Source organism: Leptothoe sp. ISB3NOV94-8A (genome assembly GCF_043421595.1).
GTDB classification, from domain to species: domain Bacteria; phylum Cyanobacteriota; class Cyanobacteriia; order Phormidesmidales; family Phormidesmidaceae; genus Leptothoe; species Leptothoe turfae.
In genome coordinates this window covers 5,132,396-5,247,738 of sequence record NZ_JAXSQW010000001.1, presented here as the reverse complement: position 1 = coordinate 5,247,738, position 115,343 = coordinate 5,132,396, and the positions used below count along the sequence as shown (strand labels likewise).

The following is a 115,343-nucleotide window of genomic DNA, read 5'->3' as shown; positions in this document are numbered from 1 at the left end:
AATCAGTACTCCGCACCGAGATACTGCCAGCCCTGGCCTACACCGCTATCCACGAAGCTAAAAGTTCAGGCCTTCAGCCTGCCGACCTGAATCGTATTGGTCAGCAAGCTCCACCTAACATTTATCAACTCTTAGATATCGCTGCCGGACTCTACGGGCAATACCAAACCCTGCTCAGTCAGCGAGGTCTAATCGACTACGACGATATGATTTTGGCTGCACTGAAGGCATTAGAAGATCCAGACATCAGCCGTCGTTGGCAAAGCCAATTCTTTGCTGTATTTGAGGATGAAGCTCAAGATTCATCACCTTTACAGACAAGGTTATTGGCGAAATTGGCGGCCAATCCTGATGTTGACCCAGAAGCAATTGGTTATCCAGATCCCCCAAATTTGGGGGACAGGGGGGTCTCCCCCAACCTCGTCCGCGTCGGCGACCCCAACCAGGCCATTAACTCTACCTTCACCCCTGCCGATCCGGTTTTCTTCAATCAATTTTGTGACGCCAACCGACCTGATCGCCTTGCCACCATTGACCAGGCTGGGCGCAGCACCCCAAAAATCATGGATGCTGCTAACTACGTATTGCAATGGGTTAACCAACAATTCCCTAGGGAAGAGCCACCATTCCGAGCACAGGCTATCCTGCCCGTGCCCCCCAATGACCCACAACCCAATGCCAACCCCGCACCCTTGGGTCAAGGTGTGGAACTGCTTATGAACCCTGCCGACATCAATGTATCTGTTCAGAAAATTGCGCAAAAGGTAAAAGAACTAATTGATAATTGGAAAGAAGAGAAAGAAAACACCTCTTCAAATGCACTACCAGCACCACCCACGCTGGCAGTGTTGGTGCGAGAAAATCGCCAAGGTCGATTTATTCGAGAAGTTCTAGAAGATGCTGAACGCTTAGGCTTTGATTTTGCTGAGACAACTGGGCTAAAAATTTATGATGTGGGCAGTCGCGATCGCAACACCCAAGTCCCTCTCGAAATGTTGCACCTACTCCTATTCATCGAACGGCCCCATTCTCCTGACTATCTCAAAGGAGCCCTGCGCGTTCTTGTAGATCGCCAACGCATTCCCACCCAAGATCTCAACCCCCTCGCCACCAATCCAGAACAGTTTCTCTACCCTGGTCCCCTTGAACCACCACTCACCCATGAGGCCGCGCTCAATGCCCGTCGCTACTGCACTAGCCTGCTACGCGCCCGCTTCGACTTACCCCCCTATCATTTGATCCCCTTTCTAGGCACCACCCTCAACTACAACCAAAGCGAGCTCGCCACCGCTGACAAACTGGCAGCCCGTATCGCTCAGCAAACTACTGAAGAGAGTAGCCTCAGTACCATGATTGGCGCACTCCAAGAAATCGTCAGTTCTGAACGGTTTGATGCCATTGAGGCCGAAGATACGGAGGCTCAATACACTCGAGCTGGGCAGCTCACGATCACTACCATGCACAAAGCTAAAGGTCTAGACTGGGATGTTGTGTTTCTCCCCTTCCTCCACGCAAAACTAATCCCCGGCGAATCCTGGATACCTCCCCAGGGTGAGTTTCTTGGCAGTGTCTCCCTACCCGACGTTGCCCGCGCCCAAATCCGTACCTACGTCCACGACAATCAAACCATTCCTGAGATGCAAACAGCTTGGCACCGTGCCAACGACCTCAAAAAAGCAGAGGAATTTCGTCTCCTCTATGTCGCCATGACCCGCGCCAAACGTCTGCTATGGATGAGTGCCGCGAAACAAGCCCCTTTCACCTGGAGTAATCCAGACAACCTACAGAACGGAGAGCCTTGTCCAGTATTACGACCGTTGGATAAGTTTATGCGGGAGCGGCAAACAGAGTCATTTTAGAATTAACGTTGTAGAGAGGTTGTATGCAACCTCTCTACAACGTTTTGCCCCTGCCAACATTTTCGCCTCCAGAACCTCACTATGCCTAAATCTGTTCTAAAATTCTCTTCCGAAGACTGCGGCATCTGTCACAAAATGTCCTTTTACGACGCCAAAGTCGCCAGCGAGCTAGGCCTAGACTTTATCGATATCAAAATGCAGGATACAGCCACATACCGCAAATACCGACGGGTGCTCCTGACCCAATACCCTGATAAATCAGATATGGGCTGGCCCACCTACATCATTTGCGAAGAGCCTGAAGGGGAATTCAAAATTTTAGGTGAGGTCAAAGGCGGGCATCCCAAAGGAGAATTTCGTAAACGTCTCCAGGCAGTTATCAATTAAAAGATGGGGAGTGGGGAGTCAGAAGTGGGGCTTAGAAAATGGGGAATACGTATTTTCACGGAAATAGGATGTATGTTTTAGCCTCCGCACTACTCCCTAGCGAAACGAACTCCCTACGCTCCACTTCCCACACAAAAAAAAGCTGGAGATTTGATTCCCCAGCTTTGATTGAGATGTTCTTAAAGTGAAATGTTATTTGAGTCTATCTGTCAGACTATCTAGCCGATAGGGCTAGACAGCCTGATGGATGATGATCTCTAACGGATGTTAAAGCACACCGATAGTGGCCAAACCGATGATGGCACCAATACCAATCACGTGCCCTAGGCTAGTACAAGCCAACATTGCACCATGGCCCATACCACCGAAAAATTCGGAGGAAGGTAGACCAAGGCCAACGTTCTTATGCTTGATACCGTAGTTACCGAGTGCGATCGCAAGTACGTTACAGATGATCATGACGAGACCCACTTTGGGGCTCCAAGCAACAGTGGCTGGAGTCACTGCCAATAAAGAAGGTAAGTAAAGCAAATTACCGTCTCCTCTCAGAAATAGTATGGTTTTGAAGTCTGGAGGCCGACTTAGCGCAAACTAAGTACAAACCTTGTCATCATCTTTCATCAATGCGAAAGATCAACGACCGCCTCGTTGCAAGACTTTACAATGGGAGCATAAATACCTATGTGCACGCCCCATGATTCACGGTTTACTCTGGCTCCCCTTGCTGATCTTCTTTTTTTGGATTACCTGGGCAGGCTGGAACGAGTACAAAAAAGTCGAAACCTATAAGCAATGGGCTACTCAGTTTGAACGTGCTAAGTACGATATCTATGCCGCTCTAGGGCAAGTAGAGCGTACACTGACGTGGGGTTTACCCACTCGTCAAGGCGTCATCGGTCTGCAAACCATCCAATTCGATCAGATTCGCACCATCGATCTGCTGATCCAGGGTGACGACGCATTTACTCAAGCAGTCAAAGGTACAGCTAAAAAAAGTGAGGCCGTCATCCAGCTCAATCTACAAGACGGTAAAACACCACAGATTCCATTTACAGATGTGGAACTGGCTAAACAGTGGCATGGTTTCTTAGCACAAACATTACAGGCAACGGAAAATGCAGCATAGAGATCGGCACTGAATTCAAACCTCAAAACTCAAAACCATCCCCTGCACCCATAGCCTCGTCCTAATAAACAGATCATCCCGGGCACTACTTTTTTTCCAAGAAGTGTCAGAATATCTGCACTATTTGCAAAGCTGAATGCTTAAATATATTCTCCAGCTATCCCAGGAGACCTCAATCAACCTAGTTACTGGACAACATCAGTCATTAGCCACCTCGCTCTAACGCTTCGTTTGGCAAGCTCCCGTCGAAACGCCGCTTCTCCTTTTCCCCACTGGCACCACCAACAGTCACTCATTACACCTCCCATGCCAGACATTCCTGAATACTCTCAAGCAACCTTGGCCAGCCGTCGGCAAGACCTCAAACAGCGGCGTCAAAGACTTTTTTGGCAACAGCTATGGCGGCAAACGGCCATGGTTGGGTTAACTTTAGGCTGTTTGAGTTTAGCTACATCCAATCGTTGGCATATTCACTCCACTGAGCAGATCAACCTCAGTGGTAATCAACTGCTGCCCGATGAAGAGGTTTATGAACTAATAGATATTGACTATCCTAAATCCCTCTTAAAGGTACGTCCCCTAGATTTAGAACATGCCTTGACCGATAAGGGACCTATCGAGGACGCCATCGTTAGGCGGCGGCTGTTACCCCCCGGCTTAAATATCCGCATTCGGGAACGAACACCGGTTGCGATCGCTCTTCCAAATGTGGACGTTGCCATTAAGTCTCTAGACGATGATCCCCAGAGTTTTTCTCAGATGGGGCTCTTAGATGCCAACGGCTATTGGATGCCCTACAACAGCTTTACTCAACTAGGGTCTCAAGAACCCAAGCTACAGGTTCAGGGCATGCGTCCGGCGTATCAAAAACACTGGTCGGACATCTACCAAATGTTACAAAAAAATCCGGTATCCGTCTCTCTTCTTGATTGGCGTGATCCAGCCAATTTAATTCTGCATACAGACCTTGGTATTGTGCACATGGGTCCCTATGGGCAGAATTTTTCTAAACAACTGACTGCCCTCGATCGAATGCGAAATTTGAACGCCAAAATGAATATCGAAGAAATCGCCTTCATTGACCTGCGTAATCCCGACAATCCCACCTTAGAAATACTCCAGGCAACAAAGACTCAAGCCCCTTAAAACAGCCTAAAAATAATGTCGCTTGAGATCGCTCAATACATTACTACGTAGTAGTCTTCGGTTATAGATACTGATATTTATCGGCCCCTTATAACGACTATCTTTTGTTTTCAATCCATATGGTTAGTTTGCGCTTTTTAGAAGCCAGTTCTTACCCATTTAAATTCTTGAAGTAATCAGTAAGTTGAGTTGGTTTTTTAAGCAAGTTCCCGTATAGTTGACTAGAATATGCCCCCATAGTGTTCGAAATTAATCTTTAAAATCTCTGTGAAGCTTTGAGAAAGCATATTTCAAGCTTTCTCTGCCTAGATTGATGAATTACCTCAATCTTCTATTGGCGGAGACCTGCCCTGCTTGGTTTGTAATTGCTATATAGTTAGTTCTTACTTTTGCGGCAGTCGCGTGTGTTCTGTGACTGATTGGGTCAATAGCTCACTGATATCTCGTATACCTTTGCCCTATGTCTAAATCATCCTCACACAACTCTCACGGAAATTCGGGTCTGGGCCTCAATATGTCTGATATGAATAATAATCATCGTAATGAACCTGCGTTGAGTAATGCAGCTATGGGGAATGATATTGTGCCTGGGAGTATGGCGAGGATTAAGGTTGTTGGTGTAGGTGGTGGCGGGTGCAATGCCGTTAACCGAATGATCGATACCGGCGTATCGGGTATTGAGTTTTGGGCATTGAACACCGACGCTCAAGCATTGACTAAAGCGAATAGCGCTAATCCATTACAGCTGGGTCAAAAGCTGACCCGTGGATTGGGCGCAGGCGGCAATCCAGCCATTGGCCAAAAAGCAGCTGAAGAATCAAGGGATGAAATTTCCACCGCAATCGAAGGTGCGGACCTGGTTTTCATCACTGCCGGTATGGGTGGGGGCACTGGCACCGGCGCAGCTCCCGTGGTCGCAGAAGCTGCTAAAGAAGCAGGCGCACTCACCATTGGTGTTGTTACTCGTCCTTTTACCTTTGAAGGTCGTCGTCGCACAACCCAGTCAGAAGAAGGGATCATGGCGCTACAGGAATGTGTAGATACCCTGATCATTATTCCTAATGACAAGCTACTGTCAGTTATTTCAGAGCAAACCCCGGTACAAGAGGCCTTTCGTTTCGCTGATGATATTTTGCGCCAAGGTGTACAGGGCATTTCTGACATCATCACCATTTCTGGTTTGGTGAACGTTGATTTTGCTGATGTACGTGCCGTTATGGCCGATGCAGGCTCTGCCTTGATGGGTATTGGTGTGGGCTCTGGTAAATCCCGTGCCCGTGAAGCAGCCATTGCGGCAATTTCATCACCGTTGCTAGAAACCTCCATTGATGGCGCGACGGGGGCTGTCCTTAATATCACGGGTGGCAACGACATGACCCTACATGAGGTGAATGCCGCAGCAGAAATTATTTACGAGGCGGTTGATCCTAACGCAAACATCATCTTTGGTGCCGTAATTGATGAGCGGATGCAGGGTGAAGTCCGCATTACAGTGATTGCCACTGGTTTCAATAGTAATAGTGAATTTGGTGGTACGGCTGCCGTTGCCACGTCTCCATCAAGGATTGCTCCGCTACAACGGCCATCTTCAATCGGTTCTAAACCAGCTGATTTACCATCAAGTATCCCAAGCAATCGCCCCAGTATTGCCCCCGATCTGGATATTCCAGATTTCCTGCAGCGGCGGCGACAGTCGCGATAGGTAGCGGTTTTTTATGGCTTATATTCCACCAGTTGCTTTAACCATCGCGGGCTCAGATAGCGGTGGTGGGGCTGGAATTCAGGCAGATCTGCGTACCTTTTCATTCCATGCTGTTCATGGAACCAGTGCGCTTACATGCATTACAGCTCAGAATACCCAAGGCGTATCGCGGGTTGATGCCCTAGCCCCAGAGGCTATCATTGCTCAGATTGAGGCAGTGTTTACTGATATGGGGGTTCAGGCTCTGAAAACGGGCATGTTGCTCAATCAACCGATCATTGAGGCGGTGACTGATTATCTCAAGGGGTTGGTCGATGTGGACTGCGTGATTGATCCGGTCATGGTATCGCGCACAGGGGCACAGCTAATAGATGATAATGCGATCGCAGCTCTAAAAAAGCTGATTCCTCTCGCCACGGTTCTCACCCCCAATCGCTACGAAGCTGAAATCCTCAGCGGTCAATCTATTAAGACCCTAGAACATATGAAAACCGCAGCCCAGGCTATTCATGGCTTGGGTGCCAAAGCCGTTATCGTTAAAGGTGGTGGTTTTGATAACGAACTGCGCGGCATTGATGTTTGGTATGACGGCACGACCCTAACCAAGCTAACCACCAGCTGCATCGACACCGCCGACACCCATGGCACTGGCTGCACCCTCTCCGCAGCCATTACTGCCAATCTCGCCCTGGGTCATACGCCATTTGAGGCTGCTAAACGCGCTAAAGAGTATGTCACACAGGCATTAAACTACTCGCTCCGGATCGGCACAGGCCAGGGACCGGTTGGACATTTTTATCCATTATTGACGTAGGGATGTATGTAGGGGTGTTGCATGCAACACCCCTACATGCGTTTTCTCAATCCCCGTCTGGTTTCGGCCACACACTCTCCCAATCGGGACATTCATCATAATCTTCTGGTCCATGGGGATGGAGCGCACAAACCAGCATCTGCCCACCATAACTCTCACCATGATAATAAGAGCAACCTGCACACTTGGGATGGTTCTGTAGCCAGGGTGTGAGGGTTTGATGGATTGGAGCCATGGTCTGCTCACACCAGCTCACCATGGAACCGACTACGGGATCCAGCTGAGTTTCTAAATCATCAAGAGCCTGGGATATAGGCGGTGAGATATTTTCCACCACCTGCTCCGCTAGCTCATCAGCCAGTTCATCTGCGGCATCCAATACTGGGCTCACAACATTTACAGCCTGCTCTGCTAGTACATCCAAGAATTGTTCAGTCTGCTCTAAAGTACTGTGAACAGCCTCTTGCAGATCTTGTTGTAGTTGTTTTAGCCAGTCGTCCATAACGATGGAAAGTCAAGAAGAGCCATAGGTAAAAGAATAAACTCTCAGAAAGGTGAGAAATAGAAGAAATCTGATTTTTGAATGTTGAATTCTTAGTTGATGACCACCCAATACATCACCCCTGAGTCATGCTTATGGGTAAACAGGGTTAACAGCTGTTAACTCAAAACTAAAAATTAAAACCCTCAATATTAAACTCAATCGTCGTCGTCTTTCAGACGTTGCAACTCAGTCTGAAGCTCTTCAATTTCTTTACGTAGAGCATCAGTTGCTGCTCGATCGTCAGGTTCATCGTCTTCAATAATTTCAATTTTACGGGGTGCGCTATCAGCAGATTGGGTAGATGCAGTTGCAGCAGCTGAGCTCTGGGCACGGTCAACCATATCGTTGACTATTTTCTGGGCTTCATCAGCCGTAATTTCACCACGAGCCACCAACTCATCGACTAGCTTTTGGGCCTGTAGTCGTAGATCACTAAACCCATCACCTGCTTTTTCAGATGCATAAGACGCTAAGCCTACACCTAAATAGAATGCTTTTTGCACCAACTGGCCAAAGTCTGCCACGACCCCATACTCCTCTAACAATATTTGGTGAATAAGTGAAAAAGCCCCATCACTCTTATATCTCCAGTTTTAACAGCGGATCTCGACAGTGTGTAGCGTGCTCAACCGTCGGATAGCCGTACCTGAATGGAGCAGATACACCATAAAAACAGAGGAGACCCGGAGACTACGCCTATCTCAAGCATCCCGTATTGCTGCTACCTTCCGGTCCTGACAAGATTTGGGCGTTGCGATCGCATAGATCCGAGTCACTTACTAGCATAGCACCGTTTTCCCACACCTATCTAAGAGGACTTTGGTACCTGGCGTAAAAACTCGATTAGATTGCGGAAAAATTTAGGACTGAGCGGCTCTCCAGATTCATCTGTAAAAATTGAGTCAGGCGTATCAGCTGCCTCTGAAAGCATCATGGGTACTTCCTCAGCCAGCCCAATAAAGATTAAACGAAATGCAATACGCTGAACTTCTTCAATGGGCAGCATCAAGCCCTGAGCAATTTGACTAAGGGATTTTTTTTCATCCATCAGCCGCCAGACACTCCACTCCGCTTGATTAATACGTACATTAGGCTGACCGCGTATCAGACTGACTAAGGCCGACTGCGGGTGGGGTAGTTTGTCTTTAAAGGCTGTCCAATCTTTCAAAATACGCAGTCCTGGCAAAACCACCTCAGTAGCAACGACACTGAGGCCAGTCATTTCCACCTTAGGCAGGGGCGCATCCGGGTCAAATGTAAAATAACCATCTGGCACTTGGAATAAATCACAAATCTGACGAATGACTTGAGCCGCGAACAAGATTTGTAATTGCTTGGGGCTTAAGACTCCTTGAGCACGTAAAAATCTTCCCAAAGGTTCATCCACAGGGCAACGACGAATCAACCGCTCTATCATCGTGGTGCTGAGGTAACGACGATGGTTAATTAAAGTAGCGAGACAGCGACAATCCAACCGATTTGTCACCGTGACAATACGACCACGATGAAGCCATATGAAATAGAACTTAGGTTGTGCTTGACCAGGAGTCGTTAGTCCCTGAATAGAAAGCAGTCCCGTCTTTTTGCCATCTTGCAAAAGCTGGAAAACCTCTGGCAGTGAAATATCTGAGAGATAACCGTTGACAGACATGCTGTACGATAGCGACGATACGGCATTAGCGTTGCGCTATTGAACAGCATATATCAACCAGAATTGTTCTGGAGAATTGCTTTAATTGCAGCCTCCTGACCATCGTACAAATCAGGGGGACTACACCAATAGCGCTTGAAGTTCACCCACAGCTCGCTTTACCTCAAGGTTCAAGATGCCTTTCTTAACCATGCGGGTAGCTAGCACCAAAAAAACAGCTTCTTCTCCACAGTTACTCAAAATGCAGTAACCGGCTTCTCCATCAATCGCAATCTGACTGACTTTGCCCCGCAATAGCTCACTACCTATCCTCTCCCCTAAGGAGACAAGGGCTGCCGACATCGCTGATACTCGCTCTTCATCCATGTGGCTTGGTAGCACAGCCACCAAGGGTAAACCATCCGGCGTGACTAAGGCTACCCCTTCAATATCATTTGTGCCACTGACAAAATTATAGAGAGCCGCTTGGAGTTTAGCCGCATTGATGGCCATAATTTACTTCGTGAATCACCCAACGTATCTACGAACAACTATGATATAGCGTCCTCAGTAACAGCACTTGAGAGCCATTTCATAAATGAATATTTTCTCGAACTTAACTAGTAGCACCTGTCGGCACATCTTCTAAATAAGTTCCGCATAAGTTCCGATGAGCTTATTACTGCATGCGATCTATCGTACGGTACTGAATCGCTTCAGCTATATGGGTAGACTCTAAACTGTCAACAGCAGCAAGATCGGCAATTGTGCGAGCAACTTTTAAGATCCGGTCAGTGGCACGGGCTGACAACCCCAGCTTACGCACTGCGGTTTCTAATAAGGTGCGTGATGAATCGTCCAGTTGACACCATTGACGCAGATGCCGACTTTCTAAATCGGCATTGCACTGTAGCTTAGGTTCACTCGAAAACCTAGATTGCGATCGCCATCGAGCCAACTCCACACGCTGACGCACTGGCTCTGACGGTTCGCCCGACTGATATCCGGTGATTTCTTCAGGCTTTAACCGACTCACCACTACTTGCAAATCAATCCGATCCATTAAGGGACCTGACAATTTAGCCCAGTACTGTTCTCGGCTACGAGGTGTACATGTACAAGGCTGTACAGTATCCCCAAAAAAACCACAGGGGCAGGGATTAGTACTCGCTACCAACGTAAACTGGGCTGGAAATTCCACAGACTGACGCGTACGCGCAATGCTTACATAGCCATCCTCCAAAGGCTGCCGCAAAAACTCCAGCACCTTGCGATTAAATTCCGTCAGCTCATCAAGAAAGAGAATACCGCGATGGGCCAAAGAAATTTCTCCTGGCTTTGGAAATGTTCCACCCCCCACCAAAGATGGCCCCGATGCAGAATGATGAGGACTACGAAACGGTCGCTCAGTTACTAATGTCCCCTTATCTTTAAGCAGGCCAGCCACTGAATGAATTTGAGTAACCTCCAGAGCTTCTTGAAAGTTCAGAGGCGGCAAAATAGTTGATAGGCGACGGGCCAACATGGTTTTACCGCTACCAGGAGGCCCTACAAATATAAGGTTATGACCACCTGCCGCTGCAATTTCTAACGCTCGTCTTGCCTGAGCCTGACCTTTGACATCCCGTAAATCTACTGCATGGGGTTGGGCTTTAGCCAGAGATTCACAGCCATCGATAGTAAGTGGCATCCGCTCGCCAGGATTATTCAGAAAATCGACAACATCAGTAATCACCTTAAAACCATAAACCGCAAGACCCGGTACCACTGCCGCCTCTTGGGCATTATCCTCTGGGACAATTAGACCCTTGATCCCCAATTGAGGCGCTGCTGCTGCCATTGCCATCACACCCGCTATCGGTCTCAAGCTGCCATCAAGCGATAGCTCACCTAAAAGCAAATACCCATCTAAACTCTCTTGACTGACTAGACCAGACGCCGCCAAAATGCCAATGGCAATAGGCAAATCATAGATAGGGCCTTCTTTTCGAACATCAGCAGGCGTCAAATTTACTACAACTTTGCGCATCGGAAACGGAAAACCCGCATTTTTTAGTGACGCCTTCACACGCTCACGTGATTCTTGCACAGCCGCATCAGGCAAACCCACTATGGCAACACTCGGTAGGCCTCCTGACAAATCCACTTCCACACCAACTTTTAAGGCATCAATACCGATTAAAGACGCACTCCAGATTCTTGCCAGCATGGTAGTCTCCTACATGTTTACGTAGAATGCCCAAGCATATAAATAGTGCGACTTGACCAGTGCAATTTGGGTAACTGGTTTGATCAGAAAACTACATACTATAAATACTTTAGTATTCTCGATGAATAGAGACTAAGCTGCACACCATCGGTTTCAATTAAAAATGTCCCCTATCATTGAGGTGTTTGAACTGGGCCGGTCAAATTGAATTGAATTGTGTAGTCACTTCCGGCTAAAGAGGCCCTGATTAGGACTAGGATCACAATTATGAACCATGAAATATGGTATCTGCATACTAGACAGTTGAATGACAAATGTGACTCTCCATCGATGTCCAGAGAAGCGATGCCTGCCACATCCCTTACACATATAAATCAGTTTTAAGAAATCATGCTGACGACTTCCAACTCCGCTGACGTCGCCATAACTATGCGCGAAAAGCAGCTCGCAGATGAGCACATGCAGGATGTGGAACTCTTATTAGAAAACATGTTTCTACGGGAAGAAGCAACGTTACAGCTTGTTTTGGACCGCCTCTATGACATCGGCTCCAATAACCTCATAAATTATCGCGTCAAACCTCGTCATCTCAACCGCCTCATGAAGTGGATCGCTCGTCTCACCAAACCAGCATTCCACTATTTGGCTGTGCGCTGGTCAAAAAAAAATTGCCCTAAATTAATCGCCGATTGGTTATATAGCCAAGTTCAGTTTCCTAAACCACCTGTAGGCAGCTAAACAGTTCTCAGAAAGTTAGGTTAAGAAAAATCGTCCATGGGATACAGCTAATACCTTTGGACAAAGAATATTCATCACACACAATTTAAGACTCCCCCATCTCTTCAAAATCTTCGCCTTCTTAAGGCATCACTAACCCTTACAATGCGAAGCGTTGTGCCCATCAACGCACCATGAGTGAAGACACAATTTTTAGCAAGATTATTCGCAAAGAAATACCTGCAGATATCGTTTATGAAGATGATCTTTGTCTAGCCTTTCGCGATATCAGTCCCCAAGCACCTACTCACATATTAGTTATTCCTAAAAAGCCCATTCCCAAACTGTCAGACGCCGTGGTTGAGGATAAGGAGTTACTGGGCCATATGTTACTAACTGTAAAGGAAATTGCTGATGCCGAAGGCTTGAGTAACGGATATCGAGTAGTTATCAATACTGGCCAAGATGGCGGACAAACGGTCTTCCATCTCCATATGCATCTATTGGGTGGACGTTCATTAGCTTGGCCACCCGGATAAATTCTCACAATGAGCAACCAATCATTTTTTACGTAGAAATGTGTCGATCCAGGAAGTTTCGTATCGTACCCCTACAATGCGCTAAGCATATTTACTAATCTTATAAACGAGTCTTCACTCACTTAATTTGCCGCAGAGATTAAATTATTTATCTTTGTTTGCCTTCACAGTGATGTTGACTCATGTTCATAACTTCTATCATCACTATGACTTCTACTTTGCAATCCCGTGAACGGGCTGGCATGTGGGAGCAGTATTGTCAGTGGGTTACTAGTACTGACAACCGCATTTATGTTGGTTGGTTCGGCACTTTGATGATCCCTACTCTGCTAGCTGCCACTGCTTGTTTTGTCATCGCATTCATCGCTGCTCCTCCTGTTGATATTGACGGTATCCGTGAGCCCGTTGCTGGTTCTTTACTACTAGGCAACAACATCATTTCCGGTGCTGTAATTCCTTCTTCCAACGCTATCGGTCTACATTTCTACCCCATCTGGGAAGCTGCTTCTCTAGATGAGTGGTTGTATAACGGTGGCCCTTACCAGCTGGTCATTTTCCACTTCCTCATTGGCTGCTTTGCCTACATGGGTCGTCAGTGGGAACTGTCCTACCGCTTGGGTATGCGTCCTTGGATCTGTGTTGCTTACTCCGCACCTTTGGCGTCTGCAACTGCAGTATTCTTGATCTACCCCATCGGTCAGGGTTCGTTCTCGGATGGTATGCCTCTGGGTATTTCCGGTACCTTCAACTTCATGCTTGTTTTCCAAGCTGAGCACAACATCCTGATGCACCCCTTCCACATGCTCGGTGTGGCGGGTGTCTTCGGCGGGTCTTTGTTCTCCGCAATGCATGGTTCTCTGGTAACGTCCTCCTTGGTTCGTGAGACCACTGAGACTGAGTCCCAGAACTATGGATACAAGTTTGGTCAGGAAGAAGAGACGTACAACATCGTTGCAGCCCACGGCTACTTCGGTCGTTTGATCTTCCAGTATGCTTCCTTCAACAACAGCCGTTCCTTGCACTTCTTCTTGGGTGCTTGGCCCGTTGTTTGTATCTGGTTCACCGCGCTGGGCATCAGCACCATGGCCTTCAATCTGAATGGCTTTAACTTTAACCAGTCTATTTTGGACTCCCAGGGTCGTGTCGTTAGCACTTGGGCTGACGTGATCAACCGTGCCAACCTAGGTATGGAAGTAATGCACGAGCGTAACGCTCACAACTTCCCTCTAGATTTGGCTGCTGGTGCTGAAGTACCTGTTGCATTGAGCGCTCCTGCAATCAATGGCTAAGTACTTTAGTCTTGGCTAAGTTGTAAGGCATAAGCTAAAAAAGAGGGGCTCCGTAAAGGAGCCCCTCTTTTTATTGATTTATAGCTTGATTGACAGCTAACTCACACCCTCCGCATGAAGAAGATGACGCACCAAACTTAAGCTAGCCTGACAGACGAATCAGTCAAGATTTGCCTAACCTGAGCGTGGGTTAAGTTCGGGTTTGCATCCAGCATCAGAGCAACTACACCAGCAACGTGCGGTGTTGCCATAGATGTTCCACTAGAGAAACCGTAGGTATTATTGGGTGTTGTGGAATAGACACGAACCCCTGGAGCAACTACATGCTGGAGATCGCTATTATTGCCAGGGCGATTGGAGAATCTAGCAATATCTTGATTAATATCAACAGCGCCTACAGAAATACCATACTGTGTCGCATATCGGGCCGGATTACCTGGGAACGGTAGCCCATTACCATTAGCATCCCCATTACCAGATGCACTCACCGTGATGACATTATTGCTAGCAGCATAGGCTAAGGCAGCTTGTATCTCCGGCGAATCAGTCCAGCCGAGGCTCATATTAATCACATCAGCACCGTTATCTACTGCGTAACGAATAGCTTGGGCCAGATTACCAGCATTAAGGAATCTGCCACCTGAAACATCTCCCATACGAATCGCCATGATGCTGGATTCATGGGCAACGCCTGTCACACCTATACCGTTATTAGCAGCGGCGATGGTGCCTGCCACATGGGTACCATGGCCCTGGCCCGGATCGTTGGTTCCAGGCAAAACGTTGTTATTGTTTTGCCCCACGCCAAAGTTCCAACCGTTGATATCGTCGATGTAGCCATTGCCATCATCATCGACACCATTATTAGGGATTTCGTCAGTATTGACCCAAATGTTATCGCGCAAATCAGCATGATTAATATCTACCCCTGAGTCAATAACAGCGACTACCACTCCATCGCCGGTATATCCTCGAGCCCAGGCTTCCGGTGCATTCACCAAATCAAGGCCCCAGTTATTACCCCCTAGATTTGCAACATCAGGCAGGGAAGTAGCCTGGCCCAAAGCACGGGCTACGGCATCCGCTGCATTAACCAGCCCATAACCGTAGACATTGCTAAATGACGATGGGGATGCTGTCAATTCAGCAGCATTCAACGTCAAACGATAGTTAGTGTTCGCAGTTGCATAGGGAAAGACACGAATATAGTAGGTACCTGCCGCTAAAGACCGATTGATTGATTCAGAACTTGAACCCGGTGCCCAAGACTGCTCAACCAACTGTCCAAGGCTATTGAATAGCTGTACATCGGCATCCGCACTTAGCCCTGTGAGTTCTAAGCTGAAGTTGCTATTTTGGCTAAGGCTAAAGCGATAGAAATCGTTGGCATCGCCATTGCCGATAAAGTCTTGAAAAGACCGGCTGCTGCCCAGCGTGCCAATATTACGAGCAGTCCTAAAGGTATTCCCTGCATTGTCTGGTACTGATAGCACGTTAGCAGCCACTGCCAAACGATAGTTTGAATCTCCTCCGGCTGAGGAGACTCGAATGTAATAATCACCAGCATCTACAGCCTGCGTCATTTCCTCTGATGCTAGACCTTCACCATAGGAAGCTTCCAGGACTTTGCCATCACGATTGAGCAATTCGATATCCGCATTTGCCGTGAGGCCAGTTAATGCCAGCCTTAAACGACTGCGCTGCGTCAGGCTAAAGCGGTAGTAGTCATTTGCATCCGCTGCGCCCACAAAATCTTGAACTGTTTGATTACTACTCAAGACACCAAGATTATGGGCTGTTGTGAGCGTATTCCCAGCTCTATCAGCCTGCTCAGTAGCTATTGCATCCTCTTGTGTTGCATAGCCGCCGTTGAGCAAAGTATCGAGGGAGCCATCTATATTGCTTGTGAGTGCTCCCACCAGTCCCGTTAGCCAATCACCATCTGCCAAGGAACCGGATGAAGAGTCAATAGTTTGCTCGGACAGGAATTCTGCCCTTCTGGCCAACCCATTCCTCAACGTTTGATTAATGGAATCTAAAAACTCCTCATTCGTAATAGCAGTTAGAAAATCTGCGGTTTGATCCAAATTTATAATGTCAAGTGCTTCAGCCAGCTGAGTTAAGTTCTCTGGAGCAGGAGCGATAGTTTGTAAACGCTCTTGCACAAAAGGAGTAACATCAGCACTTAGCAGCTGTGTGAGATCGGCAGCAAGACTTTCAGGAGAAAACGTCTCATTCAAGAACGCCATAGTTCTTTACTTACAAGCATTTTTGATACATCAAGTGAAATCAGTAGATGAAACAGACATTCCCATGTGCCATATATTGCAGACGGGGCAATCCAGACAGCAAGGTTAACCAAAACAGCTAAAACTGGCTTTTGGAAACCCACAAATCTGTCAAAATAATATTTTGCTGAAAAGTTTATTCTTATACGCAGATTAGCACGCTCAAAAAAAGTTCGCCTTGCGGCTTTATGCAGACATAGCCGTAGAAACGAGCAAAAAAGTTCCGGATTTTACTAATCTTCGAAAAAATTTGGTCTAAAAAGTTCTGATGCAGGTCAATCCTGTTAGATCAATACAGGGAATCTAGTCTTTCTAACTGCCAAAAATCTTTGTCGGCACCATTGCCACCTACCTGTACAACAGACCAATTTCGCCAAGTCCATTGCGCTCCACGCTTAGCAATATCGCTAACGGTCTCATTCACTAGGTCGGCCAGTTCTTGCGTCGTGATTAGATATCCGTGTTCAGCCAACGTATCGGCCATTTGCAAACGGTTAAGGATGTGGCTAAGCCGCTGTAACGTATCGCCAGCTTCAGTATTCATTTGATTCTGTCGGTCTGGAGCCTCAGCTGCAATGCGATCGCAATCCGCCTCTTCACTTTTCGGCCCATTGTCGGCTGTACGGGTCGATGACAATTGCTTACTCGCTAAGACTTTAGCCGTAAGCTGCTTTAAGCGAATTGATTGCTTATGGGAGTAGGCACGGGCAATTTCATCGCAGCGTTCATTGCCCACATTACCTGCATGCCCTTTCACATAACGCCAATCAATGTCAATGCCTTGGGACGTTGCTAGATCCTGCTTTAATTTATCCAACGTCATCCATAGGTCTTGGTTCAGCACCGCTTTGCCAGCAGATGTTTTCCAACCTTTGCGTTTCCAACCTGACATCCACTGGGTGATGCCTTGGATCAAATATTTACTGTCGGTATTCAGTTCTATGGGGCTGTCATAGTCGTTGTGTTGGAGAAACTGAAGTGCCGCGATCGCAGCCTGCATTTCCATGCGATTATTCGTCGTCCCCGAGGCGTGTCCTCCCATTTCATGCACTTGCCCATCAACAAAATAAATCACCGTCCCCCAGCCCCCTGGCCCAGGATTTCCTGAACAAGCACCGTCGGTGTATACCGCCTTAATTGTAGGCAAATCGGTCATCGTGAAATCCTTCAAGTACAGGGGAAATGGGGAGTCGGGTATGAGCTATGGCTCGATCATTACACCCAGCAGATAGTTGCCTTAAAAACCCTATGCATCATAGCGGTGATTTACAGGATTGCTCATTAAATCCACAGAAAAATCCCCCATGGAGAAATATTGCCAAAGCAATCTCCAGTCCCCATTGCCCCCTTCTGACCTTTCTTTTAATCACACTGATAAGTAAAACTTTGTACGCAGAGCTCTAAAGATATGGGATAAGGATTACAGGGTATTGTCAGAAAATGCCCAGGAGCACGTATGAAGGACGAAGGACAATGAAAAAATTAATGCGCGGTCTGCGTCAGTTTCAAGATACCTACGTTCCTTCCCATAAGAAACTAATGGCGACCCTGGCCAAGGGTCAAAGCCCCAATACTTTATTTATTACGTGTTCCGACTCGCGAGTACAACCCGAGCTCATTACCCAAGCTGAACTCGGTGAACTATTTGTCATTCGTAATGCAGGCAATATCGTTCCTCCTTTTGGCGCTACCAATGGTGGTGAAGGGGCGACCATTGAATATGCTGTCAAGTCCTTAAACGTTGATCACATCATTGTTTGTGGTCATTCTAGCTGTGGTGCCATGAAAGGACTGCTACAGATCGGTCAGCTGGAAGAAAAAATGCCTTTGGTCTACAACTGGCTAATCCATACAGAAGCTACCCGTCAGCTGGTTGAAGACAATTACAACGACTTAGAAAAGTCTGACAAGCTGGATATGCTGGTGGCTGAGAATGTCCTCACGCAAATCGAAAATCTGCGCACCTATCCAGCTGTTCGCTCTATGCTCCATAGAGGCAACCTATCTCTCCATGGCTGGATTTACAACATCAATGATGGCAGCATCTTAGCCTACGATGCTGAGCGTCATGCTTTTGTTGCACCCTTTAGCAATCTAGGCAAGGCCCTCAATAATAATGGAAGTGCCCATGCTGTATCCCATATGCCAGGGGAAAATCGGTTGGCACGAACACAGGCTGAGAGAATTTTTAAGGGTTCTTACTAAGCCCCCAATCTCTAAATGGGTTCTTGACCAGGTTGGAATTGTAATACCGAGGATCTCCCGTTACCTCCTGGCCAATCCAAGTGGGCAGCTCTATTGTTTGCCCAACGTGGCTTAATTCTACTTCCGCCAGAATTAAGCCCTGATTCTCCCCTAGAAATTCATCAACTTCCCAAACGACTGCTGCCATTGGGATTCGGTATCGGTTTTTCTCGACAAAAGGCTTTTGGCATAGTTCTGCCAGCATTGCCTGGGCATCAACGGTAGGAATTTCGTATTCAAACTCCGAGCGACTCATACCCACTACGGGGCCTTTTAGGGTGAGATATCCCTGCTCGCCAATAATCCGTACCCGCACAGTTTGTTTTCCCTGGGTAGCAACATAGCCCTGGCAGTAATAATGTCCCTCCGCCAAATCACGCCAGGTGTCGCCCTGCACCAGAAACTTCCGTTCGATTTCTTTAGCCATTGAATTTCCGTTCGAGACGTAGGGACGTTGCGTGTAGGGGCATTCCATGGAATACCCCTACACGTATATATTGTCATTTTCTCAAAAATAAGAATGCATCCACCTCGCGTGGGGTGGGCTGCCCTGCGATCGCACCCGATCGAGTTGTCGTCAACGCTGCCACCGCACTGGCATAGCGAACGACGTCATGGGCACAATCAGCATCCAGTAAACAGCTGCGACCTAAGAGACATAACTTATGTAAAAAACCGGCAACAAAGGCATCACCCGCACCAGTGGTGTCTTCAACATCCACATCAAACCCAGGCACGTGACCACTGTACCCCCCCAGATAATAGCGACAGCCAGCGGCACCAGCAGTCACCATAACACCTTCCAGATAAGGGCGTTGGGCGGCGATTGCCACCGGATCTGTCGTCTCCAATAACCACTGCGCCTCAGTATCCGATAGCTTTAGAAAGGATACGTGTTTAAGTAAATCCATCACTAGACCCATTGCCTGGGCAGGGTTTTCCCAAAACATAGGTCGCCAGTTAACGTCTAGGACGACTCGACCATTTTGCTCTTGCATCCATTCCACAGCCTGCAAAATAGATTCTCGCGTTTGGGAATAGGCCAAACCTAGGGTGCCGATCACTAAATATTTGGTGCCATGGAACAAGCGGGGATCGATGCGATCGCAAATCACATGGGCATCTGCGAAACTAGCTGGATCAGGCAATGAAAACCCAGCAAACGATCGCTCTCCCATCTCATCGGTCAGCACATAAACCTCACGGGTGGGAGCTGTCGGATGAGATTGCAAACCACGCGATCCCACCTGTAGGTCCGACAGCAACTGAGCCAGGGCCTGCCCCCAAGAGTCAACGCCTACAGCACCAATAAATTCTGTCGATGTTCCTAACTTAGCCAAACCACAGGCTACATTAGCCGGTGCCCCACCAGGTAATGACAGTTTTTTCTCCCGATCGCTTGACCAGAAACTATCAACCAGAATTTCCCCTAGACATATAACTGGACGCCCTGGATTACTCATCCCTGTCTTTGGCCCCAATACTCCATCACACGATGACTGCCTTAATGTAGCCTCTCGCCGAAAGTATAAGGTACTAGCAGACCCAGAAAATCATTTTTACCCAGTATCCCTATGCTGAACGCACTTTGAGCAGCGGGCAAATGCACCTTAGACTAATTAATATAATCGGCTCAACACGTAGCTAGACAAAGCTTCCAGTGCGCGCTTAGGTTCAGACTGAGGTAAATCAGCCAGGTTATGAACAGCCTGTTTAACATGCTGAGAGGCCAGCTCCCGTGAGCGTTCAATACCACGACTAGCCTTCACCAAGGCCATCGCCTCATCAAAGTCTCCGCTTTGAGCGAACTCTCGCTCAATTAACGTAGCCAGATAAGGCGTTTCTTCCATGGCATAAAGCACTGGGGCTGTCAGGTTACCACTCAGCAAGTCAGAACCAGCAGGCTTACCCAACACTTCCTCAGAACCGGTAAAGTCCAAAATGTCATCTACCACCTGAAATGCCAGGCCTAAGTTCCGCCCATATTGATAAAATGCCTCAGCCAGAGAGTCAGAAACCTCACTCAAAACACCCGCCGACTTACAGCTATTAGCAATGAGTGATGCTGTCTTGTAATAGCTCTTCATCAAGTAAGCATCAATGGAGAGTGTGGTGTCGAACTTATTTAACCCCTGCTGGATCTCACCTTCAGCTAAATCCATAATCACGCGGGACAGCAATTTAACAACCGTTAGATTGTCTAAATTTGCTAAGTGCCATGACGATTGAGCAAATAAGAAATCCCCTGCCAAAACCGCCACTCGATTATTGAAACTACTGTGGACAGTAGGAACACCACGTCTCAATGACGACTCATCGACGACATCATCGTGTACCAGACTGGCGGTGTGAATCATTTCAGTAATCTCAGCCAGGCGAAAATGCCGAGCTGGAATATCTGCCTCCATCACCGTAGCCCGTGAAAGTAGAAGCACAATAGCAGGTCGAATCCGTTTCCCTCCGGCCCCAAAAAGGTGCTCTGCAGCAGCGTAGAGAATAGGATGCCGAGCACCGACCAGCTGCTTTAAATTATCCGCCAATAGCCTGAGATCGGCTTCGACGGGAGCAAACAGCGATGTTGTTGAAGTCATGGGAGAAAATGCTCAGACGGCTTGATTACGAAATTTTAAGTAATCCATATTCATTCTAAGCTAACGACTCATTTGGTGTCGTAAATCCATTTAGAAAATGTAGAAACACCTTTTGCTTCAGTACTTTGCAGTTCTCAAAGCACCACACCCCATAAAGAGTTCCATCTGGCCAGCATTGATTAGATATTTTTATTTCTTTTTTTTAATTAGGTCTATGTGAATAACAAATTCTTATGTTAAGCTAAGGACTAGGAATTAGAAAATTTCATAGCAAGCTCAATAGTTGGTGTTAGTAGCTTTGTTCTAGTAGTTGGCTTCTGACTGCTAGTAGTGCTTGAGTCATCCGCCGATGTGTTGCAGTTGTCTGGGGTAGTTGATACCCATGGCAGGCAATGTCTATAAGAGTATGGCAACTGTTTGACCCAACCCATGGCTGAGTCAAACTTGTAAGGTCTCGAACAGACAGCTAGAAAATTTATCGGTGCATGTATGCCCTAGATGCGTACGGAGTGACGAGCGATACTGCAATGCGTATGGTGCTGGGTGATTCTTGTATCAAGGCTTTTTGATTATTGGGAATCTTGCATAATTTTCGAACTAGCTGCCCCGCTGTCAGTTTTTGCTGGCTGCCTGTTTGGCCTGCGAATCGTCCTTGTTGCTCCTCTCTCACTGGCTACGTCCATGACTCATCCCTTAACCCCCCTGCTGATATTGCTGCTTGCCACTAGTTACTTGTTAATGGTCTACATTCTTTTCACGGCTGTTCAACGCTTTGTCAGGCGTAGAGAGCAAATGTTGAAATGACTTACAGGTTCAAGTAATGGGTTTTTGCCATTTCATCCTTGTCCCTGATCAGGGTTTAATAATCTCTAGATAAAAAACCTTTTAATTTATGTTTATTTTTAGCAGATGGTCTGACCACGTTAGTGGTCAGACCATTGTTTTATGACACCCCTCCAGTCAGCAACGGTATAATTTTCTTCCTTCTGAGATTTATTGCTTATTGCACAGCTTCCAGATAACTTCTGCCAAGTATATATTCCCGAAAACAACTTAGAGAGGTAGCATAGACAGAAGTTTTAAGCAGTAGGCACCCAACAATTTGAGTTCAGCCCCTGACGTTCCTGCCTCCAATATTTCAAACAGTGATATTAATCAGGCCAATGGGTCATTTCCAGCGAGCATTGTCCAATTAGACAGCGGCTTAACTGTTATTCACCAAGAAATAGCAGCGACTCCTGTCGTCGTTGTGGACGTTTGGATTCGGGCAGGTGCTCGTTGTGAACCAGACACTTGGACAGGCATGGCTCATTTTTTAGAGCACATGGTGTTTAAGGGGACTGAGCAGATCTTGCCGGGCATGTTCGATGCAGCTATTGAGAGCCGTGGTGGTTTAGCAAACGCAGCGACAAGTCATGATTATGCTCATTTTTATATGACAGTGGCTGCCAATGACTTAGCCCATGCCCTCCCTTATCTTGCAGATCTGTTACTGCATGCAGCGATCCCAGCCGACGAGTTTGTAAGAGAACGACATGTAGTCATCGAAGAGATTCATCAATCTTGGGATGACCCTGATTGGATAGGTTTTCAAACGCTGTCGGAAATGATTTACGGGAATCATCCCTACGGACGTTCAGTATTAGGGTCTCCCGAGATCTTGCAAGAGCGCTCACCTGAAGAAATGCGGCAGTTCCATCGTACTCACTACCAACCTGAGAATATGCAGGTGGTGATTACTGGTGGCGTCTCCTTAGAGCGAGTGCTAGAACTAGTGCAGACAACGTTTCGTGCATTTGCACAACGAGAATCATGTCCGACAGCAGGGCTAATGTCACCCCCACGCCTGCTGACCAACCCTCGGCATACCTTAGCATTGCCTCGATTGGAACATGGGCGATTGATCATGGCCTGGCTAGCCCCTGGGATTGAGGACTTAGAATCAGCCTGTGGCTTAGACATTTTGGCGACAGTCTTGGCCGAGGGTCGGGTGTCGCGCCTGGTACGAGAGCTGCGCGAAGATCGTCAATGGGTAGATGAAATCGCAAGTAGTTTTTCGGTACAGAAGGACTGTAGTTTATTCGTTTTATCAGCCTGGCTTCCCCCCAATTATATAAAGGAAGTAGAACAGGTCATTTGCGATCGCATCGCTACCCTAGCTAACATACCGATTAGTGAGGCAGAGTTATCACGAGCCAAACGGGTATTATGCAATGACTATGCCTTTTCAATGGAAACTCCAGGACAGCTTGCTGGACTCTATGGATATTACGGCACTTTGGCTAAACCCGAACTTTCCCTGACCTACCCCAAACACATACAGGCATACTCTGCTGAACAACTGATGCCCCTGGCCCAGCAATACTTATCTCCACAGAGTTGTGGCACCCTTGCTCTAATTCCTGCCTAGCGCTACACTGCATCCTTTCCTGACAGACTTCACTACAACCTCTAACCACAACACCTGTGACTGTATCAACTGCCCCAAAGCAAAACTCCATCACGACCCATCTGGGCAACGGCCTCAAAGTTATTGCTATTGAAAATCCAGCCGCTGATATCGTCTCAGCACGTGTGTTTCTACCCGTTGGACAAGGCCATGAAACACCAAAAAATGCAGGTATTTTTAGCTTGCTCACATCCCTACTCACAAGAGGAACCACTCACCGCAGTTCCTTCGATATTGCGGAAGCTGTGGAATATGTAGGAGCCAGCTTAGGAGCCGATAGCGCTTCAGATTACAGCGTCGTCAGTGTTAAAACGGTATCCGCCGATTTTGAGGAAATCTTCAGCCTCGCCACTGAAATTCTGCAAGAGCCTAGCTTTCCTGAGAATGAAATTGAACTCGAACGGAAGCTGACGATTCAAGGTCTGCGCTCCATGCAAGAGCAGCCCTTTAGCGTAGCCTATAAGTTTTTTCGTGAAGGCATGTACGGCACCCATCCCTATGGGTTTTCTAGCATGGGAACTGAAGAAACCGTCATGGCCATTCAACGCGATGATCTTTTAGAGGCCCACCAAAAGCATTTTCGTCCCGACAACATGGTGGTGGTTATTGTTGGACGCATTGATCCTGAACGGGCTGTTGCTTTAGTCGATAAACTCATGGGCGATTGGGCTGTCCCTGAGTATCCTGCCCCTGCCCCTCAACTGCCAGGGCTCGAATCCCATGCTTATCGCATCGTCACGCCCCAAGAAACGAACCAGGCATTTGTGATTATTGGGTACCTAGCGGCCCCAGTCATGCACCCAGATTTTCCAGCCCTTAAGCTTCTGAGCACTCACCTAGGGAATGGCCTATCCAGTCGTCTATTTGTCGAACTACGGGAAAAACAGGGCTTGGCCTATGACGTTTCTGCGTTTTATCCCACACGTTTGGGCCCATCACAATTTGTCGCCTATATTGGCACTGCACCAGAAAATACATCCGTTGCACTAGACGGTCTTCAGAGTGAGCTGCGACGACTCTGCAAAGTTCCCCTCACCGAGCATGAGCTCCAGGTCGCTAAGAATAAAATGCTTGGGCAATATGCATTGGGTAAGCAGACTAATGGGCAAATTGCTCAACTGCTGGGTTGGTATGAGATTCTGGGGCTGGGCACTGAGTTTGACGACAAGTTCCAGGCTAATATCGCGGCAGTGACCATTGAAGACGCCCAAGAGGCAGCAAAGCGTTGCTTTGTAGACTCCTATATCTCGATTTTGGGGCCAGCTACAGCAGTAGAAGCGCTGAGATAAAGGACAAGGTTATAAGGTAAGGGCTCAGGGCTTGGCGGCATAGTCGCTGACATCAAATGTAATAGTTAAGACTTTATCTGACACAACCTGTAAACTCACACTGAATCAGGAGTGTCACAATGAATACCCAAGACAAGATCGTTAAGAACCGCTTAGGCCTCTTAAACCTAGCCAAAACACTCGGTAACGTATCCAAGGCGTGCAAAAGGCCGTGGCCAAGGACCTCAAACCGATTTACCAAGCGGCCACCCTGGCTGAATCAGAAGCCGTCCTTGATGCCTTCAGCGAACAATGGGATGAGGCCTACCCAGCTATCAGCCAGATCTGGATTCGCCACTGGGACAATGTCATTCCTATTTTTGACTATCCCATGGAGATTCGTCGAGTGATTTACACCACCAATGCTATCGAATCCCTCAATCGCTCCTTGCGTAAGGTGATTAAGACCCAAGCGATCTTCCCAGATGAAGCTGCTGTTTGCAGACTGATGTATCTGGTGATGAATCATATCGCGAAAAAATGGAATCGACCGATTAAAAATTGGCGAGCCGCCTTGTCACATTTTGCGATCCTGTTCCCAGAACGCTTTCCTCTCTAAACAAACCGCGTTTACACAAAATTCAGATCACTCTCGATATTTTTCCTTGGTTGTTATATCAAAAATATTATGGCTAGTATTGTTTAAGGACCTGGGTTAAGGCTCTTAAGAGAATACTCCATCTCTGGAATGAAAATTTATCTCAGGGGCATGGGCTTAAGTATCTTTTGTTGACTAATGTCGACAATTATCACAATGCCCGCACTGCATGTTTTGAGCTTCTGCTTCACAGCCGAACTGTATTAAAAGTCTCTGCCAGCGACACTTCCGACTAAAGAGATATTGCTTAGTCTCCTTCACGCTATCGACTGGTTTATCAGCTTTCGATGATTGCTCCACCGTCAACTGATAGTGAAACGGGTCTTGCCAAATCAACCGTCCCTGACCATGCAACAATGCTAGTGCTGTCGCTGCTTTCCCATTACGTCGCAACACCTCATCAATATGGCCAGATGCGGCTAATGACTTCCCCAACTGTTGTGCCTCTCGCTGTAGCTTCCGCGCACTCTCTGCAAAAAACTGCCAGCGTTTTTTATCCTCTGAATCCAGCCATCCTGTAGGCTCACTGACCAGTGTTAGCGCATCCGCCGGTTTCCCATCTCGCCCCCCACGGCCAATCTCCTGCACATACTCACTGAGCGTACTTGGCGCATGATAATGGCAGACCCATCTAACTTGTGGATGGTTAATCCCCATGCCAAATGCACTGGTGCATACTACAAACTGACAGTTTCCCTTTATCCACTCTGCTTCAATGCGCCGACGTGCCTCACTGGCCAGCCCTGCATGATACGCTGCCACTGCAAACCCCTGGGGGCGTAACCACTGGGTTAACTCTTCAGCAGTCCGGCGAGTGCGAACATAGATCAATCCTGCTTGATCAGGATGAGACTTTACAAACTGAACCATTGCCTGTCGTCGTCCCCTTGGGGTCCAAACCACTTTCACAGCTAAATTCAGGTTTGACCGATAGGGGCTGAGTTTGACCTCTTGAGGTTGTTGTAGATGCAACACTTCGCAGATGGTTTTCTGAGCCGTTGGGTTAGCCGTTGCTGTGAATGCTGCAATGGGTATCTGGGTGCCTGCGGATTTATGGGTCAGCAGCGCTGGTCTGACAGCACCGAGTCGTCGGTACGTGGGTCGGAAAGTGTCACCCCATTGGACCAGGCAATGGGCTTCGTCCAAAATCAAGCCGTTGATGATTACCTGGGGGTGACAGAGAATGTCCCAGACTCGTTTGCTGAGTAGTGTTTCAGGCGATAGATACAACAACCGCAACCGGTTTTGCTGCACCTGTTGCAGTATGTTTCGTTTCTCAAAGTTGGCCAGGGCACTGTGGATGCGTTCTGCGGCTAAATGGCGTTGCTTTAGCTCCTGAACTTGGTCCTCCATTAGTGCAACTAATGGAGAGATGACCAGGGTTATGCCTGTTTGCAATAAAGCAGGCAATTGGAAGCAAATGGATTTACCTCCACCGGTCGGCATGACAATCAGAGCATCCTGTTTGGCCAATAGTGTGCGAATGACTTCATCTTGTGGAGGACGAAAACTGTCGTAGCCCCAAATTGCTTTGAAGCGCGCTTCTACTTGCTGCCAGGACGTTTTTGTAATCATTGATGCACCCTTGAACTGGTCTTAGAGTGCCCGTTGAAAGTGAGCCTTACGTGTTCATCCCATGCATTGCAGCCAAGATCTGTGCTGACACAAACGGTAAAATCTCCTCGTCTTGGCTGTGCTCAGCCCCTTCAGTAAACACGACTAATAGATAGGGATGTGCCCCATCTGCCTCAATGTAAGCGGCATCATGGCGTACTTTACTCGTTAGTCCTGCTTTTGACCAAACCTTTGTCTCAACGGGCACACCCGCCCCTAAAAAGCCCGTCACCTGATTTTCTGGATCCGCAGCTAGTACTTTAGGATCCAGGTCGCGCTTCATCAGGTCCATCATGGTGTGAGACCTCTCTGCATTGACTGCCACCCCGCCAATAATGCTATGCAGTAACCGAGCAGATGCTTCGGTCGTCAGCATATTGCGGTTTTCATAGCCCTCGCCCAGAAATGCTCGCTCTCGACCGTAGGGACCATCACACCAAGTTTTTTGGTTAGCGTTAATGGTTGCTAGCTCAGGCCATTGCAGACTGGTTAGATAACGGTTGATCAAGTTTCGCTGTTGCTTCCAGGTTTCAAACGGTCCAGGGGGTAGCTCTGGGCCGCTTGTCGTACCCGTTAGCACATCAACGACATAGCCTGTTGCGTCGTTACTAGAGTCGATAATCATGTCCCGTAATGCTCGCTCTAGTTCCAAGCTTGTTTGGACCATGCCGCGATCTAACCACTCATGAATAGCCACCAGGTAAAACAACTTGATGACGCTGGCTGGGTAAATCCGCTCTACACCGCGATAGCTTGCCCCCTTTGGCTGTTGCTTCCAGAAGTTATCAGCACTTAGCGCACCCCCTGTATTGACAGTGTAGGGAGGCTCGTAAGCTAGCCAGGTAACCGCGATTTGATTTTGTGCCAGGTTAGGAAAACGAGCCCAGGTTAAATCGAGGATTTGGTTGAGTTTTTTCTGGAGAGCGTCGTTGGGCTGGAAGAATTTGGAGGTCATCGGGGAGAGGCGTTGTAAGGGCTTAGCTGTGAGTTTTAAGTTGTTCGCTTTTTATCTTGCTATACCTTGTCGAGGTAATCGAACTCAAAATACTCGACAAGTTGAGAAGAGCAAAACTCTACAAAACTCAAAACTTCAAACTGATTTACTCAAACCCTAAATTAGTGCCCTTACCTGCATGAACTAGGGCTAACTGTTCATACTTTTTAGCATGGTCGATCAGCTCTTCGATTTGTTCGGCGGATACAGTTTTCAATACCTTGCCAGGAATGCCGACCACCAGTGACCCGGGTGCGACATCCTTATTCACGACTGCGCCCGCGCCGATGATGCTGCCTGCACCAATACGGACGCCGTTAAGAATAACGGCTCCAATACCAATGAGGCAGCCGTGCTCAACGTGGGCACTGTGCACCACAGCGCGATGGCCAATGGTGACATAGTCTTCAAGGATTGTGGGCTGCCCAGGATCGCCATGGAGAATGGCACCGTCTTGTATGTTGGTGTGGGCACCGATGCGAATCAGCTCGACATCGCCTCGGACGACGGCGGTATACCAAATGTTCGCACCTTCATCTATCTCTACATTGCCAATGACCGTTGCATTTGGGGCAATAAAGGCAGCTTGTGAGAGGTCTGGTGCAGGCCAAAAGCTTTCAGGTGTGGTTAAGACAGGAGTGAGGTTAGTCACAGAATTACCTACAGAATAGATCTAGTTCTAAAGGTTACCAATTGAACCTAGGAGGCTTGCCGGAGGGTAGGAATCAGGTGATTGATACCCCGTCTCAATGTCCATGGGTTTATCAACGTTAACCATTGAGATGGACAAAACTCTTCAGAATAATGTATGTAAGGGTTAGCGCGCGCTATTTTGCCTCCCGTTATAATAAGGCGAGTGAAAGCCTAATTGGCTTTGTTTGGAGTGTTCTATTAGTACGTTCCGGCACCTGGGGCTTTGCCTAGGCTCAACGTTGGGGTAGTTGAGACAGGCCAATACATATTTAGGTGTCAATGCTTTAATAAACCCGCATGCTAAATTCCGCTTCTCAGTATCCGTTTTATGGGCCAGAGATAAAATGCCCCCACTGTCGGCAGACAATTCCGGCATTAACCTTGACCGATAGCTATCTATGTACACGCCATGGTGCGTTTGAGGTCAGTCTTGAAACCCATGATTTGGTACATGTGCAATCGGGGCGTCACTGGCGTCAATGGGAAGGGGAGTGGTATCGTCAGCATACTCATCCTGATGGTATTCGGTTTGAGATTCATGAAGCGCTCGATCGATTGTATACCGAGGGTTATCGGGCGACACGAGTGATTATTGCAGAACGCTATCGGCCCCTAGTGAAGTCGTATCTGGAATACAGTGCACCTTGGCGTGGCCAAGTGGATACAGGAACTCCCAGGCTATATGGGTTACCTGTGGCGTTTAGTCCGTCTTCCCAAGAAGTGCCTCAGTGGGAAGTGATCAATTTTGATTTAGAAAAAGAGCCTGGGGTGCCGAATAATTATCGGTATCTAAAATTTTTTGAGTAAGCTGTTCGAGTTGTTGGTTAAAAGACGGTGATAGGAATACTATGCATCATGCGTCGATTCGAACGGCGGATATTCATAAGGCCATTGCCTTTTATGAGCTGCTGGGATTTGATGTGGTAGAACGTTTTACTGCTGGCATTACTCTGGCGTGTTGGATGGAAGGTTTACATGGACGAATCGAGCTCATGCAGGTGCCAGAACCCAAACCTGCTGCCGATGCCTTTAGTGATGAGCATTACACTGGTTACTATCATCTGTCATTTGACCTGACTCAAGCAGCTGACAGTTTACCGACCTGGCTGGAACAGTTGAAGCAAAAAGCGATTTCTCAAGATACGGTTCTAAACGTCCTGTTGGAACCTCAGCAACAGATGATTGGGTCTAGTGTGTATGAAGTAGCCTTTATTGCTGATACTGATGGGCTACCGCTTGAGTTCCTGCGTCGTTTGAAATAATTAATGGGTTCTGGGATTCCGTTTGCAAATAATTGGGCGTATCTGGAAACAGAGCTCAGCTGGTTAGAACGGCTGCTTTTAGTGGCGGTTTCTCAGCAACGCAAGCATTTAAAGTCGGTTAATCAGGTGGCCAAAAATGCGTCTGACAAGGCGACTAGTGACTGGTGGCAAGGTCTCATTGCGGTTAAAAAACGTGCCTACGATGATACAGCGCCTAAATCATCTGACAAACCCTCACTGGGGTACCAAAAAGCAATAGACAAGCGGATTTTGCTGAGTCGGGCTAGCAAAGTTTCGTTAGGGCTACCAACTATGCAAATGGTGCTGGGGCTGAGCCTGTTTGAAAAGAAGCTGGTACTGATGGCGTTGGCTCCGGAAGTTCAGGTACGTTATGGGCGGCTTTATCACTATTTGCAAACAGGGACTAACTGTGCGGTAGGGGCATTGCCGACCGTCGAACTTGCCTTACGATTATTGTGTCGCAATGATTTGGAGCGTCGGCGTGCGCGTGCCCGGCTGTCTGGTGAAAATTCGTTGATCAAGCGACAGGTTTTACAATGTGTTGAGGGTTCATCCTCGACATTGTTGGGTAGTCAGATACAGCTGGCTCCTGCATGGGTTGAGTACCTGCTTGCCGAGAATCCTGACCCGAGCTGGCCGCTACAGTTTATAGCAGCTGACTGGTATGCCCAACTATGTCGAGGGCGAGTGACTTGGCCAGATCTGATACTGGCCGATGCACTCAAGCAGCAACTACAGTCAGTGGCAGAGCAGCCACGGTTGAGGCTATTGCTGGTGGGAGAGCCAGGTGTGGGTAAAGAGCGCAGTGCGATCGCACTTGCAACCCACCTCAAACAATCTCTATATATTCTCGATCTGGCCCAAATTTCTCCCCAAGACTGGCCCAACTGTCTTACCGAACTAGGCCAGGCTAAGTATCCCATTGTCTTAATTAAATCAGCCCACCATTGGCTTGGCCGCAATTCAGCCATCGATACAGCAGCCCTTCAGCACTGGCTGACCAAATCATCAACCCACGTCTTTTTTATAGTTCATCATCGTCACCTTATCCGCCACCAATGGCGACAGCAGCTCACGACGATCGATATCCCCATGCCCAATACCGAACTACGCTTGCAGCTGTGGCAACAAATATTCCCCAACGGCGTTAAATCCATGGGAAAAGTCCGCTGGACTACTCTAGCTGAAGGCTTATCCTTATCTACTCAGCAGATTACTGAAATTGGACGTATGACACATCGTCTGGCAGGCGATGAAGAGATTACCATTAACCATTTACAGCAAGCCCTAAATCAGCAGGAACATTTTTGGAAACTGCGTTAGCCGTCAGAGCTATTTTGATTTTTGCCTTTGGATAAAGTTGTCTAACGTTTCCTGTAACCATTCTTTTTCTGCTATCGACAGCGATATACCAAACTGATGACTGTAGACACCTTCCCGCAGTGCCAACGTCTTCACAGGCTGATCGTTACTTAGCAGAATTGTTTCTAAAGTCACCCTTTCCAAAGTAGCAACATGACCTTGATGAACGCTTTTACAAATCAACATTTTTCGTTTGAGGGTAAAACGCTCTTGACTAATGTCTAACGTAACGTGTTCAAGGGCCGTCCAAAAAGCTCTCCAAGCGAGGCCTAGGCCAATCGCCCAGAAAGGTACAAAAAAAATAACAGCTGCCCCCAATGAGAAAACCGGTAAAATGGCCAAACCTACAAACCAGGCAATACTATTCCAGGCCAAAGCCACGTTGAAATGTCCTCTGAAGGCCGCTCTTCTTAACCCTGTGGGTGGGATATTTAGGAATAGGTGGTGACGACCGTAAGTCAGTTGAATATCGCTACCGGCAGGATATTGGAGTCCTTTTGTTGCAGTCAGTCTAGGTCTGGTCAATGCCAACCTAGCAGTTCTAGCAGACTCAAATCGCTCTTCGGCTAAAGGCTCAATCAACCCCTCTAACCAGTTGGCAAATGCCTCAGAAACGTTGACTACTCCACGGAAGTCCATCTTCAGACGTGTTTGTGGCAAATCCGCTGGATTTTGATGGGTGAGCAGATTGATCAACGTTGCCCCAAGGCCATAGAGATCCGTGGTGGGATAAGCATGGCCACGAAATTGTTCAGGAGCCATATAGCCAAAGGTGCCAACCACCGTGCTGCCAAAAGCAATGGTATTGCGATACACACTCTGCACCGCTCCAAAATCCACCAGAAAAATCCGATCATCATGACCACGAATAATGTTCTGGGGCTTAATGTCCCGATGGATGATGGGTGGACTTAGGTTATGGAGGTACTCCAGGATCTGCAAAATTTCAATGGCAATGTGTCGAGTGTCTGCTTCTGAGAAGCGTGCACCAGCCATAACTAAGTCTGAAATGGACCGCCCTTTAGCTAATTCTTGAACAATGTAGAAGTAGCGATCGCAATCTGTATCAACCTGAAAATAGTCAACATATTTGGGAATGCCCGGATGGTTGAGACCCTCTAGAACCTGAGCCTCCCGCTCAAATAGCTCTAGCTTTTTCCAATCGCTTAATCCCTTGAGCGATAGCTCCTTCAGGGCCACATGGTGCCCTGTAACTCGATCTTCTGCCTCATACGTGATGCTACTGCCCCCTTGACCCAGGACATCAAGAATTCTGTACCGATTCTTGATAACGGAGTTGTTTGGCTGGGCGTTGTGCATTTGGGATTATGTCCACTGGGTAGGGGCCATTTCTTGGGGCACCAGGTTTGGGAATGGTTCTGGTTCTACCTCTACTTCTTTGGGCGCGGTCTCTTCAAGTAAGTCCCAGATCACTTGCAGCAATTCGTCTAGACCCTGGCGGCTGACAGCGGAGATCCCAAAGATGCGATCGCATCCACTGCTAGCCATCAGCTCTTCAGTGACAACCTCAAGCTCATCCTCAGGGACTGCATCCACCTTATTGAGTGCCAGTAGCTGCGGACGATCTGCCAGCCCGTGACCGTAGGCGATGAGCTCTTGCTGAATTGTGTGGTAATGCTCAATGGGATCCAATGTCGTAATGTCGATGACATGTAGAAGCACACGAGTTCGTTCGATATGGCGCAGAAAATCGTGCCCCAAGCCAGCCCCGGCATGGGCTCCTGCAATGAGTCCTGGAATATCAGCAAATACAGTACCATCGCCTGTGGGTTTTCGCACCACGCCAAGGTTAGGCACTAGGGTGGTAAATGGATAGTCCGCCACCTTTGGCTTGGCTGCCGATAACGCGGAAATCAGCGTTGACTTACCAGCATTAGGCAGACCAATGATCCCGACCTCTGCCAGCAGCTTTAGTTCTAGACGAATCCGTCCCTCTTCTCCGGGGAGGCCGGGTAAGCAGGTCTCCGGTGCCCGGTTACGATTGCTCAAAAAAGCCGCATTGCCGAGGCCGCCTTTACCCCCCTCGGCCACACATAGGGTTTGACCCTTGGTGACCAAATCCCCCAGTAGTTCGCCTGTTTCAGCATCGTAGATCATGGTGCCGCAGGGCACTTCTACAACCAGATCCTTCCCCGTTGCCCCCGTCATGTTTTTAGGGCCACCCCGTTCGCCATGTTCTGCTTGAAAGCGGTGGGCGTAGCGAAAGTCCAGCAGTGTTTGTAAATCGGAGACCGCTTGGAGAATGACTGAGCCGCCATTGCCCCCCCTGCCGCCAGATGGCCCCCCTGCTGGCACATATTTCTCTCGGCGAAAGGCCACTAGACCATCTCCACCATCGCCCCCATGGACATCAACTTCAGCTTGATCAATGAATTGCATGGGAGATACGGAAGATGGTGAACAGTATCGGCAAGGAGGGTGAGTGGTGAGTGGTCAATCGTAAATCGTGGAACAGTTAAGGCTGAAGGCCTTCGTTCTAAGGGGTTAGAGAATCTGTATCAGCTGCGATACAGTCTAATCTATCCCCCTTCACTCTTCACCCTTCACTAATTTACCTCTAGCGCTGTCTTGCTATCTCCAATTGTATCTGTTCCTTCAGGGCTTCATTCTCGCGATGTTCACCAGTGATTGCATTAAACTGATCATCGGTGAGACCTGCTTCTTCTACAAGTTGCTTGGCATCATTACAGAAATTAATCAACGAACGCCGAACTTGAGATCTAACTGTACGTGGCACTTCCGTTAAATCGTTGGTGCTTACACAGCGTAGGTCATGTTGAGTAACATCTGCATTGGCGATGGTCATGAAGTCGCTGATGTCGGCATAGGCTTGGGGCCGAATATCTTCGATGGCCAGTACAGCGGCAGCATAGTTACTAATTAATTCATTAGTAAAGGGTTGGGCGTATCCCCTTTGCCAGAAGGTGAATAATGGTACGCCGATCACAACCAGACTAACGCTGGTTCCAATTATCCAGCGGAGGTTCCGGGGGCTGTCATTACTAGAGCAACGAGTAATCATCATGGCAATACCTAGCAAGATTTGACCAATTCTAGTGAATAAAACATGGGTACTGCATGGTAAGCCTTTAGACCGGCTTGAAGCAATGTGCTAGTTCGATGACTTTGGTATGTAATGTTATAGTCTCTGGCGCTCCCTGTTTAAGGGAATATTCAAGGGATAGTAGAAGTCTCAGGGCATTTTGCAATTGTGAGGATGAGATGCCATGTATTTCTTTTTGTAAAAAATAAATACGTTTAGGGTTGCCGATATCTGCCGCTTGGGCAATGGCTCGGGTATCCCGTTCACCGGATTCGGTCATAAGTTTGACCCATAGCCAGGTGCGAAACTGCCCTACCAGGGTGGCGACGATACGCAAAGCGGGTTCATTGCGCGTTAGTAGTTCGGTAATTAGGGTCAGGGCTCGGTCTGTTTGGCCCTGGCGCAGGGCTGCCGCTAACTGCAGACTGCTTTGGGTGCTAGTGGCCACGAGGGCATGAACTGCTTCGGGTGGCAGTGCCTGTTTCGGTTGGGGCCAATAGGTTTTGAGTTTTTCTAGTTCGTTATAAAGACGGCGAGTGTCGGCACCAATCGCTTCTCCCAGTAGGGCAGCTGCCTGGGGGGTGAGTTGCAGTCCCACATCTTTAGCAACCTGATATACCTGATGTTCAATCTGGTCCGTCTTCCACGGCGGGATGGTGTCAAACTCGCGGATATCAGCGTATTTTTTGATGAGTTTGGTGGACTTTAAGCGTCCATCAGGTTTATTGCTACTGGTCAGCAGCAGGATGGCGCTATCAGGAATTTTGGGCAGTGTCCGCTCTAGTTCAGCCACAAGGTCGGCAGAACATCGCTGACAAACGGGGGTATCAACTAGCCACACCACCCGTTTACCCATGCCAAAGGGGGGCGTCATGGCCTGATTTAACCCCTGGATAATGGCGTCGGACTGCTCCGGTGGGATTTTTTCGTAGTTAAAGCTAGCCCAGTCAGGGTTGAGGTTGCGATCGCACAATGCGCGTACCGCCTTTTTCATCCGAAACTCATCGGCACCCCAAAAGAAATAAACCGGCATTTATGGTGAAATGAACAATTCCCGTAGGTTGGGTTGAGCCTTGCGAAACCCAGCACCCAATGGTATCTCAACCCAACCTACCCGCTTAATAATGCTTCGACAAACTCATAGCTAGAGAACGGTCTTAAATCCTCAATCCCTTCGCCGGCACCAATAAACCGAATCGGTAGGCCTAGTTGCTGCACCACCGCCAGGGCCACTCCACCCTTGGCAGTACCATCCAATTTTGTCAGCACTACGCCGCTAAGATTGGCCGCTTCTGAAAAGACCTTAGCCTGTCTGACACCGTTCTGCCCCAGGGTGGCATCTAGCACTAGCAGTGCTTCTACATTGGCGTCCGATGCTTTCTTATCGACAATGCGTCGGATTTTGTTGAGCTCATCCATCAAATTCTTTTTATTTTGTAGACGGCCTGCTGTGTCCACCAGGAGTAGCTCTGTATTGCGTGATTGGGCAGCGGCAATGGCGTCAAACACGACGGCAGCTGGGTCAGTGTTTTGCCCTGGATTAGCAATGACGTCGACCCCGCTGCGGGCTCCCCAAACTTTGACCTGCTCCACGGCAGCTGCGCGGAAGGTATCCGCTGCTGCAATCAGGCAGTTATAGCCAGATTTTTTCGCAATGTGGGTGAGCTTACCGATGGTCGTGGTTTTACCGGCTCCATTGACACCCACTATCAACCAAATGTTGAGCTGTTCACCTTCGGGCACAAACAGTAAGTTGTGATTTCCCTCAAGCGGACTATCCAGCATCTGTCGCAGCAGCTTTTTAAGATAGCGAATGGCGGCTTCAGGCGGTAAGGTCGCCTCACGCATTTTGGATTGGAGAGCTTCGATAATCTGATCGGTGGCTTCTACGCCGACATCAGCTTGCAGCAACAAGGCCTCAATTTCGTAGATGGCATCTTCATTAAGCGGTCCCTGCCCCACAACTGCTTTCAGCTGATTGACCAGGCCCCGTCGAGTTTTGCCTAGCCCTTGACGTAACTGGTTAAGCCAGGTGATTTCTTCAAGGGATATGTCATCCGGACGTCGCCCTTGGGATGCTAAAACCTCGGCTGACCAAAGAAATGCCTCGTCTAAATCGACATCGGGCATCACCATTGGCGGTTCTGGTTCTGGCTCAGATTCCGGTTCTGGCTCAGGCTCAACGATGGCAGTTTCCTTTAGTTTGGCCAAGCGTGCTTCTCGTTCCGCCTCGGCTGCTTTGGCCCAGAAGGGAGCAGCAACGGAGGGGGTAACTTCTGTTAATGCTTCCTCTGCTTCCTCTTGCTCAGTGATTGCAGGAGTTTCTTCCGGCGTAGAAATCTCTGTGGACACGTCTGTAGAGACCGGAGTTTCTGCCGCTGGTGCAGCGGCTTTACTCCCTACTGGAGCCTCAACTGCTGGCTCCGGTTCAGATTCTGGTTCCGGTTCCACGGGCTCAGGCTCGGGTTCCGGTTCTGCTTCAGGTTCCTCAACGGTTGCCTGTTGCTGCTGAATATTTTGGTAAGCGGCCTTGGCCCAAGCTAAATAGTCTTCAGCACTGGCAGGTGCATCACTGTCGTCTGCGGCAGCCTCCGCAGATGTTGAATCATTTGTTGTTTCATCTGTTTTGGCATCCTCTGTTTCAGAGGACTCGTCATAGCCACGGCGAAACCAATTAAATGAAGACATAGGTCAATGAATGGGCAATGTTCAACGTGTAGAGTGGGCATCACCCACTGATGTAACAATCAGGCCTGTTATAAATTTGAAATTTGGTTGCAAACTTAAGGTTCATCATCAGAAGGCGTAGGGTCAGGGCTGCTCTCTGATGCCACTTTCGATAATTTCAGAGGTGTTGATCTGGCATCCAGTTTTTGGCTTGCTAGCTGATCTGTCACTCGACGCATAACACCATTGATAAACCTGTAGCCTTCCTCATCACTGTATCGTTTGGCGATTTCGATGGCTTCATCGATCGCAATTCGTTTATCCACTGCCAGATACAAAATCTCGGTGAGAGCAATCCTGAGAATATCGCGATCCACCCGAGCCAAACGTTTTAAGTTCCACCCCACCATGGCACTGTCTAGCTGCTGGTCAATGTCATCACGATGTTGGGTGAGTTGGGTGATAATCCTTTGGGAGTAATCCTGAATATCTTTACGACCTGCCAGTTGCACAAATTCTGGTAGTTCTGTGGCAGCCCCAAGCCGGTTAATAGCAGTTTGCACCTGTTCAATGGCACCCTTGACCGTTTCTTGGGCACTGCGAAGATCGCCAGAGCGAGTTTCGCTATCGAGCAATTGGCGGTTACCCCGCACCAGTTCTGCCGATGCTGCTTCTAGGGTTTCTTTCACCTCGGCTGTGAGGGTGCGAATGGCTTCGGTCAACAATGTGTCAACAGATGGGCCAGAAGTTTGCTTACTACGTTTTGGATCGTCCGTAAGCTGACTCATGCCAAGGAGGGCAAGCTCACGGGCAATACGACGGGATTGCATGGCGTTTGGGAATGGGTGGTCTAGCTCAGATATCTTATCAGCCAGTGTGTGGGCGGCGCGGATATACGAGGCTATCCTTGTTGATCAATATTAACGAGTTCAACTCTGGTTTCAGGGGATTCAGCTGTTTCGGACTCAGCCTGTTGGGATGTGGACGAGTCGAATGGTAAGGCCTCTCCGTCTCCAGCAGGTAGTTGGGGTCTGTCTGAATCTTTTGCTACCAAGGCCTCAGCTAGATTTGGCCCAACAATACCGCCTGATAGCAAAACTTTGAACGCTTCTTCAATAGAGATACTGAGGTTAACCACATCAGCCTCGGGAACAACTGCATACCAGCCACTGGTGGGATTAGGCGTAGTGGGCACAAACACACTCAGCATCTTGGAATCAGGATTCATGGATGTGACGGAGCTGGTGACAAAGGCAATGGCCCAGATGCCTCGACGGGGATATTCCACCAACACCACACGGCTAAACTGACTTTTGGTGTCTTTTAAGACAGTCTCAAGTAGCTGTTTCAGAGTTTTATAAACTGAGCCAGCCAAGGGAATAGATTGGAGGATGCGCTCGCCAAGATCTAATAGCCAACGACCAGCAATATTGCGAGCCATCAGACCAATGAGCAAGATGGCTAGTAAAGGTACCGCAAATCCAACGCCTAAATTAAAGAGGGCTACTAGAGCTGGGTGTAAATCAACAAAAGGGTTTAACTGCTTGGGAAATTTGGTCAGCGCACGAATTACCCAGCTGGCTACGGTAATGGTTAGCCAAATCGTTGTGGCTAGGGGAATAATCACCAGAAGACCTGCAATCAGGTCATTCTTCAAACCTTGCTGGAAATTTTTTAGCACGGGCTGACGTCTCGGTTGTAGTCGTAGCGGTCTATTTCAGTCAAATAAGCTGATTAGGTAGGGCCTGTTTCAGAAAACTGGAATGTTTCGCAGTGTCACTTATCACCATATATATCCTAAATTATTGTGGCAAATGCTGTGATCGGTCCGGGGATCGGTTATACGTGGTAGCCAATTGAGGGAATAGGCAGTGGTTCACTGAGCGCCAAGATTCAAGCGTTTTAGCTTTTTGCTACAGATGTTGGCATCCTATGCCCTATTGTTCACCAACCACTACAGCTGGAGCACTTGTCTTGCCAGCGTTAAGTAGATAAAGACTCCAAATACATCTACGACGGTGGTAATAAATGGGGCTGACATCAGCGCAGGGTCAAAGCCTAAGCTTTGGAACAGAATGGGTAGAGCTGCTCCGGCGCTGGATGCCAGGACGGAAATCGCGATCAGGCTCAGGCCTACGGTGAGGGCTACGCCTACATTGATAACAGGCAGGATGTATAGCACTCCGGTGACGACTAGGGCCAGCATGAGACCCAGGAAAGCACCTGCGATCGCTTCTCTACGAATCACCTGGAACGCCTCTCGTAGCTTAAGCTCATCGGTGTTCAAACCACGGATCACCACGGTGGATGACTGAGCGCCTACGTTACCCCCGGTACCGATCAGTAGCGGGATAAATGAGGCTAAGATTGCCACCTGTTGAATCAAACTTTCCTGGCTTCTGATCACGGCAGCGGTAAAGGTATTGGCCACCAGCAGTACTGAGAGCCATACAACGCGCTTGCGAGCGACCGTTAGCAGGTTGGTCTGAAAGTAGTTATCACCGCCAGATTGAACACCGCCCAAGGCATAAATGTCCTTGGTGGCTTCTTCTTCGAGGATATCGATCACGTCATCAACGGTGATGATGCCCACCAGCCGTTCCTCAGTATCGACAACGGGCACTGCCAAAAAGTCGTAGCGTTGAATCAACCTGGCGACTTCTTCTTGGTCCACACCTGTTTGCACTGAAACCACTTCGCGGGTCATCAGCTCTCCAATGGTTTGATCGGGTTGACCGGTCACTAAAATTCGCAGTGACAAGATACCTGTGAGACGACGGGCTCTGTCGGTGACATACAGGTAGTACACCGTTTCACTAGCACTGGCCAGTTTGCGAATGTGATTGAGTGCCCGTTCCACCGTCCAGTTTTCTTTTAGGGCGATGTATTCGGGGGTCATGGCCCGCCCAGCTGTGCCTGCCTCATAACCCAATAACAGGGCTGTGGCTTCGCGTTCCTGTGCACTCAGCTGTTGCAGCAATTGTCGTACCACCTTGGCGGGGAGTTCATCAAAGAGGCGCGCCCGGTCGTCAGGCGACATCTTGTCCACAATGTCGATGACGTCCTGGCGCTTAAAGTCTTCAACCAGGGTTTGCTGAATGCTGGAGTCTAGATTTTCATAGACTTCAATGGCTTCAGCCTTAGACAGTAGGCGGAAGGCAAGGGCCTGCATCGTATCAGGCAATCCTTCGATAGCTTCAGCGATATCCGCAGGCTGTACAGGGACCAGTAATGCTTTTGCCCCTTGGTAATTGTTCTGTTCTAGGAGAGCCTGAAGTTGCGATCGCACCAGTTCGCGCAGTTCCCTGCGCGAAAATGATGCAGTGCTTGTAGCCTGTTCAGTGTCCGTCAAGGAAGGTATGCCCAATCCAGTTGCCTATAGTCTAGTGGTGGAATGGGTCTAGAACGAAGAAAATCCTGCAAATTTCTCAGGTACATAATTTAGGAGGATGGACATTTCCCAACCTCCTGATGGTTTATGCTGCCTTCAATCCCCGGTGTCTCAACAGCGCGTCCGTGCTAGGCTCACGTCCGCGAAATGCCTGGAATACCTCCATGGGATGACGGCTGCCGCCCAAAGCCAGCACCGTATCGCGGAAACGCTTACCAGTTTCCTGCACAGCACTTTCGTTATCAATGCCCACCTCCTCAAACGCTGCAAAGGCATCGGCGCTGAGTACCTCGGCCCAGAAGTAACTGTAATAGCCTGCCGCATAACCACCGGCAAAGATATGGCCAAAGCTGCATAAAAACGCATCCTCAGCTAAGGGTGGCAGCACCGTAGTTTTTTTGGCCAGTCGATCCCGCACATCCCAGATGGTCTCAGATCCATCAGGCTGATAACGAGAATGCAGTTCAATGTCGAGCCAACCAAAATTCACCTGGCGCAGAATGGCATTGCCGGTCATAAAGTTGCGGGCAGCTAGTAGCTTCTGGTAATCGGCTTCAGGCAAAGGCTCGCCAGTCTCAAAGTGCCGTGCCATTTTGAATAGGGTATTACGGTCGTAGCACCAGTTTTCCATAAACTGACTGGGCAGTTCGACCGCGTCCCACTCCACATTGTTAATGCCCGCAGCCCCTGGATAGTCGACCTGGGTCAGCATATGCTGTAGCCCGTGTCCAAACTCATGAAACAGGGTTTCTACTTCTCGGAAGGTCATCAGGCTGGGTTTGCCATCAATGGGGGGTGACTGGTTGCAGACAAGATAGGCCACCGGTAGACGCACGGGTAGTTTAGGCTCTGTATGGGCACGCACAATGCATTCATCCATCCAGGCACCGCCGCGTTTTTCAGCGGGTCGACTGTAGGGGTCAAGATAGAAATAGGCAATGGGTGCACCGTTGCCATCGGCAATGGCAAAGTAGCGCACATCTTGATGCCAAACGGGAGCCTCCCCATCGACGGCCTGAATTGTCACACCAAAGAGGCGATGGGCTAACTCAAACAAACCGTTGAGTACCTGAGGTAATGGGAAATAGGGTCTGAGCGCTTCGTCGTTAAGATCAAACTCTTGTTCCCGCATGCGTTCTGCCCAGAAGGGGATATCCCACTGTTTCAAGTCGTTAGTTGTCGATGCGTTGTGCGCTAGCGCAAAGACTTTGAGATCTTGTAACTCTTTAACAGCAGCGTCATAGCTGGCACTGCGCAGTTCTTCCATCAGCTCCTCCACTGCATTGACTGAGGAGGCCATTTTTCTGGCAATGCTGAGATTGGCGTAGGAATCAAAGCCAAGGAGATTAGCCTGTTGTTTTCTGAGGACCAGGGTTTTATCAATCAGGGGTGAGTTATTGAGATCACCAGAGGACGCACGGCTGATGTAGGCGCGGTAAACTTTTTCCCTCAGGTCACGACGCTGGCTGTGCTTCATAAAGGGACCATAGCTGGGAATATCCAGGGTAATTCGCCAGGGGCCTGCTTCTGCAGTAGCCGATTCCTCTCCAGCATCGCGGGCTGCCTGAGCCGCTAGACTTAACAAACTAGAGGGCAAGCCAGCAATGTCTTCCTGGGTTGTTAAGGTTAAGCTAAAGGCTTTGGTGGCATCCAGCACATGGTTCGAAAACTGGGTTGATAGCTCCGCCAGCTGTTGTTGAATTTGGTTGAAGGTTTCCTTAGCGTCACCTTCTAGACCCACACCTGAAAGTTCAGCATCGCGGATGGCTGCTTCCACAATGCGTTTTTGTGCAGGGCTGAGGTTGGTGTCTTGGGCCAGTTGTTTGAAACCGGTGTAGAAGGCTTTGCTCTGGCTTAAGCGGGTGGCAAACTGTACTAAAGCAGGCTGCACAGCTTCATAGGCGGCTCGGAGTTTGGGGCTGTTTTTAACGCCCATTAAGTGTCCTAAAACACCCCAAGTCCAACCCAGCCGCTCACTGATTTTAGTTAGCGGTTTGGCTAATCCTTCCCAGGTGGGGCTCATGGTTTTTTCCAATGACTCCAAGGCTGTGGTGAGTTCGCCAATCAACTGCTGGATCGCGGGTTCTACTTGATCGGGCTGAAACTGATCAAATGGAGGGAGACCATGGCCAGTCAGAAAAGGGTTGGTTGCTACAGCGGGAGCACTGGTAGTTGCCTTAGAAGTCATAGGTTGCTTTGGAAAAAAATTAAGTGTGACAGAATTCTCAGAAAAACTAACTTCCCGGAATTATTCCGACTTATCTATATAATGTTAGTTCGATTTTTGGTGAGTGTGGGGGTAGAAATTACAAGGGCTTGTTCTAAAGGATTCTAATCGGTGTTATGGGCATTTGGGACAACCCTGATGGAGTTTTTCCTGCAAGGCAATGCCATGAAGCCCTCTGTTTAACGGGCTTCGATGGTTTCTGGATCCAGAGCCTGCAAAATACGGGCAGCTTGGGTGATGATGCTTTCACCGCCACTAACGACGACTAAATATTCTCCAGCATCAATGCGATCGCGATAAGGTGTTTCGTTATTGTTAAACAGCAACGCAGGACCACCACAAATAAAGAAGCTGCCCATTAGTCCAGACCCAGCGCCTAGCAGACCTCCTAAAAGCTGATTGCCTAAGGTGCCTGTCCACTCAAAGGTATTCAGACCTGTAATAGCATCAAAGACAAAGCCTCCGCCAAACCCAAAGGGGACTAGCCAGGTGGCCATGCGTCGTACCTGAGTCCAGGCGGCTTCTTTAGGATTTTGCAGGCCAAACTCGTCAGTGGTCGGACACCCCTCACCCAGAATAGAGACATCGTCCATGGAAAAGTTGCTGGACTCTAGCCTGGCATAGGCTTCTTCGGCATTGGTGCGATCGCAAAAAGCAGCGACAAGGTATCTCATGGGGATAGAACAAGTAATGGCTCCAAGTCAGGGCAAACCCCGATATGTTCTATTATTCCTCGTTGACTACATTTTGGGGGTTGTTGTTTTGCAGAGAGCAGCTGTCCACCTATGGGGGGATTGCCAACAAACACCCACCTCACTAAACCATGGGTATTATGGGGCTACCCATTGGCCTGAGAGTGTTTGAGCACGCCAGCTAGAATAAATGCGATCGCAGACTCTGCGTAAGCTTCTATCGCCTGGGGTGCTAGCCATTCACTTGCTGGCACTAAGTTTCTCAGATTGTTCTCCGCATTAAAGTAAAAAGTCACGGTTCCCATGATGTGAATCATCGTCAACCAGGGGTCCAGGGGGCGAAAATAGCCTTCATCCATCCCTTTTTGTAAAAAACTCACCCCCAGGTTAATGGGGATTTCCCAACCCGTGAGCTTAAAATACCTACCTTCATTACCCATGGCCTCATGGAGCAGTACCTTACCCTGATAAGGGTTGTTAACTTCATGGGCTACAGCCGCCCGCAGGAATGTCCTCAAAACATCCGGTGGCGATAGATTCTCTAAATTTAAGGTCTCAACAGCCACCAAAAAAGTAGCCGCATAGCGCTCTAACACTGCCTGATACAGTTCTTCCTTCGTACCAAAATAATAGTGAATCATCGCCTTGGTGAAACCGATGTTCGCAGCGATTGGTTCCGTTCGTGCCCCCGCTAGTCCATGGCGTGCAAATTCCTCTTCAGCCGCATCTAAAATTTTTGCTTTGGTGGCTTCCGGGTCACGACTTTGCCGCTTGGCCGATGAGCGCTTTGATTTGGCTGACGACTTCACTACAGGATTTGCAGATAGAGGATTCTTACCAGAATACAACGCCTCTCCAAGGCCTATCAACAGGTTTTCATTATCTAATTAACTAACCAGTTAAAAAGTTATTGACATGTGCGACCAATGCCTTTAAGTTAACTAACAGGTTAGTTTAACTATTTGGTTGGTTATTGCAGCTTAACCCTGTCGTCTTTTCGTCAGACTTATGACAACAACTTTACAGAGACGAGACCAAGCCGGTCCGTGGCAGCAGTTTTGTAACTGGATAACCAGTACAGAAAATCGTCTTTACGTGGGATGGTTTGGTGTTTTAATGATTCCCACTCTCTTGACGGCCACAGCCTGCTTCGTGCTTGCATTCATTGCAGCCCCTCCCGTTGATATTGACGGTATTCGTGAGCCTGTAGCAGGTTCATTATTGTTGGGTAACAACATTATCTCTGGTGCTGTGGTGCCCTCTTCCAATGCGATTGGTCTACACTTCTATCCCGTTTGGGAAGCCGCTTCCCTTGATGAGTGGTTATATAATGGAGGCCCTTATCAACTGGTCATCTTTCATTTTCTTATTGGCATTTTTGCTTATATGGGTCGTGAGTGGGAGCTGTCCTATCGTCTGGGTATGCGCCCTTGGATTTGTGTCGCCTACTCTGCTCCGGTGGCTGCAGCTACCGCAGTGTTTTTGATTTATCCCATCGGTCAGGGGAGTTTTTCCGATGGCATGCCCCTAGGTATTTCCGGTACCTTCAACTTCATGCTGGTGTTCCAGGCAGAACACAATATCCTGATGCATCCATTTCATATGATGGGTGTAGCAGGTGTATTTGGCGGAGCCCTGATCAGTTCCATGCACGGTTCTCTGGTAACCTCTTCCTTGGTGAGAGAAACCACTGAAATCGAGTCTCAGAACTATGGCTATAAGTTTGGGCAAGAAGAAGAGACTTACAATATTGTGGCCGCCCATGGTTACTTTGGTCGCTTAGTCGGACGCACGAATGAGATTCTCTTGGGTGTAGATGCTAATAGTCGTTCTCTGCACTTTTTTATGGCGGCTTGGCCCGTCATAGGCATTTGGTTTACGGCTCTGGGTATCAGTACCATGGCCTTCAATCTCAATGGATTTAACTTTAATCAGAGCATCCTTGATTCCCAGGGACGTGTCATCAGCACTTGGGCTGATGTTATCAATCGTGCCAATCTGGGTATGGAAGTGATGCATGAGCGTAACGCCCATAATTTTCCCCTTGATCTGGCCTCAGGCGAGGCAACTCCTGTGGCGATAGCGGTTCCTTCCCTGACTAGCTGAACATTACTCGATGAGTAATGTTCTCATTCGCCATAAGAAATTGAACTGCCTGATTTGAAAGATCTTAACTTAAACGAGATTACTAGACCTGGTTAGTAACTCTTGTTATTGAAGTGATGATAGAGTGCTCCTATCTTATGGCATTCAGTAGATTGCTATAAGATAGGAGCTTTTTTCTGAGTTTTGGAAGTTGATTGATTTTCTTGCTTTAGTACGATTGAACCGTATTTTGGGGTGTTGCTACTTAAACTTCGACTCCCAAGGAATTCTCGTATCTAAAGGAGATTGTTGTCTTAGGAAAAGATGAGTCGTTAGCTTGTTTTTGGGGGAGAGATTTGTAAGATAGGTAGTGCTTGTTCCTAACAAAAGGAAAAACGATAGCTAGAATGACATCAGGTTAACCACTGATGAATTATGAAGTGTGCTCTAAAACCGTTGACTTGTTTCTGTTTATTGTTGACTTTATTTCTCAGTCTTTGGCTACAGCCAGTGGAGGCATCGCTTTCCCTTTCAGATCCTCGGATTAATCGGCTGGAGTCACAGTTGCGATCGCTCCAATCCCAGGTCAACCGCCTTCAGTCTCAACTCCCTCGCGCTGGCAACAGTAGGCCCGCTCCCATTGACCGTCCGCCCAGCCCTGAAACACCATCCTTTGATCAGCAGTTTGATACCCTGGCAGTTTTGGTTATCGAATTGCAACAGCGAGTATCGGTGTTGGAGACCAAACTAGAAGAAATGGAGGAGCCTACCCAGTAGCTTTGGGTTTTCAAGCTTTTTCATCGCGCACCACGCACCATGCACCACCAGTATTAAACTTCTTCATTGTAGGATTCATAGGTAATTGGGATTTGAGCCCAACTGTCTAGTTCATCACAGAGCCAACGAATTTCTTGATAGCTACCATTAATGCGAATGGTGTGAAATGGCCCTTCGCTTCTCAATTTAATTTTATACTGAGGAATTTTGTCAGGACCTGCCGTCATGTGAGTTAAGGATTGCTTAAACAACACACTCTCTCTGTTTCCATGAATCTCTGTTAACGAGATCAGGGTGCCTTGAATCGACTTCTCAAATGTTATGGAGTAAATTGCGTGGCGTTTGCTCCGTTTATTCATATGGAAATAAATAAGCAGTAGAATGATGAGGGCTGGCCAGATCAAGCCAGTAACAACTAAGAGAATTAAAAGAACGCCTGCTAAAATATTACCAAAAGCACCAAAGGTTTGCGTTAGCCGACTGCTGATGACAGCTGGCAAGAGAAATTCGAGTTTGAATTTTTTAGAGGGTACCTGGATATTAAAATGCTCTTGGGTCTGGCTCAGCTGAATGGCGCTATTTTGGGGTGGTGGTACTCGGAGCGGATGAAGACCGTCGGTCGGGTGTGTGGGTGATTGATTGAAACGTTCCCGGGCAATGGCGGCTGTTTGAGGCCGTTTAGCAATGTCAGGTTCCGTTAGCCATTCTAGCCAATGGACAAATTCGGGGCTTAATCTGACCTGATCGGCAAACTGTAACCGCATATCTTTTTGCGGCAAATTAGCGGGGTGTAGCCCTGTAGCGAGGTAGATTAGTGTGGCTCCTAAACTGTACAGATCTGAAGCTGGAACCGCTCGCCCGCCAAATTGTTCCAACGGCATATAGCCATAGGTGCCCACAATCGTGATTGTGCTACCTTGTTGCGGTGCTTGAATGCCACCAAAATCTACTAGATAAAGCTGTCCAGGATTGTTGCCAGTGCGCTCTGTGAGCAACAGATTGCTCGGCTTAATATCGCGGTGAATAACGACTGGTTTACGATCATGCAAGTAATCAAGAATGTTGAGTGCTTCTTGGGCAATGTAGTGCAGGTCTTCTTCACTAAAGGTGCGACCAGTCATAATCCAGTCTTGTAGAGACTTAGCCTCTATATAGGTCTGTACGAGTAAAAAACCTTTGCCCAAGTCTGTTTCAATATCCACAAAATCCAAGTATTGGGGAATTGCCGGATGATCTAACGACTGTAACGCTGCACTTTCCCGTTCAAAGAGTCTGAGGGTTTCCCATGTAAAGTCAACGTCAAATAGCAGCAGCTTGACGATAACGGTAGTGTCTGTCTGTAAGTCGGTGGCAACGAAGGTGCGACGTCCTGGTTTTTGGCTGAGGCGAGCGCGAATTTTATAGCGTTGGCACAGCACCTGATTGAGGAAGGGATCCATGGTATGAGGCGCTAGTCAATAGTGTAGGCAATGTGGCGTAGTCCCATTGGAACTAGATACAAGTTTATGGTGCTAAATTCCAGATCGTTCGATTAACAGTCCGATAGCTGAGCAATGTTAACCACAATTTCATCGATGATTGCTCGCATGGCTGTGGCTGAGAGATCGGCATTGTTTAAGAAAATGCTAAATACCATGGGTGGATGGTCTACAGGTTGAAGATAGCCAGCCAAGGATTCATTGTTGCTTACATATCCCGTTTTGCCTTGTAGATTTCCTTGAACGGGGGTGTTCTGAAACCGGTGGATTAAGTTTCCCCGTTCTCCAGCAACGGCGAGAGACCTGCGATAGACTTCGCTATGGGAGTGGAAGGCCATCGCTTGCAGTGTATCAACCAACGTGCGAGGGGTGACTAAATTGTGTCTCGATAACCCTGATCCATCCACCATTTGATAGCTATCTGAGTCAACGCCCAAGCCATCTAAAATCTCTTTGACAGCCTCTGTGCCAGCTTGCGTGGTGTCGTCGTATTCTGCTGCGATTGTTCCTAAGGACTTGAGTAAGGCCTCTGCATAGAGGTTGTTGCTATCTTGGTTAATCGTTGACAGCCATTGAGAGAGTGGCGGTGATATGACTGTTGCCATCTCTGGCATTGGTCGATCGGGCCAGCTGGATGTCAGCGCGGTTAAATCTACTGGAGTGCCGGTCTGGCGCAGGCTATTCGCTAGTTGTTCCATAAAGTGCTCCCCTGGCTGGGTGATGGCAATGGCAAATGGATCTGGCCCAGCATCAACGCTGAGGTTACCAAAGACATGCAAAATGGGTTGGCTCCAATCACGACCAACGTCTGCGGTTAAAGGCTCGCCTGCTGCCACGGTGCTGGAAGTGTTGTGTATTTCCCAACGAGTAGTCTGCTCTGGGGTAGCCCACTCCACCCGTAGTGGTTGGCCCACCTCTGTTGGGTATAGGGTCACCCCTAAAGCATTTTCATTTAAAATCAGACCGTTGGCTGAGGCTCCATAACCTGCCAATACATCTTCCCATTCCCAGTTGGGATGCACAGTGCGGCCAGCAAAGTAGCTGTCATATCCTAATAGCTGATCGATTTTTTTGATTCCCTGCTGGGTAATTTGCTGCGTTAGGCTCTGGAGTTGGTCGTCGCCAAACGTAGGGTCGCCTCTTCCTATGACATACAAATGGGTCTGTTCGCCCTGTTGCTGGAGGTGGGCTGAGGTCTCGATTTGAAAGTCTGGGCCTAGTTGCTGGAGCGCGGCGGCAGTGGTCAGGAGTTTTAAGGTGGATGCAGGAACAAACCATTTGTCGATATTCCGTTCCAGAATAATCTGGCGTTCTGAAGGCTGAGCTGCTTGGGTTTCTATAAGTAGTCCCAGATGGGCTCGGGTGAGGTTGGGGCGGGTTGCGATCGCATCAATCTTGTCCACCAAGTCTGCCCGACAATAGCGTTGGGCAACAGCTGCTTCCCCTGATAGCCAGAGACTCAGTCCCCAGATCAAGCCGAATACCCCCTTTACGGACACATAAAAGAATGTCTGTAGCCTCTGGGATGACCCAATATCAGTCTGTTCAGGTTTCTGGACGCATTGAAGAGTCATGGCAGTTCTAAGTAAATAATGCAACCTGCTTTAAAGAGGTTAGCTAGAAAATTTACTAACACCCTGATGACAATGGATATTGTTTGAAGTCTTAGTGAAGTCGCCGTTCAACTCCGGATATAACCCGATATATCGAGCATGTTGGAGTGGTAGATGCACCCTGATTCCGAGCCCTGGAGATGCATCTTTGGGGCTCTTTCTTCTCCTTTTGGAGGGTGTAACACTCAAAACGTGTAGACTGTTCAATGCACACCGTACACTGACTTGTCGCCCTTGGGAAAACTCAAGATACAAAAGTAAAGCTTGTTATCTGACATTAGAGAAGACATAACAACAATATTGCCCTTCGTACTTCTTAACGTCTCCGAGACTTTTTCCCATTATTCAGATGGCGGGCTGTTTACCCTTTAGCCTGTTCTTTAATTGCGTCAATAATTTGACCGTTCGCCTTAGGAAACGGGTAACTATCAATTTCATCCAGGGTAACCCACTTGATTTCATCACATTCAATGGGTTTGGGCTCACCGCTGATGTGGTTACAGTTAAAGACATTCAGCGTCACCTTAAAGTGGCTATAGGCATGGTCAACCGTAATTAGCCGGTCGTTGACCTCAATATCGATATCTAATTCTTCTTTAATCTCCCGCTTGACGCATTCCTCAAAACTTTCGTTAGGCTCGATTTTACCCCCAGGAAATTCCCATAGGCCCCCCAGTAGGCCTTCTTGCTTACGACGGTCAATGAGAATGCGGCCATCATTGTCGTGGATAACAGCGACACCAATTTGCTTATGGGGCAGAGGAGCACGAGATTCGGTCATGGGTAGTTCAGACTGTAGATTTTGACGGTAAGCGGTGCAGTAGCTTTGCCATGGGCATAGCAGGCACGATGGCCGATGACGGGTGCATAGGGTGGCGCCCAGATCCATAATTGCCTGGTTAAAGTCGCGGGGATGCTGTGGGTCCAAGAGTTGCTCGGATAGCTGCCACATTTCTTTCATGGCTTTTGCTGGAGGCTTTGGGAGGGCCACCAGTCGAGCCAACACCCGTTTCACATTACCATCAAGGATGGCGACAGGTTGGTTGTAGGCGGCACTGAGGATGCCTCCGGCGGTGGTGCGGCCAATACCGGGGAGTGCGATCGCATCCTCAAACACCTCTGGAAACACGCCATCATGCTGCTTCACAATCAACTGTGCCGTCTTGTGTAAGTTGCGAGCTCGGGCGTAATATCCCAGCCCTTCCCAGGCTTTAAGCACAGTTTGCTGGTCAGCTTTAGCCAGGTCTGCCACTGTCGGAAATAGCTCTAACCAGCGCTGATAGTAAGGCATGACCGTTTTGACCTGGGTCTGCTGCAACATGATTTCCGAGATCCAGATGGCATAGGGATCTCGACTGCGTCGCCAGGGTAAATCACGGCCTTGTTCGCCATACCAAGTCAGTAAAGCTTGCCGTAGTGCGGGGGCAGCATGCCCTAGATTGGCAGTCCCCCCAAAACTTAAAGCAGATGCCTGGGATAAGGACATCTGCTTTTGGCTATATTTACCGTCAGCACTGTCGTGCACGCTGTATTGTGTTCTCTTTGCCTCACCCACCGTGGATCAATCTTGACTGTTGTTTCTGATCCTGCCATGGGTGAGCGCATTTGCGCGATCTAGACCGCGTTATTCCTGTAGGTCAGTTTCCAGGCTACCCATCAGTGTGGTTTCCATGGCCAGACGTTGCTCAGCGCCTTTAAGGAAATAGCCACCCATCATGGCCGAAGCTAGCAAGCGACCTAGATTCTCACGGCTAGTCGTGACAGAGACATCAAATCCTTCAGAGGGTAGACCACCCAGCATCGCAATGATGTTATGTTCCATTGCCTGCATAACATCACTTGATACCGGACGCGATAGCTGTGCCACTGTCTCTGTTTCCATAGACTGCACATATTGCATCAGAGAATTGCCCTGTACAGCAGCCCCACCCATAAATTCGGAATTTGTGTTGTTAAAAGACTCGTTAGTCATGATTGCCTCACTCAAAACGTGGCTGGTAGCGGCTGTTAGGTCTTTTGCCGCTGTAATGCCAATTTAACAAAGCCATTTGAATCCTCGTAGTGGGTAGAACCGAACTGCGAGGTGGGGATTTTCTCTGGAGAGACGTTGCATGCAATGTCTGTATATCAGAATGGAACCTATAGGTTACGAATGGGGAAATTGATTATTTCTCGATAGAAGAGTGAACAATTTCCTGAGCTTAGAAACTTTGCAATGGAGAATTGGCCAGATCATAAGGGCTATTTTCATGGCCCACTGCCCATTCCCTATTCCCCATTTCCTGACAATCCATATAGCTTTGACCGACATCGCTGCTATCTAAGCTACAATTGTTAAGGTTTTTTACGAAACATCACACCGCTAGTTCTGGAAGTTCCAACCCAATGAGCCTTCCCATCCGTAACGTTGCAATCATCGCGCACGTAGACCACGGCAAAACAACCCTGGTCGATTCTCTCCTTCAGCAGTCTGGTATTTTTCGGGAAGGTGAAGACGTTCCCACCTGTGTCATGGACTCCAATGACTTGGAGCGTGAACGCGGTATTACGATTCTTTCTAAGAACACAGCCGTTCACTATCAAGACACGCTGATCAACATTATTGATACCCCTGGTCACGCTGACTTTGGCGGTGAGGTAGAGCGCGTACTCGGTATGGTAGATGGCTGCATCCTGATCGTGGATGCGAATGAAGGGCCGATGCCTCAAACCCGCTTTGTGCTTAAAAAAGCATTGGAGAAAGGTCTACGTCCCATCGTGGTCGTGAATAAGATTGACCGCCCACGGGCAGAGCCCATGGGTGCCGTGGATAAGGTTCTGGATCTGTTTATCGAGCTGGGTGCTGATGACGATCAGTGTGATTTCCCCTATCTGTTTGCTTCTGGTTTGGCTGGCTATGCCAAAAATGAGCTAGAAGACGAAGATAAGGATATGCAGCCTCTATTTGAGGGAATTTTGCATCATGTTCCACCACCAGTCGGTGATTCTGACAAGCCTTTACAGTTGCAGGTCACTACCCTGGCTTATTCCGAATATTTAGGGCGGATTGTGATCGGTAAGGTTCACAATGGGACTATCCGTGCTGGTGAGCAGATTGCGCTAGTCAAAGAAGACGGCAAGATTGTTAAGTCTAAAATTTCGAAGCTGATGGGTTTTGAAGGCCTACAGCGCACTGACATTGAAGAAGCCACCGCTGGCAACATCGTTGCAGTCGCCGGTTTTGCCGATGCCAACATTGGTGAAACCCTCACATCTGCTGACAACCCCCAAGCCTTGCCGTTGATTAAGGTGGATGAACCCACGCTGCAGATGACGTTTGCCGTGAATGACTCCCCATTTGCAGGTAAAGAAGGTAAGTTTGTTACCTCTCGTCAGATTCGCGATCGCTTAATGCGCGAGTTGGAAACCAACGTAGCGTTGCGTGTGGAAGAAACCGATTCTCCCGACCGCTTTGGCGTATCTGGTCGTGGTGAGCTTCACCTAGGTATTTTGATTGAAACCATGCGTCGTGAGGGCTACGAGTTCCAAGTGTCTCAGCCGCAGGTGATTTTCCGTGAAGTCAATGGCCAGCCCTGTGAGCCCTATGAGCAGCTGGTGATGGATGTGCCTGAAGATGCTGTGGGCGGCTGTATGGAGCGCCTGGGTCAACGTCGCGGTGAAATGCAGGACATGATGGTGGACGGCAATGGCCGTGCCCAGCTTGAGTTTGTGGTACCTGCCCGTGGTCTGATTGGCTTCCGGGGTGAGTTTATGCGCCAAACCCGTGGTGAGGGCATCATGAACCATAGTTTCTTGGATTATCGCCCCATGTCTGGTGATGTGGGTGCTCGCCGCAACGGTGTGCTGATTGCCTTTGAGGAAGGTGTGGCCACGTTCTACGCACTGAAGAATGCTGAGGATCGCGGCATCTTCTTTATTGAGCCTGGTACTAAGGTGTACAAGGGCATGATCGTTGGGGAGAATAATCGGCCTCAGGATCTGGAGCTGAATATCTGTAAGGCTAAGCAGCTAACCAACCATCGGGCAGCGAGTGGTGATGAGCTAGTGCAGTTGCAGACACCCCAGGAAATGGGTCTAGAACGGGCGCTGGAGTATATTGCGTCGGATGAGATGGTTGAGGTAACGCCTGAGTCGATTCGTCTGCGCAAGATGCCGAAGAAGAAGCTAGCGAAGAAGCGTTAAGGGTTGGTCTGTAAGCGTCCCCTGAGCGGAGTCGAAGGGGATGTTGGCTTCGACTCCGCTCAGGCAACGGTGCTGCTCAGGCAACGGCTTCTCTGGGATGGTTACGGTTGGTAGATAAATTTGTGAAAATGCCCCGATGGTTGAGTGCCATTGGGGCTTTGTTGTGTCGCACAACTTACGATTTTTGTGCTCTCATATTTTTAGAATGAAATAGCTCTACTAGCATTAAAGAATCATGCGGTTTGGTTGATGTGTGCATTGAAAAAATTAGAGAAAAGCATTTCAAACCATATATTTGGTCATACTATGCCGCTGCATGAGTTCAAAAAAATTGTCCAAGGCACTACCCATAAACATCGTCACAATCTTGGAAAACTAACCGCCTCTGGTTTTGGTAGTGATGTTGATACTCTGTGTAATCACATTCGCTATCTCAGGGCAGGTAGTATTGGGCAATTGTTTTGGGATGAATCGTGGAAACAAGTTGTAACTGATGTAGCTGATCACATTGGTATTGAATGGTTAGCCACCCTCAAAGGACGACGCTGGAAACAATTAGAAACTCATGAAATTGAAACAGCTGTGGTCGCTAAGGTTTTTCAAGATATGTTCGACCGCCTGACTCTAGAGCAACAAGAGCAAGTAATTATGGAGACGCAGCGCAGTAGTAATGACCCCAGAGTAGAAGCTTTTTTACTTACAGGTAGTGTTATGACTGTTGCTAAGGTCAGTGGGTTTGGTGTGTATCTGATGGCCAGCACCGTACTTGGAGGGCTGACTAGCACTCTGGGTATTACTTTGCCTTTTGCTGTTTATATGGGAATGAGTCAAGCAATTGCCCTCGTGATTGGTCCAGTGGGTTGGTTAGCCCTTTTGGGCGGTCTCTCATTTACGCTTAACCAGCCCAACTGGAGTCGTCTTACTTTGGCCGTAGTTTATGTTTCAATGATTCGCAATTCTCCTGCGACAAAATAGCTCTGGTAGTAAAGTGAGCCAGTTATTTAAGGCTCTTGGTTGGTTCCTGAAACTCTTTTGTGGAAGTGGTGCGAGATTGTCACTGACCTCGATAATCTCCAAACCAAAATCAACACCCTCCGCACCCTCCAACCCCAAACCGCCATCGAACTCGATGCCCTGCTCCCCGCCATCCTCGACAAAGCCTTCAAAGGCCATGTCTAAAGACCTATCCACCCATCACCCAAATCCCATCACCCCACCGCTGAGTAAATTGCGCCTGTACTAGGCTTAAACCCAGGCTCCATAACGAGTTGAGGGTTCCTTATGTTTCAGGGGCGGGTAGCAAGCCCGATGAATTTTGAGGCTTTCCTGGATTGGTATCCAGACGATGGTTATCGGTATGAATTGATTGAGGGCGTTGTGGTTGAGATGTTGCCAACCGGTCCCCATGAAGATATCGGCGGCTTTTTGAGCGCAGAGTTCAATTTTGAAATTTGGCGAAATAAGCTACCTTATTCGATTCCTCGTACTTGTCTAGTGAACCCCCATGCAGAAAAGTACCAAATTCGACGATTTGTAGCGGGAGAAAAGTTGGTTTCTGGGGTATTTCCTGAGTTGGATTTGACTACAGATGCCGTATTTGCGTCAGGGACCTAAATCTCATCTGGATCGATGCCGAGCGATCGCAACTTCTCTGCTAAAGCGTCAGCTCAGGTGAGATAACGGCCTTGGGGTTTCCTTCTTCGTAATAGACAAATAAATTGCCAGACACATAAACGCTGCCACGGCTTTTAAAGTAAAGTCTGGGGGCTTCAACGCCATAAAACCAATAATCGCGGGTAGCGTCACTTTCCGCTATTGGCTGGCCGTCGGACTCAGGATATGTAACGTTGTATAGCGTAGAGCGGATATCTGGCATGGTTAAATCGCTCAGAAGCCATCTATGGTGTCATTAGTTTAACCTAATTACTTAGGGCATCCTGAAGCGCAGAAAGGCAGCCAATCGTTCTTTTCGGGCATAGTTGATGTTTTTATTAAAACGTTTATCTCATTGGATGGAAGCCAACTGGGTGACCCCTGCCTATAGTGGTTGGGTGTTGCTGGGGATTACGCTATGTTTTTTCGGCGCGGCAACTAACACCATGGCAGGTTGGCTGTATGTGATTAGTGGCATCATGATTGCCTTATTGTCGGTGTCGTCGATTTTGCCGCAGCGAGCGTTGCATGGGCTATCTGTGGCTCGACAAATGCCTCGACCTGTCTCGGCAGGAGAGGCTCTAGCGATGGTGGTGACGCTGAAAAATACCACTGCTTCCCCCAAGAATTTGCTCCAGATGCAAGACCTTGTACCTGCTAAGTTAGGGCCTAAGCCGACCCATGCCATTGCCAGTTTGCAGGCGCGATCGCAACACACCTGGCGTTACGAAATTCCAACTGAAAAGCGAGGTATTTATACCTGGCCTGATGTCCGTCTACGAACGGCGGCCCCTTTAGGATTGTTCTGGTGCAGTCGTTTGCATGCCGCGCACGCAAAGGCTGTCGTCTATCCTCAAATACTGCCCTTAGAGCGTTGTCCAGTCATCGACTCCTTGGGCGATGAAACAGGACGGCGGCAGCTGCAAAAAACGGCCATCAATGCCAGTGGCACGGAAGGTATCACTCGTGCTCTGCGCCCCTATCGCTGGGGTGACCCCACTCGATTAATCCACTGGCGCACCAGTGCCCGCTACGGAGAACTGCGGGTGCGCGAGCTAGAGGTGTTAACCAGTCACCAGAGTTTAATTATTGCCTTAGATACCTCTGAGTCATGGGATATTGATAGTTTTGAACGAGCCGTAATCGCAGCAGCATCACTTTATTACTATGGTCAGCGCCAGGGTCTGGCGACTCAGTTTTGGAGTTCCAGGACGGGGCTAGTGCACGATTCAACAGCGGTTTTGACGGTGTTGGCAGGCATTCAACTAAATGATGTCGGTAATCAAAAATTGCCAGCCCCACCCATCATATGGCTGACAGCGCAAGCGGGTAAACAATTGCCCCGCAACAGCGCTGAAGTTTTGTTTTTATCAAAAACTGCCGCCCACTCCAGTGAGTATCTTCCCAATGAAAGCGAGACTTCTGGCTTGGTGATTAATCCTGTCGATGATCTACAACAGCAATTACAAAATAATCTGAATGCCAGTCCAACGGTTTAACAATTGCTTTCATTACTCATATGCCCAGGCGAATGGGCGATGGATTGTAGTTTGATATGTCAGATCTGGCGGCTCTTTTCTGGAGATTCTTTGCAACTAAGAGTCTCTTTCGTAGGTTCTTTTCTTTGATAATTTCTTGTATGTATTAAACAGTTTCTAATGCATTGACTAAACTGGAACTATAACAAATGGTGATGTTATGGCTCAGCTTAAAGCTCGTCGTCCAGAGAATGTAGAAGGTGACTTTTTTGTTGATACTACGTGTATCGATTGCGATACCTGTCGCTGGATGGCTCCTGAGGTGTTTGGTCGAGATGGAGAGATGTCGGCGGTGCATGCTCAACCGACAACTACAGAGCAGCGAATTCAAGCGTTAAAAGCATTGTTGTCGTGTCCTACCGCATCGATTGGGACGGCGGCTACACCCAAGGATATTAAACAGGCCCAGGAGCAACTGCCGGCGCTAATTGAGGACAATGTTTATCATTGTGGCTATCATTCTGAGAAATCCTATGCGGCGGCCAGCTATTTTATTCAACGGCCTGAGGGAAATGTTCTGATTGATTCTCCTCGATTTACCCCACCTTTAGTAAAACAATTGGAGGCTATGGGTGGGGTGCAATACCTCTATCTCACCCATCGGGACGATGTGGCGGATCATGCCAAGTTTCAGGAGCATTTTGGCTGCGATCGCATTCTCCACCAGGACGATATCACCAGCGATACCCAATCCGTCGAAATTCAGCTTCAGGGACAGGCCCCTTACCAACTAGCACCAGATATCACCATCATTCCCGTCCCTGGCCACAGTAAAGGCCATATCGTACTGCTGTATCAGAACAAATTTCTGTTCACAGGCGATCACCTGGCCTGGTCGGCTTACCTGGAGCACCTCTACGGTTTCCGGCGTTATTGTTGGTACTCCTGGGACGAGCAAATCAAATCCATGAAGCGCCTGACCGATTACTCGTTTGAATGGGTTCTGCCGGGGCACGGTCGTCGCTTCCACAGCAGTAACATGGCAAACGAGTTGCAGACATGTATTGAGTGGATGGAAACAGCCTAAGACGCTTGCAACTAAAACCCATCCACCCATCTACCCATTCACCCATCCACATCAGACTTTGATGTCTATGCACCCCCTAACTCGATTGCTGAGTCGGCCTTAGCAAGATGTCATGGACCTGTACATGGTCGGGTTGGCTGAGGACATAGCCAATGGCATTAGCAATGTCATTGGGCTGGAGTACCGGAAATTGATTGTAGACCTGTTGAGCTTGTTCTCGACTGCCGGAGTATTTTTCGGCAAACTCGGTTTCCACAAAGCCAGGGCTGATGGATGAGATGCGAATGGCGCTGCCGTCTGCTCGGAGCTCCTGACGTAGTCCTTCTGTGAGGGCACGTACGGCAAACTTAGAGGCGGAGTACATGCCGCTGCTGGGAACTCGATGGCCCGACATGGAGCTGATGTGGACAACATGACCCTGGTCTTTACCAAGGTTGTGCATTAGCTTAATGGCTTCGCGGGTGCAGATGGAAAGGGCAATAACGTTAACATCAAGAGTTTCGCGCCATTTTTCGGTACTGCCGCTGGTGAGGGATTCTTGATAGCCGAGACCAGCGTTGTTGATCAGCACATCGAGGTGGTTAAAGCGGGTTGCGATCGCGCTAAACCAGGCCAAAATTTGGGATTCATCGCGCAGATCAACGCTTTGAGTTAACACTGCGGCCCCATGTTGCTGCGATAACGTATCGGCTAGTTCTGTCAGACGCTGCTGACGACGGGCACACAAGGCTAAGTCATATCCATCCGCCGCTAGGCGAGTGGCAATAGCACTACCAATACCGCTAGAGGCTCCGGTAATAGCGGCGACAGGCCGGTTAGTCATAGTAATTATAGAAATGATTTATGAACCTTTTTGATGTTGTGAACGGAAGCGTCCGCTGTCAAACCTGAGATGCTTGAGGTGTTTGGTTTTGCGACCCGCTCTAAATAAAATTATCTACATAAAAAGCCATGTACACCCATGGGGCTAACCCTATTTCCCGCTCCTTTCACCACTCATTAACCTTCGGCGAAGATCTTATCCCCACTTCAAACTGCGCCTAGTTTATGAGAATATTATATATAAGTATTTACATAAAACGTTTTTCTCCGCAGGAGGTTCGGTAATGGACATTGATTTCCGGGTTGTAGCTGTACTTGCTCCCATTGCCCTAGCTGCGGGCTGGGCTGGTTTTAACATTTTCCAAGCTGCACTGGGCCAGATTCAATCCATGTTTGGCGAAGAATAAAGAAAGCCCTTTTCGTTACGAAAAGTTATCGAATTACTCATATAAGCTGCCTTCTTAGTAGAAGGCAGCTTTTTATTGCTGCTGACACAGGGTTAATCAGAGGCCTGTATTGAAATGACAGCTTTTTCAGGTAGGGTCAACGCTTCAGCTACTTGTTGAGTGGTTAGGCCCATGGATAGTAACTTAAGAACGGCTGCATTTCGAGTTTGCTCAGCCTGTTCTGCTCGTTGGCGCTCTTGGGCAGATAGCTCGCTGCCCCAAAGCAGTAACTGTCCCTGGGTATCCCACCACCGTAGCCAATAACCTGAACGATTTTCACGAATACCTTCCCACACTCCCAGGGAAAGACCCATATTTTCTATCAAGTAGCCATTCTGGTTATCAGGCATCTGTAGTTGATACCCATTGGCGTCATCCAGACGATAGACTTCGAGGCTACCATTGGTCGGCTCAAAGATGATGTAATAGGGCACTTTGAGAATGCTCTCATAGTAGAACCATTTACCCGGTGGATAGGTGGCTTTAATGGAGTATTCACCTCCCTCTGTAGCTGACAGAAACTCCATCACCACTGTGGGCGGATCACCTTCTAGATATGGGGTATAACTTCGTTCGATATCTGCTCTAGGTACGGTGATGTGGGGAATAAACGCCCAATCAGGAGCTTTGACTACGGTTTTGTCATTGACTGTGGCACAGAGACCATAGTTGGTTGTTATCAGGGCTGTTTCCGAAATCCGACCAGCAATAGAAAGACTTTCACTCAACGCAGCGGCAATAAAGGGTTGGCTGATATTGTCCACAGGGTCATCCGGTAGAACATAATGCTTGGGTAGCTTTTCCCAACGAATGCTCAGTTTGGTGGACGTGGCAACCATAGGTTTCGGGAATTCAAACGCTAGCCTCAGTATATTGTAGGTTCATTTGTACTTATTTTTGATGACCCTAACTTCAACTTGTTTGCTTAGGGCATTGGCAATTGCCTCAGTTGCTCCATAATTTGAGCAAAGGCAATACCCCGATGGCTGTGGGTTTCTTTTTGTGGGTCGCTCATTTCTGCAAAGGTTTTACCCTGGCTCGGGACGTAAAAAATAGGGTCGTAGCCAAAACCGTTGCTACCCTTGGGCTCAGTCAGAATTTCCCCAGGACAGATGCCTTCTGTTTCGAGGGCGATGGTGCCATCGGGGCGGGCGAGGGCCAGGGCACAGACAAACTGAGCACTACGGTCCTCACTGCCGCTTAACTCCCGCAAAACTCGATTAATGCGATCCTGGTCATCCTTGCCATAGCGGGCTGAATAGAGACCTGGTGCACCGTTTAAGGCATTAATTTGCAGCCCTGAGTCATCGGCAATGGCCCATTGGTTGGTTGCGATCGCAACTTCCCTTGCCTTGAGCCGCGCATTCTCAATAAATGTTATCCCTGTCTCATCCACATCAATTTCTTGGGGCTTTAGCTGCAAATCCCAGCCCAGGGGTGTCAGATACACCTGCATTTCTTTGAGTTTGCCAGGGTTACCCGTAGCGACGATGACGGTAGGCATAATGATGTGCGAGTCTCCAATGTGCGTTCATTTTAACCACGGTATTTAACCACGGTAGGGGCGGTGTCTTGTACCCGCCCGGAACCTGGTAGCGTAATCCATGACACGCCTATTGGTTCAAAACGCCTTGGATAATCGCCCCAACTATTGGCAGCTGCTGCCCTACATTCGTCGTCAGCAGGCAATCTTAATTCCTGCCTTTATCTGCACCCTGATTTTCACCATTTACTGGCCAATTCTTGCCAAGCTAGGTGGTCTGGCTATTTCCACCCTGGTGCAGGGACAAGTTGCGGCCTTTGGTAAAGTTGCTGCGCTTACCCTGATCGGTTTGCTCATCCAAAAAGCGGCTCAGTATGGCCAAGACTCCCTCATGGCGAAGGCTGCATTTCGTGTTGCCCATCAGCTGCGTACCCGTGTCTATGGCCATCTGCAAACCCTCAGTCTGACCTACTTCGAACAAACTAAAACGGGCGATCTGGCCTATCGCTTGACCGAAGATGTGGATCGCATTGGCGAGGTTGTCTACAAGCTATTCCACGATTTTGTGCCCTCTGCGCTACAGCTGGTGGTGGTGTTTGGCTACATGATCTATCTCAACTGGCAGCTAACGGCGACGGCCTTGATCCTGATTCCGTTGCTGGCAGTCTTATCTGGCTGGTTTGGCGAAAAGATGCTGACCGCTGCCCGTCGCAGTCAGGACAAAGTTGCCGATCTCTCTTCTCAGGTGGCGGAAGTTTTTAGCGGTATTCGCTTAGTTCAAGCCTTTGCAGCTGAAGACTATGAAATTGATCGCTTTGCTAAGGCCTCCGCCAACAATCGTGATGCCCGCTATTCTGTGGCTTGGTTGCAGGCAGTACAGTTTCCGGTTGTTGGGTTTCTCTATGCCGGCATGATTGTGATTTTGTTGCTCGTCGGTACCTGGCAGATTAGCCTTGGCAATTTGGCCCGTGAAGGGTTTGGCACCTATGTGATCAATGCGTTACTGCTGATTGATCCGGTCAATCATGTGATTCAAAATTTCAATGAGTTTAAGCAAGGAGAAGCGTCCATAGACCGTGTGCTAGAGCTGTTGCGGTTCAAGCCCTCAGTGCAGGATGAGCCCCATGCAAAATCGCTGCCGACGGTTTCAGGGAAAGTGGACTATCGCGATGTTAGCTTTGCCTATGAAGCCAACCAGCCGGTGTTAGATGCGGTGAACCTTTCTGCAGAACCTGGCCAAACTATTGCTTTGGTGGGCCTATCAGGGGCCGGCAAAACTACTTTAGTCAATCTGTTGCCGCGTTTTTATGATGTGGCCACGGGAGAGATTTTGCTTGATGGTATCAACGTGCGTCAGGTGACACTACAAAGTCTGCGTCGTCAGATTGGGATTGTGCCCCAGGAAAATGTTTTGTTCTCTGGGACGATTGCCGAAAATATTGCCTTTGGTCAACAAGACTTTAATCTGGCAGAGGTGGAAGCTGCGGCACGGGTTGCCAATGCCCATGGATTTATTAGCCAGTTCTCCCAGGGCTACCATACCTGGGTCGGCGAACGAGGGGTTAACTTGTCAGGGGGGCAGCGGCAGCGAATTGCGATCGCACGAGCCGTTTTATTTGATCCAAAGATTCTAATTCTAGATGAGGCAACTTCTGCCCTTGATGCAGAGTCAGAGTCGCTAGTGCAGGAAGCATTGGAGAGGTTAATGCATGGACGGACCGTGTTTGTAATTGCCCATCGACTGGCGACCGTAAGACGGTGCGATCGCATCCTAGTCATGGAAAAAGGTCGTATTATCGAATCCGGAAACCACGCTGAACTGTTACAGCAATCGGGACGTTATGCCAGCTTCTATGCCAAGCAGTTCCAGATATAAACCGAGTATGTGATGATAACAATGCATTTGTAAAACTTCACAAATGCATTGGGTTTTGGTTTTTTTACCTTACTAGTTCAGTGTTGCCGAAAAAACGAGCGAATTATCTGGTATTGGATCACTGAGAAGGGTGTCCTTATTTAAGGAGTTATGTCAGGCAGTCGTCGTTACCAGGTCATCAAACAAATAGGCGGGGCTAGCATGGCTGCCCTGACCCAGGATAGTCGTATTTGCCATAATCCTTTTTGGAGCAGTCGCAGTCTTCAGTATCAATGCTCACGGCGTAAAGCATTGAAGTTTTTAGGTGTGTCAACCGCAACGGCTGTGGTGACCGTAGGCTGTAAAAATGCAGCGGCGACCATCACGCCTACAGGGCAGCCTCTAAAAAGCCGAGGGTTGAAGACGGTTCAAGTCGATTCGAATGGCCAGATCACTGCGGAACCGTCTATCAGGGTTGATTACTTTGATGAGCCTCTTCTACGTCGGCAGTTGCGTAAAGTACTCCCTCTCCGTATGGTCCAAATACCGGCTGGCGAGTTTCTAATGGGGTCTCCACCATCCGAGCCTAAACGTGAAGAACAAGAAGGGCCTCAGCGTTCGATTCAGGTGCCTAGTTTTTACCTGGGAGCTTTTGTGGTTACCCAGCGGCAGTATGAGGCTGTCATGGGCAACAATCCGTCGTACTTTACAGATGATCAAGGCGAAGATGGGGCCGATTTGCCAGTAGAGCAGATTACCTGGGACGATGCGGATATATTTTGCCAGCAACTGAGTGAGCTGACGGGGCGTAACTATCGATTACCCAGTGAAGCTGAGTGGGAATACGCCTGTCGTGCTGGAACAACAACCCCATTCTCTTTTGGTGAAGCCTTAACCACAGAAATTGCTAACTTTTTTGCAGACTTCTCCTTTACTGAAAACTATGAAGAGAACTATCGCAACAACCCAGTAAAAGCTGACAGCTTCTGGCCCAATGCTTTTGGCCTATACAACATGCATGGCAATGTTCATGAATGGTGTTCCGATGATTATCACGAGAGTTATGAAGGTGCTCCAAGCGATGCTAATAAATGGCTGTCGGGTAATGCGACTGCTTCTAAGGTAATGCGCGGTGGCTCATGGTTTAACGATACGCACTTCTGTCGATCAGCTGCCCGTGATAAAAACACTCAAGTGGGGCGTAGCAATTCCTGTGGCTTTCGAGTGGTGTGTGAGCCTAAACGCTAGGTTAAGCTGAAAAAAGAGTCAAAACACCTGCGTCGTTATTGTCAAATTTATTATCCTGTATGTTTCTGATCTATGGGGAGATCTTGGCGTAAGGTTCTCAACCCTTATGTCTAAAAAGCGAGAAAGGTTTCCAAGAAAATCTTAGAAACCTTTTTGGGCCCTTTAGATGCAGACCATAACAGTGTTGGTTATGCAGCTATAGCAGGGTCATCTCCAAGAATGTCTTCGGGAGATCTCAAATCTTCCACTAGTTCTTGAATGTGAAGTGGTGGTGGCGGTGTCAAGCGGGAAACAACAAGTGTCACTATCAGATTAAGAATCATACCCAAGGTGCCAATACCCTCAGCGGAGATATTAAAGAACCAGGTGGGCATGCCGAAGAATTTCACACCGATAATGTAGAACGAGGTGAAAATCAGACCGACAAGCATACCTGAGATCGCACCTTCACGGTTAGTGCGCTTGTCAAAAATACCCAAGATAATCGCGGGGAAGAAGCTGGCTGCGGCTAAGCCAAAGGCAAAGGCTACCACCTGACCGACAAAGCCAGGCGGATTAATGCCAAAATATCCGGCAATTACCAGGGCAAACCCTACCATCACACGGCCTACAAACACCCGTTTCTTTTCTGAAGCTTCTGGATTAATTAATCGATAGTAGACATCATGGGCGATGGAGCTAGAAATCACTAGCAATAAACCTGAGGCCGTTGATAGCGCAGCGGCAAGACCACCAGCGGCAACCAAGGCAATTACCCAAGGCGCTAATTTAGCCACCTCTGGTGTGGAGAGCACAATGATGTCGCGATCAATGGTGATTTCATTGCTGGTTTCCTCAGAAGTGAGCTGAAACCGACCGTCCTGATTTTTGTCGTTAAAGGCTAACAGGCCCGTGTTTTCCCACTTTTGTGCCCAGTCCAGCTGTTGTACCTCTTCAACAGTGGCATTGTGCAATGTGTTGACCAGGTTATAACGGGCAAACATCGACAACGCAGGCGCTGTTGTGTAAAGCAAGGCAATAAACAACAAGGCCCAGCCTGCAGAGAATCTTGCTGAACGCACGTTCTTAACTGTGTAGAAGCGCACGATTACATGGGGAAGACCAGCAGTGCCTACCATTAAGGCAATGGTGATGGCCAGCACATCCAACATAGATTTGTTGGCAAAGGCCTGGGTGTATTCGGCAAAGCCCAAATCCACCTGGATTTGGTTTAGTTTGGTGCTGATGTCGCCAAAGGTCATGGCGAACTGGGGAACAGGATTACCGGTGAGGAGGAGTGCGATCGCAATCGCCGGAATCATGTAGGCAATAATCAGCACATAGTATTGGGCAACTTGCGTCCACGTAATACCCTTCATGCCACCCAGAACAGCAAAAAAGCCGACAATCAACATGCCGATAAACACGCCTGTGTTTACATCCACCTGTAGGAAGCGGCTAAAGACGATACCGACCCCCCTCATTTGGCCCGCGATATAGGTGAGTGACACAAAGATCGCGGCTACCACAGCTACCAGACGAGCCCATTTGGAATAGTAGCGATCGCCCACAAAATCAGGCACTGTGTACTTGCCAAACTTCCGCAGATAGGGCGCTAGCAACAACGCCAGAAGAACATAGCCACCGGTCCAACCCATCAAATAAATCGAACCGTCATAACCCATAAACGAGATGAGACCCGCCATGGAGATAAACGATGCTGCCGACATCCAGTCAGCGGCAGTAGCAGCCCCATTGGCAAGAGCGGGAATACCTTGCCCAGCCACATAAAAGCCTTTACTATCACGAACGCGAGAACGCCATCCGATGTAGATATACATCAGGAATGATGCAGCGACAAACAAGCCCGTCCAAACCTCAGTTGGCATGTTCCCTCCTTACATCATGCTCAGCAATACTTGCATGACGTTTACTAAGTTGTTGAGCTCGATAATGCTTGTCGAGTTTATCCATCTGATAGGCATAGACAAAAATCAGCACCACAAAGGTGAGAATTGAACCTTGCTGCGCAATCCAGAATCCAAGCGGTAGACCAAAAAACTGAATCTGATTGAGGATGTCTACCAACAAAATGCTGCAGATTAGGGATACAAATCCCCAAACCGCCAGTAGCGCTAGAATAAGGGTAATGTTGGCACGCCAATACGCATGCCTTTGAGCAGGATCTCTCATACGTTGAAAACTTTAGATTAGTTAAGAAAAGAACGGTTAATTGCCCCAATCTTTTCTAGTGTTCTTGATTTAAGCAGGTTCCTGTCCCAAATTTACTTTTGGTTATTTAATCTTCAACATTTCTAATAAACGACACAACAAGATGGTTTTATGATACCTGTTATGCGCTCGAAGGCGAACTATACAGACAGGTTGACTTATCTCTTGAGATTTCTATTGCAGCCGCTTATCGTAACCCCTTGCTGTATCGCCAATGCCAGGGTTCATCTTCTCCTGCCGGATTACCCTGGGGATATGACAGCTCAAAACCATAGTTTTTTGCATATCGCTTCAGCCAGCGATATGCATCGGTCTGATTAAAACTAATGTCCCAGTCAGTACTCTCATCAGCGTTTTTGTCGCCAATGGCCACGGCATACCCAGTATGATAATCACTTTTTTTAAGCCACTGGTTAACATCTATATCTGTTCTCTCTTGAAGCCGTCGGCGTTGTTCAGATAACGAGAGATATCCTGCTAAAGGAAGTAGTTCAACACCTTCGTTTTTGGCTGCAGCCACCATGCTCCAAAAAGCGTCTACCATATCAGGCCTGGCTTGAATGCTGCCGTCGTCTAACAGGGCTACCAACTCTCCTCGTTTGGCTTCATCATAGCCTCTCGGGGCGGCGGTCACAGTATCCCATTTTCGACTGATGTTATAGGCGGCCCATTGATAACCTTTGACGCCAAACCCGAGCACGATCAAAACTGCTGTGACAAAACCTATGACTTTTAAAATAATCTTAGGTGGGATTAATTTCACAGGTTTTGTTGTCGGTTTAGCATCTACCGGTGGTAAGACGCCCGCCGCAACATGGGTTGGCAGGCGGCTATCTTGCCCAACGCGAATGCCTGTAATTGTTCTTTCAAGCGCTTTGAGAGCTTCGACCGCAGTCTTATAGCGGTTTTTGGGATTAGGCTCTATGAGTCGTTTAATAAAGGTTTCAAGGGCTGGACTAATAGTCTCATTAGCCCATTGCACCTGATGCGTGATGGGATGAATATTTAATTGTTGTGGATGAATGTTGGTGAGTGCCGCAATCACTACCATGCCAACGGAATAGAGATCACTGGCGTAGCAGGGTTTACCCCGTGCTTGTTCGGGAGAAGTATAGCCCGCTGTACCAACTTTGACCGTGGTTGTTATCTTGCCGTTGTGATCGATCTGACTGTTGCTTAGGGTTTTGACCACCCCAAAATTGATCAGGCAGATGTCGCCGTTATTGGTTTGGCGAATCAAATTGGCTGGCTTAATATCGCGATGAATGGTTCGATGCTGATGAACAAATGCCAGCACAGTCAAAATATCCTTCAACAATTTTGTGACGTAGCTTTCGTCTAGTCGGTTGCTTGTCTTGATTTCTTGTCGCAGGTCATGGCCATGGATCATTTCTTGAGCAATGTAGAACTTATTGCCCTCATCGAAGTAAGCCAGGAGCTTCGGAATACGAGAATGTACACCTATTTTTTCTAAGGTGTTGGCCTCTTGGCGCAACATTCCTAAAACTTTGGGGCTAGTGTGGATCAGCTGCTTAATTACGCATTGGGGGTGACTGGGCTGGTGATGGTCAATTGCCCGATAGGTAATGCCATAGCCACCTTGATCCAGAACTTCTAGTATTTCAAAACGATGGGCAAGCTTCATGGTGAGTAGGCTTTTCTGTCTAGGTCTGCAAGGTGGCTATATTTAGGATGGGCATGGCTGATCCTCGGTATGGTTACGTCTATCCAATTTGAGCTAGTGGCAAGTTTTATAGATCGATTTATCCTTTGAATCAGCAATGGCGCGGATGCATTCACTAACATTGTCCGTTGAACATTACCAGGTGGCCTTTAACCCATAGAATTCTTTTAGTCTCCAATTAGTCTGTTATGCCTTAACTCAAGGTACGGTTCTGGTTGGAAAATTGGTTTGAGCCGTTGTCTATAGAGAGCTATTTTCCATGGTTGGTCGCTGTAAGCATGTATTCCCGTTAGCATTGTTCGCTTCCATTGCAACTGTTATAGGTAAAGATGCCATTAACCAACCACTACAAGCACAGCCTGGCCCCATCATTGTTTGCAGTTATGACCCTAGTACAGGTGCGCCTAATCCATTGGGAATGCGGACGTTTATCACCCTAAGGGAAGCTGAGGGGACAACCGAAGTATCTTATGAGCAATTGGGGACATTTGTTCCTGGTCCCGTAGAAGCTGTTCTTACCTCAGAGCGAACATTGGTGTTCCCAAATCAGTCTATTGATCGGGTGCGACAGCTGTTGCTAACCAATGATACGTACTATCAAGAATTGGTTGGATTTGATGATCCAGAAGGGTTTGCGCCCGTTAATAGTACGTTGATTTGTCGTGCTGAGACGGTTGCTCGTCCAGTGGCTCGTCCTGAGCCCCGCCCGCCCGCTGCGGCAGAACTACCTGATCTCAGTGGTGCTCGATCTCGTTCAGAGCTGCCTGATCTGGATAGTCCAGCCCCCAGTGGTGCTACTGGTAGCCCTGCTGCTACACCCCCGACGTTTTATGACACGATTGCTGGCCTTGCTGATGGTAATTATCGGTATGTTTCAGGGGCCGCTGAGGATCGGGCCTATTCTGAGCAGGAGTTACTGAGTCGAGGTGGCGTTCTGTTTGTTTTTCGCAAGACAGGCGATGAGATTATTGGGTCCTATAGTTACATTGATGGCAAAGCTATCTGTGTAACTGGCCGAGTTAGTGGTAACACGGTGAGCGGGCAAGCCTATCCGTTTGATGGTGTTACCCGTGACCTGGGCGAAGACTTTACTTTTTGGGGACCGGCTACATTTCTGCGGGTGCGTCGTACCCGTGGTGATGAAGGTAAGCGCTATTACGCTAGCGCTACCCTGGAACTCAATGATTTTTCTCGTATAAATGCCGGGCCTGCCTTACCACCCAGCAACTGCCAATAGATATTTGTTTTGGAGGGTAGTTGCTGTCGGCCCTCCTTACGTTTCAATTAATTGGTCAAGATTTTGTTGCATTTGGTCGACAACTTGCCCATAGCATTCTTGAACATATGCCTTGTCCTGGGCAGCGGCACGACCTGTGCGTTCAAACATAATGGGAGGACACACACGGGTTTGGATTTGGTTGGGCCATGGAATATGGGGCAAGGGGCCAAGGGCCAAGCCCCAGGGGAGCCCTAGATAAATTGGAAAAACTTCTGGGTCGATGTCTTGAAACCAGGGTAGAAGACCTTGCTGGTTAAGCCATTTGGCTTGTTCGTAGCAGTTTTCCAGAACTATAAAAGTGTCGTGGGCACCTGTGGAAATCACCGGTACGATGGGGACGCGCTCCCTGAGGGCAAGTTTGATAAAACCGGTACGTCCCATCAGTTGGATTTGGTGTCGCTCGCGGTGGGGACGAAAGACGTCTTGGGCTCCACCTGGAAAAACCAGGACGCTGGCACCGCGTTGGAGAGCTGCGATCGCAAACTTAGGTTGAGCCGGTACAGCACCACATTGACTAGCCAGCTTTGCCAAATCAGGATTCACCTGCCAGATTTTGGCATGCATTAGGCCATACATCGGTCGCTCGTAACCAAAGCGGCGAAACCAGTCCACCATCATCATTAATAGATCAGGGGCCGCCAGTCCGCCATTGTGAGAGCCAACAAATAGAGCCTGTTTGGGTACATGGTGCCAGCCATCGGTACGGGTACGAAAGTAATGGTTGTAAAACCATTCCCACTTGGGCATTAACGATGCGATTACTTGAGGATCACGTTCTGACAGCGCTGATTCAATGTCATAGCTGCTACCGGGCATAGACTCATGTTAATTAGGGCAGCCCTCAGCCTACCGAAGATTTACCGACATACTTATCAAGATTTGATAGATGAGGAAAAAAGTCCTGAGTTGTGTCAATTAATCAGGATATTGAAGTACTTCAGCCTACACAATGCTAGTTGGCATGCTCCCATTTGGGGTGCATACAAAAAGGGCCCCCACCGAAGTGGGAGCCGCAGTAAGCGTTATTCCTTAATGACTTAATTGTGCCAGGGAAATTTAGTCTGAGTTGTGACGATGATCATGCCCTGGTCGTGTTTAAGTTCATATCCCAGTACTGATCTATTCGGTATCATTATTGTCAAGGGTTTGCAAAGAGTTTCGACCACCTAAAAAAGATTTACCATATAGATACTAGCGCTGTGAATACGACGTTAGTGCAGATCTATTGTCTAGGGACGCACACCATGGAATTGCTCAACCGTTTGCTAGGTCGCAATCCTGATACTGTAAAGGCAAATGTGGAAATCTATACATGGCAGATCTGTCCCTACTGTATCCGCGCCAAGCTACTGCTGTGGTGGAAAGGGGTGAATTTTACGGAATATAAAATTGATGGTGATGAGGCAGCCCGTGTCAAGATGGCGGAACGGTCTAATCAGCGCCGCAGTGTGCCTCAGATTTTTATCAATGATCATCACGTTGGTGGCTGTGATGACCTGTACGCTCTTGATAGCAAAGGCCAGCTCGATCCCCTCTTAACCCAAGTGGCATAGGGTGGGAATAGCTCACCAGAATTGGGATTCAACGCTTTTAGGAACAGAACAATTGGCAGATTTTCGCATCGGCTGTGCCGTATGGGCTTATAGGGAATGGCTCGGAGATTTTTATCCGAAGGGCAGTCGTGCTAGCGATTTTTTGCGTCTCTATGGCGATCGCATGACCTGCGTTGAAGGCAATACCACTTTCTATTCAATTCCGACATCAGGGACGGTGCAGCGCTGGGCTGAAAATACGCCTGATGCATTTCGGTTTTGTCCAAAACTGCCTCGTACAGTAACCCACAGTGGTGAGTTAATGCCGCAACGGTCTGCTGCTGTGGATTTCCTCACCTTGATGCAGGGGCTGGGGCCAAAGCTGGGGCCAATATTTGCACAGCTGCCGCCGAGATATAGCCCCAGATTGTTTGCAGACTTGTCTAAGTTTGTGGCGAACTGGCCTCATCAGCAATGTCCTTTATCGTTAGAAGTCCGTCATTTGGATTGGTTTAAATCTCCTCACTTAGAGCGGCTAGACGAACTATTAACTCGATGGAGTGTAGGTCGAGTCTTGTTGGACACTCGTCCGATTTATACCTGGAGTAATCCAGCAGAGGACCCGCAACTACGCTCTGAACGCAAAAAGCCTCGGGTTCCTTTGCTGCCAGCAGCGACTGCCCCATTTGTGCTGGTGCGCTACATCAGTCACCCTGATCTGGATCGCAATCGTGATTTTTTAAAAGGCTGGGTGCAACAGGTAGGAGATTGGTTAGCTCAAGGTATCTCGGTTTATTTTTTTGTTCATTGTCCCTACGAAGCAAAGTCACCAGCCATTGCTCGCTATTTTCAGGAGCAGCTAGAAAAAGCAGGTGTGGATGTGCCGCCGTTGCCTTGGTCGTTGATTCAATCGCCACCTCAGCAGTTAGGATTGTTTTGAAGAGGCAGAGCCCAAGAGACTCTCACGAAATCAATGATTTAGAACTTTGCGAGTCTCTCAGTATTTTCAAAGATCTTATCGATATTTGGGACGATAAACGTGAAAGTCGATGAGTATACAGACGACGTGTGAAAACTTACTATATCTTTCTCCTAAAGCTCAGCAAGATTAATCTCCTTCTCTTGTAGTGAGTTTTTAAGCTTGGCTAATACTACATCAGGTGTGTCAGCTCATTTAGAAGAATTATCTCAACCCCAATAACAGTTATTGCTGAAGGCTATAAATAATAACAGCTATGTGCGCAGCAAACTGCTGTTGACGTAGCCTCTCCTGTGGAGATATGCATTCAGCAGTTTGGCATACATGCCCAACCTGTTCAAAGTCTAGGTTGACGTGTCATGTTACAGCTTGAAAGGACAGTCAGCGTAATTTAAGGTTGTATACATCTTTTCCAATACAGTTCTAGAACCTACTTCGGTCTGGCAATTTCTTAGTGGTTTCTAAAATGACTAAGAAAAAGGGGACTAGATAGTCCCCTAAGGTTCCTTGAAACAAAACTTGTATGTCACTCGCTATTGTACAGATCAAATCCCACTTTGAACCACTGAATTTGCTTGATTTTTGGGTTTTTTATTTACATGTAAAATTGCCTAAAAAAATACGTGTCCCTATATAGAACGTCCCAAAAAGCTCCAGGGAAATGACGGATTTCTCTCGTTACCCTATGTGCTTTTTTTAACACCAAAAGCCATTGATTAATTGTGGCCATTGACTTGGCGTTGTACTGCTAATTCAATGGCAAGGTCGATAGCCGCTACCATGCTATCGGGTCGAGCTATACCTTGACCAGCGATGTCAAAGGCGGTGCCATGATCGGGGGAAGTGCGAATAAAAGGCAGACCAATGGTGGTATTTACGGCTTGGTCAAACGCCAACATTTTGACTGGAATCAATCCCTGGTCATGATACAAAGCCAAGTAGCCATGGTGGGCCTGTTGTTCCAAATGATGCCAGGCTTTTGCTGGGCTTACCCACAGTGTATCTGGTGGTACTGGACCTTCTAAAGTTACATGGGGAAATCGCTGTCGTTGACTGTTGAGCCAAGGAATTAGCCAGTCTATTTCTTCTCGACCGATTTGCCCTTGTTCACCGCTGTGGGGGTTGAGACCTGCGATCGCAACCTTTGGGTTCTCTACCCCAAAATCCCGTTCTAAACATTTTAATAGTAGTTCCAGTTTCAAGGTCAGCACCTCAGGTGTCAGCACCTCAGGCACCTGACGCAGAGGGATATGGGTGGTTGCCAACAGGGTGCGCATGGTCCAATCAGTCATGGGTGACCGTGCCACAAATAACATGCCAAACCGCGTGACCTCCGCCATTTCTGCCAGTAGTTCTGTTTGACCTGGGTAATGGTGACCTGCTGCCAACCAAGCTGATTTGGCAATGGGAGCTGTGATCACACCACTATAGCCATCTTTTAAGCAATAACCAATGGCTGTTTGCAAGCTGCGAAAACTAAGATCGCCGCTGACAGCATCACCCTGACCGATACGGATCGTTTGATCGGCTGCCAAGGGGACATCGATAATTGGATGGTCTGCCAATGGTAGCCCTAGCCGTTTGCTACAGGCCATCAACTGTTGCTCATTTCCTACCAATGTGAGCTGTGCTGTCTGTTGCACCACAGGTAATGCTTTAAGCACGACCTCTGGCCCAATCCCGGCCATGTCGCCTAAGGTTACCAATAACTTGATTTGTCTAGCATTACCCATAGCTCACACCTCCTGATGACTCCCCTCAATTTCCCCAACAATAAACCAAAGTGTTAGCGTTAGTGAGTTGCTACTGTCAGTCCTTTCCCATGGCATTCAAAAACGTCTTGATGCGCACAGTTGCGATCGCTACTTTGCTCGCTCCGATTGGCTGTACCTCTGCGACTGATTCAGCACAGCCCTCTGCGGCGGAACAGCCCGCAACCCAGCAACAGGCGGAAGCCCCCCCAACTGAAGCTGAGCTTGAGTCCGCCGAAGCGGAATGGCGCAAACGTCAGGATGAGGTCAATCAGGTTCTATCATCCATGGATCGGGCTACCTTTATTGGCGACTCCCCCACTAAAGGTAATCCTGATGCTGAAGTGGTGGTGGTCAAGTTCTCCGATTTTGAATGTCTGTTTTGTGCTGTTGCAGCGGGCCATATGAAAGACTTTGTGGAAGAACGCGGTGAAGAGGTGCTCTACGTGTACAAGCATCTCCCCCTCACCAGTATTCATCCAGAAGCAGTGCCATCATCTAAGGCGTCATGGGCTGCTGCTCAGCAAGATCAGTTCTGGCTTTATCACACAGGCCTCTTTGCCAATCAAGAACGATTAGGAGATGAGCTATACGTGGAGCTAGCTGAGCAAATAGGGTTGGATATGGAACAATTTGAGCGCGATCGCAACAGCGATGCTGCCCAAGCCGCCATCGATGCCGACCTGGCTCTAGCTGGACAACTGAAACTACGCGGTACCCCGAGTTTTTTAATCGGTGGTTTGCTCATTCCCCCTGGTGTTCCCCCCGAGAGCTTTGGAGAATTGCTAGACAACCTCAAAGCTGCTCAACCGGCTCAATCGGCTGAGTAATATTAAGGTGGGCACTGCCCACCACCCTGTTCGAGTTAATCTACCAGTATGCTGTTGCCCCATGCCTGATTCCCGCCGCCCCAAAATTATTGTTATCGACGACGACCCCACCGGTTCTCAAACAGTTCATAGCTGTTTACTGTTACTGAAATGGGATGTGACCACCCTAAAACAAGGCCTCTTAGACGCATCTCCCATTTTCTTTATTCTGGCCAATACCCGTTCGCTCACCCCTGCTGAAGCAGAGCGTACCACCCGTGAAGTCTGTCAGAACCTAAAACAGGCACTGGTTGAAACCAACACACAAGAGTATTTGGTGGTCAGTCGTTCAGATTCGACCCTGCGCGGCCACTATCCCCTCGAAACCGATGTGATCGCGTCAGAATTGGGTCCCTTTGACGCCCATTTTATGGTGCCAGCATTTTTTGAAGCAGGACGTATTACTCTCGATAGCACCCACTATATTGAAACCGATGGCGTACGCATCCCTGTTCATGAGACTGAGTTCGCTAAGGATTCAGTATTTGGTTATAGCTATAGCTACTTGCCTGATTATGTCGCCGAAAAGACATCTGGCAAGATTGTTGCCGATCAGGTGAAACGGTTTACCCTGGATGTGATTCGCCAGAATACAATGGAGCGCTTAATGCAGCTGAGTAACAATGTTTGCGTAGCTGTTGATGCCCAAAACCAGGCTGATCTCGATCAGTTTTCCCAAGACCTATTGGCCGCCGCCGCCCAAGGTAAAAAGTTTCTCTTTCGCAGTGCTGCTAGCTTGCTCACATCTCTCGCTGCTTTACCCGTACAACCGGCTGGCCCGAGTGAGATGTCACGCTACACCTGTAACCATAAACCGGGTGTGATTTTAGTGGGCTCTCACGTTAAAAAAACAACTCAGCAACTGGAGTATCTTCTCAAGCAGCCAGGGGTAACTGGTGTAGAAGTTGATGTCTCTCGGTTAAATGAGAATCCTGACCAAGCGCAGGATATGGTAGTTGAAATCTTGGCCCAGGTGAACACCCTCTACGCTCAGGGGACAACAGCGGTGGTTTATACCAGCCGCAAAGAACTTACCTTCGCCGATGTGGCCACTCGTTTGGCGTTTGGTGAAGCTGTTTCTCACCTACTCATGGATATTGTGCGTGGCCTGCCTACGGATCTGGGTTTTTTGATCAGTAAGGGTGGCATTACCTCTAACGATACCCTTAGCAAAGGCCTAGCTCTAACATCTGCCAGGCTTTTAGGTCAGGTTATTCCAGGGGTTTCGGTGATTACAGCGGGGCCTGAGCACCCACAGTTTCCAAATTTGCCCGTTGTCCTATTTCCCGGTAACGTTGGCGGCGACGATGCTGTTGCTGCCGCCTACCAGCGTATGGCGAAATGATTATGCTCGATTCGCATTTTCCAATCTGAGTTCAGCTAGCAACTCGGTTAAGCGATCGCACTGAGCCTCATAGGTATCTCCACAAAAATGGCAGATGGCTTCAGCAGGCTCACTTTTGTCGATCATATCCTGGAGCTCATCTTCGCCCAGTAGTTTGAGGGCGGATAGCATGCGCTGACCATTACAGGGGCAGTGGAAACGTAGGAGTTGGCTCTCCGGAAAAATGGCTAACCCCATATCTCCCACCAGGTCCTCAATGATTTGAGGTAGCGTTTTTTGTGCCCGTAGCATGGGGGTGAATCCAGGTAAGGATGCCAGTCGAGATTCTAAGGTGGAGATCAGGTGCTCATCATGGGATACCTGAGGTAAAACCTGAAGGAGCAAGCCACCTGCTGCTTCTACGCCGTGTTTGTCGACGAATACACCTAAAACTAAGGCTGATGGTGTTTGTTCTGATGTGGCCAGGTACTGGGTGAGATCTTCGCCAATCTCCCCTGATACCAATTCCACTGTGCTGGAATACGGATAACCCAGGCCCGAATCACGCACGACGTAGAGATAGCCATTGCGCCCCACTGCTGCACCCACATCAAGTTTGCCTTGGGCATTGGGGGGTAACTCTACATACGGGTTAGAGACATAACCCCGGACGCTACCGTCTAGCCGGGCATCAACAAGAATACCGCCAATGGGTCCATCCCCTTGAATCTGAATATTAATGCGCGAATCTTCTCGTTTCATATTAGAAACTAGAAGTGTGCCAGCTGTTAGTGCTCTGCCTAGGGCAGCCGTGGCAACGTAAGAAAGCTTGTGGCGAGTCCTGGCCTCTTCGACTAAACGGGTGGTGATGGCTCCAACAACTCGGATGCCGCCATCTGCTGCTACTGCTCGAATGAGCTGATCCGCCATGGTTTTACTTTGTTTCTACAGTTTTGCTCCGCTGCCGATGGGCGAAATAAATCTATTTGAACTGAACGTGACTTGTCCAAACTTCTCAGATTAAGTTCGTTTGAGGATCAGCAACGCTTTTGAATACTTAATATTGTAGTAGGTAGAGCCGTCGCGTCAGGTTGTCGGTTATTTAGAGTTTTATCACCTGCTATATCGCTAGAAAGTAGTACTCAAGATATGTTTGGGATTTATCAACAAAGCACCCTCAGGATTGAAATAGATGCGACCATGGCTCAGTTGCGGCACGGGTTGACCCAGCCCGACCAGCTTCGTCAGTGGCTCTGGCCACAGCAGTTTTCTGAAAACTTTAAGGCACCGTTAGGGGTAGGGCAAACCTTTTCTAGTTACGTTGGCCCCATTCAGATTGATCACACAGTTGATGAATGCTCGGATAATGCCATCCGATTTTTGCTCCATCGAGGTGTGGATGGTTTTCACGAGTGGTACTGGGGTGATGGCTGGGTACAGTCTCGCTTAGAAGGTGTGTCCACATTGCCCCTTAACATCGCTCAGGCAACCAGTTTGCTGAGATTACAATTATTTATGGCAATGCAAAACCGCCAATCAAAAGAGACCCCATAGGTTTTGAGCAGTAAATTTACTCTTCTACGCGCAATCTCACCGAATCCCCATGGGAAGGTAGACCTTCAGCATTGGTAAGGGCATCAATGGCCCCTGCAACATTGAGCAGGGCAGATTTTGAATACTGAATCAAACTGGAGTGTTTCATAAAGGTTTCAGTACTCAGAGGGGATGCGTAGCGAGCGGCTCCAGACGTAGGCAACGTGTGATTGGGGCCTGCCAGGTAGTCACCCACAGCTTCTGGTGTGTCATGACCCAGAAAAATTGCGCCTGCTTGGGTGATTTTTTCTAACAGTGCCCAAGGATCTTCAACTTCAAGTTCTAAATGCTCGGGGGCAAACTGGTTGGACAGTTGGGCAGCTTCTTCTAAGGATTCTACGACGATGGCGATGCCGTAATGGGCGATTGCTTTTTCGGTGAGGATTTGGCGGGGGTGGCCTGCTAACTGGCGGTCGACTTCAACCACAACTTTATCGGCTAGTTTGCTATCTGTTGTCAGTAAGATAGCCGCAGCCATAGGATCGTGCTCGGCTTGGGCTAGCAGATCTGCCGCAACGTGGACAGGATTAGCCGTGTGGTCAGCAATAATCAGTACCTCGGATGGACCCGCTAAGGAATCAATGCCAACGGTTCCATAAACCTGCTTTTTAGCCAGGGTGACATAGACATTCCCAGGGCCGCTAATGACGTCCACCTTGGGGATGGTCTCTGTGCCGTAGGCCAATGCCCCGATAGCCTGAGCGCCACCCACTCGATAGATTTCTTGCACCCCTGCTTCTTGGGCTGCGACTAACACTGCTGGGTTCGTGTGACCTTTGGGGGTGGGGGTAACCATGACTAAACGTTCCACCCCTGCTACCTGGGCAGGAATGGCGTTCATGATCACTGTGCTCGGGTAAGAGGCTCGGCCGCCTGGTACATAGATGCCGGCGTTGGCAACAGGGGTATAACGTTTACCCAGGACAACGCCGTTTTCTTCAAAGGTGACCCAATTTTTAGGCAAGCGTTGTTGATGGAAAGCCTTGACATTCTTGCAGGCAAGGCGAATGGCCTGGAGCAAGTCACCGGAAACTTGCTGGTAGGCGGTGTCAATTTCCGCGCCGCTAATGCGAAGGGTTTGGGGGGTCAGGGTTTGTTCATCAAACTTGGCAGTATAGTGCAAGAGTGCCTCATCCCCTGACTGTCGGATGGCGTTTAAGATTTCTCGAACGGTGGCTTCTTGCTCAACCACCTGATCGGTATGGATGCGATCGCAAATACGCTGGAGTTCAGCCTGCGCTTCGCTGATCTTGTACAAAGTTCGCAACATTGAGGCGGGTGGCGAGAGTGGGAGGAGTATGACTGTTATAGCTTAGCGCGGATTAGTGAGGGTCAGCCGGATAGCCCAATCAGATTATGACAGTTCAAGCCCTTGTGCATGCTCTTTGATGTTATAATTCGGAATCCTGACAAAAATACACTGGCAAATAGTGGCAAACATTAAATCTGCGATGAAGCGCATCCAAGTTGCGGAGCGCAATCGTCTACGTAATAAGTCCTACAAGTCGGCGGTTAAAACCCTAACCAAGACCTACTACGCTGCTCTAGACGCGTATGCTGCAGATCCTTCTGATGAGGAGAAGAAGCAAGCGGTTGATTCTTCCATGTCAGCTGCATTTAGTAAAATCGACAAGGCAGTCAAGCGCGGCAGCATCCATAAGAATGCAGCGGCTCGTCGCAAGTCCAAGCTTGCCCATGCTCGTAAGAAGCAAGAAGCATCAGCATAGTCATCCATGCAGCTGGTTGATTCCCACGTTCACATTCACCACAGCTTTGATAACTTAAGTTTTCAGGCAGACTTAGATGAGGTGGCAGCAGCTTGGCGACAGGCTGGTGTGGTTCATCTTGTTCATTCTTGTGTTCAGCCTTCAGAGTTTGCTGCCATGCAGGCTATTGCTGATCAATTTAGTGAAGTGTCCTTTGCGGTGGGTCTACATCCAGAAGATATGGATAAGTGGACGCCAGACTTGGCGGAGAAAATTCATCATCTGGCACTTTCCGATCGTCGGGTAGTGGCGATTGGAGAGACCGGGCTGGATTTCTACAAGGGCGATGATCAGGCAATTCAAATTGAAGCTTTTCGGGCCCAATTGTCCGTTGCCCATGGGTTAGATTTGCCCGTAATCATTCATTGTCGAGATGCAGCGGCAGCAGTGCGCGATGTGCTACAGGCGTTTATCCAGAATCATGGTCCTGTGCAGGGTGTAATGCATTGCTGGACGGGTACCCCTGAAGAAACTCAGTGGTTCCTTGATTTAGGTTTTTATATTAGCTTTAGCGGTATTGTGACCTTTAAGAGTGCTAAGCAGGTTCAGGCCTCGGCTCAAATGGTGGGATGCGATCGCATTCTCGTAGAAACTGACTGTCCGTTTCTATCTCCAGTGCCAAAGCGAAAAGAAAAACGAAATCAACCAGCTAATGTACTCCATGTGGCTGAGTGTGTCGCTAAGCTGCGAGAGGTGCCTTTAGAAGTGCTGGCAGCGCAGACCACTGCTAATGCAAGATCCCTGTTCAAACTTCCTGAGTCTTCGTTCGATCTTTAGTGACAAACCTTAATACTTTAGTGACAAACCTTAATAAATGATGTAGGTATGTAAAAAACAGGTGCTTAATTTGTGAGCGAAGTTTAGTAAAACACTGTCTCTGTGGTGATTCATCGCTAAATAAAAATACAAAGCGACAAGAATATTAAATTTCACTGCTGATTTGTGATATACTACCTCGGCTGTACGTTAGCCTTACTATAGCCGACTGGCTCAGCTTTTTACACTTATCCTATTCATAACGCTGGTGCCCAACGGTTGCTTCAAAAATGCCCATTGCACCTATTTCAGCTATCGGATGCTAGCAAAACCCCGAAAAATATTAGCCCGACTGCATTGCCCTACAAGGGAGTGTAGTCATTCTTTTGTTTGTCGCTTAGCATTACTGGTTTCGATTTAACTAAACCCTCTTATATCTCACTCTCTCACTTTTATACCCCATTTATTTAGGCCCGACCTGCTTGAGGAGACGAATGACTGACCTAACCATTTCCCAATCCTCCTTTGTATTACCTGACCTAGTTGAGATTCAGCGCTCTAGTTTTCGCTGGTTTTTGCAAGAAGGTCTAATTGAAGAACTTGAGAGTTTTTCGCCGATTACTGACTATACGGGGAAGTTGGAGCTGCATTTCCTTGGTAAGGATTATAAGCTCAAAAGCCCTAAATATATGGTTGATGAGGCTAAGCGTCGGGATAGCACTTATTCAGTACAAATGTACGTCCCAACGCGCCTCATTAATAAGGAAACTGGGGAAATTAAGGAGCAAGAGGTATTCATTGGTGACCTGCCACTGATGACCGATCGCGGCACCTTCATTATCAATGGTGCTGAGCGTGTGATCGTAAATCAGATTGTCCGTAGTCCTGGTGTTTACTACAAAGCCGAAACTGATAAGCACGGTCGCCGTACTTACAATGCGAACCTGATTCCCAACCGAGGTGCTTGGCTTAAGTTTGAAACTGATAAGAACGATCTAGTTTGGGTCCGCATTGATAAAACCCGTAAGCTCTCTGCTCAAGTCCTCTTTAAGGCTCTAGGCCTAAGTGATGGCGAGATTTTTGACTCCTTACGTCATCCTGAATACTTCCAAAAGACCATTGAGAAGGAAGGTCAATTTAGTGAAGAAGAGGCACTATTAGAGCTATATCGTAAGCTTCGTCCTGGCGAGCCTCCCACAGTATCTGGTGGTCAGCAGTTACTACATTCGCGCTTCTTTGATCCCAAGCGTTATGACTTGGGTAAAGTTGGGCGTCATAAGCTTAACCGTAAGCTGCGCCTGAATGTGCCAGATGCCGTTCGCGTATTGACACCTCAAGATGTCTTAGCGGCTATTGATTACCTCATTAACTTAGAGTTTGACATCGGCATTATTGACGATATCGACCACTTGGGTAACCGTCGTGTTCGTTCCGTGGGTGAGCTTTTACAAAACCAGGTGCGTGTCGGTCTAAACCGTTTGGAGCGCATTATCCGTGAGCGGATGACTGTCTCAGATGCTGATTCCCTAACGCCTGCGTCTCTGGTTAATCCTAAGCCTTTAGTCGCTGCCATCAAGGAATTCTTTGGTTCCAGTCAGCTGTCTCAGTTTATGGATCAAACTAATCCTTTGGCTGAGTTAACTCACAAGCGCCGCATTAGTGCCCTTGGTCCTGGTGGTTTAACCCGTGAGCGTGCTGGTTTTGCTGTTCGCGACATTCACCCCTCGCACCACGGTCGTATTTGCCCAATTGAGACGCCTGAAGGTCCTAATGCTGGATTGATTGGTTCCCTGGCAACCCATGCGCGCGTCAATGATTTTGGCTTTATCGAAACGCCATTTTTCCCGGTAGAAGATGGTCGTATTCGTAAAGATCAGCCGTCAGTTTATATGACAGCTGATGAGGAAGATGATTTCCGTGTAGCGCCAGGGGATATCCCCATCGATATCGATGGCAACATCTTGGGTGAATCTGTCCCTGTTCGTTACCGTCAAGACTTCATCAGTACGTCAGCCTCTGAAGTAGATTACGTAGCCGTCTCACCGGTTCAAATTATCTCGGTGGCTACTTCACTAATTCCTTTCCTTGAGCACGATGATGCGAACCGTGCTCTCATGGGATCAAATATGCAACGCCAGGCTGTTCCCCTGCTGCGTCCCGAACGTCCTTTAGTAGGTACAGGTCTGGAAGCTCAGGCCGCTCGTGACTCAGGGATGGTAGTCGTCAGCCCGGTTGATGGTGAAGTTACTTTCCTTGATGCCAAGAAAGTAGTGGTTACTGATGCTGATGGTAAGCAATATGCCCAAGAACTCCAGAAGTATCAGCGCTCTAACCAAGACACTTGTTTGAATCAACGCCCCTTAGTTTTCTCTGGAGACAAGGTGGTTGCAGGCCAGGTGCTAGCAGATGGTTCAGCCACTGAAGGGGGTGAAATTGCCCTGGGGCAGAATGTCTTAGTTTCCTATATGCCTTGGGAGGGCTACAACTACGAAGACGCAATTCTGCTGAGCGAGCGTTTAGTGTACGACGACCTCTACACCTCTATTCACATTGAGAAGTTTGAGATTGAGGCGCGTCAAACCAAGCTAGGGCCTGAAGAAATCACTCGCGAAATTCCTAATGTTGGAGAAGATGCTCTGCGTCAACTAGATGAGACCGGCATTATCCGCATTGGAGCCTGGGTTACCTCAGGCGACATCTTGGTGGGTAAAGTTACACCCAAGGGTGAATCTGATCAGCCCCCAGAAGAAAAACTGCTGCGGGCAATCTTTGGTGAAAAAGCTCGGGACGTTAGGGATAATTCTCTACGTGTACCCAATGGTGAAAAAGGTCGTGTGGTCGATGTGCGTGTCTTCACCCGTGAGCAAGGTGATGAGCTTCCTCCGGGTGCCAATATGGTGGTGCGGGTTTATGTGGCCCAAAAGCGCAAAATCCAGGTAGGCGATAAGATGGCTGGTCGCCACGGTAACAAAGGTATTATTTCTCGGATTTTGCCCATTGAAGATATGCCCTATCTCCCGGATGGTACTCCGATTGATATCGTACTCAATCCTCTGGGTGTACCGTCTCGTATGAATGTAGGCCAGGTCTTTGAATGTTTGCTGGGCTGGGCCGGAGAGAATCTCAATGCACGCTTCAAGATTACGCCTTTTGATGAGATGTATGGCAGTGAAGCGTCCATGGAAACTACCCATGGCAAGCTCCAGGATGCTCGTGATAACACGGGTAATAGCTGGGTGTTTAATCCTGAAGATCCAGGTAAAATCCAGCTTTACGATGGCCGTACTGGGGAAGCCTTTGACCGTCCGGTGACAGTTGGTAAACCCTACATGCTGAAGCTGGTTCACCTAGTAGACGATAAGATTCACGCTCGTTCTACAGGTCCTTACTCGCTGGTTACTCAGCAGCCCTTGGGTGGTAAAGCTCAGCAAGGTGGTCAGCGCTTTGGAGAGATGGAGGTATGGGCACTCGAAGCCTTCGGTGCTGCCTATACTTTGCAGGAACTGCTAACTGTCAAATCCGATGATATGCAGGGACGTAATGAAGCCCTTAATGCCATTGTTAAAGGCAAGGCAATTCCTCGACCCGGTACGCCTGAATCCTTCAAGGTATTGATGCGTGAGCTACAGTCCCTCTGCTTAGACATCGCGGTGCATAAACTAGAAACCCAAGAAGATGGCACCAGTCGTGATGTAGAGGTTGACTTAATGTCAGATTCTCTTAATCGACGTTCACCATCGCGGCCCACCTATGAGTCTATTTCTCGAGATGAAGCATCTCCTGAGGCTCCCCCTGCGGCTGCACCAGCTGCGACTCCTACCCCTGCCATTGAGGAGCCGCCCCTTTAACTCTGTGAATGAGCATAAGCGTTTAGCCGTCTGTTTTTAGCTCTATGCAAAGTAGCTAGAAAAGACCTGAACGCTTATGTCATCACTTTAGAATCGAGGCGAAGCAACCTTTTGTAAACAACTGTCCCTCGATTTGTCAACAGAAACTATGTCCTGATGTGTAGGCCGCGTACAAGGAATCAAGAGAATGCCAAAACTAGAACAGCGCTTTGACTATGTCAAAATCGGCCTGGCTTCGCCTGACCGTATTCGTCAATGGGGTGAACGTACGCTTCCCAATGGCACGGTTGTAGGGGAAGTAACCAAGCCAGAAACCATTAACTACAGAACTTTAAAGCCTGAAATGGACGGGCTGTTCTGTGAACGCATTTTTGGGCCTGCTAAGGATTGGGAATGCCATTGTGGTAAATATAAGCGCGTCCGTCATCGCGGAATCGTTTGCGAGCGTTGCGGTGTAGAAGTGACGGAGTCACGTGTGCGTCGTCATCGTATGGGCTATATCAAACTGGCTGCTCCCGTAGCGCATGTTTGGTATCTCAAAGGTATTCCTAGCTATATTGCAATTTTGCTCGACATGCCTCTTAGAGATGTTGAGCAAATTGTGTATTTCAACGCCTACGTTGTTTTAGATCCAGGTAATGCTGACAGCTTAAGCTACAAACAGCTCCTGACTGAAGATCAGTGGATTGAAATTGAAGATCAGCTTTACGATGAAGAGTCTGATCTGTCTGGTATTGAGGTTGGCATTGGAGCTGAAGCTCTTCAGCGTCTGCTACAAGATTTGGAGCTTGAAGCTGTTGCTGAGCAGTTGCGGGAAAATATTGATAACTCTAAAGGTCAAAAGCGGGCGAAGTTGATCAAACGTCTACGTGTGATTGACAACTTTATTGCAACCGGATCTCGTCCAGATTGGATGGTGTTGGATGTTATTCCCGTCATCCCCCCTGACCTCCGTCCGATGGTACAGCTAGATGGTGGTCGATTTGCAACATCGGACCTCAACGACCTCTATCGTCGTGTGATCAATCGGAATAATCGCTTGGCACGACTGCAAGAGATTTTGGCACCTGAGATTATTGTCCGTAATGAAAAGCGGATGCTTCAGGAAGCCGTAGATGCTCTGATTGATAATGGTCGTCGTGGCCGAACAGTAGTTGGCGCTAATAATCGACCTCTTAAGTCTCTCTCAGACATTATTGAGGGTAAACAAGGACGTTTCCGTCAGAACCTGTTAGGTAAGCGAGTTGACTACTCTGGTCGTTCCGTAATTGTGGTTGGCCCCAATCTAAAAATTCACCAATGTGGCCTGCCGCGTGAGATGGCTATTGAGCTTTTCCAGCCTTTTGTGATTCATCGTTTGATTCGTCAAGGTTTGGTGAATAACATTAAAGCCGCTAAAAAACTGATTCAGCGCAATGACCCGAGTATTTGGGGTGTGTTGGAGGAAGTCATTGAAAATCATCCGGTTATGCTTAACCGAGCGCCAACTCTACACCGTCTTGGTATTCAGGCATTTGAACCAATGTTGGTAGAGGGACGAGCTTTACAACTGCACCCGCTTGTGTGTCCGGCATTTAATGCTGACTTCGATGGTGACCAGATGGCGGTGCACGTACCACTATCACTGGAAGCGCAGTCTGAGGCGCGGCTGCTGATGTTGGCATCTAATAACGTTCTTTCCCCAGCCACAGGGCGACCCATTATTACGCCTAGTCAGGATATGGTGCTGGGTTGCTACTATCTCACTGCGGAAAATCCCTATGAGCAAAAGGGAGCTGACTCACATTTCGCCAGTATGGAAGACGCCATTGTTGCCTACGAACAAGGCATGGTAGATCTCCACGCTTGGGTGTGGCTGCGATTTGATGGTCCCGTGGAACACGACGGCGACCCGGTTGAGGTGATTGATAACGGAGATGGCTTTGTGACTAAGTGTTATGCCCATCGTCGTGTTCGCGAAGATGGGGACGGCAATCTCCTATCTCAACATATCTATACGACCCCTGGGCGCATTATTTACAACCATGCTGTCCATGCGGCCCTTGCCAGTTAAATTTTTTAGTTTTTTATCCAGTTAGCCAGTACCACGTTGAGGCAGAGAGACCCCATGGCAGATCAAGGTAACGAACAAGCCAACTCCATCATTTTTCGCAACCGTATTATTGACAAGAAGCAGCTTAAAAACCTGATTTCCTGGTCATTTGATAACTACGGCACGGCTCGTACAGCTGCAATGGCTGATGAAATCAAGTCCCTTGGTTTTAAGTACGCTACCCGTGCGGGGGTTTCTATCAGTGTTGACGACTTGCAGGTTCCCCCGAGTAAGCGAAAATTGCTGGATGCAGCGGAGCAGGAAATTCGCGACACTGAAGAGCGCTATACTCGGGGCGAAATTACTGAGGTAGAACGTTTTCAGAAGGTAATTGATACCTGGAACGAAACTAGTGAAGAGTTAAAGGATGAAGTAGTCCGTAACTTTAAGGAGAATAATCCGCTCAACTCGGTTTACATGATGGCGTTCTCTGGGGCTCGCGGTAATATCTCCCAGGTACGTCAGCTGGTGGGAATGCGCGGTTTGATGGCAAATCCCCAGGGTGAAATTATTGACTTGCCGATTAAGACTAACTTCCGCGAAGGACTGACGGTTACTGAGTACATTATTTCTTCCTATGGTGCCCGGAAAGGCCTTGTGGACACTGCACTACGTACAGCTGACTCAGGTTATTTGACCCGTCGTCTGGTAGACGTTTCACAGGATGTCATTATTCGTGAAATTGATTGTGGTACGGATCGGGGCATTCCCCTAAGTGCCATGACAGACGGTGAGCGGGTGTTAATTTCTCTTGAGGACAAGCTGTTAGGAAGAATTCTGGCTGACGATGCCGTTCACCCTAAAACTGGTGAAGTCATCGTTCCTCGCAATCAGCCTATGGACGCAATCATGGCTAAGGCTGTAGACGATTCTGGGATTAAACAAGTTAGAGTTCGTTCTGCTCTGACCTGTGAGGCAGCCCGTTCTGTTTGCCAGCATTGTTATGGTTGGAGCTTGGCCCATTCGCATATGGTGGATTTAGGCGAAGCTGTCGGTATTATTGCGGCTCAATCTATTGGTGAGCCGGGTACTCAGCTGACTATGCGTACCTTCCATACCGGTGGTACATTTACCGGAGAACTAGCACCCCAAGTTCGAGCAAAGGTAGCTGGTCAGTTCCAAATGCCTTCGAGCCTTCGTAGCCGTCCCTATCGAACTCGTCATGGTGAAGACGCTCTTGTGATGGAGGCGAATACCGACGCCAAAATCGTTATGGAGAACGGTAAGACACGCGCGGTTGCTTTACCACAGGGTTCCATTGTATTTGTTGTTGATGGGACTGTTCTTGCAAAGGGTGACTTGATTGCAGAATTACCTACCACTGGGCGAGTCCGTAAAGTAACTGAGAAAGCGAGTAAAGACGTAACCTCCGATATGTCGGGTGAAGTGCTATTTGCTGGTTTAGTGCAGGAAGAGAAAAAAGACCGTCAAGGCAACATCACTAAGTTGGCCCAACGTGGTGGGTTGTTGTGGGTGCTCTCGGGTGAAGTTTATAACTTACCTCCTGGTGCGGAGCCTACGGTTAAAAATGGTGACATGATTGATTCCAACGGCATTTTGGCTGAAACCAAAATTGTCACTGAGCGGGGTGGGGTGGTTCGCTTGCCTGATCGTTCTGATAGTAAAGGTAGCCGTGAGGTTGAGATTATTACTGCTTCGGTGATGCTGGACACCACGGAAGTCACGGTTGAGAGCGGTCAAGGACGTGAGCATTATTTTCTACAAACCGATCAGGGAGTACGTTACTCCTTAATTGCTACACCGGGTGCCAAAGTCACTGGTGGTCAGGTGATTGCAGAACTCGTTGATGATACTTACCACACTCAGAGCGGTGGCATCATCAAGTTCTCAGGTGTAGAAATTGCTAAGAAGAGTAAGGGCAAGCAAGGGTACGAAGTTACCAAAGGTGGAACTCTCCTTTGGATCCCAGAAGAAGCCCATGAGGTCAATAAAGATATCTCCCTACTAATGGTTGAGGATGGCCAGTTCATTGAAGCTGGTACTGAAGTTGTTAAGGATATCTTCTGTCAAATTAGCGGTGTGGTTGAAGTCACCCAAAAGAATGACATTCTACGGGAGATTGTGATTAAGCCAGGGGATATTCACATGGTGGATAGCCCAGATGCTGCTAGTGGTAAGGATGGGGTGCTGGTTAGTGCTGGTGAGGAAGTGATTCCTGGAGTAACGGCAGAAGCTCTTCGATTTGTTGAGTATGTAGAAACCCCTGAAGGAGCTGCGCTGTTATTGCGCCCGGTGCAGGAATTTGATGTGCCTGATGTGCCTGATGTGCCGACGCAACATGCTGTGAGTGATAGTGAAGATAATTCTATTGGCATCACTGCGATTCAACGTCTCTTCTTTAAGGATGGCGAGCGTGTGAAGTCGGTTGATGGTGTTGAGTTACTGCGGACTCAGCTAGTTCTGAATGTGGACAATGAGTCGTCACAACTGACAGCTGATATTGAGCTGGTGCCCGATCAGCATGATCCAGAGATTCAGCGCCTTCAGCTAGTGATTCTAGAGACTCTAGTCATCCGTCGTGATATTGCTGCTGACCAAACCCAGGGTAGTACTCAGACGCGCTTGCTTGTTGAGGAAGGCCAGGAGATAGAACCTGGTGCTGTTGTGGCACGTACCGAAATCCAGTCTAAGGAAGCTGGAGAGGTTCGTGGTATTCGTCAAGATGTGGAATCTGTTCGCCGTATCCTAGTCGTGCGTGATAGTGACCTGGTAACAATTGCTATGGATGGCAAATCGCCAACTGTGAAGGAAGGAGATTTGTTGGTTGATGGTTTTCCATTAGCTGAGGGGGTTATCTCTGAAGACTCTGGTCAGGTTGTAGCGATTAATGGCGACAGTGTTGTTCTACGGATTGCGCGTCCTTATCGTGTATCAACAGGTGCGGTACTGCACATTGAGGATGGTGATCTCGTTCAGCGGGGCGATAATTTGGTGTTGTTGATCTTTGAACGTGCCAAGACTGGGGATATCATTCAAGGTTTACCTCGGATTGAAGAGCTGCTTGAGGCTCGTAAGCCTAAAGAAGCTTGTGTCTTAGCGGAGCGACCGGGTAGTGCTCAGGTTGTTTATGGCGATGATGAAACGGTAGAGGTGAAGATCATTGAAGATGATGGTGTGGTGACTGAGTATCCAATTACTCCGGGGCAGCCTATGATTGTCTCCGATGGTCAAGAGGTCACTTTGGCTGAACCACTGACAGATGGACCTCTGAATCCTCACCAGATTTTGGAGTTCTTCTTCAAATATCATCGTGAGACTAAAGGCGTACATGAGGCTGCCATGATCAGCCTGCAAAAAGTACAGACTTTCTTGGTGAATGAAGTACAGTCGGTGTATCAATCCCAGGGGATTGATATTGCTGATAAGCACATTGAGGTGATCGTACGCCAGATGACTTCTAAGGCCCGTGTGGAAGACGGTGGTGATACCACAATGCTACCTGGCGAGCTCGTTGAGATTCGTCAGCTAGAACAGGTGAATGAAGCGATGTCGATTACAGGGGGGGCTCCGGCGGAATACACTCCTGTATTGTTGGGCATTACTAAGGCTTCGCTAAATACCGATAGCTTTATTTCAGCAGCAAGTTTCCAAGAAACAACTCGTGTGTTGACTGAAGCGGCTATTGAAGGCAAGTCTGATTGGCTACGTGGTCTGAAGGAGAACGTGATTATTGGTCGCCTAATCCCTGCTGGTACAGGATTTAATGCCTATGAAGAGCGTTCAACTCCTGAGATAGATCCTTCTTTCGATAAGGCTTTTCTATCGGATGATATGGCTTTACAAGATATGGTCTTAGACGATCGCACCGCTCGTGCCTATGATCGTGAAGGTGGCCTTAACATGTTTACCGACGATATGTTGGGCGGTACTCCAAGTGGTAATACTCCTGGAGCAAATGCATCGGGACCCGGACCTGCTGAGACAACTCCAACGCCTCCATCTCCGTTTTTGGATGATAATGCTTTGATTGATGATCAAACGGCCGCTCCTTAGATTATTTAGGATTGCAAGTCTAGCTAATCCTCTAGAAAAATAAACATCTAAGTAAAAGGGGCTAAGGAATTTCCTTAGCCCCTTTATTCTTATTGGCTCAGATTACTACTTTGGGATTTGACCTTATGCGGAATGCTGACTGATAGCGCCCAGTATGGAAGAGAACTAATCCCTACTGGAGTGTCCCTACAGGATTGCCCTTTCAATCGGGTTGAATGAATTCGGATTTGTATTATGCGTCTAGATCTAGTGCTGCGGCTTTGATTGTGATTGTCTGCGTCTGTTCTCCACGATGTAGGCTTAGGTTTAATTGCTGCCCAATTTGGGCTTGGTCAACATAGGACTGTAGCTGATTAGCTGTTTGAAAATGCTGCTCATCAATTTGCGTTATCACGTCTCCACGGCGTAACCCAGCTTCAGCAGCTGGTGTTTCAGGAAGAACACGGATAACTAAGACTCCGCTAATTTCTGGAATGATCATGCTGGCATTGGGATCATCATTGTTGCGTTTTGCCATTTCTGGAGTTAGATCAGCAATTTGAATGCCCAGATAAGGATGAGCAATGCGCTCACCATGGGCTAGCTGGTCTTGAATAGATTTTGCTTTGTTGATAGGAATAGCAAAACCAATACCCATGGCATCTGCTCGAATTGCGGTGTTGATACCGATGACTTCGCCCTGGCTATTGAGGAGGGGGCCACCAGAGTTACCTGGGTTAATGGCGGCATCTGTCTGAATAAAATCAAGTCGTTTGTCGGGAATACCAACAGTGGCACTTGATCGTTTCAGCGTGCTGACAATCCCCAGGGTGACGGTATTGTCTAATCCCAGTGGATTGCCTACGGCAATGGCCCAATCCCCGACATCGATTGTGTCAGAGTCCCCTAAGGAGGCTACTGGTAAGGTTTTACTGTCTGTATTGATTTTGATGACGGCTAAGTCAGTTAGTTCGTCTGATCCTTCGACCGTGCCATCAAAATGTCGGCCATCTTTGAGGGTGACCGTAACGCGGTCTGCTTGGTTGACAACGTGAGCATTGGTGAGAATATAGCCCTTGCTATCTACGATGAAGCCAGAACCCTGACCACTGAGACGTTCCTGCTGGGGAATTCGCTGGAATGTATCAGGGCCAAAGAATCCCCTAAAAAGGGGATCGTCGTAGAGTAAATCGGGTACGTTGCGGGTGATTGTGCGTTCGGTGTCGATGCGCACAACTGCTTCACCAACGCGTCGCACAGCTGCGGCAACAAAGCTTTCGCTCGATAGTGAAGTTGTTTCAGCTGCTGGTTGAGTCAGAGCTGCTGCTGGTTGGATGCCTGCCAGAAAAAGCAGTATTGCTGAACAGCAAGTAATCAGCCATCGAATTATTCGATGGCTGAAGGGCTTGGGTAGATCAAAAGGCGTCATAAGGTCATGCTCTGAGACAATAACAGCCCTAAAGGACTCTCGTAAGGCCTGTACTAGACTTTGTTGGGGAGCTAGTTTAGTGGCTAAAAGTTGGTTCTATTGTGCCAGTTTCCTTAAGAATCGTGTGCGGTAACCCGCCCTGGAAATCATCACCTGCGATTTTGGAAAATTTTAGCCATTTCTTCTAGTGCCAAGGGTTGTGCTCATGTAAGGTAATGGTCGTTATGAGGGGATAAACGTCATGTTCGGTAGGGGTTTTTGGATGGTTTTGTGGGGGGTAACGATAGTGGTTGCGATCGCAAGCTGCCAGGATTTCTCCATCGGCCAGCTCATTGCCCCCAGCTATGAATTTCAGTTAGCTGATTACCTGTCAAACACGGGGGCAAAAATGTATGGAGCTTACTGGTGCCCGCACTGTGCCAGGCAAAAGCAAATCTTTGGCGACGCTGCCCTGTCAATTCCATATGTTGAATGCGATCTGCGTGGGGTTAATCCGCAAGTAGACCTCTGCAATGCAGTGGGTATCAACGCGTATCCCACCTGGCAAATCAACGGAGAATTCTATTTAGGAGCTCAATCCCTGAGGCGTTTAGCAATCATCTCAGGCTTTGAGAAATCGAGTGAGCCCCTTGAACCTAACCATGGGGAATGGGGTGGGTTTAGTCCTGCTCTTTAAGCAGAACGGTATAGACCTTGCTAGAGTTAGATGCCCAAACTGCTTTAGAATGTAACCAAAGAATTTAAGCTATGCCGTCTCTAATTATTAGAGACATACGCAGGAGGATAATTAGGCACTATGGGCGGAGAAATTTTTTCGGTTGCGGTCACAATGTCTGTCATTGTCATGGTGGGGCTTGGTGTTGGGTTTCTAATGCTGAAGCTTCAAGGTGCTGAAGAGTAATCGTTTGGATTTTCACAGCTTGATTGGTGCTTTTTGTGGGTGCTGATTTTAATCTTTGATGGATTCAGATTAAGGCTCATTCAAATTGCCTAGTTTATTAAAAAAGCAGCGAAACTAGCCATTTGGTGAAGCTCCGCTGTTTTTTTAACTCAAACCTAGGTTTTCGAACGAAGCGGCGTCTGTTAAGCTGAGTAAAGCGTTAAGTTTTGTGTAGAGTCCTCCATGAGCATATTGGTGGTTGGTGCAACGGGCACGCTGGGTCGTCAGATTGTTCGCAATGCCTTAGATGAAGGGTTTGACGTTAAGTGCCTGGTGCGTAACTTCCAGAAAGCCGCATTTCTTCGAGAATGGGGAGCCCAGTTGGTCCAAGCGAATCTCTGTGGCCCTAAGTCATTGCCACCATGTTTTGACGACGTGACTGCTGTGATTGATGCAGCAACGTCCCGCCCTCAGGATTCTGCCTACGATGTGGACTGGGACGGCAAAGTTAACTTAATCAAGGCCGCTGTGGATGCCAAGGTAGAGCGGTATGTATTCATTTCGATTCTTAATTGTGAGAAATACCCCCATGTCCCTTTAATGGACATTAAGCACTGTACGGAAAAGTTCTTAGAAGAATCGGGGATAAATTACACAATTCTGAGACCCTGTGGTTTCTTGCAGGGCCTCGTAGGGCAATATGCGATTCCGCTTTTAGAAAAGCAGGCCATTTGGGTCATGGGCGAAGCAGCTCCCATCGCTTATATGAATACCCAAGATATTGCTCGGTTTGCTGTACGGTCATTGCAGCTACCTGAGACTGGTAAGCGTTCCTTTCCCCTGGCTGGCACTCGAGCTTGGGGAGCCTATGAGCTAGTAAGACTCTGTGAACGTCTTTCTGGTGAAGACGCGAAGGTCTCAACCATGTCGTTGGGCCTATTGCGTGGTGTCCGCAGCTTTGCAAACTTTTTCCAATGGGGATGGCAGTTTGCTGATCGTTTAGCATTTGCTGAGGTCAGTGCCGGCAGTGAGCCCTTAGATGCTGAGATGGATGAAGTTTATAGCACGTTTGGCTTGGATAAGTCGGAAACGACCACTGTGGAAGAGTACATGGGTGAATACTTTAACCGCATTCTTAAAAAGCTCAAGGAAATGGACTTTGAAAGCAGCCGGGAAAGCAAAAAAAAGCTGCCTTTCTAATATCAGTTCTTAGCAGCGCTACACAATGGGGTAGTGTGCCGTTTCGATGGGTAGGAAAACCATCCAAGTGACACCCTGGTTGGTTCGTTCTCGTACTGTGAGCTTAGCGCCTAAGGCTGTGAAGAGGGCCTTGGTGGTTTGTAAATTGAGACTGAGTCCCCCTGTATCAGGTTGAAACATCAGTAGTTTTCCAAGCGACTTCAGGGTGGGACGGTTTTTATCGCAGATCGAGCTAACCTCAGCCTGAAATTCAAGTTTGAGCTGATCACCGGCAGCCATAACGTGCAGCTGAATTTGGCCTTTGGGAGCCACTGTATGGGTAAAAAGTTCTACCAAGCCCGTGAGCACTTGCTGCAGCAAGATGGGATCACTGGCTACCATGGGTAAGTCTTTGGGGAGTTTGACTTCAAGGGACAGGTTACGGCGAGTGGCGGCTTGTTCCCATTGAGGAATGGCGGATTGGATAATTTCACTGAGCGCAGTGGCTGTTAAAGATGAACGGTGGCTTTTGTGGGTTGCTGCTTCTAACTCGACAGCTTTGAAGATGAGATTAAAGCGGTCAATTTGCTGGGTGCAGGCATTGTCGATTTGCTGTAGTCGCTGCTTCGCTTTTTCGACTAGATCTTTGCGGCGGATTAGGGAACGGGTCAAGGTGCGAATTGTCGTCAATGGTGTCCGAATTTCATGGGCCATGGCCTGGAGCAATTCGGTATCCAATCCGTGGGATTCATGGCTTTTGCCAGGTTCACCTGGCACCGCAACAATGCGTTCGATCACTGGGTTAGGTTTGGGGACTGGTAGGGAAGACAGCATCCAGCGGCTAAACTGGCTGACAATTCGGTAATCTGGCTCTGTGGGGACAAATTTTTCAACCAGTGGATTCAGGAAGGCTAGCTGTTTTGGTGTGGTCAAGTAGATGCGCGATCGCAATAATCGCCAGACCTGATTAATAACCTCAGGAGTAAATGAAAACTGAAACCGTAGGTCATTATCAGCATCACGGCCCAGCACCAGTACGACGCTAAAACGCTCGGTCAGCAACAAACAAAACCGCTCGCCGGCTAGAGGGTCTCCGTCAATTAACGGCAAAATACGAGCAGCGGCTGTATTAACGGGCGGTGTATCATCAGCTGGCATTAATTGAGAAAATGCTTGGGATAGCTGATCTAACGGTGGGGGAATAAACACCCAATTAGACAACTGCACCGTAAGCTTTGGTGCATCTAGAACCGGGAATGGCCCACTTAAGAGGATGCCTGCTGGTGTTTGTCGATTACTTTGGCGTGGTTTTGCCGATTTTTTAGATTTAGTGCTTTTTTCAGCACCGTGGGGTAGCGTCTCTTTTAAAAGATGTCCGAGGGATGTAATTGCTCCCTGCCACTCCATTTCAGCCCGCTCTGCTTGATTCTGGTGGTCAGTCTCCCTGGCACTGTCTGAGTTGAGACCTTCCCAAGCCATTGGCTCAGCCCCTAATTCTCCCAAGGCCACCAGACTACTAATTGTGGGTAAAAACTTCTCCACCATGGGCCTCTAGATGCATATAGTTGTCGTACCACACATCAGCCGACGATAGCTGATATGGACAACACGTCTGACAACATGTCTATTTAGAGACTACTGGCAAGATTCCCCCTATGACTATGGGGTAGAACCGAACGTCCATAGGGGGTTTGGAACAATACTATTTGTTAAGCTGATGCTCAAACTACTGGTTATTATTAGCCGAACCAGGTTGAGGGTATTAAGGTGTCCGGTGTGGATGAAATGGGACGCGTGAGTAATTTTTGAATGCCCTGGTACACCAGCTGACGAATTTGGCGATGTTGCTCCGCAGAGTAGCAGTTACGCGGTAGTTCTAAGGAACATTCTTCAGCAATAGTCATATAACGAGCGGGCAAACGACTCAGCACAAACGTGGCTAGCCGGTCGCGAGCATCAGAACTCGTAAAGGTATCTCGATAGGATGCTGAAGAGCCAGTTGCTAAAACATCATCGATAATTTCGTTGACGACGGGTAGCGCGATGTTAATGAGAGTGTTGGCCATCGTGAGGATCTCCGATTCTGGATTGTGGGTAGGTTGCCAAGGGCATGGCTATGGAGTTTATGTAATAGTCAAAACTCTGTCATTTCAACCGTGATTTCCACTATGTAAGTCTGTTGAGAAACCATACCCAAAAGTGGCTTGAATAAGATGATATGAGACTTGTCTCTGACTTCAATTCAAAGGCGGGGATCGCTGTTAAATCTTTGATCCCCGCCTTTAGCTAATGTTATTTTTTCCCACCATGAATCAAGGGTGCGTCATCTTTAATAAAGACTAAATATTTGTCTGGAAAATAAACTTGAAGACACTGATAAATAAACTATAGTTAACAGCTGTTGCAATGTTTTTTTACCTTGCGATCATTTTGTTTCAATTCGGGCGAATCATGTTGTGACGATGCAGTTGTTGATTTGTTCTGGTTATCATTCCGCCGATTTAACCTATGACTTCCTGCAATCTTTGTTGAGGGTAATTACGCCAGAGCGGTTATGGGTGATGCCAATTTGGGCGGCCCCCGGAACGTTGCCCTGGCTGCTCAATTCACCACAAGCGCCGCGCCGCGATCGCTTGTTACAGGTGATTGCATTTAGTGCTGGGGTGGTTGCCGCTTACCCAATGTTAATGACCTGGACAAAGATGGGGGGAAGCAGTCGATTAATTGCAATCGATGGATGGGGCATGCCGCTCCTGGGGGACCTGGAAATTTATCGTATGAGTCATGACCATTGGACCCATCGCACTACATACTTTCCTGCAGCGATTGAGAGTCAGGGCTACTTCTATTCAGATCCGGCGGTTGAGCACCTAACACTCTGGCAGTCACCTGATTCCACTACGGGAATGGGGGCTATAAATGCACGGAGTCAGCCGATGACCGCGCTTGAGTTCATCTGTTCTGTTTTGTCCTTGGATTAAGGTGAACTTGATTTTGTTATCAGGTGTTGACGTAATTTTGTCCTGAGATGAATTAACTTACGAATGATTGGGGAACCTTGAATCCATGCTATTTAGGGCGGCAGATGGTGATGCCGTGCTCCTCTATTTACTATCTCAGAACCTGCTCAGAGCCCGATTGTTTGTTTGCTTGAGTCTTCTGACCTGAGGCTAGAAAATCGTTTTTCTATGAAATTTGTCTAACTCCTTGGAATTGGGATTGTAAAATAGACAACCATCAGCAATTATGCCTAGATAGCATTCCCGTAGCTGACGCACTTCTGACTGCCCTTCGAAAATTATGACTTCAACGTCTGTTAAGCCTTCCATTAAAGCAAAACCCGTCATTCAGCGAGCGACCGGTGCCTTTGCTCTAATCGATAGCCTGGTGCGCCATGGCGTGCGTCACGTGTTTGGCTATCCCGGTGGGGCAATTCTGCCGGTTTATGACGAACTTTATAAAGCAGAAGAGAGAGGTGATATTCAGCATATTCTGGTGCGTCATGAACAGGCTGCATCCCATGCGGCGGATGGGTATGCTCGGGCGACAGGACAGGTGGGTGTGTGTATTGCCACTTCGGGACCTGGGGCGACCAACCTGGTCACAGGAATTGCAACGGCCCAGATGGATTCGGTGCCAATGGTTGCTATCACTGGGCAGGTAACTCGCAAAGCAATCGGTAGTGATGCGTTTCAGGAAACCGATATTTTTGGTATCACGCTGCCCATCGTTAAGCACTCCTATGTGGTCCGCGATCCGCGACAGATGGCAAATATCGTGGCTGAGGCGTTTTACATTGCTCAGTCTGGTCGTCCTGGTCCAGTGCTGATCGATGTGCCTAAGGATGTTGGCTTAGAAGAATTTGACTATGCTCCAGTGGCACCACGCTCCATTGCAATTCCAGGGTATAAGCCCACGACACGAGGGAATCCCCGGCAGATTGTTAATGCGATCGCACTGCTGCGCAGCGCTCAAAAGCCTTTGCTCTACGTCGGTGGTGGGGCTGTTATTTCCGGGGCCCATGCAGAAATTGCTCAGCTAGCCGAACATTTTCAGATTCCTGTTACCACCACGCTGATGGGTAAGGGGGCTTTTGATGAGCGACATCCTCTATCTGTTGGCATGCTAGGGATGCATGGTACAGCCTATGCCAACTTTGCCGTGAGTGAGTGCGACCTTTTGCTGGCCATTGGTGCCCGCTTTGATGACCGAGTAGCGAGCAACCTGGAGCAGTTTGCACAGCACGCTAAAGTCGTTCATGTCGATATTGACCCCGCTGAGGTCGGTAAGTGTCGTGTGCCTGATGTGCCGATTGTGGGCGATGTCAGAAATGTTTTGACTGAGTTGTTGGCTCGTCTGGACAAACCCGCCAACCCAGACCAAACAGGTGCTTGGCGTGCCCGCATTGATGAATGGAAAACGGATTATCCCCTCAAAGTTCCTACGTATAGCGATCAGCTTGCTCCACAGCACGTGATTGCTCAAGTGGGTCGTTATGCCCCTGATGCCTACTACACCACTGATGTCGGTCAGCATCAGATGTGGGCAGCTCAGTTTCTTCAGAATGGTCCGCGTAAATGGATCTCTAGTGCGGGTCTGGGCACCATGGGTTACGGTATGCCAGCAGCATTGGGTGTGCAAATCGGTGTAGGGGATGAGCAGGTCATTTGCATTAGTGGTGATGCCAGCTTCCAGATGAATTTGCAAGAGCTAGCGACCCTGGCTCAATACAATATCAAGGTTAAAACCGTCATTATTAACAACGGCTGGCAAGGGATGGTACGTCAGTGGCAACAGGGCTTCTATGGTGAGCGCTATGCCTCTTCCAATATGGAAGTGGGTATGCCTGACTTTGAGAAGTTGGCCGCCGCCTTTGGTGTAAAAGGGATTGTTGTGCAATCGCCTGATCAACTTGATCAGGCCATCGTTGATATGCTTGCCCATGACGGTCCAGTACTCTTGGACGTGTGGGTCCGCCGTGATGAGAACTGTTATCCTATGGTTCCACCTGGCAAGAACAACTCTCAGATGATTGGTTTAGCGGAGCCTGCAACTAAGCGCCCAGTAGAATTTGTTCATTGTCATAGTTGTGGCAGTGACAACAAAGTGAGTCATCGATTCTGTTCTGAGTGTGGCACTAAGCTGTAATAGATTGCTCGCCTAAGTCACGATCTGCTCATCTGGAAGGTGAATGCGTCGTGATTGGGGTTGCTCTATGGATACTTTTGGTTCCCTATAGCGACCCTAGGCGAGTTCCATTATAAAAATGCGTGAGAATATCACGGTATTGCTGACCCCGTTCAGCCATGCCTCGGGCTCCCCACTGGCTCATGCCAATGCCGTGACCAAACCCATTGCCCGCCACTGAAATGCTGGTGGGACTGACGGCCAGATCAAACTTAGTGCTACGTAGACCCAACTTTTGACGGAATGTATTGCCCGTAATGGTTAATGCGCCAGCATCACCAATGATGCTCATGCGATTGGCCCGACCTTGGGGGCTGCGACTCAGAACTTCCACAGCCTGGATGATGCCAGGGTAGCCGATGCGTGCGCCAACTTCTTCCAACGAAAACTGTGCTCGCCAGCTGTAAACAGGCGCATTTTGATCAAAGTCAGGCACCCCCTTCAGATAAGGCACAGCTTGAGACCATACATGTTCTGAATTTTCGGTGTGGCCGCCGGATGACGAATGAAACACGGCTTCAATCACTTTGCCGCCATGGGTAAGTACCTTGCCATGGGTGGCATCTACGGCAGACTGGGTAGAGGCTGCTTCACCGTCTAATCCTTTATACACTTGGGACGCTTGAGTGCTTTTTAGATCATAGGATTGACCGTTAGCTTTGCTCTTGTGATACATGGCATAGGAGCGAGCCGCCACGGCTTGCGATCGCAATGCTTCCTGGGGCCAGCTCGCAGGCATTTCACTACCAACAACGCTGTAGAGATAATCGTCGATATCGACATAATTAATCGCCGTTACCCCACCATTACTGGGTATTAGCTTAACTCTACCTCTATACCAACGGTCGCCAATCCAGACCACTCCATCGTTGGAGGGCTCTAACCAAAAGGTGTTGGCTTGACCAAAGTCGCTATAGCCATCAGTAAGTTCCAATCGTCCACCGTTTGTATCGACGCTGATGGACTGTAACTCAGGTAGCTGAAGAATTGCCTGTCCTCGGTTGTCGCGAATAACACCTGTTGTAGACGCGCCAATCTGGACTTGATTAGCACTGTTGCGGATAGCAATTCTCAGCTCGGTAGCATGGGCAGGAATAACCCAGAGGAACCACAGGAGGGCACCCCACCAGCTATGACGGCCAAGGGCTAAAAAAAGTTTAAGAGGCCAAGAAGAGGTATTAAGCATGGCAGATAGTCAGGAATTGAGGCAGATATCAGTAGACCAGTTCTAAGGGTGCCCGGTAATACGCAGTATTTAAAACCTAAGCAGATGCTGGGTGACAAATCATAACCATAAAAGGTAGTCTGCCAACCCCAATGTCTAAGAAAAACCTACACAATGACCGCTTAAAGGCTGTAAACAGCGCTATTTTGGCGGCAGTTCGGTGTTCTCAGAATAATCTCTACAGGGATGTGTGCCAGTTGGCATATGACAGTTTGCCGATGGGCATTAGCCATGAATAATACCAGTTTGAGGAACATCTATCTGGGGCTACTTTTGCGAAGTTATAGTAGCTTTGCAGACTCATAAAGTCGTCTCACCATGTTGAGAATTTTCTCACCATAGTTTGGATCAGCAGCCCAACGACCGCTGAGCTGACCCACGAGTACGGCACTGCCCCGACTGACAAATTTGAAACGGGGATCTACCTGTTCCTGCACCAGGGGTTCTTTACTGCCATAGGCTTTGAGGTGTTGAATGTGAGCCCTCACGCCAATACGTGCACTGGGGAAGGATGCCCCTGCTGCATCCCCTCCCAGGCCGCCAATTCCTGCAAAATTATTTTGCGAGGCTTTCACATTCCCGCCAAATCGTAGAAAAGAGGTTTCTACACACATCTGACAGAAGGCGATGTCATAATTCACACCCTCAATTATTCCTTCTTGACGATAAATTTTATGCAAATCCGGGAAGTCTCGAAGTGCTTGTTCGTTATTGTTCTTCAAGAACATCATCAGGCTGATTTCAGAGGCGTTGCCGTGGCCCATGATTTGATCAATGAGGCCTGGGCAGATGGTAAGGGCCGACTGAGACTTGAGTTGCACGGTACGGCTAGCAGCATCCCAGCCGATGGAGATGCTAAAGTCTCTTAAATCAACGGCTTTGACGTACACCACATTGCCATACCGTACTTTGCGGATGTCATCATTACTGGCCAGATTAAGCCCAAGTCGGTCTGCGACATCAATCGGCACATAGGAGTTACCGCTGACTAAGACGCCTTTCTCGTCATACTGACCGCCATTAATGGTGATATTGATGATGGGAAACTGGGGCGCAGGTGTGGGTGCTGTCGGCTGGGTGCCACTAATCTCACGACTCCAGGCTGCCAGACCATCCGCTAAGCCAATGGCAATTTCGCGGCGGCGACTGAGGATAATGCCGCGATCGCGATCATTGGTTATGTAGCCCAGTTCTAGTAAAAGGGATGGCGGTTCTACCTGTCGACAAAAGGCCAAGCGACCCATACCAGCCTCGGTGTCTGGTCTAACGCCTGGACCTCCTGGGCCAGTTAACGTCGGTACCCGGCGCAGCATGGCTACCAACACAACCCGGGCATTTTCCGCCCGAGCTTTGTTGCCTGCAATGTAATAAGCAGTTGCTCCCCGGACGTTCTTATTTTGAAAGGCTCCCACATGTATTTCTAACGCAACATCACCGGGACGGTTGCGGGCATTTATCCAGCGGATGCTTTCTTGTAGGCTGAGGTCGTCGGGGACGGAAAGGACTGCGAGTCCACGTGCTCGCAACTCCGGGACAATTAGATCCCGAATGCGGATCATTTCCTGGGCTTCCGTAATACCCTCGACTTTTGCTCCAGAATCGCGGACTCCATTTTCAAATCCACCGTGGCCTGCTGAGATAAAAATTTGTGCCATGTGACCCTGTAAAGCGTTCTATCCAGGCATATTGCCAATTGTCCCCGCAAGGATACATCAATTTCTCAATCTTGGGGAATGAAATGGAGGATGTGTACGTACCTATCTTTGACGCGCAACTTTGGTCTCAGCAGGTGATTGAGCATCAAGGGTGTGGAATTTCGGATGACATAGCATGCTTGGCGCGAGTTAATCCCTGGTGGGATAAGTATTTTGGATAAGTATTTTTGAAAAGACGACTATCAAGATAGTCACTGGTATCAGGTTCAGGAGTTAGCAAAAGCTCAACAAGCATCTGTATGGAAAATTTTGCAAGAGAGTTCTTTTCGTGAGTTGGCTATTAGTAAACCTAGAGGAAATAGCTAGCACAAAAATAAAAACGACTAGCCTACTAATTCTGATCGAAAGAAAAGGAAATAGCGTGTTTTTACCGTTGACAGATGTTGTTCTTAGGTCTGAACATTGGGGGTGAAACGATTGAGCCGTGAGATTTGTCCGAAGTTTAGTACAGAGAGCAATAATTAACATCCTCTGCTAATCTCTTGAAGTATGTCTTCGAAACATTAAGCAATATGGCAAATATAAAAACACTTGCATGGGTGATTTATGGTGTGAATAGATAGCGGTATATAAAAGTAAGATCTTGTTAGATTTCAGAGATTTCTGATGCAAGATTGAGAGGGGTGTGTGATTTAAGTGAGTGGGTCTTGAAGTGGTTCAGATCTCCCCCCTTTGCCAGTGAGTTAATGCCTTGATGCTCCCTTAGACAATGGTGGAGGCTTGTATTAGCCATGGAAACATACGTTAGCATAGCTCAGGTGGAAGCGCCTGTAATTACGAACGAGATTGAGCAGGATAGTCTTGCCCCCTATTTTGGTGTGAGTGTATTAGTTTATGTCTTGCTACTGTTTATGTTTGCTCCAAGACGTAATCGATTAAATCGGCGTAAGTCTTCTTTGTAGTCCTTGCTTGTGGCGTTAGAGTGGGTATTCGCCTTGAAATGCTCTCTAACGCCAGTCTCCTACTAATAGATAGGGAGCCCAATAAGAGGGTCTTATATTCTGTCTAATGAGGTTTACCTGTGCCTGCTGTAGAGCTTTTGCCTTAGAAATACCTGGGTTAACTAACTGTTCGTAAAAATCCTTAATTAACTCAGCTGTAGAGAAATCATTAATACTCCATAGAGAGGCCACAGTGCTGCGAGCGCCTGATTGTACTGCAAGGCCTGCAATACCCAATACCTCCCGACTATCACCTGTAGCTGTTTCGCATGCACTAAGAACCAGTAACTCAAGTGGTGTTTGGTTGCGAGTTCTAAGCAAACGGTCAAAGTCATTAAGGTCCATTTTTTCTACTTCAATAGCCTGACCTTTCTGCTCTGCTCTGTTTTCTGTGGGTTGCTCTGATGCTGCCACCAATAAATAAGTGTCGTCTCGGGTAAAGCCAAATACGCCATGGGTGGCGAAATGAATAATATTGTGAGTAGATGAGCGCATTTTGGTTTGTACACTGCTCTTCTTGAATTCTAAGTTGAGCAGGTTTTCTGTCTCGCCCATGATGTTTTGAATGGCTTCTAGTTCATCTTCTACAAAGGCCAGTGCGTGGAAATACATTGTAGACTCGGGCGCATTGGAGTTTGAGGTGATGCTTTGCTCTGGGGCTATGGGTAATGAACTTGCAGAAGATAGGCCCCCTGTGAAAATACTGAAAGATTGTGCGGGAGGGGCTTGGGGAATGGCTAAATCACCAAAGGTGACTGCGATCGCATATTTCTCAATCAAAAATTGTTTTGTTTGTTGATCATACAACGCTGCCATGGGCACATTACGAAATGCTCCATCTAGAACAAAGACTAGGGTGTCTATGGATTCTAGCCAGCCTTGTTCTTCAGCCGGGCGAATTAACCAATCATAAATTTCGTTAGCCAGCCGTTGCCCAGGTTGAGAAAGCACATAATTGTATGTTCTCTCAAGCTCATGGCGAAACTGTTCTAGTTTTGCTTTTACCTTAGAAGACCGCTGCTCAGGACTGTCAGTATTTTGTGTATGCGATAAACCGGTCTGGCTGACTTTCGGAGAATATCTTTGGATGGTCTGGTCTGGAGCCTTGTCTGGTAATTGAAGGAGAACTTCAATGCGGTCTCCTCCAGGTTCATCTGGCAAAATAATTGGGTAAATAATTGCTGTGGTTTTATCTGTATTTGCCACATCCTGAATAGTCGTGCGTTGAATATTGTCATCAGGTGCAATGAGTCCGCAGGCCAGGAAGCTTTCTAACTCGGCTACGCGCAAATCATCAATGACGGTTTGTGCTCGGAGCAGTTGAGCTGTATTGTCTGAAATCGCGATCTCTTCTTTGGGTAGAAGGAGGCTGATATATTCTCGGTATAGAGGTTCGATGCGATCTCGAAAATAAAATTGTATGTCTGGCCCTACATACAATAAATCGTTACGCACTGCCTGCACCTTTTGAAAAGCTACATCATAGTGAGAGAGTACTCGTTCTCGCGTAAACTCTAGCTTGTTCTCAATGCGTCCTAACTGCCATTCCCATTGATAAATAAGACTGGGCTGATGGTGTCCTTGCTTCAGGGCAGCCTCAGTTAGTTTTTGCGCATCTACATACTGTTCTTCTATTTCATAAAGATGGCCTAGATATCCCAGCGCATAAGATACGGCCACTGGATCTCTGATGGCTTCAGCCTGTTGCTTTGCTTTCCAAAGCAAAGAATAGATCTGTTGTTGAGGAATAGTTATCTCTGCAAGGCAGGCGTTTGTGCATTTATCCATTAGTAAGCGTGCCAGCCTCATATGAATAAAAGCAGATGTGCGACCTGAGGGTAGAGCGTCAAGTTTTGATAGTAACGATGTTTGTATAGAGTTTGCCCTTGACCACCCCTTACGATGCAAAGAAATATCAAACTGATTTAACAGAGCTTGAGTTTGAACCAGTAAAGGAGCTTGAACAGAAATCGCTGCATAGGAATCCAATGCCTGTTGATATAAGATGTCAGCCTTTGCCTGATCTGTCTTATTTCGAGTACGGCGAGCAAAGGTTTCCTGTTGTTGCGCCCTGACATGTAGAGTATTGCCAACACTCAATTGAGTGGCTGCTAATTCTTTATCTACAGCAAATTCCTCAGCTAGCTGTAGGCTCTTATCTAGTGAAGCCTGAGATGCTTTAAATTCTCCCAGCAAACGCTGATGATCTCCTACAGTTCGAGTAAGAGCTACTTTTAGTGAGATATTGTCTTGTGCCTCTATAAGTGCCTCTACTTGTGACAAACGACTACGGGACTCTAGTAGAAAGCCTAGCCTGCGTAAGGCATGGGTTTGGTTCAGTAAACTTTTGACTACACCTTCGGAATAGTTAGCTTGCGTATAAATATCAGCTGTCTGTTCCCAGATTTCCAATGCTTTTTGTGTATGTCCCTGAGTTAAGTACAGGCTACCTTGAGTATTTAAGGCTTGACCATAGAGTCTTAATCCTTCAGTCGTTAGAGGGTTTATATTCTGAAGTATTTCAAGACTTTTGCCTATAGCACTTTCAGCCTCTGACCATTGACCTAGTTGACGATAGGCGAGGGCTAAATTGTTGAGAGCCAATACCTGATTCAGTCCATCACGCTGGATGGAAAAGCGCTTCTCTGCTTCTAACCACAGATTGGCAGCCTGGGTAAATTGTTCGGCTCTATAATGTTCTCTACCTTGCTGTAAAAGTTGTTGAGCACTGGTTAAATAGAACGGTGCTTGCCCATGCTGACTCAGGGAGATATCATCTGATGCAGTGATTGCTATGGCAGAGCTCAATAGGCTGACTGGTGTTTGTAGTCCTAGAAGGGCTGTCAACCCAGCAGTAACCATTATTAATCTTAAAAAGCGGGACCTCAGTAACCCTCGTTTGAAGACGTTTACTTTCATGGCTGTTACCCCTTGCTGTTAGTTAATTCAACTCATCAGGCCTATCGTAAAGATGAGCAGGAAATAGAGGGTAGCCAGCTACCCTCAGCCACTAAAAAGACATCGCCTGATTCTGTTACAACGGCTTCTTGTGCATCTGCTAGTGATACAGGTTCCTGGTGGGGAAAGCTGGTAATTATTGGAGCCGATGCCTGTGGTTGACCAGTTTCTGGTCCTAGATCGTCTTGTATGAGGTCCTCGCTAGCAATATCTATCGGACTCAAGGGTTGACCACCCCGCCCCGTGATAATAAAGTCGCCTACTTGACTATCTGCAATGTTGTTGTTGGCAAGATTGCAGCCTTGGGCAATTTGATTGCTGGGGTCTACCACATCAATGGGCAGTTCTGATAAGCCTTGGTTCGGATCAACCGCTAAATTATTAATACTGACCTCACCGTCACCGCCCCTTTCAGACTGGGCGCTGATATCATTGAGACCATTGCCGCGAAGGTCATTACTAAAGGTCTGAACTTCTCGAAAGCCAAGGATACGCTCAGTGGTAATGTCAATGTTGCCACCTGTGCCAGTATTGGTGTCGGCCAAAATATCATTATCTTCATCAGGAACCGTGAGCACCAAGTTAGCATCGATGTCAATATCTCCACCGTTGCCGTTTGCACTGGCCCCAGCCTGAATCAAGCTACCCTGGCGTAAAAGGAGAACATCTACATTCTCAACGATGATACTGCCTGCATCTCCAGAGCCATCACTGCCGGTTACAAGGCTGGTATTTCTCAAGATTGCAAGATCTGCATCCCGAAGGATGATGTTGCCGCCTTGACCATTGCTGTTACGTGTTGTAGAAGCGGAAAATTGTGGGCCATCTGTAATGGTTGCAATGATAATGTCACCACTGTTCAGTGGTCTAAGCGTAATGTTGCCAGCCTTGGCCAAACCATTGGTACTGACAGATATTTCTGTCTCGTTACCAGAAAGATTAATGACATCGGCTGCAATATCAAAATCACCACCATCTCCATTCTCTTCTAGACTATTAGTCGCAGCGGTTAATTGTGCTCCGTTCTGAAGGTTCAATAGAGGTGTGCGAATGCGGATACTTCCTGCACGCCCAATACCGTCAGTATTGGTATTTATAAGGGCATTATCTAAAGTTACACTCTCATCACCTCGAATAATGATGCTGCCTCCATTACCGCTGCTGTTGAGTGTTGTAGAGGCTGAAATTTGTGGCTCATTATTGATGCTAGAGACACTAATACTACCACCACTATTGAATGGTTCTAAGCTAATGCTGCCAGCATTGGCTGGACCATTTGTACTTACAGTGATTTCAGTATCAGCATCGGCAAGGGTAATTGTTTCGGCATTGACTCTAATACTTCCGCCAATACCATTTCTCTCTGGGCTATTAGTTGCAGCCGTGATTTGTGCTCCGTTCTGAAGGTTCAATAGAGGTGTGCGAATGCGAATACCCCCTGCAGTTCCTCCACCATCCGTATTCGTATTGATTCTACTATTGGTCTCTAGGGTGATGCTGCTTGCACTTTCAAGCAAGACGTTACCGCCGCTACCACTACTACCAGTATTGGTATTACTCAAAATCTGACTATTATCAAGTTGAATATTGCCTGTCCTAGAGATGATGCTGACATTCCCAGCATCTGCAGACCGGTTCGCATCACTTAACAATTGAACATTATTGAGATTGAGATCCCCATTACTTATTATGAAAACCTCGCCAGACTGATCAAAATCACTGAGCTCTAAGGAAATACGTTGACCATCATTTACAACAGGATTGATAACTTCAAGCTGACCACTAGTGACTAGGTTGAGATTACTTATAGTCAGGTCATTGTTCCCTCCTTGGATTGTGACGTTGCCTGATGCATCACCACTGGAGACAGTTGACACCTGTACATCTAAGATCCTAGATGCTTGTAGAGTAACATTCCCGCCTGCTCCAGTATCTTCGTTGATCTCTGAAGCGGCCACTGTACTTATTCGATTATCGTTATTAAAAATAGTGCCTTCTACAGTGCGAACAGAAATATCACCGCCTCTGCCAACATCCCCATTACGTGAAACTGAGCCTGAGAACAAAGTGTTATTGTTAGTGATATCACCAACTTCTGAGAAAATCGAGATGTTACCACCGTTCCCCACGGTACCAGTCTGTTCTGAAAAAACTGGGTTAGATGAAGGTGCATAGAAGGTCGATGATGAATCTATGCGGTTAGTGGAAATATCACCGAAATTGGAAGATAGAAAAATATCTCCACCATTACCTGAACCACCATTTTCTAAAGAAGACGCAGAAGATGAGAAAGAACTCAAACGACCATTTGCTGAGATATTGCCAAATCTTGAGATGAAAGAAATATCTCCACCATTGCCCGATTTGCCTCCAGCTTGTCGCACAAATGAGAACGACCTAATAAATGTTTCTGTTGATATATTTCCACGAACTGAAGAAAGGTTAATATTCCCGCCATTGCCAGCATTGCCAGCACGTGATATCGAAAATGCTGCTAATGGATTATTGTTGATAATATCTCCTGTCTCTGAGGAGATAGATATGTCTCCCCCATTGCCAGAGTCGCTTGAAAACGACTCCGAGAATGTTACTAAATTGTTGAATGTGGCGATGTCTCCAAACCTCGACGAGATCGAGATATTGCCGCCATTGTCTGATCTGCCGCCATCATTGCGTGCGGTTGAATTTGTATCTATGCGTCCACGAGTTGTGATATTACCTGTGATGGAAGAGATAGAGATATCACCGCCCCTACTGGGTCTGCCAGCTGATGCTTCCGAAAACGCATTCAATCGTTCATTGATTGTCAGGTCGCCAGATATGGAAGAAATAGAAATATTTCCAGCATTTCCAGCATTGCCAATTGTGTTCCTTTGGCTAAGGGAGAAAGCATTGATTCTGTCGTTGGTTGTGATGTTACCTGTGATGGAAGAGATAGAGATATTGCCGCCATTGCTAGCATTCCCATCTCCACGCCGTGCCTGCGAGAATGAGGCTATCCTGCCATCAATTAAGATATTTCCAGATAATGAGGAGATCAAAATAGGTCCACCATTGCCAGCATTGCCTGTATCTGAACGCGAAAACGAACGCAAATTTTCACCAGTTGTGATATCACCATCTGCTTCTAGGATGATGGGTCCTCCATCTCCCCCATCTATGACAGATGTTGTATCTATAATGTTGACTGCAATACTGCCGGGAGGTTGATTAGCTACAGGTCCTGCGTTAAAAGAGGTGCCTCCAGATTCCTGTGGTATATTAGGCCGTCCAACTGTTTCGACTCCGGCCCGTAAGATTGCAGCTGAACTGCTGGCTAATAAGTCTTCATCAGAACCGGAGCCATCTGGCGTCAACGTAGTATCGGGACCCGTGATGCGAATATTGCCTGCTTGAATGCTTCCTGTGGCTTCAACTTTGAGGGCGGCTCCTTCATAATTGCCGAAAACCACATCTCCATTGGCAAAGATAATCGGATCATATAAGCTAATAAAATTACCAGGTGTACCGGTCAGGGTTAAAAACTGTAAGCCACCACCACTCTCAACGTGAGCATCAGCTGAAATCTCTCCATCACTAATCAGGCGTAAATCTCCGCCACTCAAAAAAGGTGTCTGCTCCAAATGCTGAAGTGTCCAAATATCAATGCTTTCATTTCCCTGGATAATGAGGTCATTGCCTGAGCGGGCAATAAAAGCGTCAGTTTCTGTATCCCTAATGGTCACTGCATCTTGTGCCTGTAGAGTCAGATTGTTGCCTGCGCTTAACTGTCCTTCCAAATACAGCTGATTCCCTAACAGTGTAAGATCGCCTCCGGTTTCCAGGTTCCCAGTGTTGTTAATATCTCCTTGAGGTAAGCCACTAAATTGGACGCCTAGTGGCATACTCATCGTTAATAGTGAAGTACCTTGTGGACTGGCAGCACTGAATACACTACCATCTGTAAATTCGATCCTCCCTGCTGTGCTGGCTGTGAACGCACCGCGAATATCTAATTGAGCATTGGGTCCAAAGGTAATGCCATTGGGGTTTAAAAAATATAAATTGGCAGGGCCGTCAATGCCTAATAGCCCATCAATCTCAGAGGGATTACTGCCAGTAACCCGACTGAGAATCATCTCAATGCCATCCGGATTTATAAAATAAACCTGCTGCCCTGGATTGATATTGAATTCTTCAAAGCTATGAAATAAACTTTCTCCCCGGATAGCTCCACCATTAATGCGCTCAATACTATTCTCCTTAATTATAGATGAGGACTCAAGCCCCAATGTGTTATCAGGAATAATCTGAGCGATTAGCATGTTTCCTCTGAGAGACTCTGTTGCTTTACCTTCAGAATATCCAGCGGCTAGATGGTTCTGGGAATTACCAGATGACGCTGCATAAACAACCGTTGCTAGCTGACTAATGGCAATTATGGAACTAAATAGGAGAAAATGGGGGGATGGGCGATAAGTCATAGGGTAATGACGTTAAATTGTGCTGATACTATCAACTATGTGAGCTTTTAGATGCTGGCTCAATCTTTTTTATAGATTGCTGTTCTCTTCTAATTCATTGCTAAAAGAACGAATACTGAAGCGTAAAATATAGGCCATTTTCTTGCAGAGAATCGCGATCATCTTCTTCAGAAATGAGGGGAATGCCCCAGTCCAGGCGGCCTATCAGATCTTGCTGACGGAATAGCAGGCCAATGCCTACACTGGCTAATGGATCAGGATTATTACCTTCACGATTCCAGCCATAGCCCGCCTCCAAAAATGGTTTAACTTGCAGTAGCCTATCATTGGTGCGATCGCGCCAGATTGGCAATCGTACCTCCGCAGATGCCAACAACCCATTATCTGTAGACAAAAGATTTTGACGATAGCCTCGCACAGTAGACTGTCCCCCAAGACTCAACTGCTCCAAACTTAATAGCGGATCAGTCGTCAACTGAGCACTGCCCTTCAGTAGCAATAACGTGTCGGGTGCAAGAATCCGCAGCCACTGGGCTTGACCTTGCCACGAAAAGAAACGACTATCTGGTATATCTCCGTCATTGACGGTGGCATCTAGCATGTCGAGGCCGAGATTAAACTGCGATCGCAATGCTAAAACCTCTGCTGTACTACGCTGGGTCCACGCTTGAAAAAAACGCAAGGCAGAGACTCTGGTACGTCCTTCATTGTCAGCTCCCAATGACAGTGGTATGGGGCCAATATCATCAATGCCTAAAGATGTTTGAGCGCGTTGATGAGAGGCTGTGAGTCCAATGGCAAACTCTTGAGCTGGAGTGAACTTTAGGGGATATTTGAGGGTAAGCTCAAAAAAATTAGAATCTGAGTCAATATCTAAAACATCAAAAGGCTCCTCAATGACATCATTATCAGAAGTATCAACCGCTAATCTCAGCGTGCTGCCGTGGGGACTAACGGGTAATGTGTAATCAACATTAATTCCATTACTACCACTAGTTGTCGTGTACCCAATACTTAGGCGATCGCCTAAACCGAGTAAATTCGCTTCGGTCGCTTGCAGTTGATTACGCACGGTGCCAACACTGGGAGAGCGATTATTATCCAGGGTGTAGGTGATCCCAAAGCTATCTGCTTCAACCACAGACACCACAAGACGATTGTGGCCTGCTTGCGGACTGGCTTGTAAGTCCGCAGAGATTGTGGTTATTAGCGGATCAAGCTGTAGGAGCTGTAATCTTTTGACTAATGTGTTTACGTTTAAGGGCGCTGTAGCTCCGAGCGCAATGCGACTACTTATATACCCTGGGTGCAGCCGCCGATTGCCTGTGACCAAAATCTCGGACAGGCTACCCTCAATAATCTCCATCAGAACGATCCCATCCACAATTTGTTGTGGTGGAACGATGGCACCGGAGGTAGCATATCCTTCATCTATGTATAGCTGAGTTACGGCTGCACGGGCGGCAGTCACATCTGCAAATGTTTGTGATTCTCCCGTAAATTCATGGGTCACCCCTTGTAAGGTTTCATCATCAAAAGCTGTGTTATTGACAAATTCGAAACGTTTAATCAAAAACGTGCCACTATCTCTTGGGACAGAAGACTGATTGGGTTGATCTTGAGGTTGATCTAAGAGTTCATCCGCAGACGGTAAATCTTGAGCAGGCAGCAGCTCAGGTTGAGGAGTAAGGGGTGGCGGTAACGTGTCTTGGGGGCTGGGCAGCTCTACAGGAGTTGTCTGTGCTTGTGCGTGTTCTATATGATGTGGGCTAAGAAAATGCAGAACGCTGATTACACTCATCAGCCCAACTGCTAAGAGCAGACCATTTTGAGAGACTGATTGTCTATTCTGTAAGCAGCCCGATGGATGTGAGTTCATTTCCTGTTCTTTTTAGGGATAAGCTTACCTTGGGGGGTATTTATTAGAAAAATTATTGGCCTGCTATCCATAAGCTCAAAATATCTACCGCTATTAGAGAAATACGAACATCTAAATATTTTTATGCAGGAAATTAAATGATAAAATTCTGCAAGAGAAAAATACGAAAAAGTTTTTTTATAGGATTTAGCAAATTAGCTTGTAGGATTTGATTAGCAAGATGTTCTGCAAGATTAGTCAGTTAAGACATCACAAATCCCTGGGTTCTGTCTATACATCCAATAACGCTTGCTGATGCTGACAGTTGTATTGAGAAAAGTTATGACTACCTTTTAATGTCTGCAACTGTTCTTGCAAGTAGGTTGAGACTTGCTTTGCACGGAGTCTGATAGCTGGTTGAGGGGTTTGACCCCTTTATCAGCAATAACCACTAGCCGATAGATTGAGGCTAGTGGTTGAGCTAACTATTTTCAGCAATCGCTGTAAGGAGGGCGAACGAGGGGACTCGAACCCCCGAATGGTGGAACCACAATCCACTGCCTTAACCACTTGGCTACGCTCGCCGTGTTTGAGTTTCTATAATATCACCCCTGTTCAGCGATTACATGGTTTTCCTGAATATTTTGCGATTAAAAGTTTAACCGATGACTGGGTTGGGCTTACTAAATGCACCCTTGATGATAGATTGAGTTGATTAAATAAGGATGGAAATAGCATCAACCACAACAGAAATCTGGCATGATTCCGTGGATACTACTAAAGTGAGTAGTGTTTATAACAATTGGTGTGTAAGCCGATTATCAAATTGTTTGGGGTCAAGTTGAGAGTGAAAACCTTGATTATGCCCAGCAGCGTTATTCCGGCAACGTTATCAAGAATGTGTGGACTACATAACGTGTGTTGAATAGTTTCCAAGTCTGTTCTAGAGGCATATTGGTAGGTCGCTATACCCGCTGGAAAGTTAGTGAATCTACAGCTACAGCATCAGTTTGCTGCTAGATTAGTGCGCTCACTAGCTATTCCAGCGTCATTAGCTTTGGTTCCTAAAGACAGACATCGGGACAGTGTCCCGGGGATTTATTGATTTCGTCTCACCCTAACAATCTCATTTAAAACTTCTCGTGACATCTACAGCCTATCTTTTGATTTCCCATGGCAGTCGTGATCCACGGCATCAAATCGCTATAAATCGATTGGCTCAGCTAATCAGAGAGCGACTTAACCCGTCTCTAGTGAGCCCATGGAGCAGTCAGTCTTGTGGCCCAGTGATGGTGCCAGACAATCGGTTTACTCCTAAAACGGTTTTAGGTGCTAATCGTCAACAGGCGACGGTATTAGCGGTTGCGCCAGCGTTTAGGTCGACTGTGACTGCCACTACCACTCGATTGCCTCAGGACCGCTTTATTGTTGGAACTGCTGTTTTAGACTGTGGACTTTTGCCGCTACATCAGCAGATTTGTGAATTTGGTCGACGGCTGAGTTCTGCTGGTATCGATCGCTTACACTTGGTGCCGCTGTTTTTGTTGAAGGGTAAGCATGTTATGCAAGATTTACCCGATGAAGTGGATCTAGCTCGCCACGAGCTGGGTGATGTCATTGAGTTGGAACTGGGTCATCATATTGGCGGTGCCCCAGGCATGCATGAACTGATTCAAAATCGATTTTTCCATTCCCCGAAGTCAGGGCGTTTAATCGTTGCCCACGGTAGTCGACGAGTGAGGGGAAATCGAGCTGTGGATAATTTGGCGAAGTCTTTGGGGACAGCGGTTGCTTACTGGACAACTGAGTCTGATATTCAGAACCAAACGATTCATTTAATGCAGCAGGGCTGTTCGACGCTGACTATTTTTCCCTATTTTCTGTTTGCTGGTGGAATTACAGATGCAGTGGCTCATTTGACTGAGGAGTTAGCTGAGCGCTTCCCGCGCACCAATTTCCGGTTATTGCCACCATTAGGGGCCACGTTTGACGTGGCTAATATAGTTGTGCAGACCTTAGGCCACAGCACATCCTCATAATGGTTGTGCTGAAGAGTACGATTTTTAGCCCTTGATTCAGACGATCCATGGGACAACAATGGGACAAATATGACTTAAGGTTAAGGATATCTTAAGTAAAATTAAGCAGGTACATCATTGCTGTTGTATCGATTTTGGCAATCAATGCTGGGTTAGGTTTGCCAGAATTGATCAATCATATCCATCCCATTGCAACTGACATGTCTCATTCCCTGACTCAAGATACGTTTGGCAAAGTCTATTTGGTGGGGGCTGGTCCTGGTGATCCAGGCCTTCTAACTTTGAAAGCTAAGGGCCTGTTAGAGCATGCGGATGTGGTGATTCATGACGCTCTAGTGAGTCCGCCAATTTTGGCCATGATTAGTGAGCATACTCAGGTGATTGATGCGGGTAAACGTCGCGGGCGTCATTCTATGGTGCAACAAGATATTACCCAGCTTTTGATTGAGCAGGCGCAAATTAATGCTGTGGTGGTCAGGCTGAAAGGGGGGGACCCGTTTGTGTTTGGCCGAGGTGGTGAAGAGATGATGGGGTTGCTGGAAGCTGGGATTGATGTGGAGGTGGTGCCAGGGATTACGGCTGGCATTGCGGCTCCTGCCTATGCGGGTATTCCAGTAACGCACCGCAATTACAGTTCGTCGGTGACGTTCGTAACTGGCCATGAGGCTGCGGGTAAGTATCGCCCGCAGGTCAATTGGTCGGCATTGGCCCATGGCTCGGAAACCATTGTTATTTACATGGGTGTGCACAATTTAGTGAATATTGTGTCGGAACTTACGGCAGCTGGCATGGCTGAGGAAACGTCAGTGGCTTTGGTGAGATGGGGAACGCGACCTGACCAGGAAGAGTTGATTGGAACATTGGCTACAATTGTTCAGCAAGTTGAGGAACAGCAGTTTCAAGCACCTGCGATCGCAATCATTGGTCGTGTTGTCGATCTGTATGAAACATTGGCCTCTGCATCGCCGATGCATTCTCCCCATTGGCAAACGGTTCAGGCAAGATAACCGATCGGGAGAATATTGGGTCTGTCCTGATTGCAATGAATGGGGATAGGTAATTCAAAATGGACAATGGGGAGCAATACGGGAGCGTAATTGAGCTGTCGGTTACGGATGCTGCTAATGAAAGAATTGATCGGTGGCTCTCCCAGAATTGTGATTTATCCCGCAATCGTATTCAAAAGCTGATTGAGCAGGGGGCCCTGAGGATTAATGATCAGCCTTGTATCAATAAAAAGGTAATCGTTAGTTCAGGGGATTGGCTACAGCTAAAAATTCCTGAGGTTGAGGCATTTGAATTAACGCCAGAGGCGATTCCCCTCGATATTTTGTACGAAGATCAATACCTGCTGGTGGTCAATAAGCCTCCAGGCATGGTGGTACATCCAGCGCCAGGTCATCCCAAAGGCACGTTAGTCAATGCTGTGTTGGCCCATTGTGGCGATCAGCTGACGGGGGTGGGCGGTGTGCAACGCCCTGGCATTGTGCACCGTTTGGATAAAGATACGACTGGGGCGATGGTGGTGGCTAAGACGGAGCCGGTATTACATCATCTACAGGGTCAAATTCAGGCGAAAACAGCCCAGCGAGAATACCTTGGCGTCGTTTTTGGAGTGCCGAAGCTCCCAGAAAATCAGGATGTTGGGATTGTGGATGCTCCCATCGGACGTCATCCGAGGGATCGAAAAAAAATGGCGGTGGTGCCCATTGAGAAAGGAGGGCGGCGAGCCGTTACCCACTGGCGTATTCAGGAGCGTTTGGGCAACTACACATTAGTGCATTATCGATTGGAAACGGGGCGCACCCACCAAATTCGAGTGCATAGTGCGCTACTGGGGAACCCCATTGTGGGGGATATGACCTACGGCTCAGGACGCTCCATAGGGGTAAAGTTACCAGGTCAGGCGTTGCATGCTCGCCAGCTAACGCTGACTCATCCGATAACGGGAAAAGATGTGGTTGCGATCGCACCTCTCCCCCCACAGTTTGAAACCCTGCTTCAAAGATTACGACAACGCTAGAAATACTAGAAATATCTACGTCCTAATAAAAAAGGGAATGGATCCAGAAGATCTACCCCCTTTTTAATTTTTAAGAGTTATAAAAAATCCTAAGCACCTTGCTTAGCTTTTTCAA

Annotated in this window: 95 protein-coding genes, 1 tRNA gene, 1 other RNA gene and 1 pseudogene (2 of these 98 running past the window's edge); 47 read left to right on the top strand and 51 right to left on the bottom strand. The window is 48.0% G+C overall.

What is annotated here, in order from left to right; all coding sequences use genetic code 11:
• Positions 1-1,859, top strand: partial view of an ATP-dependent helicase gene (locus SPB21_RS22355; RefSeq protein ID WP_499867756.1) — the 3' portion only. Its footprint begins 508 nt before the window's first position; the window shows 1,859 of its 2,367 coding nt (coding positions 509-2,367); the start codon falls outside the window, past its left edge; the stop codon is at positions 1,857-1,859.
• Positions 1,860-1,940: 81 nt separating this feature from the next.
• Positions 1,941-2,246 (top strand): thioredoxin family protein, encoded by a 306-nt coding sequence (locus tag SPB21_RS22350; protein ID WP_163671241.1) that lies wholly within the window; start codon positions 1,941-1,943, stop codon positions 2,244-2,246.
• A gap of 267 nt (positions 2,247-2,513) precedes the next feature.
• Here SPB21_RS22350 and psaK read toward each other — a convergent pair whose 3' ends face one another.
• On the bottom strand, positions 2,514-2,777 hold the full coding sequence (gene psaK / locus SPB21_RS22345; RefSeq protein WP_006516666.1) for a photosystem I reaction center subunit PsaK: 264 nt from the start codon (positions 2,775-2,777) through the stop codon (positions 2,514-2,516).
• A gap of 163 nt (positions 2,778-2,940) precedes the next feature.
• Between psaK and SPB21_RS22340 the strand changes: the two genes are divergently transcribed.
• The 4 genes from SPB21_RS22340 (at position 2,941) to thiD (ending at position 7,034) form a co-directional block, all read left to right on the top strand.
• Complete coding sequence (locus tag SPB21_RS22340) at positions 2,941-3,372, top strand: hypothetical protein (protein WP_499867755.1); 432 nt, start codon at positions 2,941-2,943, stop codon at positions 3,370-3,372.
• Positions 3,373-3,678: 306 nt separating this feature from the next.
• Entirely contained in the window at positions 3,679-4,518 is an 840-nt protein-coding gene (locus SPB21_RS22335; protein ID WP_163671243.1) for a cell division protein FtsQ/DivIB, read from the top strand.
• A gap of 523 nt (positions 4,519-5,041) precedes the next feature.
• Positions 5,042-6,220: a cell division protein FtsZ gene (gene ftsZ / locus SPB21_RS22330; RefSeq protein ID WP_431732100.1), complete on the top strand. Its 1,179-nt coding sequence runs from the start codon at positions 5,042-5,044 to the stop codon at positions 6,218-6,220.
• A gap of 13 nt (positions 6,221-6,233) precedes the next feature.
• Complete coding sequence (gene thiD, locus SPB21_RS22325; protein WP_163699278.1) at positions 6,234-7,034, top strand: bifunctional hydroxymethylpyrimidine kinase/phosphomethylpyrimidine kinase; 801 nt, start codon at positions 6,234-6,236, stop codon at positions 7,032-7,034.
• 46 nt (positions 7,035-7,080) lie between these two features.
• On the opposite strand, the gene SPB21_RS22320 is transcribed toward thiD, so the two are convergent.
• The 6 genes from SPB21_RS22320 to SPB21_RS22295 form a co-directional block, all read right to left on the bottom strand.
• On the bottom strand, positions 7,081-7,536 hold the full coding sequence (locus SPB21_RS22320) for a hypothetical protein (protein WP_163671246.1): 456 nt from the start codon (positions 7,534-7,536) through the stop codon (positions 7,081-7,083).
• Between the two features lie 197 nt (positions 7,537-7,733).
• Positions 7,734-8,102 (bottom strand): hypothetical protein, encoded by a 369-nt coding sequence (locus SPB21_RS22315; protein ID WP_163671247.1) that lies wholly within the window; start codon positions 8,100-8,102, stop codon positions 7,734-7,736.
• A gap of 153 nt (positions 8,103-8,255) precedes the next feature.
• Positions 8,256-8,352, bottom strand: an RNA gene (gene ffs / locus SPB21_RS22310) — signal recognition particle sRNA small type.
• Positions 8,353-8,386: 34 nt separating this feature from the next.
• Positions 8,387-9,229 carry a DUF4388 domain-containing protein gene (locus tag SPB21_RS22305; RefSeq protein WP_163671248.1) on the bottom strand — a complete coding sequence of 281 codons (843 nt, stop codon included), beginning with the start codon at positions 9,227-9,229 and terminating at the stop codon, positions 8,387-8,389.
• Positions 9,230-9,349: 120 nt separating this feature from the next.
• A complete protein-coding gene (locus tag SPB21_RS22300) occupies positions 9,350-9,721 on the bottom strand; it encodes a roadblock/LC7 domain-containing protein (protein WP_006516674.1) in 372 nt (123 codons plus the stop codon).
• Positions 9,722-9,887: 166 nt separating this feature from the next.
• Positions 9,888-11,417, bottom strand: coding sequence for a YifB family Mg chelatase-like AAA ATPase (locus SPB21_RS22295; protein WP_499867754.1), 1,530 nt, complete (start codon positions 11,415-11,417; stop codon positions 9,888-9,890).
• 390 nt (positions 11,418-11,807) lie between these two features.
• Between SPB21_RS22295 and SPB21_RS22290 the strand changes: the two genes are divergently transcribed.
• The 3 genes from SPB21_RS22290 to psbA (SPB21_RS22280) all read left to right on the top strand — a co-directional run bounded on the left by SPB21_RS22290 (position 11,808) and on the right by psbA (SPB21_RS22280) (position 13,962).
• Positions 11,808-12,155, top strand: coding sequence for a hypothetical protein (locus SPB21_RS22290; protein ID WP_163671250.1), 348 nt, complete (start codon positions 11,808-11,810; stop codon positions 12,153-12,155).
• A 173-nt stretch (positions 12,156-12,328) separates the two neighbouring features.
• Positions 12,329-12,673 carry a histidine triad nucleotide-binding protein gene (locus SPB21_RS22285; protein ID WP_499867753.1) on the top strand — a complete coding sequence of 115 codons (345 nt, stop codon included), beginning with the start codon at positions 12,329-12,331 and terminating at the stop codon, positions 12,671-12,673.
• A 206-nt stretch (positions 12,674-12,879) separates the two neighbouring features.
• Positions 12,880-13,962 carry a photosystem II q(b) protein gene (gene psbA / locus SPB21_RS22280; protein WP_499060702.1) on the top strand — a complete coding sequence of 361 codons (1,083 nt, stop codon included), beginning with the start codon at positions 12,880-12,882 and terminating at the stop codon, positions 13,960-13,962.
• 137 nt (positions 13,963-14,099) lie between these two features.
• Here the strand turns inward: psbA (SPB21_RS22280) and SPB21_RS22275 are convergent, their stop codons facing one another.
• Together SPB21_RS22275 and rnhA are read right to left on the bottom strand one after the other, a co-directional pair.
• Positions 14,100-16,211, bottom strand: coding sequence for a S8 family serine peptidase (locus tag SPB21_RS22275; RefSeq protein ID WP_163699865.1), 2,112 nt, complete (start codon positions 16,209-16,211; stop codon positions 14,100-14,102).
• A gap of 328 nt (positions 16,212-16,539) precedes the next feature.
• On the bottom strand, positions 16,540-17,406 hold the full coding sequence (gene rnhA / locus SPB21_RS22270; protein ID WP_163666469.1) for a ribonuclease HI: 867 nt from the start codon (positions 17,404-17,406) through the stop codon (positions 16,540-16,542).
• A gap of 317 nt (positions 17,407-17,723) precedes the next feature.
• Here rnhA and SPB21_RS22265 point away from each other — a divergent pair, with 317 nt between their 5' ends.
• The gene (locus SPB21_RS22265; RefSeq protein ID WP_499867752.1) at positions 17,724-18,455 is read left to right on the top strand and encodes a carbonic anhydrase; all 732 of its coding nucleotides are present in this window, start codon (positions 17,724-17,726) and stop codon (positions 18,453-18,455) included.
• Here SPB21_RS22265 and SPB21_RS22260 read toward each other — a convergent pair.
• The 3 genes from SPB21_RS22260 to sds form a co-directional block, all read right to left on the bottom strand.
• Positions 18,439-18,921, bottom strand: coding sequence for a CYTH domain-containing protein (locus tag SPB21_RS22260; protein WP_163671735.1), 483 nt, complete (start codon positions 18,919-18,921; stop codon positions 18,439-18,441). The genes SPB21_RS22265 and SPB21_RS22260 overlap by 17 nt on opposite strands.
• A gap of 73 nt (positions 18,922-18,994) precedes the next feature.
• Positions 18,995-19,957 (bottom strand): carbohydrate kinase family protein, encoded by a 963-nt coding sequence (locus tag SPB21_RS22255; protein ID WP_499867751.1) that lies wholly within the window; start codon positions 19,955-19,957, stop codon positions 18,995-18,997.
• 156 nt (positions 19,958-20,113) lie between these two features.
• Positions 20,114-21,085, bottom strand: coding sequence for a solanesyl diphosphate synthase (sds, locus tag SPB21_RS22250; RefSeq protein ID WP_163666475.1), 972 nt, complete (start codon positions 21,083-21,085; stop codon positions 20,114-20,116).
• A gap of 1,102 nt (positions 21,086-22,187) precedes the next feature.
• Between sds and SPB21_RS22245 the strand changes: the two genes are divergently transcribed.
• The 3 genes and pseudogenes from SPB21_RS22245 to SPB21_RS22235 form a co-directional block, all read left to right on the top strand.
• Positions 22,188-23,495 carry a M16 family metallopeptidase gene (locus tag SPB21_RS22245; RefSeq protein ID WP_490796107.1) on the top strand — a complete coding sequence of 436 codons (1,308 nt, stop codon included), beginning with the start codon at positions 22,188-22,190 and terminating at the stop codon, positions 23,493-23,495.
• A gap of 56 nt (positions 23,496-23,551) precedes the next feature.
• A complete protein-coding gene (locus tag SPB21_RS22240) occupies positions 23,552-24,823 on the top strand; it encodes an insulinase family protein (protein ID WP_163666477.1) in 1,272 nt (423 codons plus the stop codon).
• A 205-nt stretch (positions 24,824-25,028) separates the two neighbouring features.
• Positions 25,029-25,421, top strand: a pseudogene (locus SPB21_RS22235) (transposase); the annotation flags it as partial.
• A 174-nt stretch (positions 25,422-25,595) separates the two neighbouring features.
• On the opposite strand, the gene SPB21_RS22230 reads toward SPB21_RS22235, so the two are convergent.
• The 3 genes from SPB21_RS22230 to SPB21_RS22220 form a co-directional block, all read right to left on the bottom strand.
• Entirely contained in the window at positions 25,596-27,035 is a 1,440-nt protein-coding gene (locus tag SPB21_RS22230) for a RecQ family ATP-dependent DNA helicase (protein ID WP_499867750.1), read from the bottom strand.
• Positions 27,036-27,081: 46 nt separating this feature from the next.
• Positions 27,082-28,029 (bottom strand): serine hydrolase, encoded by a 948-nt coding sequence (locus SPB21_RS22225; RefSeq protein WP_163666481.1) that lies wholly within the window; start codon positions 28,027-28,029, stop codon positions 27,082-27,084.
• Between the two features lie 145 nt (positions 28,030-28,174).
• On the bottom strand, positions 28,175-28,720 hold the full coding sequence (locus SPB21_RS22220) for a gamma carbonic anhydrase family protein (protein WP_163666483.1): 546 nt from the start codon (positions 28,718-28,720) through the stop codon (positions 28,175-28,177).
• Between the two features lie 338 nt (positions 28,721-29,058).
• Here SPB21_RS22220 and SPB21_RS22215 point away from each other — a divergent pair, with 338 nt between their 5' ends.
• From SPB21_RS22215 to SPB21_RS22205, 3 genes are read left to right on the top strand one after another with little or no spacing between them, the layout of a single operon-like run.
• Positions 29,059-29,568, top strand: a complete 510-nt coding sequence (locus SPB21_RS22215; protein WP_006516656.1) for a TIGR02652 family protein — start codon at positions 29,059-29,061, stop codon at positions 29,566-29,568.
• Positions 29,569-29,609: 41 nt separating this feature from the next.
• A complete protein-coding gene (locus tag SPB21_RS22210) occupies positions 29,610-30,023 on the top strand; it encodes a VOC family protein (RefSeq protein WP_006516655.1) in 414 nt (137 codons plus the stop codon).
• Between the two features lie 3 nt (positions 30,024-30,026).
• Positions 30,027-31,367 (top strand): hypothetical protein, encoded by a 1,341-nt coding sequence (locus SPB21_RS22205; RefSeq protein WP_499867749.1) that lies wholly within the window; start codon positions 30,027-30,029, stop codon positions 31,365-31,367.
• A gap of 9 nt (positions 31,368-31,376) precedes the next feature.
• Here SPB21_RS22205 and SPB21_RS22200 read toward each other — a convergent pair whose 3' ends face one another.
• The 11 genes from SPB21_RS22200 to SPB21_RS22150 all read right to left on the bottom strand — a co-directional run bounded on the left by SPB21_RS22200 (position 31,377) and on the right by SPB21_RS22150 (position 44,256).
• Positions 31,377-32,726 (bottom strand): serine/threonine protein kinase, encoded by a 1,350-nt coding sequence (locus SPB21_RS22200; RefSeq protein WP_499867748.1) that lies wholly within the window; start codon positions 32,724-32,726, stop codon positions 31,377-31,379.
• A 6-nt stretch (positions 32,727-32,732) separates the two neighbouring features.
• Positions 32,733-33,806 carry a GTPase ObgE gene (obgE, locus tag SPB21_RS22195; RefSeq protein WP_499867747.1) on the bottom strand — a complete coding sequence of 358 codons (1,074 nt, stop codon included), beginning with the start codon at positions 33,804-33,806 and terminating at the stop codon, positions 32,733-32,735.
• 178 nt (positions 33,807-33,984) lie between these two features.
• The gene (locus SPB21_RS22190) at positions 33,985-34,452 is read right to left on the bottom strand and encodes a DUF4168 domain-containing protein (protein WP_499060695.1); all 468 of its coding nucleotides are present in this window, start codon (positions 34,450-34,452) and stop codon (positions 33,985-33,987) included.
• Between the two features lie 64 nt (positions 34,453-34,516).
• Entirely contained in the window at positions 34,517-35,503 is a 987-nt protein-coding gene (gene holA, locus SPB21_RS22185) for a DNA polymerase III subunit delta (RefSeq protein ID WP_499867746.1), read from the bottom strand.
• Between the two features lie 77 nt (positions 35,504-35,580).
• Positions 35,581-37,158, bottom strand: coding sequence for a signal recognition particle-docking protein FtsY (gene ftsY / locus SPB21_RS22180; RefSeq protein WP_163666495.1), 1,578 nt, complete (start codon positions 37,156-37,158; stop codon positions 35,581-35,583).
• A 95-nt stretch (positions 37,159-37,253) separates the two neighbouring features.
• Positions 37,254-37,967, bottom strand: coding sequence for a transcription antitermination factor NusB (gene nusB / locus SPB21_RS22175; protein ID WP_163666497.1), 714 nt, complete (start codon positions 37,965-37,967; stop codon positions 37,254-37,256).
• Between the two features lie 71 nt (positions 37,968-38,038).
• Positions 38,039-38,818 carry a DUF502 domain-containing protein gene (locus SPB21_RS22170; RefSeq protein WP_163666499.1) on the bottom strand — a complete coding sequence of 260 codons (780 nt, stop codon included), beginning with the start codon at positions 38,816-38,818 and terminating at the stop codon, positions 38,039-38,041.
• A 273-nt stretch (positions 38,819-39,091) separates the two neighbouring features.
• Complete coding sequence (gene mgtE, locus SPB21_RS22165) at positions 39,092-40,489, bottom strand: magnesium transporter (RefSeq protein WP_163701514.1); 1,398 nt, start codon at positions 40,487-40,489, stop codon at positions 39,092-39,094.
• A 124-nt stretch (positions 40,490-40,613) separates the two neighbouring features.
• Positions 40,614-42,716, bottom strand: a complete 2,103-nt coding sequence (locus SPB21_RS22160) for a M3 family metallopeptidase (RefSeq protein ID WP_499867745.1) — start codon at positions 42,714-42,716, stop codon at positions 40,614-40,616.
• A 218-nt stretch (positions 42,717-42,934) separates the two neighbouring features.
• Positions 42,935-43,429: a hypothetical protein gene (locus SPB21_RS22155; RefSeq protein WP_006516645.1), complete on the bottom strand. Its 495-nt coding sequence runs from the start codon at positions 43,427-43,429 to the stop codon at positions 42,935-42,937.
• A 164-nt stretch (positions 43,430-43,593) separates the two neighbouring features.
• Positions 43,594-44,256, bottom strand: coding sequence for a TetR/AcrR family transcriptional regulator (locus SPB21_RS22150; protein WP_499867744.1), 663 nt, complete (start codon positions 44,254-44,256; stop codon positions 43,594-43,596).
• 199 nt (positions 44,257-44,455) lie between these two features.
• On the opposite strand from SPB21_RS22150, the gene psbA (SPB21_RS22145) reads away from it, so the two are divergent.
• Together psbA (SPB21_RS22145) and SPB21_RS22140 are read left to right on the top strand one after the other, a co-directional pair.
• Positions 44,456-45,553, top strand: a complete 1,098-nt coding sequence (gene psbA, locus SPB21_RS22145) for a photosystem II q(b) protein (protein WP_499867743.1) — start codon at positions 44,456-44,458, stop codon at positions 45,551-45,553.
• Positions 45,554-46,009: 456 nt separating this feature from the next.
• A complete protein-coding gene (locus SPB21_RS22140; RefSeq protein WP_499867742.1) occupies positions 46,010-46,309 on the top strand; it encodes a hypothetical protein in 300 nt (99 codons plus the stop codon).
• A gap of 53 nt (positions 46,310-46,362) precedes the next feature.
• On the opposite strand, the gene SPB21_RS22135 is transcribed toward SPB21_RS22140, so the two are convergent.
• From SPB21_RS22135 to SPB21_RS22120, 4 genes are all read right to left on the bottom strand, one after another.
• A complete protein-coding gene (locus SPB21_RS22135; RefSeq protein WP_163701523.1) occupies positions 46,363-47,748 on the bottom strand; it encodes a serine/threonine protein kinase in 1,386 nt (461 codons plus the stop codon).
• 92 nt (positions 47,749-47,840) lie between these two features.
• A complete protein-coding gene (gene dacB / locus SPB21_RS22130) occupies positions 47,841-49,361 on the bottom strand; it encodes a D-alanyl-D-alanine carboxypeptidase/D-alanyl-D-alanine endopeptidase (RefSeq protein WP_499867741.1) in 1,521 nt (506 codons plus the stop codon).
• A 400-nt stretch (positions 49,362-49,761) separates the two neighbouring features.
• Positions 49,762-50,955: an A/G-specific adenine glycosylase gene (gene mutY, locus SPB21_RS22125; RefSeq protein WP_499867740.1), complete on the bottom strand. Its 1,194-nt coding sequence runs from the start codon at positions 50,953-50,955 to the stop codon at positions 49,762-49,764.
• A 69-nt stretch (positions 50,956-51,024) separates the two neighbouring features.
• Positions 51,025-51,372, bottom strand: coding sequence for a DUF760 domain-containing protein (locus tag SPB21_RS22120; protein ID WP_163666515.1), 348 nt, complete (start codon positions 51,370-51,372; stop codon positions 51,025-51,027).
• Between the two features lie 413 nt (positions 51,373-51,785).
• On the opposite strand from SPB21_RS22120, the gene typA reads away from it, so the two are divergent.
• From typA to SPB21_RS22100, 4 genes are all read left to right on the top strand, one after another.
• A complete protein-coding gene (gene typA / locus SPB21_RS22115; RefSeq protein WP_163666517.1) occupies positions 51,786-53,582 on the top strand; it encodes a translational GTPase TypA in 1,797 nt (598 codons plus the stop codon).
• A 306-nt stretch (positions 53,583-53,888) separates the two neighbouring features.
• The gene (locus tag SPB21_RS22110; RefSeq protein WP_499060683.1) at positions 53,889-54,557 is read left to right on the top strand and encodes a hypothetical protein; all 669 of its coding nucleotides are present in this window, start codon (positions 53,889-53,891) and stop codon (positions 54,555-54,557) included.
• Between the two features lie 39 nt (positions 54,558-54,596).
• Entirely contained in the window at positions 54,597-54,761 is a 165-nt protein-coding gene (locus SPB21_RS22105; RefSeq protein WP_499867739.1) for a hypothetical protein, read from the top strand.
• Between the two features lie 102 nt (positions 54,762-54,863).
• On the top strand, positions 54,864-55,196 hold the full coding sequence (locus SPB21_RS22100; protein WP_499867738.1) for a hypothetical protein: 333 nt from the start codon (positions 54,864-54,866) through the stop codon (positions 55,194-55,196).
• A gap of 40 nt (positions 55,197-55,236) precedes the next feature.
• Here the strand turns inward: SPB21_RS22100 and SPB21_RS22095 are convergent, their stop codons facing one another.
• Entirely contained in the window at positions 55,237-55,458 is a 222-nt protein-coding gene (locus tag SPB21_RS22095) for a hypothetical protein (RefSeq protein WP_499867737.1), read from the bottom strand.
• 106 nt (positions 55,459-55,564) lie between these two features.
• Between SPB21_RS22095 and SPB21_RS22090 the strand changes: the two genes are divergently transcribed.
• Entirely contained in the window at positions 55,565-56,734 is a 1,170-nt protein-coding gene (locus SPB21_RS22090) for a DUF58 domain-containing protein (protein WP_499867736.1), read from the top strand.
• 199 nt (positions 56,735-56,933) lie between these two features.
• Positions 56,934-57,800 carry an MBL fold metallo-hydrolase gene (locus SPB21_RS22085; RefSeq protein ID WP_499867735.1) on the top strand — a complete coding sequence of 289 codons (867 nt, stop codon included), beginning with the start codon at positions 56,934-56,936 and terminating at the stop codon, positions 57,798-57,800.
• A 76-nt stretch (positions 57,801-57,876) separates the two neighbouring features.
• On the opposite strand, the gene SPB21_RS22080 is transcribed toward SPB21_RS22085, so the two are convergent.
• The gene (locus SPB21_RS22080) at positions 57,877-58,623 is read right to left on the bottom strand and encodes an SDR family NAD(P)-dependent oxidoreductase (RefSeq protein ID WP_490793350.1); all 747 of its coding nucleotides are present in this window, start codon (positions 58,621-58,623) and stop codon (positions 57,877-57,879) included.
• Positions 58,624-58,906: 283 nt separating this feature from the next.
• On the opposite strand from SPB21_RS22080, the gene SPB21_RS22075 reads away from it, so the two are divergent.
• Positions 58,907-59,029, top strand: coding sequence for a photosystem II protein Y (locus SPB21_RS22075; protein ID WP_006516626.1), 123 nt, complete (start codon positions 58,907-58,909; stop codon positions 59,027-59,029).
• A 92-nt stretch (positions 59,030-59,121) separates the two neighbouring features.
• On the opposite strand, the gene SPB21_RS22070 is transcribed toward SPB21_RS22075, so the two are convergent.
• Complete coding sequence (locus tag SPB21_RS22070; protein ID WP_163666529.1) at positions 59,122-59,907, bottom strand: Uma2 family endonuclease; 786 nt, start codon at positions 59,905-59,907, stop codon at positions 59,122-59,124.
• An 86-nt stretch (positions 59,908-59,993) separates the two neighbouring features.
• Positions 59,994-60,572: an RdgB/HAM1 family non-canonical purine NTP pyrophosphatase gene (rdgB, locus tag SPB21_RS22065; protein WP_163666531.1), complete on the bottom strand. Its 579-nt coding sequence runs from the start codon at positions 60,570-60,572 to the stop codon at positions 59,994-59,996.
• A gap of 100 nt (positions 60,573-60,672) precedes the next feature.
• Here rdgB and SPB21_RS22060 point away from each other — a divergent pair, with 100 nt between their 5' ends.
• Both SPB21_RS22060 and SPB21_RS22055 read left to right on the top strand, forming a co-directional pair.
• Positions 60,673-62,427: an ABC transporter ATP-binding protein gene (locus tag SPB21_RS22060; protein ID WP_499867734.1), complete on the top strand. Its 1,755-nt coding sequence runs from the start codon at positions 60,673-60,675 to the stop codon at positions 62,425-62,427.
• Positions 62,428-62,577: 150 nt separating this feature from the next.
• The gene (locus SPB21_RS22055; protein ID WP_163666535.1) at positions 62,578-63,654 is read left to right on the top strand and encodes a formylglycine-generating enzyme family protein; all 1,077 of its coding nucleotides are present in this window, start codon (positions 62,578-62,580) and stop codon (positions 63,652-63,654) included.
• A gap of 188 nt (positions 63,655-63,842) precedes the next feature.
• Here the strand turns inward: SPB21_RS22055 and SPB21_RS22050 are convergent, their stop codons facing one another.
• The 3 genes from SPB21_RS22050 to SPB21_RS22040 form a co-directional block, all read right to left on the bottom strand.
• Positions 63,843-65,522: a sodium:solute symporter family protein gene (locus SPB21_RS22050; protein ID WP_163666537.1), complete on the bottom strand. Its 1,680-nt coding sequence runs from the start codon at positions 65,520-65,522 to the stop codon at positions 63,843-63,845.
• A complete protein-coding gene (locus SPB21_RS22045) occupies positions 65,512-65,826 on the bottom strand; it encodes a DUF4212 domain-containing protein (RefSeq protein ID WP_163666539.1) in 315 nt (104 codons plus the stop codon). The genes SPB21_RS22050 and SPB21_RS22045 overlap by 11 nt, the downstream gene beginning before the upstream one ends.
• A 226-nt stretch (positions 65,827-66,052) precedes the next feature.
• Complete coding sequence (locus SPB21_RS22040) at positions 66,053-67,510, bottom strand: protein kinase domain-containing protein (protein WP_163666541.1); 1,458 nt, start codon at positions 67,508-67,510, stop codon at positions 66,053-66,055.
• A 298-nt stretch (positions 67,511-67,808) separates the two neighbouring features.
• Between SPB21_RS22040 and SPB21_RS22035 the strand changes: the two genes are divergently transcribed.
• Positions 67,809-68,786, top strand: a complete 978-nt coding sequence (locus tag SPB21_RS22035) for a hypothetical protein (protein ID WP_499867733.1) — start codon at positions 67,809-67,811, stop codon at positions 68,784-68,786.
• Positions 68,787-68,822: 36 nt separating this feature from the next.
• Here SPB21_RS22035 and SPB21_RS22030 read toward each other — a convergent pair whose 3' ends face one another.
• Positions 68,823-69,644 (bottom strand): lysophospholipid acyltransferase family protein, encoded by an 822-nt coding sequence (locus SPB21_RS22030; protein WP_163666544.1) that lies wholly within the window; start codon positions 69,642-69,644, stop codon positions 68,823-68,825.
• A 428-nt stretch (positions 69,645-70,072) separates the two neighbouring features.
• Between SPB21_RS22030 and grxC the strand changes: the two genes are divergently transcribed.
• Positions 70,073-70,381, top strand: a complete 309-nt coding sequence (gene grxC, locus SPB21_RS22025; protein ID WP_163666547.1) for a glutaredoxin 3 — start codon at positions 70,073-70,075, stop codon at positions 70,379-70,381.
• Between the two features lies 1 nt (position 70,382).
• Positions 70,383-71,300, top strand: coding sequence for a DUF72 domain-containing protein (locus tag SPB21_RS22020; protein WP_499867732.1), 918 nt, complete (start codon positions 70,383-70,385; stop codon positions 71,298-71,300).
• 755 nt (positions 71,301-72,055) lie between these two features.
• Here SPB21_RS22020 and pdxA read toward each other — a convergent pair.
• Entirely contained in the window at positions 72,056-73,072 is a 1,017-nt protein-coding gene (gene pdxA, locus SPB21_RS22015) for a 4-hydroxythreonine-4-phosphate dehydrogenase PdxA (RefSeq protein ID WP_499060672.1), read from the bottom strand.
• Positions 73,073-73,161: 89 nt separating this feature from the next.
• Here pdxA and SPB21_RS22010 point away from each other — a divergent pair, with 89 nt between their 5' ends.
• Both SPB21_RS22010 and SPB21_RS22005 read left to right on the top strand, forming a co-directional pair.
• Positions 73,162-73,920 (top strand): DsbA family protein, encoded by a 759-nt coding sequence (locus SPB21_RS22010; protein WP_499867731.1) that lies wholly within the window; start codon positions 73,162-73,164, stop codon positions 73,918-73,920.
• Between the two features lie 61 nt (positions 73,921-73,981).
• Positions 73,982-75,304 (top strand): four-carbon acid sugar kinase family protein, encoded by a 1,323-nt coding sequence (locus tag SPB21_RS22005; RefSeq protein WP_163666555.1) that lies wholly within the window; start codon positions 73,982-73,984, stop codon positions 75,302-75,304.
• On the opposite strand, the gene hslO is transcribed toward SPB21_RS22005, so the two are convergent.
• A complete protein-coding gene (gene hslO, locus SPB21_RS22000; protein WP_499867730.1) occupies positions 75,305-76,213 on the bottom strand; it encodes an Hsp33 family molecular chaperone HslO in 909 nt (302 codons plus the stop codon).
• A gap of 219 nt (positions 76,214-76,432) precedes the next feature.
• On the opposite strand from hslO, the gene SPB21_RS21995 reads away from it, so the two are divergent.
• Positions 76,433-76,837 (top strand): hypothetical protein, encoded by a 405-nt coding sequence (locus tag SPB21_RS21995; RefSeq protein ID WP_499867729.1) that lies wholly within the window; start codon positions 76,433-76,435, stop codon positions 76,835-76,837.
• A gap of 16 nt (positions 76,838-76,853) precedes the next feature.
• On the opposite strand, the gene hisD is transcribed toward SPB21_RS21995, so the two are convergent.
• Entirely contained in the window at positions 76,854-78,146 is a 1,293-nt protein-coding gene (hisD, locus tag SPB21_RS21990; RefSeq protein ID WP_163666561.1) for a histidinol dehydrogenase, read from the bottom strand.
• 160 nt (positions 78,147-78,306) lie between these two features.
• Between hisD and rpsT the strand changes: the two genes are divergently transcribed.
• The 5 genes from rpsT to SPB21_RS21965 all read left to right on the top strand — a co-directional run bounded on the left by rpsT (position 78,307) and on the right by SPB21_RS21965 (position 89,352).
• Positions 78,307-78,603, top strand: a complete 297-nt coding sequence (gene rpsT / locus SPB21_RS21985) for a 30S ribosomal protein S20 (protein WP_163666563.1) — start codon at positions 78,307-78,309, stop codon at positions 78,601-78,603.
• A 6-nt stretch (positions 78,604-78,609) separates the two neighbouring features.
• A complete protein-coding gene (locus SPB21_RS21980) occupies positions 78,610-79,419 on the top strand; it encodes a TatD family hydrolase (protein ID WP_163702721.1) in 810 nt (269 codons plus the stop codon).
• A gap of 473 nt (positions 79,420-79,892) precedes the next feature.
• Positions 79,893-83,246 (top strand): DNA-directed RNA polymerase subunit beta, encoded by a 3,354-nt coding sequence (gene rpoB / locus SPB21_RS21975; RefSeq protein ID WP_163666567.1) that lies wholly within the window; start codon positions 79,893-79,895, stop codon positions 83,244-83,246.
• 187 nt (positions 83,247-83,433) lie between these two features.
• Positions 83,434-85,299 (top strand): DNA-directed RNA polymerase subunit gamma, encoded by a 1,866-nt coding sequence (locus tag SPB21_RS21970; RefSeq protein WP_499867728.1) that lies wholly within the window; start codon positions 83,434-83,436, stop codon positions 85,297-85,299.
• Between the two features lie 54 nt (positions 85,300-85,353).
• Complete coding sequence (locus SPB21_RS21965; RefSeq protein WP_499867727.1) at positions 85,354-89,352, top strand: DNA-directed RNA polymerase subunit beta'; 3,999 nt, start codon at positions 85,354-85,356, stop codon at positions 89,350-89,352.
• Positions 89,353-89,584: 232 nt separating this feature from the next.
• Here the strand turns inward: SPB21_RS21965 and SPB21_RS21960 are convergent, their stop codons facing one another.
• Positions 89,585-90,760 carry an HhoA/HhoB/HtrA family serine endopeptidase gene (locus tag SPB21_RS21960; RefSeq protein WP_163666573.1) on the bottom strand — a complete coding sequence of 392 codons (1,176 nt, stop codon included), beginning with the start codon at positions 90,758-90,760 and terminating at the stop codon, positions 89,585-89,587.
• Between the two features lie 262 nt (positions 90,761-91,022).
• Between SPB21_RS21960 and SPB21_RS21955 the strand changes: the two genes are divergently transcribed.
• The 3 genes from SPB21_RS21955 to SPB21_RS21945 all read left to right on the top strand — a co-directional run bounded on the left by SPB21_RS21955 (position 91,023) and on the right by SPB21_RS21945 (position 92,840).
• Positions 91,023-91,436, top strand: a complete 414-nt coding sequence (locus SPB21_RS21955) for a glutaredoxin family protein (protein WP_499867726.1) — start codon at positions 91,023-91,025, stop codon at positions 91,434-91,436.
• Between the two features lie 120 nt (positions 91,437-91,556).
• Positions 91,557-91,661, top strand: coding sequence for a cytochrome b6-f complex subunit PetM (gene petM, locus SPB21_RS21950; RefSeq protein WP_006516600.1), 105 nt, complete (start codon positions 91,557-91,559; stop codon positions 91,659-91,661).
• 222 nt (positions 91,662-91,883) lie between these two features.
• Positions 91,884-92,840: an SDR family oxidoreductase gene (locus tag SPB21_RS21945; RefSeq protein ID WP_163666577.1), complete on the top strand. Its 957-nt coding sequence runs from the start codon at positions 91,884-91,886 to the stop codon at positions 92,838-92,840.
• Positions 92,841-92,858: 18 nt separating this feature from the next.
• On the opposite strand, the gene SPB21_RS21940 is transcribed toward SPB21_RS21945, so the two are convergent.
• A complete protein-coding gene (locus tag SPB21_RS21940; RefSeq protein ID WP_499867725.1) occupies positions 92,859-94,364 on the bottom strand; it encodes a sensor histidine kinase in 1,506 nt (501 codons plus the stop codon).
• A 194-nt stretch (positions 94,365-94,558) separates the two neighbouring features.
• Positions 94,559-94,885: a late competence development ComFB family protein gene (locus tag SPB21_RS21935; RefSeq protein WP_163703335.1), complete on the bottom strand. Its 327-nt coding sequence runs from the start codon at positions 94,883-94,885 to the stop codon at positions 94,559-94,561.
• A 396-nt stretch (positions 94,886-95,281) separates the two neighbouring features.
• Here SPB21_RS21935 and SPB21_RS21930 point away from each other — a divergent pair, with 396 nt between their 5' ends.
• Together SPB21_RS21930 and ilvB are read left to right on the top strand one after the other, a co-directional pair.
• Complete coding sequence (locus SPB21_RS21930; protein WP_163666583.1) at positions 95,282-95,800, top strand: hypothetical protein; 519 nt, start codon at positions 95,282-95,284, stop codon at positions 95,798-95,800.
• A 319-nt stretch (positions 95,801-96,119) separates the two neighbouring features.
• Positions 96,120-97,967, top strand: coding sequence for a biosynthetic-type acetolactate synthase large subunit (ilvB, locus tag SPB21_RS21925; protein ID WP_163703334.1), 1,848 nt, complete (start codon positions 96,120-96,122; stop codon positions 97,965-97,967).
• Positions 97,968-98,052: 85 nt separating this feature from the next.
• Here ilvB and SPB21_RS21920 read toward each other — a convergent pair whose 3' ends face one another.
• Entirely contained in the window at positions 98,053-99,192 is a 1,140-nt protein-coding gene (locus tag SPB21_RS21920) for a SpoIID/LytB domain-containing protein (protein ID WP_163703333.1), read from the bottom strand.
• Positions 99,193-99,512: 320 nt separating this feature from the next.
• Positions 99,513-100,886 (bottom strand): hormogonium tapered terminus morphoprotein TftA, encoded by a 1,374-nt coding sequence (gene tftA, locus SPB21_RS21915; protein ID WP_163666590.1) that lies wholly within the window; start codon positions 100,884-100,886, stop codon positions 99,513-99,515.
• Between the two features lie 791 nt (positions 100,887-101,677).
• On the opposite strand from tftA, the gene SPB21_RS21910 reads away from it, so the two are divergent.
• On the top strand, positions 101,678-101,848 hold the full coding sequence (locus SPB21_RS21910; RefSeq protein WP_163666591.1) for a hypothetical protein: 171 nt from the start codon (positions 101,678-101,680) through the stop codon (positions 101,846-101,848).
• A 45-nt stretch (positions 101,849-101,893) separates the two neighbouring features.
• On the opposite strand, the gene SPB21_RS21905 is transcribed toward SPB21_RS21910, so the two are convergent.
• From SPB21_RS21905 to SPB21_RS21890, 4 genes are all read right to left on the bottom strand, one after another.
• Positions 101,894-104,749: a CHAT domain-containing protein gene (locus SPB21_RS21905; RefSeq protein WP_499867724.1), complete on the bottom strand. Its 2,856-nt coding sequence runs from the start codon at positions 104,747-104,749 to the stop codon at positions 101,894-101,896.
• A gap of 98 nt (positions 104,750-104,847) precedes the next feature.
• On the bottom strand, positions 104,848-109,308 hold the full coding sequence (locus SPB21_RS21900) for a two-partner secretion domain-containing protein (protein ID WP_499867723.1): 4,461 nt from the start codon (positions 109,306-109,308) through the stop codon (positions 104,848-104,850).
• A 100-nt stretch (positions 109,309-109,408) separates the two neighbouring features.
• Complete coding sequence (locus SPB21_RS21895) at positions 109,409-111,109, bottom strand: ShlB/FhaC/HecB family hemolysin secretion/activation protein (RefSeq protein ID WP_499867722.1); 1,701 nt, start codon at positions 111,107-111,109, stop codon at positions 109,409-109,411.
• A gap of 568 nt (positions 111,110-111,677) precedes the next feature.
• A tRNA-His gene (locus SPB21_RS21890) sits at positions 111,678-111,750 on the bottom strand.
• A 558-nt stretch (positions 111,751-112,308) separates the two neighbouring features.
• Between SPB21_RS21890 and SPB21_RS21885 the strand changes: the two genes are divergently transcribed.
• The 3 genes from SPB21_RS21885 to SPB21_RS21875 all read left to right on the top strand — a co-directional run bounded on the left by SPB21_RS21885 (position 112,309) and on the right by SPB21_RS21875 (position 115,228).
• Positions 112,309-113,205, top strand: coding sequence for a CbiX/SirB N-terminal domain-containing protein (locus tag SPB21_RS21885; protein WP_163671015.1), 897 nt, complete (start codon positions 112,309-112,311; stop codon positions 113,203-113,205).
• Between the two features lie 200 nt (positions 113,206-113,405).
• The gene (cobA, locus tag SPB21_RS21880; RefSeq protein WP_163699985.1) at positions 113,406-114,212 is read left to right on the top strand and encodes a uroporphyrinogen-III C-methyltransferase; all 807 of its coding nucleotides are present in this window, start codon (positions 113,406-113,408) and stop codon (positions 114,210-114,212) included.
• A gap of 59 nt (positions 114,213-114,271) precedes the next feature.
• The gene (locus SPB21_RS21875) at positions 114,272-115,228 is read left to right on the top strand and encodes an RluA family pseudouridine synthase (protein ID WP_163671016.1); all 957 of its coding nucleotides are present in this window, start codon (positions 114,272-114,274) and stop codon (positions 115,226-115,228) included.
• Positions 115,229-115,317: 89 nt separating this feature from the next.
• Here the strand turns inward: SPB21_RS21875 and SPB21_RS21870 are convergent, their stop codons facing one another.
• Positions 115,318-115,343 carry the final stretch of a phycobilisome rod-core linker polypeptide gene (locus SPB21_RS21870; RefSeq protein ID WP_163699987.1) on the bottom strand. It continues 793 nt past the right edge of the window, so 26 of the gene's 819 nt are visible here — the last part of the coding sequence; the start codon falls outside the window, past its right edge; the stop codon is at positions 115,318-115,320.

What these genes read in the sequence shown, in the direction of transcription:
- pdxA (WP_499060672.1), bottom strand. Translation starts at nt 73,072, where the DNA reads ATGGGTAATGCTAGACAAATCAAGTTATTGGTAACCTTAGGCGACATG.
- ftsY (WP_163666495.1), bottom strand. Translation starts at nt 37,158, where the DNA reads ATGTCTTCATTTAATTGGTTTCGCCGTGGCTATGACGAGTCCTCTGAA.
- grxC (WP_163666547.1), top strand. Translation starts at nt 70,073, where the DNA reads ATGGAATTGCTCAACCGTTTGCTAGGTCGCAATCCTGATACTGTAAAG.
- cobA (WP_163699985.1), top strand. Translation starts at nt 113,406, where the DNA reads ATGTCTCATTCCCTGACTCAAGATACGTTTGGCAAAGTCTATTTGGTG.
- SPB21_RS21960 (WP_163666573.1), bottom strand. Translation starts at nt 90,760, where the DNA reads ATGACGCCTTTTGATCTACCCAAGCCCTTCAGCCATCGAATAATTCGA.
- rdgB (WP_163666531.1), bottom strand. Translation starts at nt 60,572, where the DNA reads ATGCCTACCGTCATCGTCGCTACGGGTAACCCTGGCAAACTCAAAGAA.
- SPB21_RS22210 (WP_006516655.1), top strand. Translation starts at nt 29,610, where the DNA reads ATGCATCATGCGTCGATTCGAACGGCGGATATTCATAAGGCCATTGCC.
- SPB21_RS22295 (WP_499867754.1), bottom strand. Translation starts at nt 11,417, where the DNA reads ATGCTGGCAAGAATCTGGAGTGCGTCTTTAATCGGTATTGATGCCTTA.
- holA (WP_499867746.1), bottom strand. Translation starts at nt 35,503, where the DNA reads ATGCCGGTTTATTTCTTTTGGGGTGCCGATGAGTTTCGGATGAAAAAG.
- SPB21_RS21895 (WP_499867722.1), bottom strand. Translation starts at nt 111,109, where the DNA reads ATGAGTGTAATCAGCGTTCTGCATTTTCTTAGCCCACATCATATAGAA.
- SPB21_RS21995 (WP_499867729.1), top strand. Translation starts at nt 76,433, where the DNA reads ATGTTTGGGATTTATCAACAAAGCACCCTCAGGATTGAAATAGATGCG.
- SPB21_RS22085 (WP_499867735.1), top strand. Translation starts at nt 56,934, where the DNA reads ATGGCTCAGCTTAAAGCTCGTCGTCCAGAGAATGTAGAAGGTGACTTT.
- SPB21_RS22305 (WP_163671248.1), bottom strand. Translation starts at nt 9,229, where the DNA reads ATGTCTGTCAACGGTTATCTCTCAGATATTTCACTGCCAGAGGTTTTC.
- thiD (WP_163699278.1), top strand. Translation starts at nt 6,234, where the DNA reads ATGGCTTATATTCCACCAGTTGCTTTAACCATCGCGGGCTCAGATAGC.
- SPB21_RS22340 (WP_499867755.1), top strand. Translation starts at nt 2,941, where the DNA reads ATGATTCACGGTTTACTCTGGCTCCCCTTGCTGATCTTCTTTTTTTGG.
- SPB21_RS21945 (WP_163666577.1), top strand. Translation starts at nt 91,884, where the DNA reads ATGAGCATATTGGTGGTTGGTGCAACGGGCACGCTGGGTCGTCAGATT.
- rpoB (WP_163666567.1), top strand. Translation starts at nt 79,893, where the DNA reads ATGACTGACCTAACCATTTCCCAATCCTCCTTTGTATTACCTGACCTA.
- SPB21_RS22055 (WP_163666535.1), top strand. Translation starts at nt 62,578, where the DNA reads ATGTCAGGCAGTCGTCGTTACCAGGTCATCAAACAAATAGGCGGGGCT.
- SPB21_RS22200 (WP_499867748.1), bottom strand. Translation starts at nt 32,726, where the DNA reads ATGCACAACGCCCAGCCAAACAACTCCGTTATCAAGAATCGGTACAGA.
- SPB21_RS21920 (WP_163703333.1), bottom strand. Translation starts at nt 99,192, where the DNA reads ATGCTTAATACCTCTTCTTGGCCTCTTAAACTTTTTTTAGCCCTTGGC.
- SPB21_RS22265 (WP_499867752.1), top strand. Translation starts at nt 17,724, where the DNA reads ATGAAAAAATTAATGCGCGGTCTGCGTCAGTTTCAAGATACCTACGTT.
- SPB21_RS21900 (WP_499867723.1), bottom strand. Translation starts at nt 109,308, where the DNA reads ATGACTTATCGCCCATCCCCCCATTTTCTCCTATTTAGTTCCATAATT.
- hslO (WP_499867730.1), bottom strand. Translation starts at nt 76,213, where the DNA reads ATGGCGGATCAGCTCATTCGAGCAGTAGCAGCAGATGGCGGCATCCGA.
- SPB21_RS22040 (WP_163666541.1), bottom strand. Translation starts at nt 67,510, where the DNA reads ATGAAGCTTGCCCATCGTTTTGAAATACTAGAAGTTCTGGATCAAGGT.
- obgE (WP_499867747.1), bottom strand. Translation starts at nt 33,806, where the DNA reads ATGCAATTCATTGATCAAGCTGAAGTTGATGTCCATGGGGGCGATGGT.
- SPB21_RS21940 (WP_499867725.1), bottom strand. Translation starts at nt 94,364, where the DNA reads ATGGTGGAGAAGTTTTTACCCACAATTAGTAGTCTGGTGGCCTTGGGA.
- ilvB (WP_163703334.1), top strand. Translation starts at nt 96,120, where the DNA reads ATGACTTCAACGTCTGTTAAGCCTTCCATTAAAGCAAAACCCGTCATT.
- SPB21_RS21935 (WP_163703335.1), bottom strand. Translation starts at nt 94,885, where the DNA reads ATGGCCAACACTCTCATTAACATCGCGCTACCCGTCGTCAACGAAATT.
- SPB21_RS22350 (WP_163671241.1), top strand. Translation starts at nt 1,941, where the DNA reads ATGCCTAAATCTGTTCTAAAATTCTCTTCCGAAGACTGCGGCATCTGT.
- SPB21_RS22335 (WP_163671243.1), top strand. Translation starts at nt 3,679, where the DNA reads ATGCCAGACATTCCTGAATACTCTCAAGCAACCTTGGCCAGCCGTCGG.
- SPB21_RS22275 (WP_163699865.1), bottom strand. Translation starts at nt 16,211, where the DNA reads ATGGCGTTCTTGAATGAGACGTTTTCTCCTGAAAGTCTTGCTGCCGAT.
- hisD (WP_163666561.1), bottom strand. Translation starts at nt 78,146, where the DNA reads ATGTTGCGAACTTTGTACAAGATCAGCGAAGCGCAGGCTGAACTCCAG.
- SPB21_RS21875 (WP_163671016.1), top strand. Translation starts at nt 114,272, where the DNA reads ATGGACAATGGGGAGCAATACGGGAGCGTAATTGAGCTGTCGGTTACG.
- SPB21_RS22290 (WP_163671250.1), top strand. Translation starts at nt 11,808, where the DNA reads ATGCTGACGACTTCCAACTCCGCTGACGTCGCCATAACTATGCGCGAA.
- psbA (WP_499867743.1), top strand. Translation starts at nt 44,456, where the DNA reads ATGACAACAACTTTACAGAGACGAGACCAAGCCGGTCCGTGGCAGCAG.
- SPB21_RS22155 (WP_006516645.1), bottom strand. Translation starts at nt 43,429, where the DNA reads ATGAGATACCTTGTCGCTGCTTTTTGCGATCGCACCAATGCCGAAGAA.
- SPB21_RS22260 (WP_163671735.1), bottom strand. Translation starts at nt 18,921, where the DNA reads ATGGCTAAAGAAATCGAACGGAAGTTTCTGGTGCAGGGCGACACCTGG.
- psbA (WP_499060702.1), top strand. Translation starts at nt 12,880, where the DNA reads ATGACTTCTACTTTGCAATCCCGTGAACGGGCTGGCATGTGGGAGCAG.
- SPB21_RS22285 (WP_499867753.1), top strand. Translation starts at nt 12,329, where the DNA reads ATGAGTGAAGACACAATTTTTAGCAAGATTATTCGCAAAGAAATACCT.
- SPB21_RS22090 (WP_499867736.1), top strand. Translation starts at nt 55,565, where the DNA reads ATGTTTTTATTAAAACGTTTATCTCATTGGATGGAAGCCAACTGGGTG.
- SPB21_RS22135 (WP_163701523.1), bottom strand. Translation starts at nt 47,748, where the DNA reads ATGGATCCCTTCCTCAATCAGGTGCTGTGCCAACGCTATAAAATTCGC.
- SPB21_RS22320 (WP_163671246.1), bottom strand. Translation starts at nt 7,536, where the DNA reads ATGGACGACTGGCTAAAACAACTACAACAAGATCTGCAAGAGGCTGTT.
- dacB (WP_499867741.1), bottom strand. Translation starts at nt 49,361, where the DNA reads ATGACTCTTCAATGCGTCCAGAAACCTGAACAGACTGATATTGGGTCA.
- SPB21_RS22035 (WP_499867733.1), top strand. Translation starts at nt 67,809, where the DNA reads ATGGTTGGTCGCTGTAAGCATGTATTCCCGTTAGCATTGTTCGCTTCC.
- SPB21_RS21955 (WP_499867726.1), top strand. Translation starts at nt 91,023, where the DNA reads ATGGTTTTGTGGGGGGTAACGATAGTGGTTGCGATCGCAAGCTGCCAG.
- SPB21_RS21965 (WP_499867727.1), top strand. Translation starts at nt 85,354, where the DNA reads ATGGCAGATCAAGGTAACGAACAAGCCAACTCCATCATTTTTCGCAAC.
- SPB21_RS21930 (WP_163666583.1), top strand. Translation starts at nt 95,282, where the DNA reads ATGCAGTTGTTGATTTGTTCTGGTTATCATTCCGCCGATTTAACCTAT.
- SPB21_RS21970 (WP_499867728.1), top strand. Translation starts at nt 83,434, where the DNA reads ATGCCAAAACTAGAACAGCGCTTTGACTATGTCAAAATCGGCCTGGCT.
- SPB21_RS22215 (WP_006516656.1), top strand. Translation starts at nt 29,059, where the DNA reads ATGCTAAATTCCGCTTCTCAGTATCCGTTTTATGGGCCAGAGATAAAA.
- SPB21_RS22010 (WP_499867731.1), top strand. Translation starts at nt 73,162, where the DNA reads ATGGCATTCAAAAACGTCTTGATGCGCACAGTTGCGATCGCTACTTTG.
- SPB21_RS22080 (WP_490793350.1), bottom strand. Translation starts at nt 58,623, where the DNA reads ATGACTAACCGGCCTGTCGCCGCTATTACCGGAGCCTCTAGCGGTATT.
- SPB21_RS22205 (WP_499867749.1), top strand. Translation starts at nt 30,027, where the DNA reads ATGGGTTCTGGGATTCCGTTTGCAAATAATTGGGCGTATCTGGAAACA.
- SPB21_RS22230 (WP_499867750.1), bottom strand. Translation starts at nt 27,035, where the DNA reads ATGATTACAAAAACGTCCTGGCAGCAAGTAGAAGCGCGCTTCAAAGCA.
- SPB21_RS22110 (WP_499060683.1), top strand. Translation starts at nt 53,889, where the DNA reads ATGCCGCTGCATGAGTTCAAAAAAATTGTCCAAGGCACTACCCATAAA.
- tftA (WP_163666590.1), bottom strand. Translation starts at nt 100,886, where the DNA reads ATGGCACAAATTTTTATCTCAGCAGGCCACGGTGGATTTGAAAATGGA.
- SPB21_RS22255 (WP_499867751.1), bottom strand. Translation starts at nt 19,957, where the DNA reads ATGAGTAATCCAGGGCGTCCAGTTATATGTCTAGGGGAAATTCTGGTT.
- SPB21_RS22160 (WP_499867745.1), bottom strand. Translation starts at nt 42,716, where the DNA reads ATGACTTCTAAGGCAACTACCAGTGCTCCCGCTGTAGCAACCAACCCT.
- SPB21_RS22190 (WP_499060695.1), bottom strand. Translation starts at nt 34,452, where the DNA reads ATGATGATTACTCGTTGCTCTAGTAATGACAGCCCCCGGAACCTCCGC.
- rnhA (WP_163666469.1), bottom strand. Translation starts at nt 17,406, where the DNA reads ATGACCGATTTGCCTACAATTAAGGCGGTATACACCGACGGTGCTTGT.
- SPB21_RS22005 (WP_163666555.1), top strand. Translation starts at nt 73,982, where the DNA reads ATGCCTGATTCCCGCCGCCCCAAAATTATTGTTATCGACGACGACCCC.
- SPB21_RS22120 (WP_163666515.1), bottom strand. Translation starts at nt 51,372, where the DNA reads ATGACTAACGAGTCTTTTAACAACACAAATTCCGAATTTATGGGTGGG.
- SPB21_RS21905 (WP_499867724.1), bottom strand. Translation starts at nt 104,749, where the DNA reads ATGGTTACTGCTGGGTTGACAGCCCTTCTAGGACTACAAACACCAGTC.
- SPB21_RS22050 (WP_163666537.1), bottom strand. Translation starts at nt 65,522, where the DNA reads ATGCCAACTGAGGTTTGGACGGGCTTGTTTGTCGCTGCATCATTCCTG.
- SPB21_RS22060 (WP_499867734.1), top strand. Translation starts at nt 60,673, where the DNA reads ATGACACGCCTATTGGTTCAAAACGCCTTGGATAATCGCCCCAACTAT.
- SPB21_RS22225 (WP_163666481.1), bottom strand. Translation starts at nt 28,029, where the DNA reads ATGACCTCCAAATTCTTCCAGCCCAACGACGCTCTCCAGAAAAAACTC.
- SPB21_RS22095 (WP_499867737.1), bottom strand. Translation starts at nt 55,458, where the DNA reads ATGCCAGATATCCGCTCTACGCTATACAACGTTACATATCCTGAGTCC.
- ftsZ (WP_431732100.1), top strand. Translation starts at nt 5,042, where the DNA reads ATGAATAATAATCATCGTAATGAACCTGCGTTGAGTAATGCAGCTATG.
- SPB21_RS21980 (WP_163702721.1), top strand. Translation starts at nt 78,610, where the DNA reads ATGCAGCTGGTTGATTCCCACGTTCACATTCACCACAGCTTTGATAAC.
- SPB21_RS22100 (WP_499867738.1), top strand. Translation starts at nt 54,864, where the DNA reads ATGTTTCAGGGGCGGGTAGCAAGCCCGATGAATTTTGAGGCTTTCCTG.
- SPB21_RS21910 (WP_163666591.1), top strand. Translation starts at nt 101,678, where the DNA reads ATGGAAACATACGTTAGCATAGCTCAGGTGGAAGCGCCTGTAATTACG.
- sds (WP_163666475.1), bottom strand. Translation starts at nt 21,085, where the DNA reads ATGACTTCAACAACATCGCTGTTTGCTCCCGTCGAAGCCGATCTCAGG.
- nusB (WP_163666497.1), bottom strand. Translation starts at nt 37,967, where the DNA reads ATGCAATCCCGTCGTATTGCCCGTGAGCTTGCCCTCCTTGGCATGAGT.
- petM (WP_006516600.1), top strand. Translation starts at nt 91,557, where the DNA reads ATGGGCGGAGAAATTTTTTCGGTTGCGGTCACAATGTCTGTCATTGTC.
- SPB21_RS22070 (WP_163666529.1), bottom strand. Translation starts at nt 59,907, where the DNA reads ATGGTTGCCACGTCCACCAAACTGAGCATTCGTTGGGAAAAGCTACCC.
- SPB21_RS22300 (WP_006516674.1), bottom strand. Translation starts at nt 9,721, where the DNA reads ATGGCCATCAATGCGGCTAAACTCCAAGCGGCTCTCTATAATTTTGTC.
- SPB21_RS22045 (WP_163666539.1), bottom strand. Translation starts at nt 65,826, where the DNA reads ATGAGAGATCCTGCTCAAAGGCATGCGTATTGGCGTGCCAACATTACC.
- typA (WP_163666517.1), top strand. Translation starts at nt 51,786, where the DNA reads ATGAGCCTTCCCATCCGTAACGTTGCAATCATCGCGCACGTAGACCAC.
- SPB21_RS22030 (WP_163666544.1), bottom strand. Translation starts at nt 69,644, where the DNA reads ATGCCCGGTAGCAGCTATGACATTGAATCAGCGCTGTCAGAACGTGAT.
- SPB21_RS22075 (WP_006516626.1), top strand. Translation starts at nt 58,907, where the DNA reads ATGGACATTGATTTCCGGGTTGTAGCTGTACTTGCTCCCATTGCCCTA.